Here is a 114,333-nt window from a genome sequence, read left to right as displayed (position 1 = left end):
TTCGGGCCCGAGTACGCCGATGCGGACCCCATCATCCGTCCCTCCCAGTTCGCGGACTTCCAGTGCAATGCCGCGATGGGCCTGGCCAAACGCTTGGGGCGCAAACCCCGCGATATCGCCGCGGACATCGTCGCCCACCTGGACCTCGAGGGCATCGCCGACCCCCCGGAGATCGCCGGACCCGGCTTCCTGAACATCGACCTGACGACCGCGTGGATCGCGGAGCGCACCGCGGAGATGGCCGCCGGGGGGACCCTCGGCATCACCACCCCACAGCAGCCCCGTCGGGTGGTGGTCGACTATTCGGCGCCGAACGTCGCCAAGGAGATGCACGTCGGCCATCTGCGCACCACCGTGGTGGGCGATGCGATCGTGCGCACCCTCGAGCAGCTGGGTCACACCCCGGTGCGGCAGAACCACATCGGCGACTGGGGCACCCCCTTCGGGATGCTCATCGAGCATCTGCTGGAGGTCGGTGAGGACAGCGCCGAGGCGGATCTGCTGCGCACCAACCCCAATGCCTTCTACCAGGCGGCGAATGCGAAGTTCACCACCGATGAGGATTTCGCGGCCCGGGCCCGGCAGCGGGTGGCGACCCTGCAGGGCGGGGATGCGCCGACCCTGCGGATCTGGTCGCAGCTGGTGGAGCTGTCCAAGGGCTATTTCCACCGCATCTACGACATGCTCGATGTGACCCTGACCGACGCGGACCTTGCCGGGGAGTCGACCTACAACGACGCCCTCGCGGCGGTGTGCGATGACCTCGAGGCCGCGGGGATCGCGCGGATCTCCGACGGGGCGCTGTGCGTGTTCCCGGAGGGCTTCACCGGGCGGGACGGGGCGCCGCTGCCGCTGATCATCCGCAAGTCCGATGGCGGGTACGGCTACGCCACGACGGACCTCGCGGCGATCCGCCACCGCGTGCGGACGCTGCAGGCGGACCGCATCGCCTACGTGGTGGGCGCCGCGCAGCAGCTGCACTTCCAGATGGTGTTCGCCACCGCCCGCGAAGCTGGCTGGCTGCCGGAGGAGGTCCAGGCCGAGCACGTGAAGATCGGCTCGGTCCTTGGCGAGGACGGGAAGATCCTGCGCACCCGCTCCGGCTCGAGCCTGCGCCTCATGGCGCTGCTCGAGGAAGCGGTCACCAAGGCCCGGGGCGTGATCGACGAGCTGCGCGGGGACCTGCCGGAGGAGGAGCGCGCACAGATCGCCTGGCAGATCGGCATCGGCGGGGTGAAGTACGCGGACCTGTCCACCGCCCACGACTCCGACTATGTCTTCGACCTGGACCGCATGCTCGCCCTGACCGGGAACACCGCCCCGTACCTGCAGTACGCGGTGGCGCGCATCCGCTCGATCCAGCGCAAGGCGCAGGCCCAGGGCATCGATGCCGGGGAGACTCCGCGGGTGGTGGATTCGGCGGAGCGGGCGCTCGCGCTCGCGCTGCTGGACTTCGCGCCCACGCTCGAGACCGTCGGCACCGAGTATGAGCCGCACCGGCTGTGCGCCTACCTGTTCACCCTCGCGCAGGCGTTCACAAGCTTCTACGAGGCCTCCCCCATCCTCAAGGAGTCCGATGCGCAGGTGCGGGCGGGACGGCTCGCTCTCGCGCGGCTGACTGAGCAGGTGCTCGTGGCCGGCCTGGGGGCTCTCGGCGTGAGCGCGCCCGAGCAGATGTGAGGGCAGATCTGAGGCGCGCCGCCCGGTTGTGACCGGGCTGTGACCGGGCCGTGACCGGTCCGGAACCTCGTAGCAGTGGTGCAGGTGAGCGCCAGTTCTTAGGCTGGACGGGTGCTCTCCCTGCGCTCCTTCAACCGCCTGATGTGGGGGCTGTATGTCCTCACGGCGGTGGTGCACATCGGTGCGCTTCTGCAGCAGGTCGATTCCCTCGCCCGCGCCACCCAGCCGCTGTTCGCCCCGCTGCTGCTGGGGGCGCTGCTGACCGCGGTGCCGATGCGCTCGCGCACCGTGTCACTGCTGTCGCTGGGGCTGCTGTGCGCCTGGGCGGGAGACACCCTCGGGCAGGTGGGGCCGCAGCACATGCAGACCATTGCGGCGCTCGGCTTCCTCGGCGCGCTGACCTGCTACGCGCTCGCGCTGTGGCCGCTGTGGCTGCGCTCGCGCGACCCGCTGCGCATCATGCTCGCGATCCCCTACGGGGCGGTGGTGATCGCCCTGTTCGTGGCCTGCGCCGATGGTGCCGGGCCGCTGCTGCCGCTGGTGGTGCTGTACGCGGTGGCGCTGACGGCCATGGCGTTCCTGTCCGTCGGCGGCAATGCGTGGACATGGATGGGCGGGACCCTGTTCCTGCTGTCCAGCTCCCTGCTGGGGATGGACTGGTTCCTGCCGGGCGCCGCGATCGCGTACAGCACGGAGCTGGTGATGCTCACCTACACGGTGGGGCACGGCCTGCTGATCGCGGGAATGATCCGGACCCTGCCGGGGCGGTCGGACGGGCGGCACTGCTCCTCGGGGGCGGCGCTGGTGATCGTCGAGCCGTGACTCAGCGGCCCAGGGCGCGGGCCACGAGCTCGGCGTGCTCGCGATGCAGCCGCTCGATGTCCTCGCCCTTGCGCGGCATCAGCTGCAGCCCCAGGCGCCCGCTCACCTCGCGATAGGCGAGATCCGCGCCGTGCTCCTCAAGCTGCAGACGCGCCACGCGCACATCCGGTAGGAACAGGTCCTTCAGACCCACGCTGAGATGCAGCGGCGGCAGGCCCTCGAGGCTGCCGTTGATCGGCGAGAGTTCCGGGTCCCCCAGCGGGGTCCGACGGGCGTAGCGGCGGGCGGCATCGTGCAGCAGACGGCGCTCATGCACCGGATCCACCCGGTCGGTCTCGGTGATCCCGGCGTTGGACAGCTCCAGGTCCAGCCAGGGGGACATGACGATCAGGGCCGACGGGGCGGGCACGCCTGCCGTCTCGCGCAAGTGGCGGGCCACCACCATCGCCAGGCCCCCGCCGGAGTGCTGACCGGCGAGCACCCAGCCACACTCCGGCAGGCGGTCCTCGCGGGCGAGAGTCTCAATGACGGCCATGGCGTCATCGCGCGCCACGGGATGCTGATGGTCCGGGGCGTTGCGGTAGTCGACCATGAGGGCCGCGCAGTCCGCGGCCTCCGCCTGGCGGGACAGCCACGCCCAGTCGCTTGCGAAGGGCCCGGAAACGTACGCACCGCCGTGCAGGAACACGATCAAACCCCGGTCGGCGCGGTGACGGTCCAGCCACACAGTGCGGGTGCGGCCGATCATCTCCTGCTCGATCGCATGGGCTTTCTGCACGTGCCCGGGCGGGGTGGCGCGGCGAGCCTCCCGCAGCGCGGAGTGGCTGAGGGCGGCGGGGATCGGGATCCGTCGCACCGCCCGCACCCCGGTGGTCACGGCGTCGCGAACTCGACCCATCACTGCCTCCATTCCGCGGCCCGGCCGGCCGCCTCGCTCACAGTGCCGCCAGCCTAACGAACCCGCCTGGACACGGGCCCGATGCGCCCCGTGCGGGGCAGTACCCTGCTGGCATGCTGCTGGTCCTCGCCGCGATGCCCGAAGAATCCGCGCCGCTCGAAGCGCGCCTGGACGACCCCGCACCGCTCACCGTGCCCTTCACGACCGGAGTGCGGGCGGTGCGCGGCACCCTCGCGGGGACACCGGCCGCGGTGGTCACCACCGGCATTGGCATCGCCGCCGCGACCGCCGCGGCGACCTGGGCGATCCTCGAGCTGCGGCCGGAGGTTGCGGTCGCCGCCGGGTCCTGCGGGGGCCTCGCAGCCGATGTCGAGGTGGGCACGCTCATCATCGGCGAGTCCTTCACCTGGTCGATCGCCGATGCGACGGCCTTCGGCTACGCCCCCGGGCAGGTGCCGGGCGGGCCCGAGCGGCACACGGCCCCATCGGACCTCGTGGAGCGGGCGCGCCGCGCGGCGGTGGCCACCGGCGCAGCGCACCGCAGCGGGCTCATGCTCTCCGGGGATGCCTTCGTCACCGCACCGCTGGCCGCCCCGATGCGCGAGCGCTTCCCCGGGGCGCTCAGCGCCGATATGGAGACCACCGCGAGCGCCCGCACGTGCGCGGCGCTCGGGGTGCCGTTCACGGCTCTGCGCGCCGTCTCGGACCTGTGCGGACCGTCGGCCGGACAGCAGTTCCACCTCGAGCTGGATGTGGTCGCCGAGACGTCGGCGCGAGCCGTGGAGGAGCTGGCGCGGCATCTGGCCTCGGGCGGGGCCGCGCGATGAACCGTCGGCCCATTGCCCGTACCCGGCCCATGACCTGGCAGGTGATCGTGCTCGCGGTCGTGCTCATCGCCGCGCTGCTGCTCGTCTCCCTGGTGGTAAAGGTGCGTCCGCCGGCGCGGACGCTCCCGATCACGGTCACGTCGGCGACCTGGGCGCCCTATCTCTCTGAGGAGCTGCCCGGGAACGGGCCCCTCGCCCAGATCGCGACCGAGGCCCTGCAGGGTGCGGGGTATCAGCCCGAGTACTCCTTCACCACCTGGCCCCTCGCGCAGCAGGCCGTCGACGACGGCGGTGCCCTGGGGGTGATCGCGATGGTCGCCTCCCCGGAGCGTGACCAGCGGTTCCTCTACAGCGAACCGATCCTTGAGCTGCGGTACACGCTGTTCGGCCGGGCCGACGATGACCTCTCCCACATCGCGGAGCGCAGCGACCTCTCCGGACTGCGGGTGGCCCGCATCGAGGGCTACGACTACTGGGAGGAGCTCGAGCAGTCCGGCGCCGAGTTCAGCACCTACCCCACCACCGAGGACGCCTTCGCGGCGCTCGAGGACGGCGATGTCGATCTCGTCGCGGAGGATTTCCTGGCCGGGCAGGCGGCCCTGGATGGCGCCGGGTATCTGCGGGACGGCTCCGAGATCGCCGAGGTGCAGCCCACCTCGGCGCTGACCACCTCGACGATGGACCTGCGCATGCTGATCCGGGACAGCGCCGAGGGCCGACGGCTGCGCAGCGACTTCAACGCCTCGCTCGCGCGCTATCGGGAGTCCGCGGACTATGACGAGCATCTGAGCGAGCTGCAGCAGGGGACCACCGCGGTGACGATCCAAGGAGAGATCTTCGATGACGACGACCCCTCTCAGCGCCTCGGCATCACCCCCCAGGGCACTCCCGCCCAAGTGCTCGAGTGGCCGCATGAGCCCTCCGACGGCGAGGCTCGGGTACGGGTCAAGGTGCTCAGCGGACCCTGGGTGGGCCGCGTGGTGGAGATCCGGCTGAAGGACGTGGTGATCACCGATGCATGAGTTCCGCTGGCTCGCACCCGCCGCGGTGAGGCTGTCCACCATCCCCGGGGCGCGCGACCGCTATCCCGAACGCGACCAGGCCTTCTGGCGTCAGATCGCCGCCGACGTCACCGCGCCGGGCTGGGAGTTCCCCCGGGCGGGGGAGCGCACCGGGGGGCTCGGGTATCAGCGGGCGACGGGGGACGAGCTCCCGCATCCCCTGGATCTCGCCCGGTTCACCATGGCCGATGAGCGCCGTGCCGAGCTCGGGCAGCTCCACGGGCTGACGCCCACCGAGCTGGAGCTAACCCTGTTCGACCACGGCATCGTGCTCATCGAGGGCCGATTCCGCACGGAGCTGGAACCCGGTGAGGACCTCGCGGCGGCGCGCGAGCGCCTGGAGGAGGGGGTGCAGCTCGCTGCCGCGGAGCTGTCCCGCCGGGTGCTCGGCGAGGATCTCGAACCGCTCCTGGAGCACCTGATGCAGGTGCCCGACGCGGCCGAGCACGTGACCCGTCACGAGACCGGTGAGGACGCGCCGGCCGACGAGGACGCGGCGGGGTGGTGGCAGAGCCCGATGTGGGTGGCCCGGGCGCTCGAGGTGCCAGCGAAGCCCGCCGACGGCGGTGCCTTCGCCAAGGCCTGGGTCGCGCGCGTCGGTCACGCGCGCGATGCCGCTGTGGACGAGCTGCTCGCCGGCGAGCGAGCGAACATCACCGAGTGGATGAACTACCTCTACGCCGCCGACCATCCCGACACCGAGGTGATGTGGGAGGCGCTGCGCCGGGCGCAGTACTTCTATTCCGCGATGATGGGCGTGGACTCCCAGCTGCGCAGCATCCTGTCGTGGTCGATGGCGGATCGGGAGGAGGTCTCGCTGACGGCGCTGCGCGAGGAGCTCGAGCACTCGGTCAACGAGGCGCAGGAGCTGCTGCTGGTGCGCGCCGAGGTGGGCAAGTACGGCAGCCGGTCGGGTCGCGCCGAGATGCGTCGGATTCTGGAGGGCTGGGACTTCGAGGAGATCCTCGATCACCCCGTCCGTGAGAAGGTGCAGATCTGTCGGGAGCGCCTGGACTCCCTGGCGGCCGATCGTGCGGCCCGCAGCGCGATGTTCACCGACGTCATTCTCATGACGATCGGTGTGACCTCCGTGCTGGCCACCGCGATCGCCCTGGTGCAGTTCGGGCGTGATGCGAGCGCCGATGCGGGACAGTCGGCGTTCGACCTGGGCCGGGGGCGGATCACGTACTGGTTCTCCTCCCAGTCGATCGACACCATCGTCCTGGTCAGCGCCCTGGTCTCGCTCGTGCTGGTCCTCGTGTTCGTCTGGAAGCGGCGTCAGAGCATCTCATGAGCCCGCTGGTGCGTCTCGGGGCGGTGCGCCTACTGCTGGATGTGCAGTTCTGGTTCCCCGTCTGGCTGATCTTCATGCTGGACCGCGGGTTCAGCCTGGCTGACGCCGCCCTGGTGGACGGGGTGTTCCGCGTGGTCGTCATCCTGGCGGAGCTGCCGATGGGGCGTCTCGCCGATCGGCTGGGACGTCGGCGCACGGTGATCCTGGTGTGCCTCGCGACGACCGCCGTGTTCACCCTGATCGGCCTGGCGCAGACCCTGCCGGTGCTGCTCATCGCGTGGATCGCCTGGGGGGTGCTGTGGGCGCTGGCTTCCGGGGTGGATACGGCGTATTCCTGGGAGCTCGCCGCGCAGGAGAGGCCCGGGCACGCTGAACGGTATCTGGGCATCACCCGCGCCGTGACGGGCACGGCCGGGGTCGCCTCCCTGCTCACCGCGGGCTGGCTCTACTCAGTGCACCCCGCCCTGCCGTGGTGGATCACCGCGGCGCTGAGCATGCTGGCACTGCTGCTGACCCTCACGCTGCCGGATGTGGATCCCGACCGGGTGCACACCGGTGCGACCAGCACCGCGAGCCTGCGCGAAGCACTGCGCTCTGATTCGATCCGCAACGCCATCTGGATCGCGGCCGTGGTGCTGGCCACGGGCTGGTCCCTGCAGATCCTCGTGCAGCCGCTCGCGCTCCAGCTCGGGCTCGCCCCCGAGGAGACCGGGATCGCCTATGCGGGGTTCGCGATCGCCGGCGGCGTGGGCGGGGTGATCGGCGCGCGCACCGCCCAGCTGCGTCGGCCCTGGGTGCCGCTGTCGGTGGGGGCGCTCGCGATCACGTGCGGCGGCATCGGGCTTCTCATCCGCACGGAGCTTGCGCTGCTGACGATCGTGGTGCTGCTGCCGCTGATCGGGGTGCTGCATGCGGTGGCGAAGACCATCACGGACATCTGGATCGCGCAGGTCGCCGGCCCGCGGGTGCTCGCCTCGGTGCTGTCCGTGGTGTCCCTGGCCGGAGGTGTGGGCATTGCGGTGGCGCGCCCGGCGCTCGTGGTGCTCTCCGGGGTGCTCGGGGCAGGCGAGACCTTCGCCCTGTGGGGGGCGGTCTGTCTGCTGGGCACGCTCGCCTGCCTGGTGCTGTGGCGGCGGCGTCGCACGATGGTCGCGCAGGGTACTACTTGACCCCGCCTCACGCCCGGTGCAGAACCTCCGTGCCCTCCACGAGGGCGCGGAGGTTCTGCGTAATGCGGTGATCGGCACCGACGGGGCGGCCGCCCGCGGCATGCGGGGTGATCAGCAGGCGCGGGGCCTGCCACAGCGGGTCATCCTCCGGCAGCGGTTCGGGGTCGGTGACATCCAGTGCCGCGCCGCCGAGCGTCCCGGCCTCGAGCGCCTCGCGCAGGGCGAGGGGATCCACGGTGGTGCCGCGGCCCACGTTGACCAGCAGCGCGTGATCCGGCAGGGCGGAGATCACTGCGGCGTCGATCGCTCCGGCGGTTCCCTCCCCGCCGGGCAGGATGTCGATCAGCACATCGGTGCGCGGCAGCTCGGAGGCCACATCCTCCTGCGCGATCACGGCGAAGCCGTCCCGCTCCCCCGCGCTGCGGGCCACGCCGCGCACCTCGGCGCCGAGAGCGGCCAGCAGCGGGGCGAGGGTGCGGGCGATCTCACCGAAACCCCAGATCAGCACACGTGCCCCGAGCAGGGTGGTGATCCGGCCCGCCGGATGCAGGGGCTGCAGCCCGCCGAGCTCGCGTGACCAGTGCCCGCGTTCCTGCGCTGCGCGGGCTTCCGGCAGGCGCCGCACGAGCGCGAGCAGCAGTGCCAGGGTGTGCTCGCTGACGGTGGCCGAGTGCAGCCCGGCGCCGGTGGCGATGACGACGTCCTCCCGGAAACCGGCGGCGAGGATGCCCTCCACGCCGGCGGAGAGCGACTGCACCAGCCGCAGCGCGGGCAGATCCGCAGCGGCGGAGGTGAGATGGCGACGGGACGCGCCCCAGATGACGATGGCCTGCGCATCACGGTGCTCGGCGGGGATCGGCTCCCGCGCGTCGATGACCTCGGCATTCCAGCCGTCCGGCAGCGTCGGGTCCAGGTCCAGAGTGTCGGGCAGCAGGATCTTCATGGGTTCAGCCTAGTAACCTGCCCGCATGGCACGAGAGATGCTTCAGGGGGCCGCGTCGGCACTGCGGGGGATCACGCGAGCCACCCGGCGACGTCTGCGTCGACAGGCCATCACCGCACCGCTGGACACCGGCGGGTTCCTGGGCGCCTCGGTCGCCGCCTGGATCTCCACCTCCCCCAGCCTGCTGCCGCGCACCTGGTGGATGTGGACGGCGAACATCGCGTTCTCGGAGATCTACGGGTACGCCACCGGCACCCTGGCGGGTGTGGCGATCCGACGGACCGGGCGCGCGATGGGGCTACGGGTGTCGATCGCCCCGGACCATCGGCAGCGGGCCCGTCTCGTGGGGGCGGCGGCGCTGCTGGGCATCACCGGGTACTCGTGGGTGCGCGGGGTGCTGCGACAGCGGGAGATCAGCCACCTGGTGCGGCAGGAGCCCAAGAACCTCGCCACGCATGTGGTGGGCACAGCGGGCGGGGTGGCCGCCTCCTTCGGGGCGCTCGGCGCGGCCCGCGCCACCCTCGCCACGGCCCGCTTCTACCGGGCGCTGCTGCGGCCCTACCTGCCGCCGCGCCTGGTGGGTGCGCTGTCCCTGCTGCTGACCGCGGCGACCGTCACCGTGGTGGTGGATCGGCTGATCCGCGGACGGCTGCTGGAGCGGATGATGGAGCAGGCGGAGGCCGCGAACCGGCTGATCTCCCCCGGGGTGCCGCGGCCCACCTCGCCACTGCGCTCGGGCGGCCCGCAGTCCCTCGAGACCTGGCAGTCCCTCGGCGCGGCGGGTCGCAAGATCGTCTCCGGCGGGGCGGATCGGGAGCTTATCGAACAGGCGACGGGCGCCCCGGCGCGCGAGCCGATCCGCGTGTACGCCGCCCGCAGCTCCCGGCGCAGCCTCGAGGACACCGTGGAGGCGGTGCTCGCCGAGCTGGACCGCACGGGAGCGTGGGAGCGAGAGGTGCTGGTGCTGTTCACCGGGACCGGCACCGGGTGGCTACAGGAATGGTCGCTCTCAGCGATCGAGTTCCTCACCGGCGGGAACTGCGCGACCGCCTCCATCCAGTACTCCTACTACCCCAGCCCCTTGTCATACCTGGCCGACCGGCGCTCCCCGCAGCAGGCCGGGCGCCTGCTGCACCAGGCGGTGCGGCGGCGCCTGCTCGCCCTGCCGGAGGGTCAGCGGCCGCGGCTGTTCGTGGCCGGGGAGTCGCTGGGCTCTTTCGGGGGGCAGGCCGCGTTCCGAGACGTCCCGGAGATGCTGCGCAGCGTCGACGGGGCGGTGTGGACCGGCACGCCGAGCTTCACGCCGCTGTGGGAGCAGATCACCGCGCGGGCCCGGCCCGGCTCCCCCGCCATCGCGCCGATCATCGACGATGGCCGGCACATCCGCGTGGTCACCCGCCCGCGGGACCTCGAGCGCACCTACTGGGGCGGGCTGTATGCGCCGTGGGAGCATCCGCGGGTGGTGTACGCGCAGCATCCCTCGGATCCGGTGGTGTGGTTCGACCCCTCGCTGCTGTGGCGCGAACCGCGCTGGCTGCAGGAGCGCGCCGGGCATGACGTCACCCCGGCGATGCGCTGGTTCCCGTGGATCACGTTCTGGCAGATCGCCGCGGATATGCCGCTGTCGATCGCGGTGACCGGCGGGCACGGCCACTCCTACCACGAGGAGATGGTGCCGATCTGGGCGGCGGTGCTGGGTCAGGAGGCGGCGGAGGGAGCCGAGGGGCCGACGGCGCTCGAGCAGCGGCGGCGGCATCGGCGGATCATCACGGCGATCCGCAGCATCCACCCCGAAGGCTGAGGCTCAGGGGTTCGGGCCCGTGGCCACCGGCCGGTCAGGGTCCGCGCTCCACTGCGACCAGGAGCCGGGGAACAGCCGCGGCGGCGGGAACCCGGCGGCTTCGAGGGCCAGCAGATTGTGGGTGGCGGTGACGCCGGAGCCGCAGTAGACGATGACATCTCCGTCCTCCGGCACCCCGGCGGCGATGAAGCGTTCGCGCAGCCGCGGGGCGGGCCAGAAGCGTCCCTGCTCATCGGTGTTGCCGGTGAAGGGCAGGTTGATCGCCCCGGGCACGTGGCCGGCCCGCGGGTCCATCGGCTCGCTCTCACCGCGGTAGCGCTCCGGGGCGCGGGCATCGATGACCAGCGCCTTTCCGGCGGCGACGTCATCGGCGCTGGCGATCCGCTCGGCCGGCCAGGCGCGGGCGGGCACATCCCCGGGCTCGACCTGCACCGGTCCGGTCTCGAGCGGCACGTCCCAGGCGGCAAGGCCACCGGAGAGCAGCGCGGCATCCTGCCCGAGGGCCCGCAGCATCCACACCAGGCGGGCGGCCTGCGACCCGTCGGTGTCGTCATAGGCGATGACCGTGGTGTGGGTACTGATGCCCGCTGCGCGCAGCACGGCGGCAAAGTCCTCCGGCTCCGGCAGCGGATGCCGACCGGCCGCGGGGCGCGCGAGGGCGGCGAGCTGGGTGGGCAGATCGATGTACACCGCGCCGGGCAGGTGCCCTTCGAGGTACGTGTGCTCGCCCTTGGAGCCGTCGAGCGCCCAGCGCACATCCAGCAGCCGCACGTCGGGGCGTTCCAGCAGGGCGGGCAGCTGTTCGCCGTCGATCAGCGGGGGCAGCGGCACGGCGGCCACCCCGGAGGTCATTCCTTGACCTGCAGGTCCACCCGCACGAGGCGGTGGTCGGAGGTGGGGAAGGGGTGGGTGCCGGTCAGCTCGCTGCCGGGGGCGCCCTGCCGCGGCCAGAACACGCCGGAGGAGGCCACCTGCAGGGTCTTCGCCGGCAGGACATAGTCCACGCGCAGGTTGCCGGGCCGCGGGTCATCGCCGAAATCCGCCGTGTCGAAGCGGGCCTTGGAGCGGTGCTCATCGTTCGCACCGCCCTGCTCGCGGGCCGCCTCGACGGCGCCGTCGCTGGTCGGCTGCGGGTCCTGGATGCGCGGGTGCGTCAGCAGCTGGTCGATCGCCCCAGGCCAGGAGTCCCCGTCGTGCGGATCGGAGTTGTAGTCGCCGAGGATGACGAAGGGCTCGCTGGGGTGCAGGCCCCCGCGCACACCCGCATCGTCGACGATCCAGTGGGAGCGGCGACCGGGGCTGAGGTAGTCCGCCCACAGGCGGATCTCGTCATAGTTGCGGCGCTGATTGCGCTTCTCCGGGCCGTCGAAGCTCGGCGGGGTGGGGTGGGCGGTCAGCACATGCAGCACGGTCGAGCCCACCTGCACCGGCACGTCCCAGTGGGACTTGGAGCTGAGCCGCAGCTGCGCGGTGATCTCAGGGCCGTAGAACTCCGCGGGCAGCAGGCTCGAGGGCATGTCCGCCCAGCGCAGGTTCTGGAAGGTGCGCACCTGCTCGGTGAGGATCGGCAGGCGCGAGAGCACCACCATGCCGTACTGGCCGGGGAACTCGCCGAAGCCCCAGGCGTCATCGGGCCCACCGACGGTGCCGTCGCGGTTCAGGTCCAGTCCCGAGGGCACCCCGGTGTTCACCGGTGCGGTGAAGGCGTAGGGGTAGTGGACGGGGCTCTTGCCGTGCTGCGAGACCTCGAGGTACTTCTCGCGCAGCAGATCCACGGCGCGCCCGGCGTCATCGTGGTCCACCTCGTTCAGGAGGATGATGTCGGGGTTGTTGATCTGGATGACTTCGGCGATCGCGGCGATCTGCGCATCGGTGCCGGAGGCCAGGTCCTCCAGCAGCTTGCCCTCCTCGGGGCGGTTGAGGGACACGTTGTAGGTGGCCACGCGCACGGTGGTGAAGCGTCCGGAGCGCCGCCCCGGCGCGGGGGCGGCGTGCGCGGCAGTGGGCAGTCCCAGTCCCGCGGCAGCGGCGGCGGCGATCGCGGAGCGACGGGTCACTCGAGGAGTCATGGGCCCCACGGTACGCCTCTGCGGCCGCCGACGAGAAGACCGTGTGCTCCCGACGGACAGCTGAGAGACTGGCGGGCATGAGAATCGCATTCCTGGGAACCGGCCGTATGGGCACCGAGCTCGCGCTGCACCTGCTGGCTGATCATGAGCTGACCGTCTGGAACCGCACCACGGAGCGCACCGCGCGCCTCGCCGAGGCCGGGGCGCAGATCGCGTCCACGCCCGCGCAGGCGGTGGAGGGCGCCGAGGTGGTGGTCACCGCGCTGTTCGGCCCCGACGCGGTGCGGGAGACCGTGATCGAGCCCGGGCTGATCCCATCGGGCGTCACCTGGGTGGACACGACGACCGTCTCCCCGGCGGATGCCGATGAGTTCGCCGCTGCGGTCCCCACCTATGTGGGGGTGCCGGTGGTGGGCACCCTGGGCCCGGCCCGGCAGGGGAAGCTCGGCGTGTACGTCGGCACCGCCGATGCCGCGCGCCGCGAGGAGGTGCTCGAGCTCGTCGCACCGTGGGCGGATCCGGCGCGGCTGCGCGGCGTGGACTCCGGGCGTGCCGCCGCGACCGGGAAGCTGCTGGCGAACCTCGCGCTGGCGATCAGCGCGCAGGGGCTGCGGGAGGCGTTCGCCCTCGGGGCGGCCTGCGGGGTGGACGCGGAGGCGACCCTGGAGATGCTGGACTCGACGGGCCTGGCGTTCATCGCCGGGATGAAGGGGCCGTTCGTGCGGCGCGAGCGCAGCACCGAGGGCGGAGACTTCACCGCCGATGCCATCGCGAAGGACGCCCGGCTGATGATCGACACGGTGCAGGCGGCCGATGGGGACCGTCCCGGCTCCGACCTGCCGGCGCTGCGGGCGGCTCTGGCCTCCCTCGAGGCGGAGCAGGCGGCCGGCCACGGAGACCGGGACTTCTCGACGATCCTGGTGGAGGGCGCCGAACCGACGCAGGGCTGAGCTGATCAGCGCAGGTCCGCGAGCACTCCCCGGGCGGCCTGGCGGCCGGAGAACAGTGCGCCGCCCAGGAAGGTGCCCTCCAGGGCGCTGTGGCCGTGGACGCCGCCGCCGCCGAAGCCGCTGGCCTCCCCTGCCGCGTACAGGCCCGTGAGCACCTGCCCGCCCTCGCGCAGAGCCCGACCGGACAGATCCGTCTCGAGCCCGCCGAGGGTCTTGCGCAGCAGCACGTGCAGGCGCACGGCGATCAGCCCACCGGCGGAGGGATCCAGCAGGCGGTGCGGGGCGGCGGTGCGGATCAGACGGTCGCCGAGGTACTTCCGGGCTCCGCGCAGCGCGGTGACCTGCATGTCCTTGCTGAAGGAGTTGGTGATCTCCGCATCGCGCGCCCGGATGGTGCGCTCGAGCGCCTCGGCGTCCACGAGGTCCTCCCCCACCAGGGCGTTCATCTGTGCGACGAGCTCGGGGACGGTGGCGGCCTGCAGGAAGTCCTCCCCGTGGTCCAGGAAGGCCTGCACGGGGCCGGGGGCGCCGGGCCGCACCCGCGCGAGGACCTGCTTCCAGTCCTTGCCGGTGAGGTCGGGGTTCTGCTCGGATCCGGAGAGTGCGAACTCCTTGGCGATGATCTTCGGGGTGAGCACGAACCAGGAGTGGTCATGCCCGGTGGTGCGCAGGTGCCGCAGGGTGCTGGTGGTGTCGAAGCCCGGGTAGGCGGGGGCAGGCAGACGGTTCCCGTGGGCATCCAGCCACAGTGAGGAGGGGCCGGGCAGGATGCGGATGCCGTGGCCGCGCCAGATCGGATCCCAGTTGCGCACGCCCTCGGTGTAGTGCCACATGCGGTCCTGGTGGATCCAGTGGGCACCGGCCCGCTGCGCGGCGAGCATGCCGGAGCCGTCCACGCTCTCGGGCACGCCGTGGACGATGTCGGTGGGCATGGTGCCGAGCTCCGCGGGCCACAGCTGGCGCACCAGCTCCTCATTGCCGCCGATACCGCCGGTCGCGATCACGACGGCCGCCGCGCGCTCGCTGAACTCCCCGATGGTCTCCCGGGTGGAGCCGACGCCGCGGTCATCGTGATGGGGGGCGAGGATGCTGCCGCGCACGCCGACGACCGCATCGTCCTGGACCAGCAGGTCCTCGACGGCGTGGCGGTGGCGCACCTGGATCCGTCCGGCCTGCTGCTGCTCGGCCAGGCGGCGGGCGAAGGGCTCGACGATCCCGGGGCCGGTGCCCCAGGTGATGTGGAAGCGGGGCACGGAGTTGCCGTGGCCCTCGGCGCGGCCGTCGCCGCGCTCGGCCCAGCCCACCACGGGGAACAGGCGGTGGCCCAGGGAGCGCAGCCAGTCCCGCTTCTCGGTGGCGGCGAACTGCAGGTAGGCCTCGGCCCAGCGGCGCGGCCAGTGGTCCTCGGGGGAGTCGAAGGCGGCCGAGCCCAGCCAGTCCTGGCGGGCCAGCTCGAGGCTGTCGCGGATGCCCAGGCGGCGCTGCTCCGGGGAGTCGATGAGGAACAGCCCGCCGAAGCTCCACCAGGCCTGACCGCCCAGGTCCTGCTCGCCTTCACGCTCGAGCAGCAGGACCCGTCGGCCGGCGGCGGCGATCTCGGTGGCGGCGACCAGCCCGGCCAGTCCCGCGCCGACGACGATGACGTCGGCCTCATGCCCTGCTGCCCCGGCAGCCCCTGGGGCGGTCATCTGACCCGCACCCGGCGCACCCGCGAGAGGTGATCGCTCGAGTTCGCCCCGGACATGGTGCGGCTCTTCTGGCGGTTGTTGGAACCGGTGCGTCGATCGCGCTGGCGCAGATTGCCGACCTTCACATCGGTCTCCTTCTCGAAGATGTGCCGCTTCTTGGTGTTGCGGTAGTAGCTGTAGATCCCGACATACACGGCGATGAAGGCCGCCGGGCCGGCCAGCAGCGGGAACATCACGCCGATGGTGCCGTCGTCGGATCCGGCCAGCAGCGGTGCCGTCACCGGATCCGCGGCACCGGAGGCCACAAGGGTCAGCAGCAGGTCCACAGCAGGCTCCTCACACAAACATCGCCAGCACACCGATCACCGCGGCGATCACGCCGACCACCGTGCCGACAGCGCAGGAGGCGGCGAAGATCTTCGGGTGCGAGACGGGCACCGATCCCATGGTGGTGCCGGTGCGGCCGTTGACCGCGATGTAGTGCACCATATCGACCGTGCCCTGGCTGTTGCGCTGCCCGTAGCTGTACAGCCACACCGGCACCGCGACGGACACCCAGCGGGTGCCGCGCACCCCCACTCCCTCCTGCTCCCAGCGCACGCCGCGGTCGTAGCGGGAGATGGTGGGCAGGGCCTTGGCGCGGGCGATCGCCAGGAACTTCTCCTCCACCTGATCATCGACGTCCCGCACGTTGAGGTCGCGCCGCTCCGAGGTGAACCCCTTGAGGTAGTTGGGGTTGTAGACCACGGCGGCGTGCACGTCGTAGGGCTGGACGGCGTTGAGAACGTTGGTGGTGGCTCCCCGTGCGGCACCGGCGCTGTAGCGCTCGGAGGATTCGACGGTGAGGTCGTTGACGAGCATGTCGAAAGCCCGCTCCACGGCATAGACATCGGCGTCGTAGTAGGTCTCGCGCACGGTGCGGTCCCCGACCTTGCGGGAGACCGTGTACTGCCGGGTGGTGACCTCTCCCGTGCCCTGCACGACCGCGTGGAGGTTGCCGTCCACCACGAGGTAGGGGATGTACACACCCATGACGTTCTCGGGCACGAACTCGTTCTTGAACGCCCCGAGGGCGAAGGTGCGGCGCTTGCCGGCGAACTCCTCGATCCGCGCGATCGCCTCCTCGCGGGTGAGCTGGAAGGGCAGGACGGCATCGGGCACCGCACCGTTGGGGATCTGCGAGTTCACCGAAAGGTGCTGGCGGCACCAATGGCAGCGGGCGTGCAGCTGCTCGTCGACGTTGATGACCACCTCGGCGCCGCAGCCCTGGCACTTCAGGGTCATCTGCGTGAGGTCATCGCGCACATCCTGCGTGCCGGAGGCCATGGTGTGGCCGCGCAGCTCCGCGATCGAGGAGTCCAGCCCGAACTCCGTCTCGAGCACCGGCTCGTTCCACGCACTGCGGCAGTGACCGCAGACAAGAGCCTTCTGCTGCAACGAATACGCGATGTCGGTGCCACCGCAGCTGGGGCAGCGGGCCAGGCCATCGGCACGCCCCGAGCTGGTGTCGATGATGCGGTCTTCGACCTCAGGCGCCGGCGGCTGCGGATGCGCAGGCGGCGGCTGGCCTGCGGGATCCGGCTGATCCGGGTGCGCCCACGGTGGGCGCGGAGGTGGAGGGTTGCTCATCGGCGCTCAGGATACTCGCCGGTCACAGACCCAGGGCGGCCTTCTTCGCCGCCTCGTAGTCCTCCTCCGTGATGAGCCCCTGCTCCAGCATCTGCTTGTACTGGGCGAGCTTCGCCACGGGATCCTCGGTGCCGCCCTGCGGGGCGCTGCCCTGCTGTTCGGCGCCCGGCTGCGCACCGCCCTGCTGCGCACCCGGCTGGCCGGGCGGGGACCAGGGCTGCGCCGGCTGCACGAGGCCGCCGGCGGCATTCGCGCCCATGCCGAACATGGCCAGGCCCGCTCCGCCGCCACCGCTCTCCCCAGCGGCCTGCACACCGCGGGCCACGGACTGGTTGAGGAAGGACTGCGAGCGAGCGCCGGAGAGGGCGTCGGCCTGCTGGACGTCCTTGAGCAGCGCGCGAGTGTTCTCGTCGTACTCGATGGAGACGATGGTGGTCTTCACAATCGCCAGGCCCCGGTCGGTGGACCAGCGGTAGTTCTCCTCCACCGCGGCGGAGAGGGACTGTGCGAAGCCCACCGAGTCACCCTGGATGCGGGTGATGCGGTTGCCCTTGTCAGGATCGTTCGTGTAGCGGGAGAACGCCGCCGCGAGAGAGCCCACGACCTCCTGGAACAGCTGGTCACCGGCCACATTGTCGGGGTCGGAGAAGTCGAACACGGGGGCGCCGGCGGAGATGAACGCCGCGGGCACGAAGTTGTGCACGAACAGCAGCGGGTCGATGATCCGCAGCGTGTAGGTGCCGCGGGTGACGGCGCCGACCTGGGAGTTGAGGTAGGCGTCATCCCAGTAGATCTCGGACTGGGTGCCGAAGCGGTTGCCCGGGATCTCCTTGAGGCTCACGTAGAACGCGAGCTGCTGGGAGGAGGGGCGGCCACCGTACTTGAAGCGCTCCCAGGAGGTGCCGATGGTCGAGGCCAGCAGGTCATCGCCGGTGAATACGGAGCGGGAGTCCGGGGAGGAGTCGGTGAACTCGTAGCCGCCGGCCTCGGTGATCAGGCCCGTGGCGCGGCCGTCGACCACCGTGATCAGGCCGTAGCCCTGCGGCACGATGATCTTCGAGCCGTTGGTGATGACGTTCTCGGACCCGCGGGTGTTCGAGCCGCGCCCGGCGTTGGTGCCGCGCGGCACCGCCGGGAACAGCGCGGCGGTCTGCGGCAAACCGTCCGGAACGGTCAGGAAGTCCCTCCACTGATCGGCGAGCATTCCGCCGAGTGCGCCCTTGAATGCCTGGATGAAACCCATGTCAGCTCCTTCTCCCCCACGTGGATGTGATCGGGGCCATCGTATCCGGTGCACGGACCCGCTCCGCAAAGAGTCCTGACAGAGTCCTGACATTGCGGTGCTACCCCGGTAGCATCACGGTATGAAGATCAGTGTGAGTCTCAGCGAGCAGGATGTCGCGCTGTTGGATGAGGTCATCGCCCGGGAAGGGCTGGGCTCCCGGTCCGCGGGGATCCAGCGCGCGCTGCGTCTGCTCCAGCACCCCGAGCTCGAGCAGGACTACGCCGAGGCCTGGGATGAATGGACGGGCTCTGGCGAGGCCGATCTCTGGGATCAGACCTCGGCCGATGGGATCGATCGTGCGGCGCGGTGACATCCACCTGGTCGACCTCGAACCGGTCCAGGGTTCCGAGGCGAACCAGGTTCGGCCGGCCGTCATCGTGAGCAACGACCGGGCGAATGCGAGCGCGCTGCGTCATGGCCGCGGCGTGATCACCGTCGTCCCGCTCACCGGCAACACCAGCCACATCTACCCGTTCCAGGTGCTGCTGGAGGCATCGGCGACCGATACTGATCGTGACTCGAAGGCGCAGGCGGAACAGGTGCGATCGGTGGACGCCGGGTGGCTCGGTCCGCGCATCGGCCGCGTGCCCCCGCCGCTGATGGCGCAGATCGATGACGCCCTGCGCCTGCACCTGGATCTGTGAGACCCGCTGCGATCTGTGAGACCTGCCGCGCTCAGCCGGTGATCCCGTACTTCGCCAGGCGCTTCGTCTGGCCCGCGCCCTGCAGGGCGAGCAGCTCGGCGTAGATGCCGCCGGAGACGGCGAGCTCGGCGGGGCTGCCGATCTCATCGATCCGCCCGTCGTCGAGGGTGACGATGCGGTCCACGGAGGCAATCGTGGACAGCCGGTGGGCGATGATCAGCGAGGTCCGTCCCTCCATGAGCTCGTCCAGGCCCTTCTGCACCTGCCGTTCGGCCTTCGTGTCCAGGGCGGACGTGGCCTCATCGAGCACCAGCACGGGGGCGTCCTTGAGGATCGCGCGGGCCACCGCGATGCGCTGACGCTGCCCGCCGGAGAGCTTCAGCCCACGCTCGCCGATCACCTGGTCGTAGCCGTCGGGGAAGCGCTGGATGAACGCCTCCGCATTGGCGCGGCGGGCGGCCTCGCGCACCTCCTCATCGGTGGCGTCGGGGCGGGCGTAGGCGATGCTCTCGCGGATGGTGCCGGAGAACAGGGAGGCGTCCTGGAACACCACGCCGATGCGGGCGCGCAGCTCATCCAGCGGCACGTCGCTACTGGTGCGCCCCACCACCTCGACACTGCCCTCGCGTGGCTCGTACAGCCCCAGCAGCAGGTTCACGATCGTGGACTTGCCGCCGCCGGACTCGCCCACCAGCGCGATCTTCTCGCCGCGGCCGATCTCGAAGTCGATGTGGTGCAGCACGTCCTCGCCCTCGTCATAGGCGAAGGACACGTCGCGGAAGGCGACGACGGGCGCGCCGGGGACGGGTTCGATGCGCTCGGCCGGGGTGCCGTCGGCCTGGCGGGCCATGAGGGCGGCCACGCGCGGATCCACGGGAGTCTCCATCACGGCGAAGTAGTCCTTGGAGCCCGCGATCGCGCGCTGCGAGGAGTCGATCACCCAGCTCATCGACTCCACGGGGGCCTTGGCCATGTTCATCAGCTGCACCAGCAGCACCATCTCACCGAGGCTGAAGTGCCCCTGCACGGTGCGCACGAAGATGATCGCGTAGATCCCGAAGAAGACGAGGTTCAGCACCGCGCGGCGCAGCACATCCATGCCGTGCCAGTGCGTGGACTGGGCGCGCGTGGTGGCGTCGGTGGAGTGGAAGCGGCGCGAGAAGTCGGCCAGCTCGCCCTTCTCCCGCACGAAGGACTTCACCACGCGGATCTGCCCCACCACTTCGGCGAAGCGGCCCGAGGCGATGTCCACCTGTTCGTTCTTCTTCCCCTCCAGGCGCTGCCACTTCACGGAGGTCAGCGAGGTCAGCCACACGTAGACGGGGAAGATGATCAGCAGCAGCACCGCGAGCGGCCACGCGTACCAGGCGGAGATCGCGAGCACCGCGACGGTGGTGATGAGCATCGACGCGAAGGTGTTGGACATCATCTTCGCGACATTGGTGATCTCGGTGATCGAACGGTTCAGCCGCGCCACGATCGTGCCGGTGATCTCGGAGTCGAACCAGCGCTGCGGCAGATGCAGCAGCTTGTCGTAGTAGCGGACCGACAAAATGGTGCGCATCCGGTTGCTCATGACATCGCCGAACCAGCCGCCGACGTTGGAGATCACGGTCGCAGCGAGCTCCGCGGCCAGCACCGCCGCAGCCAGCCACAGCACCGTGCGCACCGCCTGCTCCGTGGGGGTGGAGCCGCCGACGGCGGAGGCGACGGTGTCGGTCGCCGAGCCGATCAGGAAGGGGACGGCCAGGTGAGTGGCGGCGCTCAGCAGGGAGCAGACGATGATGACCGCGTACAGCGGGGCCAGGGACCGCGTGAAGCGGACGATGCGCAGGAGCTGGGACACCCCTTCAGGGTAGGCCTCACTCGGAGCGTTGGCCCACGATGCCCAGCAGCACACCGAGGGTTGTGCGCTCTCCCTCACGGCGGCGCCGGTGATAGCCGCTCACCAGGGCGTAGGGCACAAGCATGATGAAGCCGACGGCGGATAGCAGCAGGATCGCCACCACCATCGAGCCGTCATCGGCGGCCCCGTCGGCCCCGGTGCGGGCCACCAGCAGAGCGGCGGCGATATTGCGCTGGGAGGTAAGGATCGCGGGGCCGTCGGGCACGGTGAGGGTCTGTCCGGCGAGATCTCCGGCCACGCGGCCGGCCACGAAGGCGAGCACCACGAGGCTCGCTGCGAGCAGCAGCACCGGGGACAGCAGCAGGTCCAGCACCAGGACGGTGTTCGCGCCGAAGCCGGAGAGGAACATGAGCACTGCAGAGAGCGCGGCCACACCTCCGGCGACCCGGGCGAGCAGGTCCGCGCGGGTGGGGGCGACGGCGGCGATCGCGATGCCCGCGAGCATCGGGGAGAGCATCGTGCCCAGCAGCAGGCGCGCCACCGCCCAGGCATCCACGTGCACGTCCTGCAGCAGGAACGGGACCACGAGCGGCATGAACAGGATCGAGCCCAGCAGCAGCACGGCCATCGGCCCGGCGGTCTCCGCGTAGGGGATGCGGGCCATCGCGCCCAGCTGCAGAACGAAGGGGGCGCCGGCCGCGCACAGCGTGATGATGAAACCCGACGAGGTGTGCTGGGGCAGATGGTCCGACAGCAGCCACACCACGAGGGTGCCCACGGCGGGGACCACCACGAAGTTCGCACCGAGCACCGCCAGGACGGTGCGGCGGTCGCGCAACTGGGCGCGGAAGGTGCGGCGCGGGGTGCGCAGACCCATCGACAGCATCGAGGCGATCGCGAAGGCGGGCACACTGATGTCGATCAGCGTGGCCAGGAATCGCTCGAGGGTGTGCACCGCTGCAGGGTACGCGCCCTGCCTCAGATCCAGCCGTTGTCCACGGCGGCACGGACCGCTTCGGCGCGGTTGGTCACACCGAGCTTCCCGATCGCGGCGGAGATGTGGTTGCGCACGGTGCCTTCGGAGAGGAACAGCCGCCCGGCGATCTGCGCGGTGCTGCCGCCGGCCGCAGCAGCCTGCAGCACCTCGGTCTCCTTGGCGGTCAGGGGGCTGGTGCCGACGGCGAGGGACTGGGCGGCGAGCTCGGGGTCGACGACCTTCAGCCCCTGGTGGACGCGGCGGATGCCGTCCACGAGGCGCTCGACGGGGGTGTCCTTGACCATGAAGCCGTGGGCGCCGGCCTCCATGGTGCGCCGCAGGTAGCCGGCGCGGCCGAAGGTGGTCAGCACGATGATGCGCGGCGCGCCGTCCGGACCGGCAGTGCTCTGCTGCAGGCGCTCGGCGACCTCGATCCCGTCGGCCGGTCCGTCCGGGGCGCCGGCGGGCATCTGCACATCCAGCAGCAGCACATCGGGCTGGTGCTCGGTGACGGCGGCGAGGGTCCCGGCGCCGTCGGAGGCCTCCCCCACCACCTCGAGATCGGGCTCGAGGTTCAGCAGGGCCACCAGGCCGGAGCGGAGGATCGCCTGGTCATCGGCGACCACGAGGCGGATCATGCGGCACCGACCCGGGCGGTGAGGGTGGTGCCGGTCTCCGCGGAGGTGACGGTGAGGCGGCCCCCGGCCATGGCGAGGCGGGCCTCGAGGCCGCGCAGCCCGGTGCGGGTGGCACCGGCGGGGATGCCCACGCCGTCGTCGGACACGGTAACGGTGTCCTCGGTGACGGTGATGGTGGCGCACGTGGCGCGGGAGTGGCGCACGATGTTGGTGACTCCTTCGCGGATGACGTAGCCGAACAGCTCGGCGACGTCGTCGGGCAGGGGCGGCAGGGCGGTGGGGACCGAAGCCTGGATGCCGACGGTGGCCAGCACGGTGCGGGCGGAGGCGATCTCGGTGGCGGCGCGCACGTGCTGCATACCGCTCGCGGTGGCGCGGACGTCGGCGAGGGCCTGGCGGGTGGTGGCCTCGATGTGCTCGAGCTGGGCTTTCGCCGCCTCGGGGTCGATGTCCAGGAGGCGCCGGGCGAGCTGCGCGGAGATGGTCAGGGAGGTGAGGGAGTGGCCGACGAGGTCGTGCAGGTCCCGGCCGATGCGTTCACGCTCCGCGGCCACGGCGAGCACGGCGTTGCGGGCCTCAGCGGCCTCGAGCTGCTGCTGCAGCACCTCCTGGCGCACTCCGGTGCCGATCCCGGCGGCGAACAGCGCCGCCATGATCGCCAGTCCCGCCGCGATGTAGTGCTGCAGGATGATGGCGAGGAGCATCACCACCAGGCACATCACGAGCATGCTGGGCAGTCCCCAGCGCCACGGCAGCAGCAGCACGTGCGTCATGGCCTGGAACATCACCAGGTACAGCACGCCCGAGCCGAGCAGCGGGATGAGGGCCAGCAGCAGCGCGGTGCCCAGGGCGAACCAGATCAGCCGGACCCTCAGCGGATACAGGGCGATGCCGCAGACGGCGAGGAACACTGCTGAATAGATCAGCAGGATCACGGAGGCGAGGGTCGCGCGCAGGGGCCCGAGCCCGAGCCAGGACGTGACGATCGCCAGCAGCACGAACACCAGCGGCGGGGCGGAGAACGGCAGGCCGCCGGATTGCCGCATCGCCCGCCAGATGCCGCGCGGGGTGAGCGGGCGCGCGGCGGCCTCTTCCTCGCCGCCGCGCGCCCAGCTGCCCCAGGGGGAGTCCGTGCTCATGGGGGTCATTGTGTCAGCGGCGCTTCAGGCCCACGGCGTAGCGCATTCCGACGGCGCAGATCCCCGCGAAGACGACGCTCCAGATGCCGATGACCAGCAGGCCCGTGGTGGGGAACTCCCCGCCCAGCAGTGCCCATTCCCCCAGCCGCGCGATCCAGTAGGTGGGCAGAGCCTCCCCGAGGTCCTGCATCCAGGAGGGGAACATCTCCAGCGGCAGCCAGAGCCCCCCGAAGATCGCCATCGCCATCATGGTGACGACGCCGCCGGCGCTCGCGGCACCGCCCGTCAGCACCATGCCGAGTGCGATGCCGATCAGGACGGTGGGCACAAGGCCCAGCCAGACCACCGCGAGGACGGTCACGAACTGCGTGGGGCTCGCCTCGACCCCGGTGGCCAGGCCGATGAGACCCACGAAGAGGAGGGCGGGGAGGATGACGACGCTCGCGGCGGTGATCGAGCCGATGAGGAAGGAACGTGGGGACAGGCCCGCGACGATCAGCTGACGCAGGAAGCCGGTGCGCTGGTCCTCCTGGATCTGCACGCCGGCGTTCACGGCGGCGCCGAGCCCGCCGTAAGCGGCCATGTTCACCATCATGAGCCCGCGGGCGGCCCCGTCGGCCTCGTCTCCGAACATGGTGGAGAACAGCAAATACATGCCCACCGGTAGCGCGATCGTGAAGACCATGAACATGACGTTGGTGACGGTCATGCGGGTGGAGTGCAGGGCGTAGCGGGCGGTGCGCACCGCCGGGGACAGGGCAGCGGACGTCGGGGCGGGCGTGGCTGAGGCTGCAAAGGTGGTCATCACAGGGCTCCTTCGAGCTCGGGGGTGGTCTGGTAGGCAGTGAGGATGAGGAAGGCTTCCTCGAGGCCGGGGGCGGTGACCAGCACGTCGTGCACGGTCTCGGCGTGCTCCCCGGTGAACAGGGCGCGCAGGGTCACATCGGCGTCGGTGCTGAGGGCCCGCTGGCGGGTGGGGTCGGTGTCATCGGCGCCGACGGTGGTGACGCCCGGCAGGGCGGCGATCTGCTCGGCGGTGAGGCCGCGCAGCGTGATGGCCCGTCCGCCCACGCGGGCGGACACGTCGGCGGCGGACCCGTCGGCGACGACGCGACCGCGGTCCAGGACCACGACGCGCTGGGCCTCCCGTTCGGCCTCCTCGAGGTGGTGGGTGGCGAAGACGATGGTGCGGCCGGTCGCGGCGACCTCCCGCATCCGGTCCCAGAAGGCGTGGCGGGCGCCGACGTCCATGCCGACGGTGGGCTCATCCAGCAGCAGCACCTGCGCGTCCCCCAGCAGGGCGATCGCGAAACGTACCCGTTGGGCCTGGCCGCCGGAGAGGGTGCCGATGCGGCGGCGCATGAGGTCGGCGATATCGGCCTGCTCGATGACCTGCTCCAGCGGGGCGGGGCGGGCCTGCAGGGCGTGGAGCATCGCGAGCATGGAGCGCACGGTCTGGTCCGGCAGCAGCGCCCCGGACTGCAGCATCGAGCTGATCAGGCCGCTGCGCACCGCGGTAATGGGGTCGGTGCCGAGGACCTGGACCTCGCCGGAATCGGGCTGGGTGAGGCCCACCATCATCTCCATGGCGGTGGTTTTCCCGGCGCCGTTGGGGCCCAGCAGCGCGAGGATCTGCCCGCGCGGGACCTCGAGGTGGAGGTCGTCGAGGGCGCGGATGGTCCCGTAGGTCTTGGTGACGGCGGTGAGGTGGAGGGCGGGCTGTGCGTTCATGTCTCCAGGGTTCTGCGACGGGGCGGCGCGGCGAAGTCCCGGCGATCATGTCCGCCCCATGACAGGCGTCATGGCAGCGGGGTGTTTCCCGGCTACGCTGGCGCGATGCTGATCCGTGAGGTGCGTCTGGGGCGCGGGGCCGACGTGGTGGACGTGCGGATCCGTGACGGGCTCATCGCGCAGATCGGCCCGGGGCTGGCGCGTGCGGGTGAGGAGGTGCTCGTCGGCGGCGGCGCGTTCATGATCCCGGGGCTGTGGGATCAGCATGTGCATACCGGGCAGCTCGCGCAGTCCCATGCCCGGCTGGATACCACCGGGGTGGTCTCGCTCGCGGAGCTGCTGGACCAGGTGCGCAAGGAGCTCGCGGCCCGCGGGGAGGCTGACGGACGGGCGCTCGTGGGCTTCGGGCATCGGCTGCTGGATCTGGGGGCAGAGCCCACGGTGGCGCTGCTGGACGCGGTAACCGGTGCGGTGCCGACGGTGCTGATCGGCGGGGATGCGCATCATGCGTGGCTGAACAGTGCGGCGCTCGCGGCACTGGCGCTGCCGCCGCGGCGGGGCATCATCGCGGAGGACGAGTGGTTCGCGGTCACCTCGCGCCTGCCGGAGCTGCCGGGCGTGGCGGAGGACGTGCAGGTGGGAATGACGATGCTGCAGGAGCAGGCGCTCGCCCGCGGGGTGGTTGGCCTGGTGGACATGGAGTGGGGGGTGCCGTTCGAGCAGTGGCCGCGGCGCGAGACGCGGATGCGGGTGCGCACCGCGGTGTACCCCGAGTACATCGAGTCCGCGCCCGGCCCGACGGGCACCGTGCTGGATGCGGCGGGTCTGGTGACGATGGGTCCGCTGAAGGTGATCGCCGATGGGGCGCTGGGCTCCCATTCGGCGTACACGCGCGAGCCGTACTCCGATGGGCACGGCTGGCAGGGGCGCGGGGTGCTGTCGGTGCCGCCGCCGCATCTGCGCGAGGCGCTGCAGCGGGCGAAGCAGCTCGGGCTCACGGCGGCGGTGCATGCGATCGGGGATGCGGCTGCGCAGGTGGTGCTCGATGCGGTGGAGGCCGTGGGGATCTCCGCCCGGATCGAGCATGCGCAGATGCTGGCCGATGAGGATGTGGCGCGGATGGCGGCGCTCGGGGTGACGGCCTCGGTGCAGCCGGCGCATCTGCTCGATGACCGGGACATGACCGAGGAGATCTGGCCGGGCCGCGGCGGGCAGGCCTACCGGCTGCGGGATCTGCTGAGCGCCGGGGCGCCGGTGGTGATGGGCTCCGATGCACCAGTGGTGCCGCTGGATCCGTGGCTGGCGATGGCGGCGGCGGTGCACCGCAGCGCCGATACGCGGCCCGGCTGGTACCCGGCCCAGCAGCTGCAGCCGGGCGAGGCGCTCGCCGCCTCGACGGACGGGGTGCAGAGCCTCAGCGCCGGCGGGCTCGGGGATGTGGTGCTGCTGGAGGACTGGCCCTTCGACCCGGTGCCGACGGGAGCCGATGGGCTGATGGACGATGCGGCGGCGCGGGAGGCCGCGGCGCGGCTGCGCGAGGTGCGGGTGCTTGTGACCGTCGTGGCCGGGAGGCTTGCGGCGCAGGCGTGATCAGGAGTTCGCGGCCAGGATCTGGTCCTTCGCGCCGGTGATGCGGTAGCCGAGCGGGGCTAGCTGTTGTTGGCCATGACGATGCCATCGGAGCTGGCCACCACGGATTTCGGGCTGATGTCACCGGTGATGCGTGCGAGCGGCACCATGCGGGTCTCTCGCGAGGTCGGCTCCGGGGCCCCGGATTCGTCGGTGTCGGCGAGGTTCTCGGTGTTCCGGCCAGCGGCCGAGATCGCTGCGGGCGGCTGCTGATCCTGATCGCTGAGGCTGGTGGTGGTGCCCAGCACGATGCCAGCGGCGACCAGCAGCACGGCGGATCCGCTGGCGAGGAGGGCACGGCGGCGCGCCTGACGGCGGCGCTGCAGGGCGATCCTCCGGCCAGTCGTCCGCACCTGTTCCCCCAAGTCCCTGTCGTGATACGTGTCGATAAAACTACCGGTCGACGCTTCCTCAGCGGCGCTGGCGCTCCGGGCAGCCCACGGCACGTCCTGTATCAGAGGCGTCGGCGCCGCCAGGGCCACCAGCGCCGACGGGGCGCGGGCGGCGCGCTCTCATCCGTCGGCCCCGGCTGCGGACCGTGGGGCGCGGACTCGGCGACCCGGGCAGCGCGCAGAGCACGCCACTGGTCGACCGCGTCCTGCTCATCCCACGCCGGTGCGATGAGGCTCTGGAACGGGTGCTCGCGCCGGTCCTCGTGGACCCGACGGGTGTAGTCCGCGGCGTACTCCCGCACGGACCGCTCATCGCGCAGCTCGATCAGGGTCTCGGCGCGACGCTCATGCTCGCGGCGCAGCAGCACCACCACGGGCAGCAGGCCTTCGACGTCGATCTCGCCGGAGGCGATGCGCTGCTTGATCCACCAGTCGGGGTCGTGGTGGTCCGGCAGATTCAGCGGCTTGCCAGCGTAGGGGTTCTCGCTCATGTCTCCATGGTGTCGTGGGCCACGGCGCCCTGGTACGCGATCTCCCGGTGCGCGATCTCGTAGCCCAGCTGCTCGTTGATCGCGATCATCCATGGGTTCACGTGGGAGTTCCAGGTGGCGAGCGCCTGCAGGTCCGGGGCGGTGCGGGCGAGCTCGCGATGCACCGCGACCTTGAGGGCGAGCCCCAGGCGGTGCCCGCGATGATCGGGCATGACCAGGGTGTTCTCCTGCCAGCCGATGGTCGTGCCGGGCGTGGTCTGGACGTCGATGACGCTGTTGCCGACCATGGTGCCGTCCGGGGCGATCGCCACCGCGATGATCTCGCGAGTGCCGCGCTCGCGTCGACGCCGCTCCTGGTCGCGGATCCGCTCGGGGGTGTAGTCCGCCGCCTCGAACTCGAAGTCCTCATCGGGGTCGTCGAGATCGAGCTGACGCAGCAGCACCCCGTAGGCCGCAAGGTGCTCTTCGGGGACCTCGTCGTCCCAGACCTCGATGCGGTATTCGCCCTGCTTCTCGCGGGCGCTGCACTCGAGACGGTCCAGCAGATCGTCGGCGAGCGGCAGGGCGAGGGTGCGGCAGATCGCGATGTTCTTGCGCTCGATGCCGAGGCGGGCGGCGAGTCGGTTCGCGGGCAGTGCGGGGTCGTCGGCGTCCCCGTCGGCCGGGATCTCACCGAAGCTGCCCACCCGGGTGCGCCCGGATTCCCGCACCGCCGGGATCACCGCCTGCTCGAGCAGCGCGGTCCCGATGCCGTGGCCGCGGAACGCGGGATGCACGCCGAGCCCCACGTACACGTCCTCGAGATTCTCCTTGAGCGGCACCTCCACCGACGCGATGCCGACGATGCTCTGCCCGCCCTCGATCGTCTCCGCGACCGCCACGAAGCGCCGGGCCCGGAAGTACTCCGAGGGGCTCAGCCGCGCGCGCCGCTGATCGACGGTGAGCACCTCGCGCCCGCCGAAGGCGTCCTCGTCGCAGGCCTCGTCGAGGGCGTTGATCTGCTCGAGCTCGAGGTCGGAGCTGGGGTCCAGGGGACGGATCGTCACGTGCATGCCGGCAGTGGATCACGTCGGCGGCGGGGAGCGCCACGGGTTTTTCGCTAGCCCTTGGCCCTCCCCTGGGACAATCCCGAGCGTGGTCGGTGCCGGGATCGACCCGGCGCCCGGGAGCCCGGGCGATCTGCTGGTGTTGGCGACGGACGGCCTGCATGTGCCTGTCTCCGCGGCAGACCTCGCAGAGCTGCTCACAGAAGGGCCGTCGGACCCGCAGGAGCTCGCGGATCAGCTCCTGGACCTCGCCTCTGCTGCGGGCGGGGAGGATGACGTCGCGGTCGCGCTCGCGCGGGTGTGAGACGGGGTGAGACTCAGCGACGTCGAGCCCGCCGGGACCGGGTGAGGCCCCGGTCGGGCTCGATGTCGGCCCCTTCGCTCTCCTGGTGCCGCAGCGCTTCGGCGAGGTACGGCAGGGCGTACTGCACGAAACCGCGACCGGCGGGGCGGATCAGCTCCTCCTCGATGAGGCGCTCGCGGTAGGTGGACTGGTTGCGCGGGTCGATACCCATGCGGCGGGCGATGTCCCCCACGGCCGATGGGCCCTCATCCTCGAGCATCGCGTGCAGGTATTCGCGTTTACGGGGGCTCAGCCCGCGTAGCGCCGGACCGTGGACGTTCTTGATCATCGCGGCGATGGTGGCGGGGCGGGCGCCACGCACATCTTCAACCTCGATCACGTCGGCGTCGCCGCTGTTCTGCCAGGCCTTCGAGCCGATGAGCTGGATGAGGTACGGGTAGCCGCAGGAGATCTCCCCGGCGAGCACCGCGGCCTCGGGGGTGATCGACTTCGCGGTATCGGCGACGGTGAGGCGGATAGCCTCCGCGGCGGTGCCCACATCCACACTGCCCACCTCGATGCGGTGGGCACGGCGCAAGAAGGTGGTGCGCTCGTGGTCCAGCAGCGCATCCACGCCCGGGCGGATCCCGGCGGCGAGGAACGCGACGGCATGCCCGGAGCCGATGAGGTCCTGGACATGCTGGGTCAGGGCGTGCAGCTGGTCGCGGTTCGCGGACTGCAGCTCATCGAGGGTGATGAGCAGGCCCGCCCCGTCCTCATCGGCCAGGCGGGCCAGGCGGTCCAGCACAGTGGTGAGGTCCTCGCCTTCGCCGTCGTAGCGGCGGCGGATGTCCCGCTCAGCGGCAACCGAGGCGATGCGGGCGCTGGTCAGCTGCGAGGTCTCGGCCTCCGGGTCGAGCTCGCGCAGGGCACTGACGGCCTGGCGGCGCAGCTCCTCGGCGAGGGAGGTGGAGGAGGTGTGCAGGCGCAGGTCGGTCCACCCCGCTTCGAGGGCGAGCTCACGGAATTCGGCGAGCAGCACGGTCTTCCCGGCGCCGCGCGCCCCGGAGATGAGGATCGAGCGGGCCTCGGGGACCTCGCCGCGTAGCGCGGCGGTGAACTCCTCGATCGCGATCTCGCGCCCGGCGAGGATCACGGGGGTGAGGCCGAAACCGGGGGTGAAGGGGTTCTGGGTGGATCGGCCGATGGGTTCGCGTGCTGCCATGCGGCCATCGTGCCGTGTGTGTCGGTGTGTGTACAGGCCGAGGCCGGCCAGGTTGACAGTCCGGGCACTGGACCGCATGATTACTCCCTAATGATTACCGCGTAACCCCGGAGGTCATCCATGGCCCTACATCACGCCCTGCTCGCCCTGCTGAGCGTCGGGCCGGCCACCACCTACCAGCTGCGGCGCGCCTTCGACGACGCCACCGGGCAGGTGAAACCCCTGAACATCGGGCAGGCCTCATCCACCCTCTCGCGCCTCGAGCGGGACGGCCGGATCGTGCGCACTGAACCGTCGGCCCCTGATGCGACCGCTGGACTGTGGCACCTCACCGAGGCGGGGCGTGAGGAGCTCTCCCTGTGGTGGATGAGTGCCGTGGAGCGCACCCAGCCGGATCGGCAGGAGCTGGTCATGAAGTTCGCGGTCGCCGTCGCCGTGCCGGGCGTGGACGTCACGGCGCTGGTGCAGACCCAGCGCGACGCCACCCTCTCCGCCCTCCACGAGGCCACCCGGGTGCGTCGGCAGGTGGATCCCGCGGACCTGCCCGCCGCGCTGGTGCTCGATCACCACCTCGTCACCCTCGAGGCGGAGCTGCGGTGGCTGGATGACATCGAGGTGATGCTCGAGCGCGCCGCGGCCCGTCGGCCCGCATCCAGCGTCCGGCCCGCTGAGACGTCCGCTGAGCAGCGCTCGGGAGCCCGACGATGAGCACGCCGGCACTCGAGCTCCACGAGGCCGTGAAGATCCACGGCACCGGCGAACAGCAGGTGCGAGCGCTGGACGGGGTGTCCCTCACCGTCGGGCCCGGGGAGTTCGTGGCGATCATGGGCGCCTCCGGTTCCGGGAAATCCACGCTGCTGCACCTCGCCGGTGGTCTCGCCACACCGACATCCGGGGAGGTGCTGGTGCACGGCACCGCGCTGGGCGCCCTCTCCCCTGCGGCCCTCGCGGACCTGCGTCGCGATGAGATCGGGTACGTGTTCCAGGACCTGAACCTGCTGCCGGCACTGAGCGTGGCCGAGAACGTGGCGCTGCCGCGCGAGCTCGCGGGCATCTCACCACGTCGCGCTGCCGAGGAGGCGCAGGCGGCGCTCGAGTCCGTGGGCATCGCCGACCTCGCGCGTCGCGGCCCGGAGGAGATCTCCGGCGGGCAGGCGCAGCGGGTGGCGATCGCCCGCGCCCTGATCGGCGAGCGCTCCCTGCTGCTGGCCGATGAGCCCACCGGCGCGCTGGACTCCGCCACATCCCGGGAGATCGTCGCCCTGCTGCGGGAGAAGGCCGACGCCGGGACCAGCATCGTGCTGGTCACGCATGAGGCACGGCTCGCCGCCTGGGCGGATCGCACCATCCAGCTGCGCGACGGCCGGATCTCGGGTATCGCCGCCGCACAGGAGATGCCATGGGCGGGATGAGGCCGCTGCTGCGGCTCGCCGTGCGCGATGCACGGCGCCACTGGGTGCGCACCGGGCTGATGCTCGCCACGATCGCACTGCCGATCCTCGCCGTCCTCGTCCTGCTCAGCAGCCTCACCCCGCAGGTCACGCCGCGGCAAGAGGCCCTGGATGCCCTGCCGGACGGGGCGCGCGCAGACGTCACCGCCTCGACCGTGGGCGGTCCCGTGCAGCAGCTGCCTGAGCAGCTGCCGCCGGTTCCCCGCGACCCCTCCGCACGCCCGTCCGCGCCGGAAGAGCTCGCCCGCACCCTGCCGTCCGGCATCACGCTGCACGAATGGTGGGTCTCCCCCGAGCTCATCGCGACCACAGCCCTGGATCTTCCCGCCGGCGAGACCCGCCCGGCGGAGGCCGCACAGGTGGTGGGGTCGCTCGAGGCCCGGCAGCTGACGACCGTGACCCTGCGGGAGGCGGATGCGCAGACCCTGGAGCTGCTCATCGGCACCGCGCCGACGGGGGCAGACGGGCTCGTGCTCACTCAGGCCGCCGCGGAAGCGACCGGGGTGGGCGAGGGGGAGGTCCTGCAGCTCATCGCGCCACCGGACACCGGGTGGATGTCCACCGACGGGCGACTGTCCGGCGCGGTCGAGAACTCGCAGCGCGGCTACCGCGTGGACCAGGTGATCCCCGGCGACCAGGCGCAGGCCTGGGCGCTGCCGGAGTGGATCGCGCCGATGATCGCGGCAGATCAGAAGGGCGTGGACCGGCATTTCCTGGTCACCGGCGAGCAGCCCATCACCTGGTCGCAGACGAAGACGCTGAACAGAGACGGCGTGTTCGTCATCTCCCGGGACGTGCTCGAGAACTATCCGCCTCGCGCGGAGCTCTACCCGGTGCCGGTGGATCTCGAGCGCCTCGCGATCATGGCGGTGCTGCTGGGCACGACCGCCGTGGGCATCACCGCCCTGCTCGCCGTGCTGGTCACCCCCGCGTTCGTCGTGGGGGCGACGCGGATGCGCCGTGAGCTCGGCGTGATGGTCGCCTCCGGCGCCAGGCCGCGCCGGGCGGGAGCGGTGTTCATGCTGCAGGCCGTGGTGATGGGGGCGGCCGGCGGGCTGCTCGGGGTGGGCGGCGCGGCGGTGGTCGCCGCAATCCTCGCTCGCCCCTTCCCGCTGCTCGCAGCCGCCGCGGCGCTGCTGCTGGCCGTGCTGGTGGCGCTGCTCTGCGCGCTGCCGGCCGCGCGGGCGGTCGCGCGGCAGGACCCGGTGGATGCGCTCGCGGACCGTCGGCGCCTGTCCCGTCGGCCCCGCACCCGCCGCGAGGACACCATGCTCGGGCGACTGCCGCTGCCGACGATGCTGCGGCTCGCGGCGCGCGATGCGGGGCGGCACCGCGCCCGCACCGTCCCGGCCGTCGCGGCGGTGCTGGCCTGCACCGCGGCGCTGACGGCGCTCAGCATCATGGTGGGCTCCGCCCAGTCCAATGCGGATGATCAGGCCACCGCGATGGTCGCGCCCGGCCGGGCCGGGATGGGGATCGAGACCCCGATCAGTGACGAGGTGGACCAGGCCGTGATCCACGCGGTCCTCGCGGAGATGCCGGTCGCGGCCCACGGCGAGCTGTGGAGCATCTCGAAAGACGGCCCGCTGCTCGAGGCCGCTCCGCGTCAGCAGTGCGGGCCCGAGGAAGGGGTGTCGGTCCGCTCGGCACTGGACCCGTCGGCCCCCATCGAGTGTGTGCGCTGGGACCGAGCCTGGTCACCGGGGCTGGGCTTTCCCACCTGGGTCGGGAACGAGGTGACGATCATGGAACCGGAGACGATGCGGCTGACCGGGCTGCCCGGTGCCGAGGAAGCGGCCGATGCGCTCGCCGCCGGGGCTGTCGTGATCAACGATGCGACGCGCTTACAGAGCGACGGCACCGTGGAGCTCAGGGTCTCCGCGGACGACGCCTCTGGTTTCACACCGCTGGCCACTGTGCCGGGGCACTTCCTGCGCGGCGCGGAGCCGTCGATCACGATGACCCCGCAGATGGCGCAGGAGCTGGAGCTGCCCAGCCGGTACGTCGGAGAGATCGTGGTTCCCGAACAGGAGCTGGACCTCGCGGCGGCGCAAGCCTGGGGTGATCAGGCCCGGGAGGTCACGACGCTCGCGTGGCCGCTCGTGGAGCCGACGCCTGATGCGCTGGGCTTCGCGGCATGGGGGCTGGGTCCCTCCCCGGCGCGTCCGCTGCTGTGGGGGCTGACGTGCCTGGCGGTACTCGCCACGCTGCTCGCGCTCGCCCTGGGGCGGAAGGATGCGGAGACGGACCTGGGGACCATGCAGGCGATCGGGGCGCGGCCGGGGCAGGTGCGGCGCTACGGTCTCGCGCAGGCGGGGATCGTGCTGCTGGTGGGGGTGCCGACGGGGCTCGTGCTGGGTGCGGCCGCCTCCGCGGGGCTGCTCGCGGCGCTACGGGCTTCACAGGAGTTCGGGCCGTTCCTGCATCCGACGCTGCTGCCCGTGGCGCTCGCGGTGGGGCTCACGGTGATGATCGGCGGGTCGCTGCTGGGCGCGCTCGTCATCGCGCCGCGGCGTGGGGTGCTGACGCGGCGGGGGTGAGGGCGCGAGGGCGACCTCTCCTCCACAACGCCCCAGTATCCACAATCGAATGATGGCGCTGGTCGCCGCTGGTTCTGCTTCCTACGCTCGCCGTATGGACTTGAGCGATCGGGCCCCCGAGGGCCGAGACGAGGACGAGCAGAAGCGCAGTGCGCACAGGCCTGCTCGGGACGCCTCGACGCCGCCGGGCGGAGCACCCGATCCCGACCCCTTGCGCCACGTGGCCGCGGAGCTCGTGACGCTCGAGGCGTCGCCGGAGGCGCGGTCACTGCTCGCGGCGCTGCTGACCGCAGTGCTCTCTGCATTCACCGCCACGCGCTCGGTGCGTGACGCCCTGCCGGACACCGCACCCGGCACCGCGGAGGAGGCGCTCGCGGTGCTCGCGGGGATCGACCAGCTGCGCTCCGCCCTCGGAGCGCTGGACAGCCTGTGGCAAGTGCGGGCTGCGGACCGGATCCGGGAGGCCGACCGGAGCCGCGAAGCCCCGGAGGGCGAGCAGGGCACCGGAGCCCCGCATGAGATCGCTCTGGCCCGCCGTGTCTCCCCGGCCGCCTCGTCCCGTTCTCTCGCCGGGGCGCGTCGGCTCGCCGCCCATATGCCGGAGCTGCTCGAGAAGCTGTGGCGCGGTGCCGTCACCGACCAGCAGGTCACGACGGTGATGCGTGCGCTGGATGGCGCGGATCCGGCCACTTGTGCGCAGATCGATGATCTGCTCGCCGCAGAGCCGGAGGTGCTGGATGGGGCGGGGTGCCGACGGCTCGGCTCCGAGGTGCGGGCTCTTGTCCAGCAGATTGAACCGGAGCGGTCCCGGGAACGTGCTGAGCAGGCCGCCCGTGGGCGGCACGTGACGCTGACGCCGCTCGCTGACGGCATGGCGCGCCTGAGCGCTGTGCTGCGAGCGATCGACGGCGTGGCGGTCATGAACGCGCTGGATGCCGGGGCGCGGTCGCGGCGGGCCGCGGGGTCGCAGACCTCCCACGGCGCCCTCGAAGCAGACCTGCTGGTGGAGTCTGTGCTGGCCGGCGCGGATCACAAGGACGCAGGCGCAGATCGCGAGGACGCGGGCGCGCTTCGTCGGCCCCGGCCCGGTCTGGACGTGGGCATCGTCATCACCGACCGGGCCCTGCTGGCCCGCGCCGACGGCACCGAATGCGCGCGCATCGAGGGCTACGGGACGCTGCCCGCCCACATCGTCGTGGACACGCTGGAAGGTCACCCGCCCGGGCACCTGAGCGCCGACGACCTGATTGAGGATGAAGACGATCTCGACCCCGACGGCACCCTCACCGCGTTTTTTCGGCGGCTCTATACCGCTCCGCGCAGCGGCGAGCTCATCGCCATGGAATCGACCGCCCGTGCGTTCCCCACGGGGCTCGCTCGCATGATCCGCTGGCGGGATGCCACCTGCCGCACCCCGTGGTGCGGCGCCCGCATCCGCCACATCGACCACGTCACCCCAGTACGGGAGGGCGGACCGACCAGCCTGGACAACGGCCAAGGGCTGTGCGCAGCGTGCAACCTGCGCAAAGAGACCGGACGGATGCGGGTCGAGCCCTTCTCGTCGCCAGCCGGAAGCTCACTGACCTGGTCCAGCCCGCACGGGGCGTTAGGCCGCTCGCCGACGCCGCGGATCATCCGGCAGCGCGCTCAGCGGCTCGACCCGGCCGAAGACGACGAAGGGGCTTGACCAGGGGACCCGCCTGACAGACGCACCTCCTCCACGTCGGCTGCGAGAAGCTGGCGCAGCACCCGCACCAGGGCATCCGTCGCCCGGGACATGCGGGGGCCTTCCAGCGGCCACGGAGCTGCAAGAATCACACCATGTCGGCGTCGACCCCGCATCTGCTGAGCCCCCTGGATCTGGGCCCCTTCACGGTCCGCAACCGGATCGTCATGGGGTCGATGCACGTGGGGCTCGAGGATGACCCGCGCGATGCCGACAAGCTCGCCGCGTTCCTCGGCGAGCGCGCCCGCGGCGGGGCGGGCCTCATCGTCACCGGCGGCTATTCACCCAATCGCACCGGTCGCCTCACCCCGCGCGGCGGCCAGGTCACCACGCGCACCCTCGGCGCCCACCGGCAGATCACTGATGCGGTCCACGAGCCGGGCGGGCGGATTCTGCTGCAGCTGCTGCACGCCGGGCGCTACGCCTTCCATCCGCTCGCGGCCTCCCCGTCGGGCGGGCGCTCTCCGCTCTCCCCCTTCCGCTCCCGACGCCTGACCCGCCGCGGCATCCACCGCACCATCGGCCAGTTCGCCGCCGCTGCCCGCGCCGCGGTCGAGGCCGGGTATGACGGTGTGGAGATCATGGGCTCCGAGGGCTACCTCATCAACCAGTTCCTGGCCCCGGCGACGAACCGTCGGCGCGACCGTTGGGGCCGGGACGCCGAGGGCAGGCGCGCCTTCCCCCTCGAGGTCGCTGCCGCGGTCCGGGACGCCATCGGCCCGAGCGCCCTGCTCTCCTGGCGGATCTCCCTGCTGGACCTCGTGCCGGGCGGCCAGAGCACCGAAGAAGTCCATGCCCTCGCCCGCGGTCTCGTCGAGCAGGGCGTGGATGTGCTCTCCACCGGTATCGGCTGGCATGAGGCACGGATCCCCACGATCGTGACCTCCGTGCCGCAGGGCGCGTTCCTCGCCGAGACTGCGGCGCTGCGCGAGGTGGTGGATGCGCCGGTCATCGCCTCGAACCGGCTGCACTCCCCCGAAGTCGCCGAGCAGGTCATCGCCGACGGGCAGGCGGATCTGGTCTCCATGGCGCGGCCGCTGCTCGCCGACCCGCACCTGCCGCGCAAGCTCGCCGCCGGGACGCCGGCGCAGATCATTCCCTGCATCGCCTGCAACCAGGCGTGCCTGGACAAGGTCTTCGACGGCAAGCGTGCCTCCTGCCTGGTGAACCCCCGCGCCGCCCGTGAGACCGAGCTCGTGCTCACCCCGGTCCCGCCGCGCCGGGCCCGCAAGGTCGCCGTCATCGGCGCGGGCCCCGCCGGGATCGAAGCGGCACTCGCCTGCGCAGAGCGCGGCCACAGCGTCACCCTGTTCGAGGCGACCGACGAGATCGGCGGGCAGCTGCGGCTCGCCGCCCGCATCCCCGGCAAAGAGGACTACGCCCGCGCGATCGACTCCTGGCGGATGCGGCTGATCGCCGCCGGGGTCGGGATGCGCCTGGAGACCCGGCCCGAGCCCGCGGATCTTGCGGGCTTCCACGACGTCATCGTCGCGACCGGCGTGCGGCCGCGGCAGATCGACCTGCCGCGCACCCCGGATGCCCCGCCGGTGATCAGCTACGCGGACCTCCTCGAGGGCCGCGCCGAGGCCGGGGAGCGCGTGGCGATCATCGGCGCAGGTGGCATCGGCGTGGACGTTGCCGAATACCTCACCGGCACCACGCTGGACGTCAAGACATGGCGAGCGCACTGGGGTGTGGACCCCTCCCAACGCGGCGGGGTGGGTGAGCGGCCGTCACGGCCGACGGGGTCCGCGACGCGGTCCCCGCGCCGCGAGGTGCATCTGCTGCAGCGCAAGGAGACGAAGATCGGCGCGAACCTGGGACGCACCACCGGCTGGGTGCACCGCGCCGAGCTGCGCCACGCCGGCGTCATCGAGCATCGCGGCGTCACCTATGTGCGCGTGGACCGCGAGGGTCTGCACATTCTCGAAGGCGGCACCGAGCAGGTCATCGCCGTGGACACGGTGGTGGTGTGCGCGGGGCAGGAGAGTGAGAACTCCCTGGCAGCCCAGCTCAGGGGCCGACGCGGCCCGCGGGTCCACGTCGTCGGCGGTGCCCACGTCGCGGCGGAGCTCGATGCAGAGCGGGCGATCCGCGAAGCCGTGGAGACAGCGGCGGCGCTCTAGCCTCGTCGGCCCCTAGACTTCCCAGCATGCCCCGCGTCCTGCACACCGCCCAGGCACTAGTCGACATCATCGTGGAGGTCGATGCCCTGCCCGAGCGCGGCGGGAACACCAACGCCCGCTCGGAGCAGCGCTACGCCGGTGGTGCCACCACGATCCTGATCTCCGCCGCCCGCACCGGTGCGTCGGCGGTGCACGGCGGTGCGCACGGCACGGGACCCAACGGCGATCTGATCCGCGCGGCTCTGGAGCGTGACGGCGTGCTGATCGCCGACACTCCGCGTACCAGCGCCGACACCGGGTATTGCCTGGTCATGCTCGAGCCGACGGCCGAGCGGACGTTCCTGACCGTCTACGGCGCTGAGCGGGACGTGACCGCTGAGTCCTTCGCCCGGATGGATCCGCAGCCCGGGGACCTGCTGTGCGTCTCCGGCTACACCCTGTTCGAGCCCACCCGGGAGCCGCTGCTGCAGTTCCTGGACACCCTCCCGCCCGGGGTGGAGGTGGTGCTCGATCCGGGGGATGCTTTCGCGCAGTTCCCCCGCGAGCTGCAGGATCGGGTGCTGTCCCGCACCACGGTGTGGACCTCGAACGCGCATGAAGCCCGGGCCGTCAGCGGCATCGACGCACTGGTGGACACCCCTCTGGCGCTGCGGCGCCGCATGGCCCCGCGCAGCGTGATCATCGTGCGCGACGGCTCCCGGGGCTGCCTGGTGTTCCACCACGGCCGCGGCACCCACATCCCGGCGTTCCCGCAGCGGGCTGTGGACACCAACGGCGCCGGGGACACCCACACCGGGGTGATGCTCGCCGAGCGGGCCCTCGGGGCGGATTGGGAGTCTGCTGCGACCCGCGCCAACGCCGCCGCGGCGATCGCCGTGACCCGCCGCGGCCCGGAATCGGCGCCCACCCGCGCGGAGGTTGACGAGTTCCTCGCGTGACCAGCTCGTCGCGCCGGTAGGCTGGGAGCCGGAAACCTACTACCTGAAAGGGGGCCCCGGTGGAAGGCTTCATCGCTTTCGTCGTCATCGCCATCGTCCTGCTCGTCGGCCTGGCCATCGTCGCCGCTCTGCTGTTCGGCGGGCTGCGCACCTCGATGATGTTCACCGTCCACACGCAGGAGGCGGTGATCGTCGAACGGTTCGGGAAGTTCAAGCGCGTCGCCCACGCCGGCCTGAACTTCAAGACCCCGTTCATCGACAACATCACCCGCCCGGTGTCGCTGCGCGTGCAGCAGCTCGAGGTGAACATCGAGTCCAAGACCAAGGACAACGTGTTCGTGACTGTGCCGGTGGCGGTGCAGTACCAGATCCAGAAGGACCAGGTCGTCGCCGCGTACTACGAGCTGTCCAATCCCGAGGCGCAGATCCGCTCCTACGTGTTCGACACTGTCCGCTCGGCGCTGAGCTCCCTTGAGCTCGATGCCGCCTTCGAGTCCAAGGACGATATCGCCCGCTCCGTGGAGCACACCCTGTCCGCGTCGATGCAGAAGTTCGGCTTCAACATCATCAACACCCTGGTTCAGGACATCTCCCCGGACCAGCGGGTGCGCGATTCGATGAACTCCATCAACGCCGCGCAGCGCGACCGGGTAGCCGCCCAGTCCCTCGCGGAGGCCGACAAGATCAAGCGTGTCACCCAGGCCGAGGCGGAGGCGGAGTCCAAGCGCCTGCAGGGTGAGGGTGTGGCCGCGCAGCGCAAGGCCATCGCCATGGGTATCGCCGACCAGTACGAGATGCTCAAGAAGGTCGGCATCGAGCATTCGGCCGAGCAGCTGCTGCTGATGACGCAGTACTTCGACACCATGGAGTCGATCTCCCGCCAGGGCCGCTCCAATGTGCTGTACCTGCCCTCCAACCCCGGGTCCGTGGGCCAGATGGGTGAGGAGATCCGCAACGCGATGCTGCAGTCGCAGGCCGCGCAGGACGCCGATGCGCACGCCGACGACACCGAGCAGCAGGATCAGCAGCGCGCCGCCGCCCAGCAGCGCCGACGCGAACAGGAGCGGGAGCGTGCCGAGCGTGCCCGCCGTCAGGCGGAGCAGCAGGCCCGCGAGGCCGCGCAGCAGATGCCCCCGGACTACCCCGGCTCGGGCACCCCGCCGTGGGCGCATCCGGGCAGCGCGAACCCGCAGGGCTGAGCAGCACCCAGCCACGCTGAGCCGAGGAGAGCATGATGGTCGACCGTCCCCACGTGATTCTGGTCTGCGTGGATCAGATGCGCGCCGACGCCCTCGGCGTGGCGGGCAACGACCACATCGACACTCCGAACCTCGACGGCCTCGCGCGGGGCGGGTACCGCTTCGACCGCGCCTATTCGGCCACGCCCACGTGCGTGCCCGCGCGGGTCGCGATGTTCACCGGCAAGTCTCCTGAGCTGCACGGCCGCTACGGCTACCGCGAGCGCATCTCCTTCCCGGACGCCTACCCGGTGACGCTGCAGTCCACGCTGCGTGATCACGGGTACCAGACCTTCGCGGTGGGCAAGATGCACGTGTTTCCCGATCGGGCGCGCTGTGGTTTCGACGATGTGCTGCTGCACGACGGGTTCCTGCACGTCTCCCGGCAGCTGTCCGGGGGGCCGACGGGCGCGATCGACGACTATGTGGATTTTCTGCGGCGCGAGACCGGAGATCCCCGCGCCGACTATCAGGACACCGGGGTGGGATGCAATGCGATGACAGCCCGGCCCTGGGAGCGGGAGGAGCGGCTGCACCCCACCCGCTGGGTGGCCGATGAGTCCTTCCGCTTCCTGGAGCGGCGCGACCCCACCCGCCCGTTCTTCCTGTACATGTCGTTCCATCGGCCGCATGCGCCCTTCGACCCGCCGGGGTGGCTGTGGGACAAGTACCGCGACCGACCCGGCCCCCGTCGGGCCATGGGCGAGTGGGTGTCGCGGTTCGATGAGCATCGGCGCGATCACGATCCCGAAGCGGAGTTCGCCACCCGCAAGGAGTCGGTGCACCAGCAGGTGCGAGCCGGCTACTACGGCTCGATCGAGTTCATCGACCTGCAGCTGAACCGGCTGCGGGAGAAGCTCTCGGATCTGGGGCTCGAGCAGGACACGATCATCGTGTTCGTCTCCGACCACGGCGAGATGCTGGGCGACCACGACATGTACCGCAAGTCCGTGGGCTACGAGGGCTCGGCCCGCATCCCCCTGCTGGTGCATGTGCCGCACAAGTGGCGTGAGGGCTGGGGTGAGCCGGGGGCGGTGGACACCATCGCGGAGCTGCGCGACCTCATGCCCACCCTGCTGGGGACAGCCGGAGTGCCGGTGCCCGACGGGGTCGACGGCATCGACCTGCGCCACGAGACGCGCGAGCACCTGCACGGCGAGCATCTGATCGGCTCACTGGGTCGGCATTCGATGCAGTGGATCCGCTCCCAGCGGTACAAGTACCTGTGGTTCTCCGGGGACGGCCATGAGCAGCTGTTCGACCTCGAGACCGATCCGCATGAAGAGCACGACCTCGCCGAGCACGAGCCGGAGCTGCTGGCGGAGCATCGGGCACTGCTGATCGAGCATCTGCGGGGCCGCGAAGAGGGGTTCGTGGACGGCGATGAACTGGTGGCCGGCCGGCCCCTGCGCTCCGAGGCCGAGTGGGTGCGCGAGTTCGCGCGATGAGGCGGACGCTGGGCTGGCTGAGCATCGGCGGGGCGGTATGCGCGGCGGTCACGACGGTGCTCGGCATCATCACGCTCGGCACCGGCGTGGTCGCACTGTTCTCCATCCTCGGCGCCGGGAAGGGCGAAAGCTCGGTGGATCCCGGGACGATCGAGACTCTCGCGTTCGCCTCCACGGCACTGGCGCTGATCGTGCTGGTGCTCGGGATCCTGCAGCTCCTGCTGGATCTGGCGGTGGGCGTGCTGGCTGTGGTGACGCTCCACGGTCACCCCCGGGCTCTCTCGGTGATCCTGCTGGTCAGCGTGGCGCTCGCGACGGCGCTGCCGGCGTCGCTGTGGGGGCTCTCGGCGCTGCTGCGCGCGGCAGATGTGCCCGAGATGGCCAACACTCTCGGCTCGCTGTTCGTCCTTTCGCTGATCGTCGTCATCCCGGCGGCGCGGCTCGCGGAGTTCATCACCGGCATCGTGACCGCGGTGATCGGGGACCGGCCGATGAGCGCTGTCTCACCCCACCCCTAGAGTGCTGCTATGGACATCGAGTTCGGCTGGTCCCTGGATGGCACGGCGTGGGCCGATGCGGGTGTGCGCACGGGGCCGCGCGGTCTGCTGCAGCTGCTGCAGGGCCGCCTGGGCCTGACCCGCCCGCAGCTGGCCCCGGCGGTGCGCACCGCACGCGCGATGACGGCGCTGGCCGCCGCGGATGACCCCTGGTCCCGCGCCTCCTTCACCGCGGACCCGTGGGCGACCGCGGCCGCACTGCTGCGGGCTCGTGACGCCGCCGTCGAGGCCGGTGCGCAGCTCACGCCCGGCCCGCAGCTCCCGGCGCGGATCGCCGCGATCACGGCCCTGGATGAGCAGCTGCAGCACGCCCCCGGGCCCGCGGATGATCTGCGGGAGGTCGTGGACCTGCTGGCGGGCGAGGCGGACTGGCCGCTCGGGATCGAGCAGATCCGCTGTCATGAGGATCCCGCCGCCCTGCCGGGCCTGTGGCCTGCGCTGTTCGCGCAGCTCACCGCGGCGGGGGTGCGCGTGGAACGGATCGTGGAGGGGCCGACGGGTCAGCCGGAGCTGCTCCTCATCGAGGCGGAGGACGAGTGGACCGCCGCAGAGGCCGCCGCGCGCTTCCTCGCCGGGCACGACCGCGCTGACGGCGCTGGCCTGCAGGTCCTTGCGACGACGGGCACGGTGCTGCTGGATCAGGAGCTGCACCGCCGGGACCTGCCCGCGCTCGGCATCGCGGCCCCATCGGCCGACCGCACCGCCGGGCAGATCATCGGGCTGTTCCTCTCCATCGCGGTCGCGCCGGTGGATGTGCAGCAGCTCGCGGCATTTTTGGACCTGCGGGTGCTGGATGCCCCGGAGGACGGCGGGCAGCATGTGGGGCTCGTGCCCGCGCGGGTGCGTCGGCAGCTGCTCGCGGCCCTTGAGCAGGAGCCCGGAGTGGGCGGGCCGGCCTGGCGCGCGGCCCTCGCCACCCTCGAAGCCGATCCCGACCTGCCGGAGAGCGCCCGGGAGGTGGCACGGTGGATCGACCGCACCGTCACCGCGCCGCTGGAGACCACAGAGCTGACGCCGACGCGGCTCCTCGCCGTGCTGGAGCCGCTCGGGACGCGGCTGCACCGGCTCGGGCAGGGCGATCCGGAGCTGCTGCACGCCGCGACGCATCTGCAGGTTCTGCGCGAGGTGCTCGAGGGTCTTCAGCCGCAGCGCCCTCTCGCGCCGCGGGAGCTCACGCGGATCATCGGCGCCACCGGGGGCCGCTCCCCCTCCCCCTTCGCCCGCCCCGAGGCGGGGGCGCCGTGGCGGTCCTGCGCCCGGCCCGCCCAGCTGCTGCCGACCGGCGGGGCTGTGCTGTGGTGGGGCGCTGAACGACCGGCCCCATCGGCCCCCGTGCAGTGGGACCCGCAGGAGACCGCGGCACTGACTCGGCTGGGTGCGCATCTGCTGCCCCCGGCGCAGCTCGCGGCCCTCGAGACCGACGCCGGCCTGCGGGCCCTGCGCGGCGCGCGGCGGATCATCGCCGTGCGGGCCGCGCACCGATGTGAAGAGCCCACCGCACCGCATCCCCTGCTCGCGCACCTCGCAGCCGAGAGCACCGCAGACGGCGGCACCGTGGAGAAGGTCCTGGAAGCACGCACCCGCCCGGCCGCGGACACCGTCGGCCCCGGCAGCTTCCACCTTGCCGATGCTGCGCGGCCGCTCAGCATCCCGCCCCGGACCGTGATCCCGCCGCGGCCGGAGGATCTCACGCGCACCGCTGCGCCGGCGCCGCATCTGCTGCCGCGCAGCCTCTCCTACTCCCAGGCGGAGACGCTGCTGGGCTGCCGCCAGAAATGGGTGTACCGCCATGGCCTGCGGATCCGCCCCGCCACCGGCGCGAACGTCCCCACCGGCAACCAGATGGTGGGCACCCTCGTCCACGCCGTCGTCGAAGAGCTCGTGCGCGCCGGGGCCGCCAGTGCCCCAAGCACCGAGCGGATCCGCGCGGAGTTCACCGCGCAGGTGCCACGCCTGGCCTCCGAGCTGCTGCTGCCCGGGCGGGAGGCGGAGCTCGCCGAACTGCGTGAGCGCGCCGTCCGTTCCCTGCGCGAGTTCTTCGACCGTCTCGCGGCGGCGGGCATCACGATCACCGCGGCGGAATCCGGATTCGAACGCCCGCTCACCCTGCACCTGGCGGGCGGGGAGGCGACCGTGCCGTTCCGCGGGTTCCGGGACGTCGATGCTCACGACGCCGACGGCCGACCCGTCGTGATCGACCTGAAGTGGACGTACGCCGCGAAGAAGTACCCGGATCTGTTCGATACCGGGGAGGCGCTGCAGCTGGCCTCCTACGCCTGGTCGCTGGGTTCGGACAGCGCAGACGGGGCAGGCACGGACGTCGGCTATTTCCTGCTCTCCCAAGGTGAGTTCGTCTCCGCGAACCCGCTGCTGGACCCCGCCGGACGCACCCCGCTGCCCCTCACACAGCTGTGGGAGAAGGGCCGCACCGGGATGGAGCAGGCCCTCGAGGCGATCCGCGCCGGCGCCGTCGGGGCGCGCAGCGGGCAGATTCTGCTCGATGCCGGGCAGGACCTCTCCACTCCGCGACGCGAGGCCACCCGCACCTACGAGCGCGCCCGGGAGGCCGCCGCGAGCCGCGGCGAGCTGGTGGTCGATGCGCGCTGCGACTACTGCGATCTCGCGCTGCTGTGCGGGCTCGCCGGGGACAGGAGCTGACCGATGCCGTTCACGCTGATCACCGCCTCCGCCGGGTCCGGCAAGACGTACACCCTCACCCAGCGTCTCGCCGAGCGGATCGGGCAGGGCCTGGACCCCTCGCGGATCATCGCCACGACCTTCACCGTGAAGGCCGCGCAGGAGCTCGCCGGGCGGGTGCGCTCCACCCTGCTGGATAAGGGGCAGGTCGCGGCGGCGCGCGGCATCGACTCTGCGCTCATCGGCACGGTGAACTCCGTGGCCGGGCGCCTGGTGGCCGAGTATGCGCTGGATGCGGGGATCTCCCCCGAGGTGACGGTGCTGGATGCGGACACGCAGAAGGCCGCGTTCGCGGCCGCGATCTCCCGCACCGCCGCGCAGGCGCAGGTGGCGCATGCGGATCTGCTGGCCCGCACCGAACATGACGCCGATGAGGACGCCCCCTACGGCCGTGGCCAGGCCTGGCAGGCGCGCGTCCGGGACGTGGCCGACGCCGCCCGCACCAACCTGCTGGACGCCAACGCCCTGCGGGCAGCGGCCGAGCAGTCCTGGCAGGCGTACCGCCGCGCCGCAGCGCTGCCCGATCCGGTGCCCGATCAGCGGGCCCGGTGGCTGCATGAGCTCGATGCCCGCATCGCCGATATCCAGGCCGAGCTCGAGGCCGGGACCGTCCCCGCCCGCTCAGTCAACAAGACCACCACCGACCTTGAGACACTGCGCCGCCAGCGGCGGATCCTCGCCCGCCACGAGCGGGCCCCTTGGTCGTGGTGGACGAAGATCGCCGCCGGCTCCTACGGCGCGGTGACCGCTCGTCTGCTGGAGCCGCTGTCCCTCGAGATCCGGGAGAATCTTCCGGCCGACGGAGCGTGGCAGCGCGATGTGCATGACCTCATCGCACTGGTGCTCACCACCGCGGCGAGCTCGCTGGAGGACTACGAGCAGCACAAGCGGGAGCAGGGCCTGATCGACTTCATCGACCAGGAGGTGCAGGCGCTGCAGCTGCTGCAGACCTCGCCGCGGGTGCGCGAGTCCGTGCGTGGACGGTTCGATCTGCTGGCAGTCGATGAGTTCCAGGACACCTCCCCTGTGCAGCTCGCCCTGTTCCTCGAGCTGTCGCAGCTGATCGAGGACCGGATCTGGGTGGGTGACCCCAAGCAGGCGATCTACGGCTTCCGCGATGCGGACCCCGCGCTGATGGCCGCGATCATCACCGCGCTGGAACGCGGCGGCACCATCTTCGGGCAGGGCACCGCGGAGACCCTCACGCACTCCTGGCGCTCCACCAAGCAGCTCGTCGAGTTCACGAACGCCGTGTTCACCGACGTGTTCGAACGCGCCGGCATGGACCGCGGGCAGATCGAGCTCGCTATCCCGGCCCAGCGCGCCGAGAAGGCCACCGGCGGGCAGCTCGAGGTGTGGCAGGGCGCCCAGCAGCGCAAGGGCGCGCTCTCCCAGGCCAAGCACGCGGCGGTGATCGCCGAGCAGATCGCCGAGCGTCTGCGCTCAGGCACCTGGCGGCCCGGGGAAGTCGCGGTGCTGGTGCGCAAGAACGCCGAGCGGGACGCGGTGATCACGGCGCTGCAGGAGCGCGGGGTACCCACCGCTGGCGCCACCCGCGAGCTCGCGGCCGCACGGGAGGTGCAGCTGGTGCGAGCAGGGCTCGCTGCTGCGCTCGATGACTCGGACACCCTCGCCCTCACCCAGCTGGTGGTGCTGCTGGAGGACCATGCCGCCCACGACACGTGGTTCGACGAGCTCATGGCCGCGCCGGACCCGTCGGCCGTATTCACCCGCTGGTGGGAGGATCCGACGCTCCAGGGCCTGCGGGCGGTGCGCCGCGCCTGCGTGGGATACACGCCCGGGGAGATGATCGAGGCGCTGATCGATGCGCTGGATCTCCCGCAGCGGATCAAACGCTGGTCCGGCCAGGCCTCCCGTCGGCGTTCCCTGGATGCGCTGCGGGCGCTCGCCGCGACCACCGCGGAGCAGCGCCGCGCCGCGGGGGCACCGGTGACCCTCACGGGGCTGCGCGCAGACCTCGAGGACTGGGAGGGCAGCCCGGATCTGTCGGCCCTCGCCGATGCGGTGTGGGTGGGGACGATCCACGGCGCGAAGGGCCTGGAGTGGCCGCATGTGGTCACCTACCTGCCCGCCGCCACCCGGGAGCGCGACCGCACCTGGGGCGTGGTGGTCACCTCGCCGAAGACCGTGGATGTCACGGCGCCTCTGGCCGGCCGCGGCCTGCTGTTCTGGCCGAAGATGCCCACCACGAGCGACGTCACGGAGGCTCTTGCGGCTGCGGAGTTCACGCGCACGCGCACCGCGCGAGCAGCGGCGGAGGATGCGCGGCTGCAGTATGTGGCTCTGACGCGGGCGATCGACTCCCAGATCCTCGCGGTCGGCGGGCCGACGAGCGTGCTCGAGGAGCTCGCGCCGGCCGAGCCCGCCCTGGTGTCCTGGGGTGAGGGCGGCATCCGGGTGCGCGGCCGGGAGCTGCCGGGCCGCTGCATCGTGGTGGATGCAAAGGAGGCGGTGCAGTCCCCGTCGGCCCTCCCGGAGCCGACGGAGCCGCTGGCCGCAACGGACATCCCCGTGCGCCCAGAGGCTTCGCCGCAGCGTCTGGCCGCGCGGTTCCGGGCCTCCGGGGTGGAGTCCGCGGAGGGACTGGGCATCGTCGGCGCGCCGCAGCGAATCGGAGAGCGGCTCGTCACCGGTGGCGGGGAGCGCTGGGAGCGCGTGGGCGAGGCGATCCACGGGTATCTCGCGCTGCCGCTTTCGGCGATGAGCGCCGCGCAGCAGGAGCGGGCCGCGCAGCGCCTGGTGCAACGCTGGCTGGTGGAGCGTGCGGTGGGGGCCGATGTGCTGCGCCGCGCCGGGCAGGCGTGGACGGAGTTCGTGGCCGCGCAGTTCCCGGGGGCCGTGCAGCTCACCGAGCAGCCGATCTCCTGGTGGAACGAGGACGCGCAGGCGATGGAGGGCTGGATCGACACGCTGCTGCGCCTGCCCGATGGGCGCGTGGTGCTCGTGGACCACAAGTCCTACCCGGGCGAGGACCCCGTGGAGCATGTGCGCGAGCAGTACCTGGGGCAGCTGCACACCTACGCCCAGGCTCTCGCCGCCGCGGGGTATGAGGTGGCGCGGGTGCTGATCCACCTGCCGCTGCGCGGCGAGTTGCTGGAGGTGCAGCTGGGTGCGGGTGCAGCATCGAACAGCTAAGCTGTATACATGTCTACAGCCGTTGTGAGCTTCCGGCTTGATGCAGAGATCAAGCAGCGCCTCGACGCCCTGAGCACAGCAACCGGGCGATCGGCTGCTTTCTACGTGCGCGAAGCCCTGCTGGAACACCTCGACGAACTCGAGTACGCATATCGGCTGCAGGAAGAGGCCTTGGCGATCAGACGCGGGGAGATCGAGACGATCAGCAGCGATGAGCTGGAGGCGGAGCTCTTCACATGAGCTGGGCCGTTCGCTACGCGCCGCGCGCTGCGAAAGCGCTCCGGAAACTCGACAAGCCCGTTGCTCGGCGCGTCACCGATGCGATGCATCGTCTCGCTGAGCGCGAAGACCCAGCGAGCGCCTGCAAGGCACTCTCAGGACCTCTCGTGGGCATGTGGCGCCTGCGCGTTGGCGACTATCGCGTGATCATGGACATCCGACGCAGCGAGCTGATCATCATCGCGCTTGACGTCGGTCATCGCTCCACGGCGTACGACGACTGAGGACAGGTTCTTCGCGTTTCAGCTGAGGGAAGGTGACGCTGGGTGCGGGCGATGACTCCTGAGCAGGCGGTCGATGCGGCGCGGGTGCTGCTGGATGCGGCGCTGCGGGCGGGCGGGCGTCGGCTCCTCGGGCTCACCGGCGCGCCCGGCGCCGGGAAGACCACCCTCGCCTCCGCGCTGCGCGAAGCCCTCGGCGAGCAGTGCGTCGTGGTGCCGATGGACGGCTTCCACCTGGCCGATGTGGCGCTCGCGCGCCTGGGTCGCGCCGATCGCAAGGGCGCCCCGGACACCTTCGATGCCGCCGGGTACGCGGCGCTGCTGCAGCGCGTGCGCGTCTCGCGGCCGACGGATCCGCCGGTGTGGGCGCCGATGTTCGAGCGCGACCTCGAGCAACCCATCGCCGGGGCGATCGAGATCCCGCCCCAGACGCCGCTCGTGATCACCGAGGGCAACTACCTGCTGCTTGACGAGGGTCCGTTCGCGCAGGTCCGCGCCTTGCTGGATGAGTGCTGGTACGTGGAGGCGCCAGAGGTGCTGCGGCAGGAGCGGCTCATCGCCCGGCACCTCGAGTTCGGAAAGGATCCCGCGGCTGCACGAGCCTGGGCCCTTGGGCCCGATGAAAAGAACGCTCGACGGATCACGGCGACCCGAGGCCGAGCCGACGCGGTGGTGGAGCTGGGCTGAGAGGGCTCAGCCCGCCATGATCGCCCGGGCGAAGGCGGCGCTGCGATCCTGCAGCCCGGCGATCCGCTGCTCACGCTGGTGAGCCAGCAGCTCCGGGTCCTGCGTGCGCACCTCCCACGCGGCGGGGGCGCGGCGCACGTTGCGATTGCAGCGGAAATCCGCGCACACTGCAGTGCCCTTCGTGTTGCCCCGTCGGCCCGACGTCCCCGCAAGGGGCGCGACGAACGAAGCGGCGCCCACCCCGTCGATCACGTCCTCGCACCAGGCGCACAGTTGTCTGCGCGCCGGCGGGCGTCCGGTGCCGCGCAGCACCAGGCCGACGACCTGCTCGTCGACCTCCAGCACCACGTAGTGCAGCTCCGGCTTACGGGGATCCTGCCAGCCCAGGTAGTCGATGTCCTCCCACGCCACGGCTGCGAGGTCGGGCAGCACGGCGCGCTGGGCGTCGCCCTTGGAGGCGTTGACGAAGCTGGAACGGATCTGCTTCTCGGTCAGGGAATGCATGAGGGGTCCTCTCGGAGACACGCCCCGGGTTCAGAGCGTGCAGGAGTCAGGGGATCGGTCAGCGATGGCGCGCCGTGCGGCGCGCGCGATCACACCGAGCAGGCCACGTGGGCCGCCTCGCTCCCTGCATGCACGGTGGGCATGCCGACTCCTCTCCTCGAACGGACCCATCCACCGTACTCTCCGATCGGACCACCGATCATCACTGCGCAGAGGGCGGCGAGGAACCTCACGCGGGCACCGTGGTGGCCATGCGCATCGGAATCGACCTGGGCACCACCAGGACCATCGTCGCCGCCGCGGATCGCGGCAACTATCCCGTGCTGACCTTCCCCGATGCAGCGGGGGATGCCCAGGAGCACATCCCCACCGTGATTGCCCTCGACGGCGGCGAGCTCGTCCACGGCTTTGCGGCCGTGGAGGCTGCCCGTCGCGGCGCCCCGCATGTGCGGTCTATCAAGCGGATGCTCGGGGATCCGGATGCGCACCCGGCCACCACGGTGCCGCTCGGCGGTCAGCAGTTCCCGCTGCTGGACCTGCTGAGCGCCTTCCTTGCGCATGTGCGCGAGCAGCTGCCGGAGCAGGCCCGGGAGGTGGCGGTGTCAGTCCCAGCCCATGCGCACACCACGCAGCGGATGCTCACCCTGGAGGCGTTCCGGCGCGCCGGGTTCACGGTGCTCGCGATGCTCAACGAGCCCTCCGCCGCAGGTTTCGAGTACACCCACCGTCACGGCGGCACCCTGAACTCCCGCCGCACCCAGGTGGCGGTCTACGACCTGGGCGGCGGCACCTTCGATGCCTCGCTCGTGGAGTCCGACGGGTCCACGCACACGGTGCTCGGCAGCGTGGGCGTGAACCGGCTGGGCGGCGAGGACATCGACCAGGCGCTCGCGGACCTGGTGCTGGAGCACACCGGAATACGCGCTGAGGAGCTCTCCGTCGCTGCACAGGCGCGCCTGCTGGAGGCCTGCCGGGAGGCCAAGGAGTCCCTGACCGCGCAGACCCGTCGGCTGTTCATCGACCCGGGCATCGAGGCCTGCGGGGAGGACGGGGTGATCCTCCCGGTGGACGCGGTCCGGGAGGCGGTCGCCCCGCTCGTGGAGCGCTCACTGCAGGCGATGGAGCAGCTGGTGGGACAGCTCGGCCCGGACTCCGCCGTCGCGGGGATCTACCTGGTGGGTGGCAGCTCGGCGCTGCCGCTGGTGCCGCGGATGCTGCGTGAGCGGTTCGGGCGGCGCGTTCACCGCTCCCCCTACCCCTCGGCCTCCACTGCGATCGGGCTGGCGATCGCCGCGGACCCGGAGGCGGGCATGCACCTGCAGGATCGACTCTCGCGCTCCCTCGGCGTGTTCCGTGAGGCGGAGGCGGGACGACGCATGGTGCTGGATCCGCTGCTCGGCGAGGACACCCCGTTGCCGCCGAGCGGCGAGGTCGCGGTGGTGCGCCGTTACCGAGCCGCCCACAACCTGGGCTGGTTCCGGTTCGTGGAGCACACCGGGCAGGGGCAGGACCCGCAGGGTGACCTTATCCCCCACGCCGAGGTGCTGTTCCCCTTCGACCCGGCGCTGCAGGGAGCGGACGAGGCGCAGCTGCGCATGACCGCGGTGGAGCGCCGTGCTGAGGGCCCACAGATCGAGGAGACCTACCGGGTGGATGCGTCCGGGGTGATCAGCGTGCGCCTGCGGGATCTGGACACCGGGTTCACGCGGGACTGCGCGCTCACCGTCCCGGCGTGATCCGGGGTGAGCAGGGCCGATGGTGGCTGTGCTGACGTCGGCTGGGCCGACGTCAGCCGCTCGCTCAGCCGATGATCTGATTCAGCTCGGCGAGCTCGTCGTCCGTGAGCTGCAGCGTCATCGCGGCGGCGGAGTCGCGGATGGACTGCGGGCGGCTCGCCCCCGGGATCGGGATCACGTGCTCGCCGAGGCTCAGCTCCCACGCGAGGACCACCTGCTGCGGGGAGACATCATGCGCGGCGGCGACGCGGGCGATCTGCGGGAAGCGCGTGCCGATCCCGGCCGCGCCACCACCGGTGCCACCCAGCGGCGACCACGGCACGAAGGCGATACCCCGCTCGGCGCAGTAGCGCAGCTCCGGCAGGGAGGTGTGGAAGTACGTGGGGGAGAACTGGTTCTGCACCGCAGCGAGACCCCCATCGCCCAGCACCTCGAGCGCCACGTCGATCTCCTCGAGGTTCGCGTTCGAAATGCCGATCTCGCGGATCAGCCCCTCCTGCTGCAGGGCCGCGAGCGCCTCCACCCCCTCGGCGTAGCGGATGGAGCGGTCCGGGCGGTGCCAGTAGTAGATGTCCACCTGCTCCATCTGCAGGTTCACCAGGGATTTTTCGAGCGCGGAGCGCAGGTATGCGGCGGAGCCGTCACGGCCCCAGCTCTCCCCTTCGCCGCGGGTGATACCGCCCTTGGTGGCCACGACCACCTGTGAGCGGTCCCCGTCCCAGCTGGCCAGAGCGTCGGCCACGATCTGCTCGTTGTGCCCCATGGTGTCCCAGCTGGGGGCGTAGATGTCCGCGGTGTCCAGGAGCGTCACGCCCGCGTCGAGGGCGGCGTGGACCGTGGCGCGGGACTGCTCGCGCGTGGCGACCGTCCCCCGGCCCTGGGACAGGGGCATCACCCCCAGGCCGATCGCGGAGACGGTGAGAGAGCCGATGCGACGCTGCGTGGTGGTCATGCCTCGAGCCTAGGTGAGGCGCCACGGGGCCGGTAGGGGCCGTAGGCCCGACGGGGCTGGCGCCTCAGGCACCCACCGAGCCGGTGCCGCGGGCGGTGGATTCGCGTTCGATGATCTTCGAGCGCAGCAGCGTGGTGGAGGGCTCCTCCTCCGGGTTCGCCATGCGCTGGCCGAGCATTCGTGCGGCCGCCCGGGAGGTAGCGCGCACGGGCTGGACCACGACGGACACCGACGGGGTCACCAGGCGCGTCCAGAGGTCATCGTCGGTGGCCAGCAGCGCGGGCGCATCGGTCCGGCCGCGCAGCGCCTCGAACGCCCCGGCGGACATGCGGTTGTTGGTGACGTACAGGCAGTCGGTCTCTCCGCCCGCGAGGGCCTGGACGAGCTTGCGCCCGGATTCCACGTGCAGGTCACCGCGGTGCACGGCATCGGCGGTAATCTCTCCACCGGCTGCTTGCCAGGCACTGAGGAAGCCGAGGGCACGGTCCTCGGTGGTGCGCAGCGATTCGGGGCCGGCGATCACGGCGGGTTTGCGGAACCCGCGCTCGTACAGGTGGCGGGCCGCCTGCCGACCGGCGTCGAGGTTGTCGGTGGCCACGAGATCCGTCTCCGCCCCCTCGATGTCGCGGTCGACCAGCACGACGGGGATCCCCGCGCTGGTCAGCACGGAGATATCGGTGCGTGCGGAGTCGACGGGGACGAGCAGCACCCCGGAGACCTGCCGACCCACCAGCTGTGCGAAGCACTGCTGTTCGAGCTGCAGGTCCTCTTCGGTGTGGGCGACGGTCACCGAATGGGCTTGGCCGCGGGCGATCCGCTCCACCTCGGAGATGATCTGCGTGAAGTAGGGGTTCGCGGCATCGGGCGCGACGACGGCGATCTGCGAGGTGCCGCCGCGGCGCAGCGAGCGGCCCAGGGCGTTGGGGACGTAGCCGGTGGCGGCCACTGCCTCCTCAACCCTGGACCGCAGCTGCTTGTCCACGGTGGGGGCGCCGTTGATGACCCGGGAGACCGTCGCGGAGGAGACGCCCGCGGCGCGGGCGACGTCCATGATCGTGGGTCGTGTCGACGACGCCATGCGCAGCTCCTCAGTCAGTCACGAGGGACACGTCTCCGCACAGGTGCACGGTGACTCCGAGCCGGTCGAAGAACGCGGCCTTCGCGGTGAGGGCGCGATCGGCGGTATCGGCGTCGTCAGCGTAGACGAGCTGAGCGTGATTGGCCTTGTGGCGGCCCATGAACTGGTCGCGGGTCACGCCGTGGAGCACCACCGAGGCGATGGGCCACTCGGGGTTGGTGGCGTCCTTGCGGCGCTGCGTCTCCTCTGCCGGGAGATCCACGACGGTGCCGCGGCCCATGTCCACGTGCAGGCCCTCGTCCTGGACGTACACGCGGGACCACACGATCTCGCCGGGCTTGGAGATGCCGTTGATGGTGGAGCCGCCGGCGGGGAAGAACGCGGGACCCTGGCGCCAACCCTCGGCGCCCTTGTACCCATCGGCGAAGTGGCTGGGCGGCACGGAGCCGGAGATCTCCCACACCCACACGTACTGGCCGTCGTACTCCTCGCCCCAGCGCACGTCGTGCAGCGTGGTGGCGGGGTCCATGCCCATCGCGGTCCACAGCCGGTTGGTGACCAGGGCGTCGACGGCCACACCCTCGTCGACCTCATTGAAGTTCGGCAGAGCCTCCCCCTCCCACAGCACGCGGGAGCCGTCACGGCTGGTGACGGGCGGGCGCTGGACGTTGTTCAGCAGGCCCTCGACGAGGTCGGAGGCGGGGGCGACGTCCTTCATGCCCTGCTGGTACTGGATGCCGACGGCGTCCAGTCCGAAGTCGTCGCTGATGCGCAGCGCGGCGATGTACATCTTGTACTGCCAGCGCAGCTGGGTCTCGGTGAGCTCCGTGGCTTCATCGGTGCCGAGCTTGAATGTCATTCCGGCGTCCGTCAGCCAGGTGCCGATCGCGTCGGCCTCTTCGTCGGTGACCTCCTGCATCTCGGCCCACAGGGCGGACTGGGAGAGTCGCTCCTTGTAGATGCCCAGGGCGTTGAGCATCTCGTCGTCGATGATGGCGTTGTACATGCCCATGCAGCCCTCATCGAAGATGCCGATGATCGCCTTGTCCGCCAGGAGCTGGTCGGCGAGCGCCCGGCCCAGCTGGACTTCGGCGGTTTCGGGCAGGGCAGGCAGGGGCTTCACGTGCGAGGCGTCGTGCTCGAGGGTGCCGGTGTTCAGCCACGTGGCGATGCCATCGCGGAAGAAGTCGTCGGAGCCGTCCACGGTCCACAGCGAGGAGTACTCGCGGCCCATCTTCGTCAGGCCGCCGTTGAGATTCAGCAGACCCACCAGGCCCGGCCAGGCGCCCACGAAGTTCGCGACCGTGAGAACGGGGCCGCGGTGGCTGCGCAGGCCGGCGAGGACGTGGTGGGAGTACTGCCAGTTCGCGGTGGCGACGATCAGCGGGGCATCGGCGGGGATGTTCTTGAACACCTCGATGCCCATGCGCTGGGAGCGGATGAAGCCGTGGCCGAACTCGGCGTCGGGCTCGAAGGCGCGCTGGACGCTCCACCCGGCGGCTTCGATCACCTCGGTGACCAGGCGCTCGAGCTCCTGCTGGTAGGGCCAGGCGGGCAGGTTCGCGCTCTCGCGGGAGTCGCCTGACGGGGTGAGGTAGACGGTCTTCTCCGGCGCAGGGGTCTTTTCGCGCAGAGCTGGCATCTGGTACGTGCTGGTCATGGGGATGCTCCTTGAGATCTGGGGGCTCAGGCGTGGGCGGGGCCGGTCGGGACGTGGGGGCCGGGGCCGGTGCCCAGGTGGATCTCCATGCCGTCGAAGTCCGGGGCCGCGGGGCGCGTGGTGGCGGGGCGGTCCAGGTAGAACACGGCGGTGGAGGCGATGTCGTCGCGCAGCGGAAGGTAGCGCCCGGCGCTCTTCCAGCCCAGCGCCTGGATGTCCACCTTGGGCAGGCCCTTGGCGAAGTGGATCGGGTCCGCCACGTGCCAGCGGTACAGGCCGAAGCGCTGCTGGGCGATGTACAGCCCGTCGGGCCGGATCACCTGCGGCATGCCCAGGTACGGGGTGGAGAAGGCGGTGTAGCCCTCGCCGGGGATGTCGAAGTTCCAGGCGCCGCCGAAGTAGTCCTCGGTGCCGGTGCCGACGATGGTCGCGAAGTCGGTGTCGTCGTCCATGTAGAACTTGATCTCGCCCTCGCCCCACCAGCCGTTGGAGTTCACACCCCAGGCGATGTATGTGCCGACGTACTGACCCTGTCCCTCAACGCCCTCGAGGATGACGTGCGGGGTGGCCTCATCGAGCGGGTTGGAGCGCCGCCACTGGGCGTGGAAGTAGGCGTCGTTGGAGTGGTCGCCGCCCAGCTCGTAGGTCACCTGGAAGTAGACGCGAGCGTCCTGATCAGAGGTGTTTTCGAGCGTCAGCTTCGCGCCCTCACGGAAGGGCATCGGCCAGTAGGAGTTGAAGCCGCCGTGCGGGTTCGCGGCGATCATCTGCGAGTCCACCTGCGCGAACACGCCCCAGCCGTTGCAGAAGAAGTCACCGTAAGGGACCTCGACGGCGGGCTCCTCGCTGCCGTCCCAGTAGGCGCGCAGCACCAGCTGGCGCCAGTGGTCGGTGTGGGTAGTGATCCAGATGTGCGTGATCACGCCCGCGGAGTCGATGTCCGCCAAGGTGAAGGTCTCCCCCGCCTTGACGTCGACGCTGGGCGAGACCTTCCAGCCCTGCCCCAGGTCTCGGGATTCACGCTGCCCGGTGCCTTCGGTGGCACGGCCGCCACCGCCCGGGGAGCCATCAAAGTTCTCTGCAGAGATGGAGCGGGTGAGCACGGGGCGCAGGGCTGCGAGGCTGCGATGGTCGGGGGCCGGAGGGGTCACGGTGTCACTCTCCCTGGAGCGGATCGACGGTGATCTGGTGGCGTGAAGGCACCACGATCGGGAAACGATTACTGCGACTCTAGAGGCGAGGGCCGATGGCGTCAACCGCGGGCGGGACGACCATCCCGACCCCAAGCTCACCAGGCACGGTAAGTTGTGATCGGCGCGTGACCCAGTCTTCGTTGACAGCGGCACTGACGGATCACTACGGTACGAGGAAACGATTACTCACTGCCGAGTGATCTCCCCGCGGAGTCACCCGCGCGAATCACACCCGGCTCAATCCCCGAAGACGAGGAGCAGCACCATGAAGCGCAGGACCTTCCTCTCCGCCGCCGCAGCCACCGCAGGAGCCGCCAGCCTCGCCGCCTGCGGCAGTGGCACCCCCGGACAGGCCAAGGACGACCCCGCAGCTGAGGGTCGTACGAAGGTGGAGTTCTGGGGCAACGTGTTCACCGGAGAACGCCTGGTACGAGAAGATCGTGGAGGACTTCAACGCCGCCCAGGATGAGGTCTTCATCAACTATCAGGTGGTCCCCGGGGATGCCTGGGACCAGAAGCTCAAGGCAGCTCAGGCCGCCGGCAACGCCCCTGACCTCTACGTCCAGGCCGGCCGTCTGGACACGGCCGCCCGTACCGGCACCCTGATGGAGCTCGACGGCCTCATCGACCAGAAGGTTCTGGACTCGATCACCGACATCACCGCCGAGGTCTGCCAGTACCAGGGCAAGTTCTACGCATTCCCCCTTCTGGTGGAGCCGCAGATGACGCTCTACTGGAACAAGGATCTGTTTGAGAAGGCGGGCCTTGACCCGGAGACTCCGCCCACCAGCTGGGATGAGATGTACGACGCCTGCGAGGCCCTCTCCAGCGTCATGGGCAACGGCCAGTTCGCGCTGAACACCGCTGTGGACTCCGGAACGTTCGGATGGACGACGGTGGCTGCCCAGCAGCACGTGGCCGGGCATCTTCCGATCTCCGATGACTGGGCGACCGCGGATGCGGAGGACCCGAAGTACGCCGAGCTCATCACCTTCTACAAGACCCTTCAGGAGAACGGCTGGATCCCCCGCCAGGCGCTCGGCGCAGGCAACTCCGCTCAGCCGTTCGGCGAAGGCAAGGTCGCGATGATGTCCCAGGGCTCCTGGGGTATGTCCGAGATCGCGGCCGACTACCCGGACATGGTCGAGGTCACCGGCGTGGCGCCGTGGGTGCAGTCCGATGGCGACCTGACCCGAGAGGTCTCCACCATCGGCAACATGAAGTGGGTCGTGGACGCGAAGGCCAAGGAGCCCGAGGCCACGGCGAAGTTCATCGAGTGGGCCCTGGGTGGTGACCCCGAGGTGCTGAAGCCCTTCTTCATCGATACCCAGTTCACCAAGGCGCCCGCCCGTGACGAGGTCACTGAGGTCGTCAACTCTGATCCCGCGGCAGAGGACGCCCACTGGTCCGACGTGGTCTTCGATGACGTGGTGCCTTACTGCATCCCCGAGGCCCGCTACCCGTGGGACGTCAACATGGCGATGGGTGATGCGATCCAGGCCGGCATGCTCGGTGAGAAGGCCCCCGAAGAGGCGCTCGCCGATGCCAACAAGGAGATCCAGAAGGTCATCGACCGCGAGGGCCTCGCCGAGGTGCGCGCCGAGATGGAGGGCTGAGAAGTCTCATGACCGTCAACGCCACCCAATCCACTGCAGGTGGCACCGGAGCCCCCGGCGCGGCCGGGGTCCCCGGGGTCACCCCCGGGCAGGGCCCGTCGAAACGTCGGGTGCACCCCAATCGGCGCCGTGACACCTCGATGGCGTACATCATGCTCACGCCGGTTCTCATCCTGCTGAGCATTTTCGTCATCTGGCCAGCGATCCAGGCGATCTACCTGAGCTTCTTCGACTGGAGCTTCTACACCGAATCCGAGTTCGTCGGGTTCAAGAACTTCCGCAACGTGCTCACCGATGATCAGTTCTGGTCCGCGGTGGTTCGTGGCCTGCAGTTCGTCCTCATGACGGTTCCGCTGCAGCTTGTGCTCTCCTTCCTCGTGGCGACCCTCGCCACCTCGGTGTCGCAGAAGCTGTCGCAGGTGCTCAAGGTCAGCATCTATATCCCGTCGGTGATCTCCGGCGTCATCGCCTCCATCACCTTCGTGATCATCTACGACTACTCGGGCGGTCTGCTCAACGCGCTGATCAATATCTTCGGCGCCCCGAATCAGGCGTGGTTGGGGGATCCGCGATGGGCGCTCGGTGCGATCGCCGTGCCGGCCGTCTGGCTGGGCATGGGCATCACCACGCTGATCATGATCGCTGCGATGCTGGACATCCCTCAGAGTCTCTACGAGGCCGCGGAGCTCGAGGGTGCGAACTGGTGGCAGAAGACCATCTACATCACGATTCCGCAGATGAAAAACGTGCTGCTGTTCCTGCTAGTGACCGGATTCGTCGGGGCCATCCAGCAGTTCGAGCTGCCGTTGGTGATGACCGGAGGCGGGCCCAACCGCGCCACCGAGCTCCCCAACCTCTTCATCTTCAACCACTTCCGCGGGGACGCGTACGTGGGGTACTCCATCGCCGCAGCGCTGCTGCTGTTCGTGGTGCTGGGGTCGATCTCCTCCGTGATCTTCCGCATCGTCAACTCCGAGAAGCTGGTGGACTGAGATGACGACTTCGACCGATGCTCAGCTGTCCGCTGTCCAGCTGCGCCGCAAGGCGCGCCGACAGCAGATGCTGCAGCCGACGCGTATTGCCCGCATTCTGGTGAAGGCTCTGTTCTCGGCGATCATCATCTTCCTGGCCCTGTTCCCGCTGGCCTGGATGATCATCTCCGGGTTCAAGATCCGAACCGAGGTGGTCACCACCCCGTTCCAGTTCTTCCCTGAGGTTTGGCAGTGGCAGAACTACACGCAGATCCTCTCTGACACCTCGTTCCTGCGAACCCTTGCGATCACGGGCGGTGGCGCGGTGCTGTTCACCATCGGGTCCATCACGGTGAACTCGATGGCCGCCTACGCGTTCGCACGGCTGGAGTTCGCTGGGAAGCGATTCGTGTGGCCGATCGTGCTGACCACGATGTTCATCCCGGGCATGACGATCCTGCTGACAAGCTTCATCGTCGTGACGAACCTGCGGATGCTGGACACCATGGCGGTGCTGATCCTTCCGGGCCTCGCAGGGGCGGGGCACATCTTCTTCGTGCGGCAGTTCTACCTGAACATCCCCTCCAGCCTGGAGGAGGCCGCCGTGGTGGATGGCTGCGGGAAGTGGGGTGTTTATCTGCGGATCTTCCTGCCCCTGTCCAAGGCCCCGTTCGTGGTCGTGGGCATCACGAGCTTCATGGCTTTCTGGAACAGCTTCGTGTGGCCGGTCATGACGATCACCAGCGCTGAGCTCTACCAGGTGCAGCAGTACCTCGCCACGTTCCGCGGCGAGCGCGCTAGCGAGCTGGGGCTGCTGATGGCGGGATCTGCCTGCGCCGCGATGCCGATCATTCTGATCTTCCTGATCTTCCAGCGGTCGATCATCGCGAACATCAAGATGGCCGGACTGAAGTGATATCCCGCCGCGCTGGTTCGCTCTCTCAGCGGGCCAGCGCGGCGATATCCTCCGGCATCCCCTCCGAGCCCATCGTCTTCACCCACGCGCCCGCACTGTCTTCGCGGACGCTGGCATGGCCGTGATCGGTGGAGAGGATCCACAGCACATCGGCGTCCTGCTCCCAGAGCACGCCGGGGCGATAGCGCTCCACATGCGGCAGGTCATCGCGCCACAGCTCGTCGCCGGATTCTGCGTCCTGGATGGCCGGGCGCAGTGTGTCGCCATCCTCCACGAGGAGCGCAAGGACAGAACCCGTGGGCGAGGGGCGCGACTGGTCAACGTCCACCATCCGCTCCTCGGCGTCATCACGCGTGCAGGCCGCGAGGAGCGCTGCGCCCCCTGCGCAGATCGTGGTCATCCACCGTCGTCGCGTCATCTTGTGCGTCATATCCGCCCCCTATCGCAACCGAACCGTACGCCGAAGCGCGGGCCTCAGCGGCCTGTCTGCACCTCGAGTGGCCGGATGGTCAATCCGCCGCGGCCCCAGCCGCCGCCGGTGACCCAGGTACATTCCCCGTCCTGCACGATCTCGGCGCAGTGCTCATCGAGGTCCACCTCGATCAGGGCGGAGCGCTCGAAGCGCAGCGGATCGGTGGAGAAGTAGGCGAGGGTGCGGTCGTACTCGGTGGACTCGCAGACGAACAGGATGTAACCACCGTCGACGGTGATGACGAACGGGGACTCCGTCGGCCCGCCGTAGGTGCCCTCCACCCCGGAGCCGAAGGCGACCTGCGGCGCCGACCAGGTCACGAGGTCGGTGCTCTCGCGCACCGCGACCTGATGCTCTCCGCCGTCGTTGCGGGCGGTGCGGGTGTAGTACATGAGCCAGCGCTCCCCCACCCGCAGCACCATCGGGTCGCGGGCATCGAAACCCTCGGCGAACAGCACCGGCTCCTGCGGGGTCCAGGTGAACAGGTCCTCGCTGGTCGCGAGGGTCATGCGGTAGGCGGTGTGGTCCGCGGTCCCTCCGGCGTAGAACATCCAATACTGCCCGTCGTGGCGGATCACGTGCGGGGCCCACACGTGGGTCTCACCGATCTCCGTGCGGGCATGCAGCACCGGGTCATGCACGGTCCACGACGGATCCCGGAGGTCCGCGGTGGAGGCATGCAGGAACATCGTCTCATCCAGCGGATCCGCGGGCTCGGCATGCCAGATCCCGAAGACATGCCAGCGCCCCTCGGCATCCTGGATCAGCGTGTGGTCGTTGACGTACCAGGGCTCCTCGATGCTCGGGGAGGCATCGAGCAGGCGACGCTTGACCCCGGGGATCAGGCGGACGGATGCAGTGGTCACATGAACTCCTCGTCGAGTCGGTCCAGTGTCGGGGCCCCGCCGCGTTCGGGGAGGGGGCGGGGGGAGTAATCGACTTCTGGCCTCGGCCAGCCTAGCGTGTCGGCACCGCGCAGGCGGCGCACGCAGACCCTCCGCGCCTGATGGCCCCGCACTCGACGCGCCGGACTCCTGGTGGTCACCGATCGCCCGTCACGGGGCGGGCAGCGCAGCATGACGTGTCGGCCGCCGGCGGGTCAGGTCTCCCCCTGGGCATCCGGCGGATAGACCAGGGCGCCGTCCTCGCGCAGAACGGGTCGCGCACCCCAGGCGCCCAGCTCGTGCTCGGCGGGGGCGCTGCCGACGCGCAGGTGCACGACCTCCCACCCCCGCGCGACGAGGGTGTTCGCGATGAGCAGCCGGTGGCACCGCCAGGGCATCGGCTCGCCGCACATCACCACCACGTGATGCTCCGCGGCGAGATCGGCGAGCGCCTCGATCCCGCGCTCGTACTCAGGGGTCAGGGTGTGCTCGGCGTAGTTCTTGAAACTCGTGCTCTGCCAGCCCGCGTTCAGTTGCGGGTCGACGTCGCTCTGCTTCGGGCGGCGCCCGGCGAGCTCGGCCGAGCGCCGGTAGCCGATGCCCGCCTCGCCCAGCCAGCGCACCATCTCCTCGGCATCGAACTGGGGGCTGCGGCGGGAGCCGGGCAGTCTGCGCACATCGACGAGCTCGTCGATGCCCGCGCCCCGGAAGGTCGTGAGCACATCGCCCTCGGGGCAGGTCCAGTGGCCCAGAGTCCAGATCGTTCCGGCCATCGCGCCTCCCCTCATTGCTTCCCCATCATGCCTCCCCGCCGATCCGACCGCCAGGGCCCGCACGGTGGACGCCCGCTCCGCCCTGACGGAATACCACCAGATTGTGGTAATCGTTTACGGACACATCGGATGTTTTGGGCCCGCCGGCTTGACGTGCGCCACACGCTCCCGTAATCTCGCCTGACCGGATCACACAAGGACGTCCACCCCGCACGCAGACACTTCTCCCCGAGAAGCCCCTCCCCGAGAAGCGCAGGGAACAGCGCCGTCCCTCCGCCTCTCACCCCTAGCCGGTGAGTAATCGATTTTCAGCCAGGCGCCGACCATCGGCGCATCGAGTGCCGATCGATCACACAGAGAGGAGCAGGCATGGACGCAGCGAAGAACCCCGCGGGCAGCCCCCTGCTCGAGGTCGAGGACATCTCGAAGACCTTCCCCGGAGTCCGCGCCCTGAAGGGGGTCTCCCTCGAGCTCCACGCCGGTGAGGTCCTTGCCGTGTGCGGGGAGAATGGGGCCGGCAAGTCCACCCTCATGAACATCCTCAGCGGGATCATGCCGGCGGACGACGGCGGCCGGATCACCTTCCGCGGGCAGCCGTGGGCCCCGCGCACACCCCGCGACGCCAGGGACTTCGGGCTGGTAATCGTCCACCAGGAGCTCCAGCTCATCCCCGACCTGGATGTCGCCCAGAACATCGCCCTGGGCCGGAAGACCGGGCCGGGCCTGCCCTTCCTGGTCAACGACCGCAGGCACCGATGCCAGTGCGCCGAGCTGCTGGACCGGCTCGGCATCACGATCCCCGTCAGTGCCCGCCTCGGGGACCTCTCCGTGGCCGAGCAGCAGATGGTCGAGATCGCCCGCGCCCTCTCCTACGACGCCAAGGCGCTGATCATGGACGAGCCCACCGCGGCGCTCAGCCAGCGGGAGGCCGAGAAGCTCTTCGAGCTCGTCGCGCAGCTCACCGCGGAGGGGCTGGGGGTCATCTACATCTCCCATCGCCTGAACGAGGTGATGCAGCTGGCTGACCGGGTCACCGTGCTGCGCGACGGCGAAAGCGTCTTCACCGCGCCTCGCGAGGACGTCACCCGCCCGCTGCTGATCGAGAAGATGGTGGGCCGCCCCATCGAGGAGGACCGCCGGGTCACCTCCGAGCCCACCGGTGAGGTCGCCCTCGAGGTCAGCCATCTGAGCACCAAGGCGCTGCTGGAGGACATCTCCTTCACGCTCCACCGCGGGGAGATCCTCGGGCTCGCGGGGCTGATGGGATCCGGCCGCACCGAGCTGGCCCGGGCCATCATCGGCGCCGATCCCCGCAGCGCCGGCACCATCGAGATCCACGGCAGCCCCGCATCGGCCCGCACTCCCTCCGAGGCGGTCGCGCGCGGAGTCGGCTACCTCTCCGAGGACCGCAAGGGCAGCGGGCTGCTGCTGGAGAACACCGTCAGCGACAACATCGCCATCGCGAACCTCCCACAGAATTCCCGCCTCGGGATCGTGAACGGGGCCGCGCTGGACGAGATCGCCGACCGGCACGTGCGCAGCCTGTCCATCCGCACCCCGTCGATCCACCAGACCGTGCGCCTGCTGTCCGGCGGGAACCAGCAGAAGGTCATCATCGGCCGCTGGCTCGAGCGCGACAGCGACATCCTCATCGTCGACGAGCCCACCCGCGGCATCGACGTCGGGGCCAAGGAGGAGATCTACACGATCCTCGAGGACCTCGCGAAAGCTGGCAAATCCATCATCGTGATCTCTTCGGAGATCCCCGAGATCCTCCGGATCTCGCATCGCATCGCCGTCATGTCCGAGGGCCGACTGGCCGGGATCGTGGACCGCGAAGGCGCCACCCAGGACACACTCATGGCTCTCGCGACCGCCGGCCGCGAGAGCGCATTGGAGGGAGTTGAATGAGCACCGACCAGTCGAGCGCCACCACCGCGGAAGCGGCGGAGGCCACAGCCACGAAGACCCGCCGCGGTCTCGAACTCCAGAAGTTCGCCCTGTTCGGCGCGCTGCTGCTGCTGTTCCTGATCTTCTTCATCGCCAGCCCGAACTTCCTGACGATCTCCAACATCTCCGGGATCCTGCTCGCGGCCTCGGTCACCGGCATCCTGGCGCTGGGCGTGAACTTCGTGATCGCCACCGGCGGCATCGATCTCTCCGTCGGCACCGGGATGACCCTGTTCTCGGTGCTGCTGGCGGTGATGGGGACCTCCGCCCACCTCGGGCTGCCGCTGCCGGTCGCGATCGTCCTCACCCTCGTGATCGGTGCCCTGGTGGGCATGTTCGTCGGGTTCCTGGTCTCGTACATGAAGATCCCCTCGTTCATCGCGACGCTCGCGATGATGATGGCCACCCAGGGGCTCTCCCTGATCATCACCAGCTCCACCCCGCAGTACTTCACCGAGCACGCCTGGTTCCGCCAGATCGCCACCGGCCAGCTGATCCCGAAGATCCCCAACGCCGTGCTGATCTTCGCCCTGGTGGCCCTGGTGGCCTGGTTCCTGATGAACAAGACCCTGGTGGGGCGCTACGCGATCGCCATCGGCTCCAACGCCGAGGCGACCAAGCTCTCCGGCGTCGACACCAAGCGCTGGACCCTGTACATCTACATGACCGCCTTCATGTTCACCGCGGTCGCCGGCATCGTGATGGCCTCGCGGCTGAACTCCGCCCAGCCCGCCCTCGGCGTCGGCTACGAGCTGGAGGCGATCGCCGCCGTCGTGATCGGCGGCACCTCGCTCGCCGGCGGCCGCGCGGCCATCGGCGGCACCGTCATCGGCGCGATCCTGATGGCGACCCTCAACAACGGCCTGCAGATCCTGGGCATCGCCCAGGAATGGCAGCGCATCGCGGTCGCGATCGTCATCCTCGTCGCCGTCTGGGGCGACTCGGTCCGGCGCAACCGCGCCGCCTCGTGATCCTCCTGTCCTGACCCCCGCACCAGATCTCATCCGCACTAAGGAGACAATGATGTCGAACATCGCACGGCGCACCTTCGGCGCCGGAATCATCGGAGCCCTCGGGCTCACCCTCGCCGCCTGCAACCGCGGCACCGACTCCGCCGGCGGCTCGGACGGCGGCGGCGAGACCGCCGGCTCCAGCTCCGGTCCCTCCATCGCGATCATCTCCAAGGGCTTCTCCCAGCAGTTCTGGGTCACCGTGCGCGACGGCGCCTTCGCCGCCGCCGAGGAGCTCGGCGCCCAGGTCACCTTCGACGGCCCGGATACCGAATCGGACGTCGAGCAGCAGATCCAGCAGCTGCAGACCGCGCTGAACGGCTCCCCGGACGCGATCGCCTACGCCGCCCTGGACTCGGAGGCGTCTCTGCCCCTGTTGGAGCAGGCGCAGAGCGCGGAGATCCCCATCATCGCCTTCGACTCCGGGGTCGAGTCCGACATCCCGGTGTCCACCGTCGCCACCGACAACGAGGCGGCTGCCGCGGAGGCGGCCAAGAAGATGGCCGAGCTGGTCGGCGAGGAGGGCTCCATCGCCGTCATCGCCCACTCGCAGACCTCCCTCACCGGCGTGCAGCGCCGGGACGGCTTCGTGGAGTACATCGAGAACAACACCTCGCTGACCATCGCGGACATCCAGTACTCGGAGTCCGACGTCCTGAAGGCGACCAATGCCACCAACGCGATCCTCCAGGCGCACCGGGACCTCAAGGGGATCTTCGCGACCAACGAGGCCTCCGCCATCGGCATGGTCACCGCGATCGACGAGCTGGGCCGCGCGGATGACCTGATCTCCCTCGGCTTCGACTCCGGCCAGGGTCAGCTCGACGCCATCCGGGACGGCCGCATGGAGGGCGCCGTCACCCAGGACCCCTACGACATCGGCTACAAGACAGTCGAGACCGCTCTGGCGGCGATCAACGGCGAGGAGGTCGAGCCGGAGGTCGATACCGGGTACTACTTCTACGACGAGACCAACATGGAGGAGGAGGAGATCGCCCGCTCGCTGTACGAGTGAGCGCCCCGGTCACGGCCGAGCGCCGCTGATCGACAGCACCGGCCCGGTGCTGCCCCGTGCGGGGCGGTACCGGGCCGGTTCGTGCCTCCGGTCAGCTGGGGTCGAGCAGGTCCCAGGTCGGCGCGCGGTAGGTGGGATCCTCGCCGAAGGGGGTGTGCGGTTCGCTCTGGTACCAGAACGCGGTGGAGGCGACGTCATCGCGCAGCGGCTTGTAGCGCACCATCCCGTCGACCGGCCGCTGGAACCCCAGCGCCTGCACGCTCACCCGGATCCGCTCTTGGAAGCGGATGGGATCGGGGATATGCCAGCGGTAAAGCCCGAACCTCTGCTGGGAGGCATAGAAGCCGTCCGGGCGCTGGACCTCCGGCATGCCCAGGTACGGCGTGGTGTACGCAGCGTAGGAGCCTTTCGGGTCCTCGAAGGCCCATGCCCCGCCCACGTAATCTTCCGTCCCTGTGCCGCAGATGGTCGGGAAGACGGTCGGCGGCTCCGCACCTTCCCCGCCCTCTCCGGGGCCGACGCCTGCGAGGTCATCGTCCAGGTAGAACTTCACCTCGCCCTCGCCCCACCAGCCGACCTGATGGGACTCCCACGCCAGGTAGGTACCGACGTAATGTCCCTGCCCGCGTACCCCATCCAGGATCAGGTGCGGGCTCATCGCCTCCAAGGGATCCGAGCGCCGCCACTGGGCGTGAAGATAGGCGGCGTCTGCTGCCACATCTTCCTGGGACCAGGTGATCTGGTGGAAGAAGCCTTCGATCGTCTCACTGGAGAGGTTCTCCACCTCCATGCGTGCCCGCTGCCGGAAGGGCATACGCCAGTACGCGTTGAGGCCGCCCGCAGGCGCCACGGTGACGGGGATCGAAGTGACCGGCACATACCGTGCCCAGCCCTGGCAGAAGAAGTCCCCCAGCGGCACCTCGATCGACGGCTGCTCCTCCTCGTCCCAGTAGAAGCGCAGCACGATCGAGCGCAGGTGGTGCGGCAGCACCGTGATCCACACGTGCTGGATCACCCCGGGCCCGTCCACGTCCATGATCATCCGCCGGGCACGGGGCTCGAGGTCCACCGTCGGCGACTTCTTCCAGCCCACCGGCAGCTCGCGGGAGGCCCAGGCGGTGGAGTGGTCGCCCTGCTCGGCGCGACCGCCCCCGCCCGGGCTCCCGTCGCGGTTCTCCGCGCTGATCGAGAAGGTTCGGGCGGCGCTGAGCCGCTCCAACCCGTCCAGCCCTGCGGTCATTCGCCGTTCTCCCGTGCCTTGAGCGCTTCCTCGAACTCCTTGCGCATGTCATCGCCGCCGCGAGACCGCCACTGCTCCAGGTAGGTGTCCAGGTCAGTCAGCGGGCGATTGCCCACGATGATCTGGTTGATGTACGACTCGTACAGCTCATCCAGCTGCGGTTGCGCCCGGGTGGCGGCATCAGAGAACAGGCCCGCGCACGGATCCATCTCCGAGTTGTTCACGTACTGCTCGTTGATGGCGATCGCATCAGCGGCCCCCGGGAAGTCGTACACCACCGGCGGCAGACCATAGATGAGCTGCATCGCCTCGGCGGCATAGTTCGTGCCCTCCACGGGTTTGGGGTCCTCGCCCGGCTTGCGGGTGAAGTAGTCGCCCTCTTCCCCGTGGTGTAGGAAGTAGTGCTCCTCGCTGCCGTAGGGGGCGCGCATGTAGTTGCAGAAGTCCAGGAGCATCTTCAGTCGCTCCTCGTCTTCGGCAGCCTTGGCGGAGATCCCCACGCGGGCGAACACGCCGGTGGAGCGGCCGAACAGCCCATCGCCATCACCATCATGGTGCGGCGGGATGAAGGCGGTCCAGCCCTCCGGCTCCTCCTGCAACGAGTCGTAGTACACGCCCGGGCGGTACCAGTTGGCCGCCGCGATCCAGGAGATCCCCACGTCCCCGGCGGGGATCATCGACAGGGTCTTGCCCACGTTCGCGCCGAGCGCGAGCGCATCAGGGTGGAAGGCCCCGGCCTCCCACAGTTCGTTCATGAACCGCACCGCCTCGGCGAACTCCTCCGTCTCCTGGTGGTTCGTCAGGGTGCCGTTCTCATACCGCCAGCCGATCGGGACGTGGAACATCGCCGTGGCGGCGACCATCGCGGTGCCCGGGGCGTCAGCCAGGCCGTAGCGGCCCTTCACACCCATCTTGGAGAAGGAGGCGAACAGCTCCTTGAACTCCTCGGCGTTCGTCGGCGGCTCGGGGTAGCCGTTCTCCTCGGCCCAGTCCCGGCGGTAGCGGAACTCGTTGTTGTAGGCGGGCAGGTCGATCGGGAATCCGACGATCTTCCCGTCATAGGCGACGTAGCTCCACTGGTCCTCGCGGATGTTGGCGAGGTTCGGCCACTCATCGATGCCATCACCGGCCAGGATGTCCGACAGGTCCGCGAAGGCGCCATCGCGGATCGCACGCGCCGACTGCGCGGTGTCCAGCAGCTGGACGATGTCCGGCAGGTCGCCGCCGGCCAGCAGCGTCGCCAGGCGCTCGTCGTAGTTGGCGGCTGGGGCGATCTGCGGCTGGTAGTCGACGTTCAGCCGCTCGTTGTAGGCCTGCCAGAACTTGTTGTCGGACAGCGGCGGGGCGGGCGCATCCCAGCTGATCTTGAACTCGGTGATGGCGCTGCCGTCCCCGGGCGGGGCATCCACGGTCTTGATGAGCTCGGCCGGCAGCTTCTCGTAACCCGGCGGCACTCCCTCGACGTCGGAGATGATCGCACCCTCGACCTCCGGCGGCGGGGTGTGATTGGGCAGCTGAAGGCCGCTGGCGTTGTCGATCGCCGTACCGGAGCCCGGGGCATCCCCAGAGCAGGCGGCCAAAGCGGCCAGCGGGGCGAGGCCGCCGGCAGCCATGAGAGAACGTCGGGTGAAACGAGTGGTCATCGGTCTCCTCCTCGAGACGGCAGGGGGTGGGGTCAGTTCTCAGCCCTTGATCGCGCCGGTGAGCACCCCCTTGGTGAAGAAGCGCTGGGCGAAGGGGTAGACGCACAGGATCGGAACGGTCGCGAGGACCACGATCGCCATCTGGATCGCCTGCGGGGTCATCGATCCCGCGGCGTTGGGGTTCTCGATATTGCTGATCGGCGAGCCCTGGACGGCGTAGGTGTTCAGCACCATCTGGATGGGCCACTTCGAGGTGTCCTGCAGGTAGATGAGGGCGCTGAAGAAGTTGTTCCAGTAGCCCACCGCGTAGAACAGGGCGACCACCGCGATCACGGCTTTGGACAGCGGAAGCATGATCTTCCCGAACACCTGCAGATCGCTCGCCCCGTCGATCCGGGCGGAGTCGGTGAGCTCCTGCGGGATCTGCATGAAGAAGTTGCGCACCACGAGCATGTTGAAGGCGCTGATGAGGCCGGGCAGGATCAGCGCCCAGTAGGAGTTCAGCAGCCCCAGGGACTTCACGAGGATGAAGTTCGGGATCAGGCCCGCGCCGAACAGCATCGTGAACAGCACCAGGTACAGCACGCCCTTGGAGCCGGGAATCTCGCGGGTGCGGGTCAGTCCGAAGGCCAGCAGCGTGGTGAAGGTGACCGACAGGACCGTGCCCACCGCGGTGATGCCGATGGAGACCATGAGCGCGCGGGGAATGATGCGTCCGGCGAGCACCGAGCGGTAGGCGTCCAGGGTCATGTCGGTAGGGATCACGCCGAAGCGGAGCGTCTCCCCCGGCGGGGTCATCGAGGCCATGATCACGTACACGAAGGGGTACAGCATCAGCAGCACGATGATCGCGATCGCGAGGACCTTGAGGGCCTGGGTGATCGGTCCGGGCTTCTCCATCCACGGAGGTCGTCGAGCAGCCATCAGAAGAGTCCATCCGTTCCCAGTCGTTTGGCGAGGCGGTTCGCCCCGAGGACGAGCACCGTGCCGACGACGCCCTTGACCAGGCCCACGGCGGTGGACACGCCCCAGTCGCCGCCGGCGATGCCGCGGTAGTACACGAAGGTGTCGATCACCTGGGCCGCCCCGGCACCGACGGCGGGCTGCTGCAGCAGCAGCTGTTCGAAGCCGACGGTGAGCACGTTGCCGAGCTGAAGGATCAGCAGCATCACGGTCACCGGCAGCAGACCGGGCAGAGTCACATGCCAGATGCGGCGCCAGGATCCGGCCCCGTCCACCGCCGCGGACTCATACAGCTCCGCGGAGATGGTGGACAGGGCGGCGAAGAAGATGATCGTGCCCCAGCCGACGTCCTTCCAGATCACCTGGAGCACGACGAGGATCTTGAAGAACGAGGGGTCGCTCATGAGGTTGACGTTCTCCAGGCCCAGCAGCGAGAGGCCGTGCGCGAGCGAGCCGGCGCCGCCGAGCACCTGCTGCCACAGGGCGATGACGATCACCCAGCTGAGGAAGTGCGGCAGGTACACGACGGTCTGGATCCAGCGCTTGATCCGCTCCGAGAGCAGCGAGTTCAGGAAGATCGCCAGGGCGATGGGGGCGGGGAAGGCGAAGGCCAGCTGGAGGAAGGAGATGATCAGCGTGTTGGTGATCGCGTTGACCACCTCGGGGTCCCGCACGAGCGCCTCGAAGTTGCGCAGACCCACGAAGCGCGAGCCCTGAATCCCCAGGTAGGGCGAGTAGTCCTGGAAGGCGATGATGTTGCCCAGCAGCGGCACATAGTGGAACAGGACGAAGAAGACCAGCCCGGGGAGGATGAAGGCGTACATCCACGGGTGGTGGCGGACCGCGGAGACGAAGCGGCGACGGAAAGGCAGGGGCGCTTTCACGCCCGCCGCATCGCGGGCACCTCCCTCCGTCGGGTCGTTGCCGACGACGGCGCGCGCTTCGAGCACCTGCTCGGTCACGCCCGCGGCGGGCTTGCTCGGGTCTGTCACGGTCGGCACTCCATTGCGTCGAAAATCGTTTACTCGCCCAGTACCACCGTACGGGAGCTGTGACGCTGCGTAAACCCCGGGTGGATGCCCCAGCAGGAGCGGCTCCCGCGACGGCCCCGTCAGTGCAGCTCCAGGAGCGCGCTTCACCTGGGACGATGCTTGACACGGGGTGGAGTTCCGCGCCGGCGCAGCGCCGCACGCCCCTATCGATCTCGTACCGTCGAACGGTAAACGATTGCTCTCCATGCGCCGAGCCTCTAGAGTTGCACCCCGCAGACCGTGACTCGCACCACACGCCAATGGAGGCTTCCATGCGCTCGACCACACCTTCTGCCCAGCCCTCGAGCCCTGCCCCGGCGGAGCTGTCCCGCTCCGGGTTCCTGCGCGGCGGCTCCCTCGCCCTCGGCGCCGGCACGCTCGGCGCCGCTCTTGCCGCGGGCGGGCCCGCCCACGCGGACCGCACCCCCGATGACAAGCCCGGCCGCGGCACCGGGCGCGGCGTCGATCCGAACCCCGGCTACCGTCGCCCGGAGATCACGCGACTCAAGACCGTCACCGGCCCCGGCATCACCACCCGCTTCCGCATGGAGGCGACGGACCTCGGCGCACCGGCCGTCACCCCGGACGGGCGGATCCTCGTGATCTTCGGCGATACCTGGGAGGATGCCGCGGTGGGCGGCGGCTGGTGGCGCTCCCCCGTCGGCCTGTATGCGGACCCCGATCGCAAGCTCAAGCACGGCCTCGAATGGACCTCCGCGGTGGGCGGCGAGGAGGCGGTGGAGCTCGTCGAGTACGACCACAGCGGCAACCCCGTCTCCACGATCCTGCCCGGTGACATCCTCACCGTCGGGGAGACCATGTACGTGTGGGTGATGGTCAACCACGGCTTCGGCAACGTGGACCACACCGAGATCTGAACCTCCCAGGACTCCGGCGAGCACTGGGAGCGCACCGCGGAGATGTTCCCCGGAGATCACCTCGACGGGTTCTCGCAGCAGTGCACCTGGTTCGCCCACCCCACCGACGGCTACGTATACCTGCTGACCACCGGGTTCCAGCGCGACAAGGAAGCGATCCTCCAGCGCGTGCCGCAGGACTCGATCCTGAACCCGGACGCCTACGAGACCTACGGTGCCACCGGTGAGGGCGAGCAGCAGCAGTGGGCCTGGGGCAACGACCCCACCCCGGTGCTCGGCGGGCACGTGGGCGAGATGTGCCTGCGCATCGTCGGGGACAAGTGGGTGCTCACCTGGTTCAACGCGGGCCTGTACCGCGTGGACATGCTGCTGGCTAACTCCCCCGAGGAGATCCGCACCCCCGCCTACGCGGAGACGATCCTGTGGGGCTGCGGCTGGGGCCAGGAGGACCATGAGCGCGTCGCGCAGCTGTACGGCCCGTACATCCTGCCCGGCTCCACGCTCGATGACCTGCATCTGCTGTGCTCGCAGTGGAACACCGGCGCGGGCTGGCCCTACCACGTGCAGCAGTACCGCGTCGAAGGGGTCCGACGGGCCATGGAGTCGCTCGCCTGACGCAGGCGCCCGGGCCTGCCCGGGCTCGCCCCCGCTCCCCTCACCCAAGACCGCTGCGTTTGCGTGGGAAGTCGACTGCTATTCCCACGAAAACGCAGCGCTCTCCGCTGGGGTGGGAGTCTTCGCTGGGGTGGGAGTGAGTCCCCAGCACCTTCGACCCATCTGCCCGCCGAGGTTTCGCACCGATGGCCGATGGTGCGCTCGCGCGCGAGCGGCTGGACTGGGAGGGATCAGCGTCCCGACCCGCAGGAGGTCCGCATGTCCCCGCAGTCCGCTCCCCTGTCCCGCGCCTCATTCCTGAAGCTCACGGGCCTCACCGCTGCCGCGACCGGCCTGGGCGCCGCCGGGCTGCAGGCGGGCCCGCTGTCCGCATCGGCGCAGGCCGCACCGTCGGTCCAGCGTCTGGGCGAGGTCACCGGCCCGGGCCTGACGGACATGTGGGGCGCGCACTCCACGGACCTCGGCGTCCCCGCCATCGCGCCCGATGGGCGGATCCTCACCGTCTTCGGTGACACCTTCGACGCCCCGCGCGTGGAGGGCCCGAACCGGGCGCCGATCGCCCTATACGCGGACCAGAACCGGCCGCTCGCGGACAAGATCGCCTGGACCGCCCCGGTGGGCGGCGACTACGCCCGCCAGCTGGTCGACTACCCGCGCGACCCGGTCACCACGCTGCTGCCCGGCGATGTGATCACCCTCGGCGACACGATGTACCTGTGGGTGATGGAGAACCACGGCTTCGGCAACGTCGCCCACACCAAGATCCTCACCTCGAAGGATTCCGGCGCCACCTGGCAGCACAACCCGTACATGTTCCCCGGCGACCACCTGGGCGGTATGTTCCAGCAGGTCACGTGGACCTACAACCATGCCGACGACCACGTGTACGTGCTATCCACCGGGTTCCAGCGGGACAAGCCGATCATCCTGCACCGCGTGTTCGGCGGCTCGATCATGGATCCGGGTGCCTACGAGCCGTGGGGCTACCGCGACGGGAAGTGGGCCTGGGGCAATCCGCCCACCCCGGTGCGCGAAGGCCGGTTCGGGGAGATGTGCTGGCGCATCATCGACGGCACCTGGGTGCTGTCCTGGTTCAACGCCGGGGACGGCACGATCGATGTGCTCCTGCACGACGGGCCCACCGCGAACCTCTTTACCGCCGAGCATCACCAGCTGATCCACTCCACGCACTGGGGCGGGGAGAGTGACACCCTGATGGCCCAGCCCTACGGCGGCTACATCGTGCCCGGCTCCACCCTCTCGGACCTGCACCTGCTGGTCAGCCAGTGGAACACCGGGGCGGGCTGGCCGTATTGGACCCAGCAGTTCCGCGTGCGCGGGCTGCGCTGAGGCGCGGCATCAGCGAGGCGGCGAGGAACCCGGCGCCGCGCTCGTCCACGGCACGGAAACGATAGGGGGCGTTGCGGGGCACGCGCCCGGAGCCGCCCACCTCGATCGTCTCCGTGCCGCGCGGCGTCGTCACCTCGAGCGCCCCCTCGATGACGTGCAGCATCATCGCCGGTGAGGGGTCCTCGGTGCCGCCGCTGACCTGATCGTTGCCCAGCAGCCAGTACTTCCAGGTCTCCACCACGGTCCCATCGGGCGTCTCGACCGCGTCGAGCAGGATCGCCCAGGACCCGTCGTCGGTGGACCACACCTCCACGCCCTCCGGCGGGGCGTCCGGCCCCACCCCCATGAGGGCCGCGAAGGTGGTGCCGAGCCCGTCGGCGATCCGGTCCAGGATGGTGACCGACGGATTCGCCTGCCCCAGTTCGATCTGGGTGAGCATCCGACGGGACACCTCGCTGGCCTCCGCGAGTGCTGCCACTGACAGGTCCTGGTCCTGCCGCAGCGCGCGGATCCGTTCCCCGAGCTGCGCGACGACCGCCGGTCGCATGCCTTCAGCCATGGGATTCCTCCTGGTCAGGTGGAGTGTGAAGCCTACTCGCCGGAGGACTGGCCCACCCCCGATCACGACGTGATGGGCACTATATTGCGCAACCGGTCGAGTGGGCACTATGTTGCGCATAGAGCCGCGGTTGGCGCCGCGGCTTTTCGATGTTCGCACTGGTCACCCCAGAAGGAGGCTCCTTGTCCGCCCGCCCGCTCTCCACCCCTCTGCTGCGCTGGTTCGGCTCGTATTCAGCCTTCGCCGTCCCGCAGTCCGCGTCACCGATCGCCTTCGCTCTGATCGCGCTGCCGCTGACGGGTGATCCGGGCTCCGGTGCGGCCATGGTGCTGGCGATGACCATCGCCCAGGTGGTGGGCGCGGTACCGCTCGCGCGGCTGGGACAGCGCTTCGCCCCCATGCCCTACCTGCGGTTCCTCATCGGCCTGCGAACAGCGGGTCTGGTGGCGGTGGCGCTGCTCGCCACCCTCGGGGCGCCCTTCCCACTCGTGCTCGCCGCTGCCGCGGCCTCCGGGCTCTCCGCCGGCGCGGCCTACGGGCACCTGCGCGCCACCTTGAACCACCTGGTCTCCGCCGCGCAGCTGCCGCGCGCCCTCGGCATCGCCGCAACGCTGAACGAAGTCGCGTTCGTGGCCTCCCCGGTGATCGCCGCGGGCCTGGGCGGAATCTCCCCGGCGCTCGCGGTGTGGGCGATGGTGCTGCTGGGCGGCTCGCCGCTGGTGCTGCTGCCGTCGCTGCCCACGGCGACGGCCCCGGCGCCGGATGCGCGGGCCGCGGCGGGCCGACTGGAGCTGACGCCCACGATCCTCATGTGGCTGCTGGCCGGTGGGGCGACCACCGCCGCGATCGGCACCATCGAGATCGGTGCGGTCTCCCTCGCCGTCGCCTACGGACTGGAGCCGACGTGGGGCGTGATCTTCCCGGTCGCGATCTGCACTGCCTCGGTGACCGGCGGGGTGTGGGTGAGCATCCGCAATCGCATCCCGCGCCGACGCACCGTCCTGGCGTGGCTGGTGACGATCGGGGTAGGGCTCGCCCTCGCGGGCTTCGGCGGTTCGGTGACGCTCACGATCGTCGGCGCAGTGCTGGGCGGTGCGGTGCTCGCGCCGCTGTCCACCTACTACTCGCTCGTGCTGGATCAGTTGGTGGCGCCCGAGCATCGGGCCGAGGTGTTCGCGATGCTGCGCACCGCCAATGCGCTGGGCGTCATCACGGCCAGCGCCCTGATCGCCGCCGGGGACCTCTCCCGCACCTTCTGGGTGGTGCTCGGCGTGGTGCTGGCCGCCTGCACCGCCGCCGGCGCCGTGTTCACCCACGACTACGTGCGTGTCCGGCAGCGCCGCGCGGCCCTCGCCTCCCGCGAGGCGGCCGCCCTCGCCCAGCTGGAAGCCGCAGCCTCCCCCGATGGCGAGACCACGACGGGCTCCATCCCGCTCACCACCGCGGAGCTTCCCGCCCTCACCGACATGGCGGAGGAGTTCGGGGCGGCCGATGGCAGCACTGCCCTGCTGACCGCCGAAATCCCCGTGGTGCGCGAGGAGCAGCTGCTCGAGCGCACCGAGGAGCCCGGCATGCTCATGACCTCGGAGATCCCCGTCGTCCGCGACCCGTACGGCATGGCCGGGGAGGGTCGGGCGCTGCTGACCTCCGAGATCCCCGTGATCCGCGACGTGCCCGGCTGGGGCGAGGGGACCGGCTGGGGCGACGCGCCCGGCTGGAACGAGGAGCCCGAGGACCCGTTCCGCATGGCCTGAGCGGGCGGAGGCGGGGTTGGCTACCCCATCCTTGGTAAACGATTGCTCGCGAGCTGTTCGGTGCGTACGCTGGAGTGCACGATGCTGCACAGCGATGACGCTGCGAGGAGGCCCCCGTGATCGATCGTTCCCAGTTCCTGCGCGGATCGGCGGTGCTGGCGGGCGCCGGCGCGCTGGTCACAGCCTGTTCCGGCGGCGACAGCGGCTCGGGCCCCGAAGACCCTGAGGCCACCGCCGAGCCGTCCCCCTGGGGCGAGGTGGACCGCAGCGCCTGCCCGGTCGTGGAGCGCATGGGCCCGATCACCGGCCCCGAGATCACCACGCGCTTCCGCATGGAAGCCACCGACCTCGGCGCCCCCGCCGTCACCCCCGACGGGCGGATCCTGTTCATCTTCGGCGACACCTTCGAGGCGGCCGTGGTGGGAGGCGGGTTCTGGCGCTCCCCCGTCGGCCTCTTCGCCGATCCGGACGTCCCCCTGGATGAGGGCATCACCTGGACCAGCGCCGTTGGCGGCGAGACCGCCGAGCAGCTCGTGGACTACGAGCACGATGACAACCCCGTCTCCACGATCCTGCCGGGCGACCCGCTGACCGTCGGCGAGACGATGTACCTGTGGATGATGGTCAACCACGGCCTCGGCAACGTCGCCATGAGCGAGATCTGGACCAGCGAGGACTCTGGGGAGACGTGGGCGCGCACCGCCGAAATGTTCCCCGGCGGCCACGCCGAGGGGTTCATGCAGCAGTGCACCTGGTACCCGCACCCCACCGACGGTCACGTGTACCTGCTGACCACCGGATTCCAGCGCGACAAGGGCCTGATCCTCTCGCGCGTGCCGCAGGATTCGATCCTCGAGCCCGCGGCCTACGAAACCCTCCAGGCCGACGGGACCTGGGGTGATGCGAGCGACCCGTTGATCGTGCTGGAGGGGTCGATCGGGGAGATGTCGCTGCGGGTCGTGGAGGACCAGTGGCTGCTGACGTACTTCGATGCCGGGAACTACCGTGCCTGCATCATCGCTGCTGACAGCCCAGAGGAGCTCGCCGAGGCGGAGCCGATCGTACTGCTGCACGGCGGGGAGTGGGGCAAGGAGGAACACAACGTCGTCGCCCAGCTGTACGGGCCGTACATCGTGCCCGGCTCCACGCTGGATGTGCTGCACCTGGTGTGCTCGCAGTGGCACACCGGCCCGGACTGGCCGTACCACGTGGAGCAGTACCGGATCGAGGACCCGCTACGGCGCCGCTGCGCGGAGTAGGCGGGGCAGGTTCAGACGGCGTTGGTGTCGACGGGCCAGAAGCCGACGAGGCAGGCATCGATGAGGCACGAGCAGAGCCGGCCAGTGCGGGGTGCACCGGCCGGCTCTGTGGTTGTGCGGCGACGGCAGGGGCGCCATCGGCCCCCACCGCGCGGTGGATCAGCCCAGGCCGAAGCCCAGGGGGTAGGCCTCACCGGTGCCGTCGGCCTCGGGGATCGCGACCGGCAGCGTGCCCCCGGCCGTGACATCCCCGGCGAGCACCCCGGCGATGGCCTGCAGGGTCGCATCGGCGTTGCCGTACCCGGCGATCGAGGCGCCCACCTCGCCCACGTGCACCACGTCGTAGGGGTTGCGCAGCGAGGCGTGGACCACGGTCGCCTCGGTCGCCGCGAGGGCCTTCACGAGGGCGACCTGCTCCGCGGGAGTCTCGAAACCGCCGGAGGAGGTGAACACGAGCACCGCATCCACGTCCTCCGCGGCCGCGGCAGCGTCCTTGGCGTTCGCCTCTGCGAGCCCGGTTGCGGTGAAGCCCAGGTCGTTCAGCGCTTCGACGGCCACGTCGATCTTCTCGGCGCTGCCCTCACCGGTGACCAGGACGCTCGCTCCGTCCGGCAGCGGCAGCGCCTCGTCGATCAGCAGCGTGACGGAGTCTTCGGCGATCTTCCGGGCGGTGCGCAGGGACTTTCGGGTGCTGAGCGCCGACTCCGCAGCGGCGGGGTCCACGTGCAGGTCGTCCGTGAACAGGCCGCGGCGCAGCTTTTGGCGCAGGATGCGGCGCACCGACTGATCCAGTCGCTCCTCGGTGATCTCACCGGCGTCGACCGCGTCGCGCACCCCGCCGATGGCCAGCGCGAGATCCGGCGGCATGAGCATCTGGTCGGCGCCTGCGAGGATCGCCTCGACCGGCACCCGCTCGTCACCGAACAGAGTGCGCACGCCCTCCATCGCCAGGGAATCGGTGACGATGACGCCGTCGTAGCCGAGCTCCTCGCGCAGCAGCCCGGTGAGGATCGGGGGCGAGAGCGTGGCGGGCACGCCCGAATCGTCGAGCGCCGGCACCACGATGTGGGCGGTCATGATCGCGTCCACGCCCTCGTCGATCGCGGCGATGAACGGCGGCAGGTCCAGCTCGTCGATCTCCTCGCGGGTGTGCTCGATGACCGGCAGCCCGATGTGGGAGTCCACAGCGGTGTCGCCGTGGCCGGGGAAATGCTTGGCCGCCGCCGAGCAGTCCGCGCCCTGCAGACCCTTGATCTGCGCTGCGGCCAGGCGCGCCACCGCCTCGGGGTCCGCGCCGAAGGAGCGCACGCCGATCACCGGGTTCTGCGCCTCGACGTTCACATCGGCCACCGGGGAGAACGCCTGATGCAGGCCCAGCGCCCGCATCTCCTCGCCGACGATCCGCCCGGCCTTGCGGGCGTGGGCCTTCGAACCGGTCGCGCCGAGGGCCATCTGACCGGGCAGCGGCGTGGCGGGGGCCGGCAGGCGGTAGACCACGCCGCGCTCCTCATCGGCGCTGATCACGAGCGGAATCCCGCCGGAGGCGAGCGCTGCGTCCTGCGCGTCGTTGCACAGCGTCGCCACCTGCTCGGGGTTCTCGAGGTTGTCGCTCCAGGCGAAATAGATCAGCCCGCCCACGTGGTGGGTGGAGATGATCTCGGCGATCGTGTCCACGCCCGTGGTCTCGGTGTTGGACTTATGGGGCTGGTCGGCGCGGGAGCCGTAGCCGACGGCCACGAACAGCTGGCCGATCTTCTGCTCAAGGCTCATTCCCGCCAGCAGCTCGTCGATCCGGGCATCCTCGCGGCCGGGGGCGCGGCCCTTGGCGTGGGCGGTAGCGGGCACGGCGGCCACGGCCGCTCCGGCGAGCGCGCTCGCGCCCAGTGCGCGGCGGGTCAGAGTGTGGGGAAAACGGGCAGTCATATGGGCTCCTTCCGGATTGTCTGAGGAGAGCGGTCGCCAGGGCCGGGCCCAAGGGCGAGGCTCAGCAGGCGGGGGCTGTGCGCGGCCGAGCTCAGCAGAGGCGGTCGATCAGGTCGGTCAGTAGAGGCGGTAGGGCTGGGTGGTGGCGGTGAAGCGTCGGGCCTCCTTGCGCCACGCCGCGACGATCGCCTCCGGGTCCTCGCCGTCCTCGAGCATGGCGCGGGTGCGCTTGGTGCCGGAGGTCCGGTCGATCCAGCAGACATCGGCCTCGGTGCGGCACTTCTCGCCCTCGCGCCAGTCCACCTCCTCGACCTCGTACAGCAGTGCGGCGATGACGTGGATGCCGGTGCGCACGGGTTCATACGCTGCGGTGTCGGTGATGTGGATCTGCACGCCGCCGCAGAATTCGCCCTCATGCTTGGAGGTGGTGGGGGTGGCGAACATCGGCCGATACAGCACGCCCGGCAGGTCCGCGCCGCGCAGCCGCGCGATGATCGCCGCGATCTGCTCCTCGCCGATGAACGGGGCGCCGAACCACAGGAACGGGGTGGTGGTGCCGCGGCCTTCAGAGACGTTCAGCGCTTCGATGAGGCCCGTGCCGGCGTAGACCACGGCCGTTTAGGCAGTGGGGATGTTCGGAGAGGGCAGCACCCACGGCAGCTCCGCGGCCAGCGGATCCTCGGGGTCGTAGCCGGTCATCGGCACGACGTGCAGCTCCGGCGCAGCGTCCTCGAGGAACTCCCCGGCGAAGTAACGGGCGAGCTCACCGACGGTCAGGCCGTGGGTCTGCGGGATCTCGCGCAGCCCCACGAAGCTCGCAAGCTCCGGCTCGAGCACGAAGCCCTCCGCCTCCGGGCCCAGGGGGTTCGGGCGGTCCAGCACCACGAAGGACTTGCCGTTCTCCCCAGCGGCCTGCATCGCGTAGTACAGGGTCCAGATGTACGTGTAGAAGCGGGCGCCGATGTCCTGGATGTCGAAGACGAGCACGTCGATATCGGCGAGCATCTCCGGGGTGGGCTTCTGGGTCTTGCCGTACAGGGAGCGCACGGGCAGCCCGGTGGTGGCGTCGATGTAGTCCTCGACGTAGCCGCCGGCGGGCTCAGCGCCGCGCACCCCATGCTCAGGGCCGTACAGGGCGGTGAGGGTGAAGCCGCCCTGCTCCTGGGCATCGACGAGGATGTCGATCGTGGAGCGGAGGGCAGAGTCGGTGCCGGTGGGGTTGGTGATGAGGCCGACGGCCTTGCCGCGCAGCACCTCGAGGCGCTCGGGATCCAGGAGGTTCTCCACGCCCAGGCGGAAATCGCCCTTCCGGTTGCCGCCCTTGCCCTTCCCCTTGCCTTTGCCCTTGCCTTTCGCGGGGGCGGGGGCGGCGTGTGCGGCGCCGGCACCGAGAACCGCCGCGCCGGGCAGGGCACCGAGGCCCGCCAGGAGGTGTCGGCGCCCGGGGCGGGCGGGAGCATCGGGGGTGTGGTTCACGAGGGAGACCTCCGTCGACATCGTCGGATCGTGCACGGCGCCGAGAATCGGGCGAGGCGCGGTCGCGATACCCGGCACATGGCGGCCAGGGGGCAGCGCCGGGCGGCGCATGGTGCGCCACGGTAGCAGCGCTGTGCCCCACATCACAACGAATCGGTGACGATGCGCAGGTGAGAGCGGATGGCGCCGCGGGCTACGGTGAAGGATCGGGACGCAGGACGGAGCAGGCGATGACGCAGTCAGAGGCAGGGAGCACCGGGCACGGGCCGTGCTGCGCGGCGGGTCGGGCCGCGGTAGATGAGCTGGGGCGCGGGGTGCCGGACGGGCGAGGCGGGCCGGGAGCGGCAGAGCCGGGGGCTCGCGGTGAGGCCGGGGCTGGGGCTCGGGCTGAGACTGACGCTACGCCTGGGGCTGACTCTGGGGCTGGCGCTGAAGCCGCGGAGCACGTGCGCCCAGGAGCAGGGGCGGTGGGGATCGCCGCCGATCCCGCCGCGGTGCGGGCCCGCGCCGAGCAGGCCGTGCTCATCGAGGCCGGGGAGTTCCGCATGGGCACCGCGGACCGCGACCAGAACCCGCTGGACGGCGAGGGGCCGGTGCGCACCGTGGACGTACCAGCCTTCCGCATCGACCCCACCTGCGTGACCAACGCCGAGTTCGCTGCCTTCGTCGAGGAAACCGGCTATGTCACGGAGGCGGAGGAGTTCGGGTGGTCCTTCGTGTTCGGGGCGTTGCTGGGGGCGCAGCTGCGGCGCGCAAGCCCCAAGCCACCCGGGACGCCCTGGTGGCGGGCCGTGCAGGGGGCGCGCTGGGATCGGCCCGAAGGTCCCGGATCGGATGTGCAGCAGCGGGCCGAACACCCCGTGGCGCATGTGTCGCTGCGGGATGCCGAAGCGTTCGCCGTCTGGTGCTCGATGCGCCTGCCGCGCGAGGCCGAATGGGAAAAGGCCGCCCGCGGGGGCCTGGACCAGCGACGATACGCCTGGGGTGATGAGCTCACGCCCGGCGGCGAGCACCGCTGCAACATCTGGCAGGGCGCCTTCCCGGTGCGCAACACCCTCGAGGACGGCTACCTGGCCACCGCGCCGGTGCGGTCCTTCCCGCCCAATGGGTTCGGGCTGTACGAGGTGGCGGGCAATGTGTGGGAGTGGTGCTCGGACCGGTGGACCACGGGCACGGCGCCGTCCATGGATGGGGACGTGCGGGTCATGCGCGGCGGCTCCTACCTGTGCCACGACTCCTACTGCAACCGCTACCGCGTTGCCGCCCGCTCCGCCACCGCCGCCGAGGACTCGAGCGGGAACAAGGGGTTCCGGCTAGCGGTGGATGGGTGAGGCTGGGTGGGCTGGCAGGGCCGGCTGGGCTGGGCCCCCCTCAACCTCCCAACCCCACCGTTACTCACGAGGCACTTCCACGAAGGGGACGCTCACGACCGGCCGCCTGCATATTGCACGCGGCCGGTCAGGAGAGTCCCGTTCGTGGAATCCGCTCGCGCGGTCCAATCACCCGGCGCCCGTCTCCCTGACGCAAGGAACGGCGCACCCAGTGAACCTCGCCATGGATCAGCGTGAGCAGCTGCCTCTGCGTGGCCTCCCAATCCAGCCAGACCATCTCCCAGGTCAGTCTCAGTACCACAAACCCGCGCTCCACTGCATCGGCATCGCGACGGCGGTCCACGTAGTAGGCGGCAGGAGAGTCGTGATGGGCAACGCTGTCGCACTCGATGATGAGTCGCTCCCCCACCAGCAGGTCCACGCGACCCACGCCCTCGATCTGCACCTGCTCGCGAACCCGGACTCCGCGCCTCTCGAGGTATCTGCGGACCCGAGTCTCCGTGCCCGACCCAGCAAGAGTGCTGATCCTGCCGATATCGCGCCGCCGCTTGATCGACACTGCAGCCAGTAGATCCCGCACCTGGTGGGGGCGCAGCAAGCGTCTCTCCACCCCAGACTCGAGCATCACCGTTGTTGCTTCGGGATCCAGGCAGAGCATGGCGTGATGGACAGCCACGAGCAGCGGCAGAATCGGTTCCTGATCAGGCCAAGCGCGCAGAACTGGACGGTGGGCAAGGACCACATGGGGCGGCGCTGTCCCTCGATTACGGCGTGCAACCTCATGCACCTCCGTCGTCCGCGGGACCCAGAGCCCGTACACCTCGGCAGCAGTGACGCACGTAGCACGGTGCCCTCGCGAGAGCGGGCCGCTCACCTCAGCCGGTGTGCTCGGCCTGGTGTACCAGCCGTTCCCGTGGGCGATGAGAGTTCCCCTCGCGATAGCAGCCTCGCGGACCGGCCTGCCCACTCCCAGGTCGTCGAGGTCGCGGCGGTGATACACACCGAGCTTCTTCTTCAGGGCGCTGCGTTCGTCCCTCGTCGCGCTGCTGTCATCCATGCCCAGAAGATCTCAGCCACTGGCGACCCTCGCAGCTCGTGTCGGCGGCCTGTGGATGACGGGACATTGGGGAGGAGAGGCCGCCTGCAGCAGACGCTCCGGTCCGGCTATCCCCGCCACCCGCCATTCGTGGCCCGTCCGGCCCCGCCGTCCGCCCCTGGACTACCCGCTGGGCACTTCCACGGACGGTACGCAGATGACCGGCCGCCTGCATATTGCACGCGGCCGGTCAGGAGAGTCCCTTCCGTGGAATCGGCCCCGGCCTCAGGCCTCCCGCCGCCCCGCGGCCAGGTCCAGCAGATGCCCCACCACGTGCGCGCCGCCGTGCCGCAGCCCGTTGTGCTCGTATTCGCTGGTGATCCACGGCGTCAGCCGGGGCAGCAGCGCAGCGGTGGCCAGGGAGAACTCACGCGGCACGTAGGCGTCGTCGTAGTAGACGGCCGCGGCGCCGGGCACCTCGCACCCCCGCAGCGCCTCCTCGTCATACAGCCGCGGCCACTCATGCTCGGCCAGCACATCTGCGACCTCCGCCCAGACGGCCAGCTCCGGGTCCTCGGTGAACAGGTCGCGGTGCACGTGCTCGCCGCCCAGCAGTGTCGGGTCTTCGGCGACGTCGCGCGGCTTCGTCCGGTCGGCGGCCCAGCGGGTGGCGAAACCGTCGGCCCAGCAGGATTCGTGCAGCACCGCGTAGATGGGGTTGCGGCCAGAGAACGGTAGGGCGGCGGCGAGGTCATGCGCGAAGGCCGGGGCCTCGGGGTCGAGCTCCAGCAGGTGATGCAGGCGCTCCGCCCCACCGGTGCCGCCCAGCATGAGGCCCAGGCGGCGCAGCCGTTCCACGCCCACGCGCTGCCCGTCCGGCAGGCGCAGCTGCCCGGCCTCGGCCCGATCGGCGAGGGCGCGGAAACGGTCGCGGTCGCCGGGGAAGCGCGCCCAGTACCGCTCGGACCGGGCGATCATGCCGCGCCACGTCGTCGTATACACGTCATCCAGCTGCTGCCCGAGCGCGGGGATCCCGCCGGTGAACAGGGCCTTCTCCACGCTTTCACCGTGCGCAGACAGGTAGCGCAGGGTGGTGAAGCCGCCGAAGGACTGGCCCAGCAGCGACCACTTCTCCACGCCGAGGGCCTCGCGCAGCAGCTCGGCGTCGCGCGCGATCGCATCGGCCCTGAAGTGCGTGAGGTACTCGGCGGCCTCGCGGGCGCTGCGGCCCTCGAGGATCTGCGGGCCGACGGGGGTCGAGCGGCCGGTGCCACGCTGGTCGAGCATGATCACGCGGTGCTCGCGCAGCGCCCGTGCCAGCCATGGCACGGCGCCGATCGACCCTACGCGCGGCGCTTCGGAGCCGGGCCCGCCCTGCAGGTAGACGAGGTACGGCTTGTCGTCGGCCCCCGGTTCGGCGACGATCCGGGCGAACAGGGAGATCTGCTCGCCGCCTGGCCGGTCGTGGTCCAGGGGGACGTCGAGGGTGAGGTCGGTGAGCTCGAGGCCGGGCACGGTCCAGGTGCTGCGCTGCATGTCAGGTCTCCTCTCGGGTGGTCACCCCGGGGAAGAACTGCCAGGTGAAGGTGTGGAGCTCGCCGGGGCGGTCGGTGCGGTCGGTGGCGCGGTCGATGAGCACCGCGGAGATGCGGGCGAACACGTCTTTCACGCCGTAGTAGCTGATGGGACCGAGGTATTGGGAGGCTTCGGGGACGTCGCCGATGGAGATGATCTCGAGGTCCTCGGGGACGCGCAGCCCGGCGCGCTCAGCAGCGAGCTGGAGGGAGACGGCCTGGAAGGCGGTGAAGCAGACGACAGCGCTGGGGTGCCGCGGGCCATCGAGCCAGTCGACGCTGACCTGGTAGGTGCCGCGCCCTGTCGCAGGGGCGACGGTGACGAGGTCTTCGACGGGCCCGTCGTCGGCGTCGCGGGCGGCGTTGAGGAAGGCGGTAGTGCGGGGGTGGGCGAGGCTGCCGCCGGGACGGTCGAGCAGTTCGGGGGCGAGGAGGTGGACGACGTCGTGGCGGGCGCGCAGGCGGCGGTAGGCCTCGCCGATGGCGGTCGAGGGGCTGGAGGCGATGACGTCGAAGCCGTCGGGCTGCATGCGCACGCTGAAGGCGACGATCCCGGATTGGGTGGAGCTGGCGAGGCGGCGCACCTGGTCGGGGCCGTCGGGGAGGAAGTCGATGGAGGTGACCAGGGCGGCGTCGGCGCTGGCCCCCAGGAGGTACTGGTACCAGCGTTCGTCGGCGAGCAGAAGGGTGGAGAGGTCATGGGGGAGGGCGTCCTCGCGGACTTGGTGGGCGAGCTGCAGGCCCCAGGGGTCTTCGACGTCGCCGAGGGCGAGGACGATGCCGCCGCCGCGGCCGGTGCGCATGGCCTGGGCGTGGCGGTTGGGGACGTAGCCGAGGGCCTGGGCGGCGGCGCGGACCTTCTTCTTGGTCTCGGCGGAGCCGGCGGAGCGGGAGCCGCCGCGCCCGGAGAGGACGAAGCTCGCGGTGGCCGGAGAGACTCCGGCAGCGCGGGCCACTTCGGCGAGGGTGACGGGGCTGCGCGGCATGCGTGCGGTGACCTCCTCCTCGCGGGACAGCTGCGCTGATCCTACTGGCCACATCGGCCTGGACCGATAGGTCAGCTCCCGCAGCTGCGTTCCGGCTATGCTCCCGGTCACGATCCCCGACGATGAGGAGGCGCGATGAGCGTCGACGAGAAGTTCGAGAACACGAGCGACAAGATGGGCGGCAAGATCAAGGAGGGCCTGGGCAAGCTGACCGGCGATAAGCAGACCGAGGCCGAGGGCAAGACCGATCAGGGCAAGGCCGATGCGCGCGGCAAGGTGCAGGACGCCCGCGATTCCGTGAAGGGCGCGGCGAAGAGCCTGTTCGGCGACGACACAAAGAACTGACGCCTGCGTCGACGGCGGCAGCTGGCGCACGGAGCGCCGGAACCTGCGGCGGCCTCCCTGGGTGGGGAGGCCGCCGTTGTCGCGTCTGGGTGGGTCGTGGCGGTGAGCGCGTGGGCGCTGCTGGTGGGGCCGATCAGCGCGGAGGCGTTCGGGCAGCTGGGGCCGATGCCGGAGGCTGCGGCGGCGGAGCTGTTCGCGCGCGGCGCGGGGGAGGCGCCGAGGATCCTCGGTGTCGCGTGAGCAGGCGACCGCGACTGGACGCGCCCCTTCTGTGGCGGCATGGCGTGGGCCAAACGGCACGCCGACCCCGGAGGGGCTTCCCTGGGAAAGTTATCCACAATTTTGGGGAGTTGGCTGACGCGGTGGAGCAGGGTCGCTACCGTGGCCGTGTTCCAGGACACACACAGGGAGCTCTCCTCATGACCCGACGCCTCTTCGCCGCCACGGCATCCGCTGTGCTTATCCTCGGCCTCGCCGCCTGCGACGACGGCAAAGGCCCGGTGACCACCCCGCCCCCGGATCTCGGCTTCGAGCCCCAGACCAGTGACGGCGGGGGCGACGAGAGCGGCGCAAGCGACGGCGGGGGCGACGCCGGGGCCAGCGACGAGGGAGAAACTCGGGCGGCCCCCGACATTCCGGCGCCCGACCCAGAAGATTTCCCAGGGATGGATAAGCACACACATTCCGGAGCAGTGGAGGCATTCCGCTACTACATCGCGATGGTGTATTGGAGTCATCAGGATGGCTCCACCAGCAAGCTCAATAATCTTCACTCCGAAGATTGCAGTGGATGCGATGACCTCATCGACCAGGTCGAGATCAGCATCGACAAGGATTACGACTGGAGCCCGGTACCCATCACGACCGAGAGTGCCGAGCACTACAAGTCAGAAAATTACGACATTGAGGTTGGGTATATATACATCGTCGGCGAGCACTCCATCGCAACCCCTGACGGCAAGGTGCACAATATCGCCGAGGAGAAGTACACTTCCCTTGGCGGAATGACATGGTCCAACGGCTCGTGGCTCGTAAACGAAATTCAGATAACCGAAACCCAGGCGGGAGCGTGATCGGCGATGCGCACCCATCACAGACTACGCAGCTGGTACCGTGCCGCCATTCTTAGTTTGACACTTCTACTAGCCGCCCTCCTGGCCCAAACCCACGCCATCGCCGACGGCTCAGACCCCTTAGATGGTGTTAAAACATCTCCACAAGACAGCGAGAATAGGCCACCAGCTTTTGCCGCATCAATCGATATCATAGAGACCCGACAGTCCCAAATCGGCGCCGACACAACCGGTAACGTCAGGACGAGAACCCAGTTGTCACACATAGTGACCACTTGGTCCGTGATCGAGGACCCGGGCAACATCGAGTGTGCGACGGGGGCTGGGCATCGGATCTCGTGTGCGCCTCCGACGAACAGCTGCCACGAGGGAAGTGGGGCGTCCACGGACTATCGAGTTAGCGGGGATGACGTCTTCACGTTGACTGCTGGAGTCAAGCGTGCCGGTGGGGCTCCTCGGGAGGGTTCCACGGTTCGCGGCACGCAGATCAACCGGAAAGAGAACACGGTGACGGACCTGGGCTGGGACTGCGTCCGCCCAGGCGCCCCCGAGGCAGGCAGCCCCGCGGCACAGATCGTGATCACAGCCGAGGACTTCGCCGAGCTTCCCATCGAGGCGCCAGTCGCCCACGCGGGCCCGGACCGCGGATGGCTGCCGGTGAACATGGTCAATGTCCTCTACACCGAAGCGGACATCCAGGAGCTGGAGACCGAGCTGCTCGGCACCCCGGTGCGGATCCGCGCCGTCCCGGTCGAGTTCCACTGGGACCTAGGCGACGGCAACACCATCACCACCACCGATCCCGGCAAGCCCTTCCCGTCGGAGCGCATCTCCTCCGAGTACCGGTTTGAGGGCTGGTACGACATCACCCTCACCACCACCTTCACCGGACAGTTCTCCGTCGACGGCGGCGAATGGCAGGACATCGAGGGCAGCATCGAGATCGAATCCGATCCCGTCGAGCTGTTCGCAAAGTCGCTCGAGTCCCGCCTCGTCAACGGCAGCACCACCGATGACGAGGAGGATGAGGACGAGGAAGAACCCTGGATCCCCGAGCGCACCCCCGACACCGAAGGCCCCATCGACCCCGAAGCCCACCACCGGAGGGTCTGAACAAGCACCGGTGCGACGCACGCGGTGCACGGCATGCCCACGCCTTGCCACTCCGCCTCCCCCAGGACGGACGAGGACACCGACCGCGCCGCGCGGCGAGAAGGAGTAACACTCGCCCGGCATGCCAACGTCGGCCTCCCCCGCTACCGGGACCCCGGCCGCACGCCGCGTCGCTGCGCACGCAGCCACGACAGCAGCCCGGCGGGCGCGTGGACCGCCACGCTGCCGCTCAGCTTCCCCTCGCGATAGTCCTTCAAGAAGCCTTTGCCCCTGCTCATGCAAAGTACTTGGTGCATCGGCGAGCGTCAGCGCGCAGCAGACGGCCGCGGTTCCACGAGGTTCGCTCCGCCCCATTCATCCTCAGGCATGTCATCCACCGGAATGGAAGGGATCCCGATTGGCGCATCGGCCGCGGGCTCCTCAGCCGCGGGCAGCCCCAGCACCGCGAGCTCGGAGGCGCTGCTTCCACACAGAACATGTTCGGTGCAAAACGTCTGCGTGATCAGCTTCGGATCCAGAGGGGGCGCTGGAGGGTTCACCGGCGGAAAGGCTTCCGCGGGCCTGTCGCCAGGGCAGCTCCTGGTGGGTCATCGCGCTGAGCTGCCTGCCGCTGAGGTGGCCGTATTCCTCGATCACCAGGTCCAGCAGCCGGTCGGTGAAGGGATCAAGCTCTGGGACCGTCACGCTGCGCGGGTCTCGGGCCTCAGCGGTGTCGCGGGACTTCCAGATAGAGGGCAGCACGGGGCCGTGAGCCACCGCACGGTTGCGGATAACCGCGATACTGGCAGCCACCACCCCACCCCACCCCAAGGCCCCGCCACCATGACCATCGCTCCCCCGCGCACGATCGCCCTCACCGACAAGTCCTTCCCGCCCGCCGCCGCGGGCCTGCCCGCAGCCCACCTGGACCTCGACCTCGGGGACTTCTCCACGCCGCTGCTGACCCTCGATGCCTCGGCGCTCGCGCACAACATCGCCCTCATGCAGGGCTGGTGCGATGAGCGCGGCCTGGAGCTGATGCCGCATGGGAAGACGACGATGTCCCCGGCGCTGTGGGAGCGGCAGCTGCGGGCGGGCGCGTCGGGCATCACGGTGGCGACGGGCTGGCAGGCGCTGGTGGCGCTCACGTCGGGGGTGCCGGTGGTGCAGCTGGCGAACACGTGCGCGGACCCGCAGCAGTTGCGGGCGCTCGGCGCGCATCTGGCCGCGCACCCGGAGCAGGAGCTCGTGGTCTGGGCGGACAGCCCGGAGACGATCGCGCTGCTGGAAGCGCACCTCCCCGCGGAGGCGCGGGTCGGGGTGCTCACGGAACTGGGGGCCGACGGGGCACGCACCGGTGCCCGCAGCGTCGAGCAGGCACGCGACCTCGCCCACCGCGTTGCCGCCTCACCGGTGCTCACGCTGCGCGGCGCCGCCGGCTACGAGGGCGCGCTCGCCCATGACCTCACCACAGAGTCACTGGACCGGATCACGCGCTACCTGGCAGATCTGGCGCGCCTGGCGGAGCTGATCGCCCCAGATATCGACGGCTCCACCTGGGTTTCGGCGGGCGGCAGCGCCTACCCGGACCTGGTGGCGGAGGCGTTCGCGCCGCTCACGCAGCACCGCCGGATCCTGCGCTGCGGCACGTACATCACGCACGACGACGGCTTCTACAGCTCCGTATCGCCGCTGGACGCCCGCCGCACCGGCGAGCCGCACGCGAGCCTCCGCCCAGCACTGAATGTCTACGCGCGCGTGGTCTCCGCTCCGGAGCCGGGGCTCACGCTGCTGGATGCGGGGCGGCGCGACGTCCCCTTCGATGACGGACTGCCGATCCCCCGCGCGGTCGCCCGCACGCTCGGCGGGCCTGAGGAGGCTCTCGCCGGGGAGATCACGGCGCTAAACGACCAGCACGCCTTCCTGCACACAGCCGACGGCCCGCAGCTACGCGTCGGCGATGTGGTGCGCCTGGGCATCTCGCACCCGTGCACGGCGTTCGACCGCTGGCGGCTGATCCCCGTCGTCGATGAGAACGGACGCGTGCGGGAGGCTGTGGAGACGCTGTTCTGAGAGAGATCGCCAGCGGGTACGGCAGCCCGTCGCTCACGGACAGAGCGCCCCGAGCGGGAAAGTCACGACATCATCACCGATAGGTGCGGTGAATCCGGTTCCGGTGATCACAGCCATGAACGCGGGCGGCTGCGGGGCATCGATCTGCGCGACCGCTCGCCGCAACGACTCAGCGGCTTCAATAGCACGCCTGCCGCCGAGCTTGATCTCTACGGCTGCCCAGCCTCGACCGGGGAGCTCCAGCACGGCATCGATCTCATGCCCGTTGGAGTCGCGGTAGTGGGACAGGCGCCCGCCCATTGCTTCGACCATCACGGTGAGGTCGTGAATGACAGCGGACTCGAAGAGGAACCCGAGGGTCGCGGGATCAGCAGTCAGATCGGCGGGGTCCGCGTCCAGCGCGGCGATCGCGAGTGCCGGGTCGGCCATGTGGATCTTCGGGGTAGTGCGCAGGCGAGCCCGTGAGCGGAGCTTGGTGGCGAACGGCGGGATTAGCTCGACGATGAACAGTCGCCCGAGGAGTTCGACATAGCTGGACACGGTCTCGAGCCGGATGTCAGGAGCCACGGCCCTCGTGTCCGCCAGAAGCGCCGAGTAGCTCAGTTCCGCACCTGTCATGCGGGCGATAGACCGCAGCAGCTGGCTCAGCACGGCGGGCTTTTGCCGAATCCTGCCAAGGCGCGGGAGGTCCGCTCTTGCCACTTCTTCGAGGTAACCGCGCAGGAGAGTCTGTTGGCGCTCGAGAGTCAGCTCGGTCATCGCAGGGAACCCAGAAGTGCTGAGGTTGTCCACCACGCTCTGCAGGCTGGGGGTGCTGAGATCGGGCACCATGGCCTCTCCGGCGAACAGCCCTTCCAGGGGCACAGCAGAGGTGCTCGCGCCGCGCTCATACCAGGTCATGGTGCGTTCGCGCAGTCGCAGGAAGCGTCCGGCGCCGGTGTGGCGGGAGATGTCGTCTGCCGGAACAGCGGAACCGGTGAGGATAAACCGGCCCGGGGCCGATGCAGCATCCACGGCACGGCGCACCATGTTCCACAGCTGGGGTGCCAGCTGCCATTCATCCAGGAGGCGAGGCGCCTCTCCCGCGAGCAGAGCTTGTGGATCGCTGTCGATGAAGAACTGGGCCCCTGGGCTGTCCAGCTGCACGAGGGACTTGGCGTGGTGCAGTCCCGTCATGGTCTTACCGCAGGCTCTCGGTCCTTCGATGACCACCGCGCCCGCAGTCCGAAGCAGCTCAGTGACTTGCCGATCGATGATCCGCGGCTCGTAGCGTCTGCCCAGTACAGCGTAGGTATCCACGCAACCATCGTAACGCTAACCGGAAGAATGCAGGCCCTCTAACCGGAACTTTGCAGGACTCCTAAGCGGACGATTGCAGGACTGCCAACCGGAAAACTGCAGACCCCCTCACCGCCCCTGCACCGCCGCGACGATCCTCCCCACCGCCTCGCGGAGCACGGGATGCGGCATGGCGGTGATCAGCCGGATGCACCCTGCCCCGATCTCCCCGCAGGCGAGCCCGTCGGTGCAGGCCACACCCGCCTTTTCGCGCAGGAACTGGGCGGGCCCGCCGGGCAGGTCGTAGGCGCTCAGGTCGATCCACGCCACGTAGGTGCCCTCGGCGTGGGTGATGCGCGCGAGCGGCAGCCCCTGCTCGATCGTCTCGATGGTGAGGTCCCGCCCGCGCTCCAGGTACCACGCGATCCCGTCGATCCACTCCTGCCCGTCGCGGTACGCGGCGATGGTCCCGGCGATCCCCAGGGCCGACGGCCGCTCCTTCAACTCCGGCGCGAGAGCCTCCCACCGCTGCCGATGCAGCGGGCTGCTGAGGATCATCTGCGCGCACATCAGCCCGGGAATGTTGAACGCCTTGGACGCGGCGGTGAGCGTGATGGTGTGCTGCGCCGTGACGTCGCTGACGGAGGCGTAGGGCAGGTAGCGCCGACCATCCAGAGTCAGCGGCGCCCAGATCTCATCGGCCAGGACGGTGCCGCCGGCAGCCTCGACCACCTGGGCGACCTGTTCGAGCTCGCGGCGGTCGAAGACGCGGCCGGTGGGGTTGTGCGGGCTGCACAGCACGAGCACCTGGCCGCCCGCATCGAAGGCCCGGGCAATGCCGTCCAGGTCGTTGACGTGCCGCTCCCCCTCCCACCGCATCGGCACCTCGATGACCTCGCGGCCGTGGAGCCGCGCGAGCGACAGGAACGGCATGTACGCAGGGGTGGGGATGATGATCGCGCCATCGGCGGGCAGCAGGTGATCAAGCGCGGCGCGGTAGCCGGCCAGCACGCTCGGCAGCCCCTGCACCCAGCCGGGGTCGACGTCCCAGCCGTAACCAGCTTGCTTCTGCGCGGTCGCCTCGCGCAGCGCGGCGAGCTTATGCGGCGGGAGGTAGGCGAGCAGGCCCTCATCGGCCGCCGCGTGAACCGCGTCGATCACCGCGGGGGCGGTGCCGAAGTCCGCTTCGGCGACGAACGCGCCGATCGCCCCATCGGGCAGGCTCCACTTCATGGCGCCTCGTGTGCGCAGGTCATCCAGGGTGATGGCATCCAGGGCCGACGGGTCGGTGGGCGGGGTGCGAGGCTCGGGCATGGATCCATCGTGCCGTATGGGTGCGGTGGCGGGGCGACCGATCCACCCCAGGGGCGATCACCGCGCTGCGCTGATATCCGGGGCTCAAATATCGACAGCAGCTCCGCTACTCACCGTCCGAGTACCGGCGCTTCCACCCCGTGTAATCGGGTGGTTCCGGATGACTGATGCCCTCGCGCCGGACGAATCGCTTGGCCGCCTCCTTGAGCCGCTCGTTGCAGTCCTTGGAGCATACGTGGCGCTCGCTAAGCTTCCAGTCCAGACCCTCGGGAATCTCCCCGTCACAGCGGATGCACTGGTCACCGGCAGCAGCACGGCCGTCGGGGTGGATCAGCACCTGGCGCAGCCAGTAGTAGTAGTTGCTCGTCGGAACCTCGATGTGACGCGCTTGCCTGAGGACGTAGTCCGGCAAGGAGCTCGTGGATCTGGCGACACGCTGCGCCCGGATCGCGGACTCGATCTCATCCTCACCCAGTTCCAGGTGCTGGTAGAAGTCGTCCTCGGTCCAGATTTCGATGCGCTGCCCTTGTTCTGCGAGCCGCATCGCCTTGGTGAGCTTGCTCGACATGGTGGCCCCGGGCCGCAGGGTGGCGGGGTTGAAGTCACCGGTGACCACCATGGTGGTCTTCCTGGTGACACCGCTCTGCGGGGTCCCTCCGAAATGTTCGACGAGTGCTTGTGCCTCGGAGCGCGTGGACCGCTGGAGCGCGCCGGTGAAGACCACCATCTCCCCGGCGAGAACGACGGAGGAGCTGAGGGAGGAAAAGTCTCCGGTGGAGCGGAACGCGCCGCCGTCTGCAGCTATGCCTGGTCGGGCCCCGGGTGCGAGATCCTCCAATGTCGCTGCCCCACAGCGACCTGCGAGCGCGAGCGCAACGCGTGCGGCCTGAAGGGCGTCAGCACCAGCCTCATGGTGCGGGAGCTCTTCGAGCCCGAGCGCTCGAGCCACGAAGGGCAGCTGGTAGGACCCCAGCATGAGCTCGGCACGTGCGATGGTCAGGGTGTCGTACCAGAGCATCTCCGGCCAGTCGATGTCATATGCGGTGCAGGCCGAGCGCAGGACAGAGCGGTCGAACGGAGCGTTATGGGCCACCAGGTCGTCGCCATCGGCGAAGTGAGCGATCTGCGGGAACACGGCGTCCCAGCCGGGCGCATTCGCGACGTCACCGGGCGTGATGCCATGGATCGCGACGTTGACCGGTGCGAACTCATCATGCCCAGGCGGGGGCTTCACCAGCCAGCTCGCGGTCTCGGTGACCTCTCCCCCGCGCACCTTCGCGAGCCCGACGGCACAGACGGATGCCCGAGAGGAGTTGGCGGTCTCGACATCGATCGCGGTGAAGTTCAGTTCGGGAACGGGGGTGGCTTCCATGAGCACACAGTAGGAACGGGGGCCGACACTCTCCCGGGCCCCTTAGCCCCACCCCTGCCCGAGGTCTCCTGTGTCCCATGCCCCTCCCTGATCCCCGATACTGGATCTCATGACCTCGGCGCCTTCGGTGATGAAGCTTCTGGACCGCATGTACAACGCGTCGACTTCCACCTCGCATCGGGGTGAGCAGTTCGAGCGGTTCGTGCAGTCCTTCCTGCAGACGGACCCGCTGTGGGCGGATCAGTTCGCGGACGTGTGGATGTGGGATCGCTGGCCGGGCAAGTGGGGGCATGACTCCGGGATCGATCTGGTCGCCAAGCGTCGCGATGGCGGGCTGACGGCGATCCAGTGCAAGTTCTACGCCCCGCAGTACCGCGTCTCGAAGGGCGATCTGGACAAGTTCCTGGCGGCCTCGGGCCGCGGCGGGTTCACAGAACGCCTGGTGGTTTCGACGACCACACAGTGGGGTGCGACGGCCGAGGAGACGATCCGCGACCAGGCGATCCCAGTGCGGCGCTTGGGACTGGAGGACTTCGTGCAGTCCCGAGTGGACTGGGCGTTCTTCGACCCGGAGACGCCGACGGCACTGTCGCTGCAGGGCACCTCGGATCTGCGCCCGTATCAGCGCACGGCGATCGACCAGGTGACGGCCGGTTTCGCGAAGCATGACCGAGGCCGGCTAATCATGGCCTGCGGCACGGGCAAGACGTTCACGTCGCTACGCCTGGCGGAGGAGACCGTGGGCGCAGGCGGCAGTGTGCTGTTCCTGGTGCCGTCGATCGCGCTGCTGTCACAGGCACTGCGGGAGTGGTCGAACCACACGCAGGTGGGGATCACGGCCTTGGCGGTGTGCTCGGATGCGAAGGCCTCGCGCAGCACCCGTCGTTCTCAGGACTCTGCGGAGATCTCGGTGGTGGATCTGGCGCTGCCGGCCACGACGGATCCGGTGCGTCTGGCGGAGCGGATGAAGCTGGCGCGCACTGATGGCGCGGGTATGCGCGTTGTCTTCGCGACGTATCAGTCGATCGATGTGGTGGCGCAGGCGCAGCAGAGCGCGGATTTGGAGCCGTTTGATCTGATCATCTGCGATGAGGCGCACCGCACCACGGGCGCGACGCTCGCGGGTGCGGAGGAGTCGGCGTTTGTGAAGGTGCATGACGCGGACTATCTGCGGGCCGATAAGCGCCTGTACATGACGGCGACGCCGCGCATCTATGACGACGCCTCGAAGGCGAAGGCCGGGCAGGCGCAGGCGGTGCTCGCCTCGATGGATGACGAGGACGTGTTCGGCCCGGAGCTGTACCGCCTGGGCTTTGGCGAGGCCGTCGCGATGGGGATGCTCACGGACTACAAGGTCCTGATCCTCACTGTGAACCAGGAGACGGTCAGCGGCGCGATGCAGGAGGCGTTCGCCCGCGATGGCGAGCTGACGCTCGATGATGCGACGCGGCTGATCGGCTGCTGGAACGGCCTGGCCAAGCGCGGCGACAGTGAACACACCTTCGGGCAGGACACTGCGCCGATGCGCCGCGCGGTCGCCTTCACAAGGGACATCAAGTCCTCCAAGCGCATCGCTGCGCAGTTCACCGACGTGGTCTCCACCTTCGTGGATGCCCACGAGGAGGAGGACGCGGAGGATCTGCTGTCGGTGCAGGCCCGGCACGTGGACGGCACGATGAACGCGATGGAGCGCACGGAGCTGCTGGATTGGCTGAAGGAGGAGGCCGACGGGAACGAGTGCCGGGTGCTGTCCAATGCCCGGTGCCTGTCCGAGGGCGTCGATGTGCCCTCCCTGGACGCGGTGATGTTCTTGAATCCGCGCCGCTCGGTGGTGGATGTGGTGCAGTCCGTGGGGCGGGTGATGCGCCTGGCCAAGGGCAAGAAGTACGGGTACATCATCTTGCCGGTGGTGGTGCCGGCGGGGGTAGCGCCGGAGAAGGCGCTGGATGACAACCAGAACTTCAAGGTGGTCTGGGATGTGCTGCAGGCGCTGCGGGCGCATGATGAGCGCTTCGACGCCATGGTCAACAAGGTGGAGCTGAACACCACCCGCGACCGCAAGATCGACGTGGTGGGCGTGGGCTTCGAGGGCGGCGACGGTGACGGTTCAGCCGACGGAACCGATGGGGCCGACGGGGACTCCTCGCCGACGGCCACCGCGCAGGGGATGCTCGATGTGCGGCTCTCGCAGATGGATGAGCTGCGCAATGCGATCTACGCGAAGATGGTCCAGAAGGTGGGCTCGCGCCATTACTGGGATGACTGGGCGAAGGACATTGCGCAGATCAGCGAGGCGCATATCCAGCGGATCCGCACCCTGGTGGAGGATCCCAGCACCCCGGCCTCCGCGCAGTTCTCGGTGTTCGTCGAGGCGCTGCGGCGAAACCTGAACGAGTCGATCAGCCGCGAGCAGGCAATCGAGATGCTCGCCCAGCACATGATCACCGAGCCGGTGTTCGATGCCCTGTTCGAGGACTACGCCTTCACCGACTCGAACCCCGTCTCGCGGGTGATGGATCGGATGGTCGAGGCGCTCACGGCGATGCACGTGGACGCCGAAGCGCAGTCGCTGGAGAAGTTCTACGACTCGGTGCGGCTGCGCGCGAAGGGCATCGACAACGCGGCGGGCAAGCAGAAGATCATCACCGAGCTGTACGAGAGCTTCTTCACCAAGGCGTTCGCCAAGACGGCCGATGCGATGGGCGTGGTCTACACCCCGGTGCAGATCGTGGACTTCATCATCCGCGCGGTCGACGACGTGCTCGCCCAAGAGTTCGGACGCCGCCTCACGGACCCGGGCGTGCATGTGCTGGATCCGTTCACGGGGACGGGAACGTTCATCGTGCGCCTGCTGCAGTCCGGGCTGATCGACCCCTCCGACCTCGCCCGGAAGTACGCGAGCGAGCTGCACGCCAACGAAATCCTGCTGCTGGCGTACTACATCGCGGCGATCAACATCGAGACGACGTTCCATGACCTGCGGGCCGAGCAGCAGGACGTGACCCTCGCAGCCCAGCCCTATGTGCCGTTCGAGGGCATCGCGCTGACGGACACGTTCCAGATCACCGAGGACGGCGACCTGCAGGACGAGCGGGTGTTCCCGGTGAACAACACGCGCGTGGAGGCGCAGAAGAAGCTCGATATCCAGGTGATCCTGGGGAACCCGCCCTACTCGGTGGGGCAGACCAGCGGCAATGACGACAACGCGAACGTCAAGTACCCGACTCTCGATGCGCGGATCGCGGAGACGTTCGCGGCGCGGACGGACGCGGTCAACAAGAACTCGCTGTACGACTCGTACATGCGGGCGATCCGCTGGGCGAGCGACCGCATCGGTGATGAGGGTGTGATCGGGTTCGTCACCAACGGCGGCTGGATCGACGGCAACACCGCCGCCGGCGTCCGCAAGACCCTCACCGAGGAGTTCAGCGCGATCTATGTGTTCAACCTGCGGGGGAACGCTCGTACGGCAGGAGTTTTGCGCCAGAAGGAGAAAGGAAACGTCTTCGGCTCCGGCGCCCGCACGACCGTCGCGATCTTCCTCCTTGTCCGTACCGCCGGGCACCACGGAGACGCGACGATCCACTACCGCGACATCGGCGACTACCTGAGTGCCGAGCAGAAGCTCGCCATCGTCGATGAGGCGAGCCTTGCGAGCGTGCCATGGCAGCAGATCACCCCGAACGAATACGGCGACTGGATCAACCAGCGGGATCCGCGGTATCTGGAGTATCCGATTCTGGGTGGACGGGCGGAGGAAGGCGTCCGAGTGTTCGAGTCCTTCACTGCCGGGCTCCAGACCAACCGCGACTCCTGGGTCTACGCCTCCTCGAGGCGCGCGCTGGACGACAAGCTCGCGACCTTCGTGCAGACCTATCGCGAGGAGCAGGAGCTTTTCCTCGAACATGCTCAGTCCACCGGGCTTTCCGCGCCGAAGGGATCGGATACCACCGGGGTCGTGACCACTGATGAGTCGCGGATCAAGTGGAACCGCTCGCTCCGCGACCAGCTCGCCAAAGGGCGGGAGGTTGTGCGCCAGCACGGGCGGACCATGCGCTCGCTGTACCGACCTTTCTTCACTCAGCACGTCGACGTCAGCGATGGCCTCGTCTATCTCCCGGCTGTCGCCCGTCGGTACTTCCCCACCGCCGCGCATGAGAACTATGGGTTCTATGTGACTGGCGTCGGCAACGACCGGCCCTTCTCCACGCTCGCAACTCGATCTGTGCCTGACCTTGCCATGTGGGGCTCTTCCAACGGCCAGTTCTTCCCCCGCTACACCTGGCACCCGGTCGATGCCGGCGAGCTCTCGCTGGACCTCGACGGCGAAGTGGTGGATGGCCACCGCCGCGAGGACAATATCTCCCCACAGTTCCTGCAGCTCATGCGCCAGCGGTACGGGCAGGGGACGTCGGCCGACGACCTCTTCTTCTTCCTGTACGGGCTGCTGCACTCCCCCGAGTATCGAGAGCGGTACGCCGGGGAGCTCAAGCAGATGCTGCCGCGGGTACCGGATGTGCCGGCATCGTCCTTCACCGGGTTCGTGGAGGCGGGGCGGGAGCTGTTCCACCTGCACGCCGACTACGAGGACGCGCCGCTGTACGAGGGCATCACCGTGGAGCAGGGCGAGCAGCCGCCCATCGGCGGCGAGGCCGAGTACTACCGGGTGACGAAGATGCGCTTCCCGTCGGGCCAGAAGGCCGCGGACGAACCCGAGCGCCTGATCTTTAACCCGCACATCACGCTCGCCGGTATCCCGCCAGAGTTCTACCGGTACCAGCTGGGCTCGCGTAGCGCGCTGGAGTGGATCATCCGCCAGTATCAGGTGAGCACGGATAAGGCCTCCGGGATCGTGAACGACCCCAACGACTGGGGGCTCGAGCACGGCAACCCGCGCTACATCCTCGACCTCATCCAGAAGGTCGCGACCGTCTCGATCCGCACCGTCCAGATCACCGAGGCATTGCCGCCGATCGGTGAGCCCGCACGCACAGAGGACTGAGCATCATGGCAGCTCCGACCTACACCTGGAAGCGCATCTTCCCCGTGATGCTCGGTGTTGCGCTGGACGGCGCCGAGCACACCACGGCCGACTACATCGCAGCAGTCCAGGAGGTCACAGAGCGCGACTTTCCTGACCAGGCGCATCGAATGCTGCAGCATTCTTCAGTGCCAGAGGATCGTGCGCGATGGGCGATCTGGCAGGCACGGCACTTCGGATTCCTCGAGGATGTGGCCCGAGGCGTCACCCGGATCACGGATGCGGGCCGCGTTTGGGCTGCGGACCATCCGTATCCCCTGGGCACCGTGGGGTACAGAGACCTCTCAGTGCGGCAGGCGGAACTGCGACGAGCCCGCGAGGAAACCCAGGCTGGCCAGCCCGCTCTTGAGCCGGACCCCGAAGAGGTGGGGAGCACGGAGGCGGACTACTTCTGGGTGATCCGCGCCGGCTCGAACGGTGAGCGCGAACAGCGGGCCCTTGCCGAAGGGCTCGGGCTGCCGGGGCTGTACATCGGCCCGGTCACGTCTATTCCGGGCACCCGCCGCGAGATCGAGCAGGCGATCCGCGCCCACGACCCGAACATCTCCCGCAAGCTCCTGGCCTCCACCGCCGGCCAGGCCTACCGGCTGCTGCACGAGATGCAGGTGGGGGATACCGCCGTTATGCCCAGCAAGCTGCACCCCGGCAGGCTCTACGTCGGCACCGTGTCGGGTCCCGCCACCATCGACTCCCAAGACCCTGACCCAGATAGCCGCTCCCGCATCCCCATCACCTGGAATGCGGAACCACTGGAGCGCAGTGACCTGGCACTTGACCTGCGTAACTCCATCCGCGGCCTGCTGACGCTGTTCACCGTCTCCCGGCACAACGCCCTGGAGCGCCTGCAGTCCGTCGTGGACGGGCAGGGCGACCCGGACCTCAGCCCCGAGACCACCGCGCCCGCTGAACCGAACCTCGACTGGATCCCCTTCTTCACCGAGTTCACCCAGGCCCTGCTCCCCTACCGCGAGGATCGGCCCGCGTTGCAGGAGACCCTGCGAGAGGCAGCGCAGCTCTCCGGCCGCCCCTCGATGTTCAACCCGCTGTGGAAGTGGGTACGCGATGGCGTCAAGGAGAACGCCACGGACGTGGAGCCGTTCACGATCCTCAGTACAATCCACCGCGGCATCACCCCCGCCAACAGGATCGCGATGTGCGCCGGGATCAAGGAAGCCTTCGCTCTCAGCGCCGAGCTGCCCACCAGCTTCGACGGCATCCCCGTCAGCAATAACATGCGCGTCCGCTTCGAATCCGCGCCCGACGATGCTGGCGACCCGAACTTCTACGACACCCGGTGGGACCTGTTCGCCGCCGGGATCGCTCTGGCCGACGGCGGCGGACTGAACGCCCCCGAGCAACTGCAGCAGGAGTTCGTCACCGCCTTCGATGCCGCGACCGCCGGGCGATCCCTGCCCAGCTACACGATGGGGCTTTTCTGGACCCGGCCCGAAATGTTCCTTCCCCTGGACCGACGCACCATCGCGTTCGTCTCCTCCGAGGACGGCGCCGGACTCCCCAGCGCCCGCACCATCACCGACGGCCGCGAATACCTGGGCCTGCTCGGAGATATCACCACGTGGCTGCCCGATGCGGAGGTCCACCCCGCGACGATGGCCGGGATCTCCGTGGCGGCGTTTTCCTACACCACGTCTGCCAGCGCAGCACCGGCCGATGCCCCCAGCTCCCCATCGGCCGTGGTGGAAAAGACCGCCGAAAGCAGCACCCCGGCCTACACCATCCAGAGCATCCTCAGCGAGGGCGCGTTTATGCCTCGCAGCCAGCTCGAATCAGCTCTGAGCCGCTGGCGGACGAAGAAGAACATCATCCTCCAGGGCCCGCCCGGCACCGGGAAGACATGGCTGGCCCGCAAGCTCGCCCACGCCCTCATCGGCAGCGAGAACGAAGAGCTCATCACGGTGGTGCAGTTCCACCCCTCCACCTCCTACGAAGACTTCGTGCAGGGATACCGCCCCACAGCCGAGGCCGGCGGGCGCCTCACCCTCATGAATGGGCCGTTTCTGCGGGCTGTCGAGACCGCTCGGGACAACGCTCCGGACCCGCACGTGGTGATCATCGAGGAGATCAATCGCGGCAACCCCGCCCAGATCTTCGGCGAGATGCTGACTCTCCTCGAGGCCGATAAGCGCAACGCCGAATCGCAGCTGACCACGCTGTACGCGCAGGAGGACGACCAGCCGCTGTTCCTGCCGGAGAACCTCTACGTCATCGGCACGATGAATCAGGCGGACCGCTCTCTGGCGATGGTGGATATGGCGCTGCGCCGCCGTTTCGCCTTCATCAGTCTCACTCCTGCGCTGAACGACGCCTGGCTGGAGTTCTGCACGACGGAGCGCGGGCTTGATCGGGCGACCCTTGAGGATGTGCGCGAGCGCATCGCGGCGGTCAACGATCTGATCCGGGCGGACTCTCTGCTGGGTGAGGCGTACCTGATCGGCCACAGCTTCGTGACGCCCCTTGCTAGCTCGTCCAGCCCGGCGAGTTCATCGGCGACCAGGGCCTGGTTCGAGGCCATCGTCGACACGGACCTGCAGCCCCTGCTCGAGGAGTACTGGTACGACCGTCCGGAGCAAGTCGAGACCGCCCTCGCCATCCTGCGCGCGTGACAGCTATGGCCGCCGCCATCGCCGCTACTGCGGCCGAGGATGCCGCCCCGGCGAGCGCTTACGTTCCGCTGCGCAGCATCTGGCTGCTGCAGCTATATGCCTCCGAGCTCTACCGTCGCGGTTTCATCGAGGACTCTGGGATCGAGCAGGTGGGCGAGGACCTGAGTTGATGCATTTGCTTAGTGTCCCGGGCCTTCGGTGATCTGCGTGATGATCTCGGCGATGTCGTCGGGGATGTGGGCAGGGATGAGCTGTGTTTCGTCTCCGGCGGCCAGCAGCGCGGACTGGATCGGCCGGAGGGTCTGGATGATCTTCTTCAAGCTCAACCCGGTCGCGTTTTGCATGTAGCGCGCGATGGCGAGAGCGGTGAACACGATGGTCAGGTGTGCTTCGATGGCGTCGCGTTGGTGGTGGAACATGGGGCGGGCCTGCAGGTCTGTTTTGCTCATCCGGAACGACTGCTCCACGTGCCACAGGTCGTGGTAACTGGAGATCACCTCGCCCGGGCCCATGATCGTGGCCGGGATATTGGTGACGTAGCCCTTGAGCCTCACCAGACGCCGCGCCGCCTCGAGAGCGCTGGTGTTCAGCACGTTCTTACCCCCGGCGCGGGTGACGAACCTCGTGGGGTGGGGCCGCTTCTCACCCTCGATGACCGCGATCGCCCGGTTCTCCTGCGCGGTCAGTGTCTTCCCATCCCGCACGGCCCGTTTGCGGGAGTAGGCCCAGACCGCCCTCCAACACCCCGGATACTCTCCCGGATCCCACCCAGGAGCCTCACGCCGGTGCAGGTCAGCTACGGGTTTGGTGTTGCCGTGGCGGGGTGTGATCGTGTCGATGATCTGCCCGTCACTGAAGGCGTCGCCGTGCCAGTGGAAGTGGTGGGCAAGGTCGCTGGGGGCTTTGGTGACGCGTGAGCCGACGATGAACCGCAGCCCTGCCTCATCCAGCGCCGTCAGATTCGCCGCTGAGAGCATCCCGGCGTCGGCGACGACGACCATGTCTGCGATCCCGTGGCGGGCCTGGAACTGCCGGATGATCGGCAGGATCGTCCGCGTCTCGGCGTGGTTGCCCTCGAAGCAGCCGATCTCCAGCGGGAACCCCTGGCGGTCCACCAGCAGACCGACCACGATCTGCGGATCCACCCGACGTTCCTTGGAGTACCCGACCTTACGCAGGGCATCTTCGTTCTCCGCCTCGAAATACAGGGTCGTCACGTCATACAGCACCAGCGAGACATCACCCCTGTTCAAGGCATACTCGAAGCAGGCAGTGGCAATCTGGTCGCGGTAGTTCTTCTGCTGGGCCTTGCGCAGGTGACGGTAGATCGTGGTGTGGTGCGGAGCGTTCACCCCAAGGCTCTCCAGCACCCGGGGAACATCGAGCTTGCTCGTGGGCTCCACCAGACGAGCCAGCACCACCTGCTCGAACACCTCATCGCCCACGGCCGCGAACCCGAGGCGGGAATACGCCGCCCGCAGTACCTGCCACAGCACGTCACTACGCGTGCCCACAACCCGCACCCCACCCCTGCTGGGCGAGAGAGGGGCTACGGCAGGTCGCGCTTCTCGCGCCGTAGCCCCCGCCGAGGGAAGCGGCAGCTCCTGCTGCCCTTTCCGGGAGGCCGCTGCGACCGTGTCCGCGGGCGTCTCCAGATCCAGATCCAGAGCCTGCTGAGCGCCCTGGACGACCTCCCGGCCTCGCTGGACCAACAGGGCGACCTCTACCGGAGTATGCGCTGACCCGAGGTGCTTGATGATCTCCAGCCGGCCCTGCCGCTTCTGGACAACCTGGACCGCAGTAGCCCCCGACCCGGTCCTCACCTTCCGCACAAACACCGAATTAGTATCCCAAAACCACCCCACCACAGACCGAACCTACAGGTCACAGCACTGCGCCACGCCAACGCGACACCCCATGCATCAAGTCAGGCTATATGCCTCCGAGCTCTACCGTCGCGGTTTCATCGAGGACTCTGGGATCGAGCAGGTGGGCGAGGACATCCCGGCTCTGCTGATCTCCATACTCAACGAGACGGTGAGCCGTCGGCTCGCGCGCGACCTCAGCGTCGGGTTCCGCCGGACCAGCAGTGTGCTTAGCCGCGTGCGGGGGCGGATCGACGTGTACCGCAGCGAGCGCGACCAGCTGTTCGACAAAGGCATGGTGCGCTGCGAGTACAACCACCTCACGGCCGATAACCTCACCAACCGCTTCCTCCTGCGGGCGCTCGAGCATGCCACGCGCCTCGGGGAACGGGCAGGGCATCATGACCTGGCGCGGCATTCCCGCGCCCTCGCCACCGCGCTCACCCAGCAGGGGGTGCAGCGCGACCCGCGAGCTACAGAGCCGCAGCATCGGCTGGGGCCGATGGACATCCGGCCCGTCACCACCGCATCGCTCCTGCTGGACCTGGCAATTCCGCAGCACGGTGCGACGGCACGGGCGGGCCTGCATCGCGGAGCCTTCGCCGAACGGGAGCTGCGTCGGCTGTTCGAGAGCGCCCTTGCCGGGTTGTACCGTCATCATCTCGAGTCGGCTGGCTGGACTGTGGTGACCGGGAAGAGGGTGCCGTGGCCTGTCGGATCCCAGGAGGTGGCGGTTCCGTGGGCGAACGCGGCACTGCCACAGATGATCACGGACATCGTTCTGCGCGATCCGCATGGTGCCGTCACCGTGGTGGACGCGAAATTCACCGCCATGGCGACGAGCAGCTGGCGCGGAGGTGCCACGACGTTGAAGTCCAGTCACCTTTATCAGCTGCTTACCTACGTCAGCGCGGCGGAGGCGACAGATGTGTTCGAGTCAAGCGGACCCGTACGCGGTGCACTCGTGTACGCAGCGCTCGGTGAAAACGCTGGGGCAGGGTTCGGGGCGAGACAGCAGGCGCGGCTCGGGCGGCACGAGATCACCGTCGGCGCCCTGGACCTGATGGGCAGCGCACGAGAGATCCGGGAAGCGGCAGTGGGCATCGTGACGCCCGGAGATTTGTCGACCCGAGGCGCAGGAGTCGCCCGATGATCTTCCACGAGGAGGAGCGCAGCACCACCGTCGTCCTGACCACCTACGCAATGGCCCATCCCCACGCCCGGTTGCTCATCGAGTTCGGGGAGCAGGAGTCCTACATCGGCGCATTCGACACGACGTACGAGAGCGACAACTCCGGCGAGCTGGACATCGAGATGGAGGACCCGCGCTACGACGAGTTCCGCCAGGTGAGCTACGGGGTCCTCGAGATCATCCAGGACGGGCCGCGGCGCTTCCGCGATGTCCGGTCCACCCCGCAGAAGGACTGGCTCACCATCGACTACCGCGACTTCCCCACCCGCGTCGTAGACGTGGACCGCGGGGTCGTCGTGTATCCGGTGGATGCATCGGGGCAGGCGGGAGAATCGGAGAGCCCAGCGTCGGCCTGAGCCCTGCCGGAACCGCACCCAGACCAGCCAACCATGCGCACCCTCGGCACCTCACCAGTCGTCGGTCTCCTCAGGGGCGAGGGTGGCGCGGGCCAGGGTGATGGCGACATCGGAAAGGCGCTCATCACGCCGCGAGGCTGCGTCGGGCCGAAGGTTGCGCAGGATTGAGCAGGCGGGCAACTCCCTGATCAGCGCATGCAGCCCCCACCGATCGCTGGTACTCCACCCCAGCTCCCCGAGCAGCCGCACCACAGCATCAATACTCAGGGCCCCGCCCGACGGAAGCATGCTCACGTGCAACAGCAACACGGTACTCGCGTCACGCTCAAAGCCGTCTCGCTCCGGGATCAGAGTGCTGCGCAGGTGCTCCCAGAGCCCCCAGGGGTCCTCCAGCAGCGGGGCGATCTTGGCTGGCAGCCGTAGCGTGCCCTTGTGCTTGCGCAGCAGCTTCACGGTCTGCAGGGCGTGACGGAAGTGCCGGACGCTGGCGGCGTGGACCTCCCGGTTGTCCTTCCCCAGGCCGGTGATCTGCGTGGGCACCACCTCGCAGGCGCGTTCCACCAGCGCGGGCGGGAGGTGCCCGGCAGCGGTGAGCGTGATGCCCTCCCCGTCGGCCTCGCGCATGAACCACAGGATCGGATCCAGCGCCGCGATGAGCTCATCCTCCTCCGGAGGCTCCGGGGCGACCATGAGGTCCAGGCCGGGCATCTTCAGCCGATGGTGCACCGGGTGCCCGGTGGTGCGCTCAAGCAGCTGCGTATAGGCGGGGTGGAAATCCGGCTCGGCACGAGCGTCGCCCTCAGCCCACAGCAGATCGTTCAGCTCCGCGAGGTCCAGATGCGCGGGATCCGGTAGCACGGTGGCCAGATCTTCCGCGTCGGTCAGACCCCCGCAGTCCTCCGGTGGGGCCGCGCGGCGCCCAGCGATCGCGCGGACCTGCCGGTCCTCCCTCTCCGCCGGGCGGATCTTCTCCAGCTTCAGCCGGACCTCCCACATGTCGCCGTAGTCGTAGACGTAGCGGACCGTGTCCCCGACCGCCGCGAACGCCTCATCGAGATGCACGTCCTTGGCGGGAACCCCGTCCTCCTCACCGTCCTCGACGTCGTAGGGGCACAGCAACAGCTGCGCCTCAGGGCTGAAAGGGCTGCCGCCCAGGCCGAAGCGCCACAGGTGGCGGTCCTCCCAGTCGAAGACGGCCTGCAGGATGTGGTGCAGCTGCTGGAACGTGAGATCGCTGGGCATCTCCAGGCGGCGCCAGATCGGCGGTCGGGCCTGCTCGATATCGGCCCGGATCGTGAGGACCACGGGCTCCTCACGCCGAGGGCCGCGCCGTTCCGGGCGCGCCAGCGCCGCGGGCATCGCGGCTGCCCCCGCGTGGTCCAGGAGGCTCGTCACCGTCTGCTTCTGCTGCTCCAGCGGCATGGAGGACATCAGCTCCTCCAGCCAGGCGCGGATTTCCTCATGGTTGCGCTTCTTCGAGATCACGGATCTACGGTAGTGGGAGCGCGCTGACTGGTGACCGGGCTTGCGCTCCCGGGCCACGACTCCGCCAGCGCACACCTCCGCGCCGCCACGGCCTTCCGGGCCTCGCGCAGCTCACGCAGGGCCTGCTCGAGGTCCTTCGGGGTGCTAGCAATCAGAAGCTCAAGCCCTCGTCGTCCCCGTGCATGAGCAGATCCCGCAGCTTCCCGCCGCTGAACAGCAGGAGCAGGAAGCTCGCAAGGTTGCCGTGGTACTTCCCGTCGGCGTCCTTCCACACCAGGCCAATGTCGGCGGCATTGTCGAGGCGAACTGCCACGCGGACCAGGCGCCAGCACTCCTCGATGGGGTGCTCGCGACGCTCCGGTTGCTCGTAGAGTTCCACGAGGTCCGGCTGGGGCGGCAGCTGCAGGCCTTCCGGCGCGGACGCGAAGGTCAACGCGAGCAGGAAGTCCATGGTCGTGTCGATGTCCGCAGAACTGCTGCGATCGACCAGCACGAGATGAGTGAGCGCGATGTTCAGGAGCGTCTTGGCGAAGTCGCTGAACCCCTCGGGATCCTCCTCGAGCGCGACGTACGGCTCCATCGGCTGCTTCCCCGGCACTGCGCGGGTGACGCCGAGCTCCACCCAGCCGCCCTGGCAGAGGGCCGTCCACGGCGCTTCCACCTCCAGCACATCCCACATGCTGCGGACGTTCGCATGCTCGGTCAGCCCCCAGCTCTCCACAACCTTGCGCAGGTCCGCGCGCTTGAGCGCCCCGGTATCGGTGACCGGTAGCCGCTCCCCCACCAGCTCCAGCAGACTCACGGCGCGCTGCACGAGCGGCAGCTGCGCCCACTGCTCGGCGGGGATGTCAGCATTCGCGTCCCCGTCGTTTTCCTCGATACGGCGTGCGATCCGACGCTCGAGCTCGTCGGCATCGGGGAGGAACCAGGGCCACTCCGGCGCCATCTCCTCCTCCGCCCATTCGCCCGCCCCGGGAACGTACGGCGGCACAGAGGCGGGCAGACGGCCCGTGTCGCTGATCGCGGTGCGCTGTTCGCGCGTGAGCTGGTTGTTGTACCAGTGCATGAAGTCGTCGAACTGCTGCTTATCGGCGAGGTCCACCCCCGCATCCATGGCGTAGGTGAGGACGTTGCCGCTCGAGCTGCGCCGGGTGGGGTCATCGAACGCTTCGAGCACCTCGAGCTCCAGCTCATCCAGGAGGCCCCTGAGGTCTGCCAGGTGCGCCGGTGCGCGCCGCCAGCGATCCGTCTCCTCCAGGAAGTCGAAGTACCTGACGAGGGCCGGCACGAGGTTCATGGCCTCCACCCGGGAGATCAGCCACTTGCGCGGTGCGACGTACAGCAGCAGCTCCTCGAGCAGGGTCAGGTCCCACTCCGCGGGACCCGGGCTCCCGAGGTGCTCGCGCTTCATCCGCAGCAGGACCGTGAGCGTCTGCGCCTCACCCTCCGCGACCTCCGGGTCCGTGGCCGCCTCGCGCCAGGAGCGGTAGTGCTTCATCAGCGTGGCGAGATCACGCTCCGCCCTGCGTTCCCGCTCGGCAGGGCTGATGCGGGAGGACGCGGAGGACTTCTTGCGACGAGAGGAACGCTTGGCCATAGGTCCATGGTGCCGGGTCCGCCGCGCAGCTGGGCGGTTTCGCGCCGGGGTCAGGTGTTGGAGTCCGCAGCGTCATCCACGAACGGCACTCTCCTGACCGGCCGCGTGCAATATGCAGGTAGCCGGTCAGCTGGGTACCTTCCGCGGAAGCAGCCACTGCTGCGAAAAGTCCCGCCGGCGAGCCCGGTCACGAGCTCAGCATCTGCAGCAACATTGTGGATCGGGACCACACGATCCCAGGGCGCTTCGGTCACCGCAGCGCGGCTACGGCCCCCTCGACGATGAGGTCCTCGTCCTCATCGAGGCGAGCCAGTCCCTCGGCGCTCACCACGACGACGTTCTCGTGGAAGATCCGGTCTTCCAACGGGATCTCGCGGAGGAAACAATGCCGCATCGCAGCATCAGGGATCACGACATGCTGAGCCCCGGGCTGGTAAGCATCACGCCATGGGGACTGTTCGTGGGTGAGCCGGCACAACTGAGAGGCCGAGAAATCCTGGTAGCGGTCCCAGAGCTCGTCCAGGAATGCCCGGGTGTCGGCGGGCAAGAGGTCCGCCGGCCAGCTCTCCTGCGATGACGCGATCACTCGATCTCGGAAGCCGCGGAATCGCGCCCGGATGGCGGGAACCACCGGGCCATGTTCGTATGCCTGAACATCGGCGTCGAACAGCCGCTACCCCATGGATGCAAGCGCATTCGCCTGCGCCCGATACAGCAGCTTATGCAGCTTCAGCTGCGCTACATCAGGCTCCGGGCGCTGTGCATCCAGGGCGATGAGGTACTCCGCGAGAGCGACGGGGTCGAGGTCATGGGAGACCTGCGGAGAGATCAGATCGGTCAGTTCTGTGGTCACGCCAGGCCTCCTTCCGCGGGTCGATCCGGCTCTGGCCGTGCCGTCAGTCTAGGAAGGCCCAGCGTTTGCGATCTCATCCCCCAACGCCTCAAACGTCCCAGGCGTGTAGGGCGGTGTTCCGTCCGGCAGTCGTCCCGTATCCCTGAGCGCGACGCGCTCGTCAAGCCTGAGCTGATAGTTGTAGCAGGCCAAGAAGTCTTCCAGATCATCGGAATCGGTGAGATCCACGCCCTGCTCCATGGCATAGGTGATGACATTGACGTGCATGCCGCGTCGGCTTGGACCACCGAACACCTCGATCACCTGAAGCTCCATTACATAGACGAGGTCGGCGAGATCCGCGCTGGACTCCGCACTGTTCTTCCAGCGTCCTGTTTCCTCGAGGAACTCGAAGTACACAGCAAGCGCCGGCACCAGGTCAGCGGCCTCCTCAAAGGGAAGCGACTACGTGCGCGGCGCTACGTGCAGCAGCAGCTCCTCCAGGAGGTTCATGTCCCACTGCGCAGGATCTGGGCTGTCCAGCTTTTCCCATTTCATCCGCAGCAGGATGGCGAGATAGCTCGCTTCCCTCTCCACTTCGTCTGCGGGAGCGTCCGCCCCGCGCCAGGTGCGGTAGTGCTCCACCTGCGTGGCGAGATCACGCTCCGCCTGGCGCTCCAGCTCAGACGGACTGAGGCGTGACGTGGAACGGGAGGAACGCTGAGCCATAGGTCCATGGTGCCGGGTTCATCGCGCGGATGGTCGGTTTCGCGCCGAGGGCCAGGTACTGGAGTCCGCGGCGCCATCCACAAGCGGCACAAAGGGGCCACAGCTGACAGCCCTCCTCGCACATGGGACGATTGAGCGAGAACGAGTTACCGGGGAGGTGCTGATCATGCTGACGCTCGACCGTGATGCTCTCGCTGCGATCAGCCGAGCCCACAACGTGCAGCGCCTCGTGCTCTTCGGCTCCGCAGCGACCACAGCGTTCGATCCCGAGACGAGCGATGCGGACTTCATCGTGGAGTTCATTCCAGGGTCCGCCACGCCGTTCGAGGACTACTTCAACTTGAAGGCAGAGCTCGAGGCCCTGCTCGGACGGCCGGTGGATCTGCTGTCCGCGAGCCGCATCGAGAATCCGTACCTCGCGGCCTCCGTGGCGGAGACGGCGGTGGAGATTTATGCGGCGTGATCCCCACACCGCAGCATGGGATGCGCTGAAGGCTGCCAGGAAGATCCAGCGCTTCACACAGGGCATCGAGCGCTCCGCCTACTTCGAGGATGACCTTCTACAGTCGGCCGTCGAGCGGCAGTTCGAGGTCATCGGGGAGTCGCTGAACCGGCTGAGCCGACTGTCGTCCGAGCTCGCGACGCAGATCCCTGACCTCCCCAAGATCGTTGCCTTCCGCAACGTGCTCATTCACGGGTACGCGGAGGTGGAGACCGCGGTCGTCTGGGATGCCGTTACCACGCATCTCCCGCCTCTCATCGAGAATCTCAGCGCCCTCCTCGGCGAGGCTCCTGCACAGTCGGACGAGCGCCCGTAACCCCTTCCCCCCTCACCCCTCCTCAAACGCCCGGATCTCCTCGAGCTTCTCGCCGTACGCCGATGCTGGGTCATGCCGCAGGTCCAGCCACAGGTCCACGAGCGCCCGCGCGGCGGTCGGCGCGATGACGTTCTGGCCCATGCACAGAATCTGCGCGTCGTAGTTCTCCACGGCGCCGCGCACGGTGACGAGGTCGTGGGCGGTCGCGGCGCGGATCCCTGGGATCTTGCTGGCGGCGATCGCGGTGCCGATCCCGGTGCCGTAGACCAGGATGTCCCGGTCGCGGCGCCCCTCGGCGATCTCGCGGGCGGCCTGGAAGGACACCTGCGGGTAGGTGATCTCCGCGACCGTCCCGTCATCGGCCCACAACTGCCAGAGCAGGCCCCGCCCCGGGAACCCGCTGCGACCCTCACGCGTCCGCTTCGAGCCCGGCGATGAACTGCTCCTGCGCCTCCAGCTGCTCCGGCAGGCCGGTCGCCGCGTTGGCGAGCAGCACCGTGGGCCCGTCGGGCGTCTCGAGCACCGTGACGGAGATCCGCCAGGCCGGCGTGAACGTCACCCCGGAACCCTCCGCGACGTGCACGTCCACGGTGGCGCGATGCCCGCTCATCCCGTCCACGGTCACCGGCTCGCTCACCCAGTTCTCGGTGACGGGCTCCGCGCCGTAGAGCGGCTCGAGGTCCCCGCGGCTGTACGCGCACTGCAGGATCCAGGTCGCGGCATCCTCCGCCCCCGGGTAGCCGCCCTCGGCCTCGGAGAAATCGCCGCGCCCGAGCGCCGCATACGAGTACCAGCCGGGGCCCGCATCCTGGCTGACCATCGCCACATCCGTCGTGTACGCGACTGCCCCGCGCCACGCCGACCGCCACGCCCAGCCATCCACGACCGCAGTCCGCAGACCCCCGCCCACGAGGTACCCCGCCGGAGCATCCGAGGCGCGGCCGGGATCGGGCAGATGACAGGAGACAGTGGGCAGATCCTCGGGCGCGCCCTGCCCCGTCGGCCCCTCCTCCTCCCCGTCGGGGACGTACTCCCCGGAGGGCTGCGCGGCCGGCTCCTCCTGCGCGGCGGGGCTGCCCTGCCCCTCGCCATCCGAGGCCGGTGCAGGCCGCACGAGCAGCACGATCACGAGCACGATGGCGAGGATCACGGCGAGCAGGCAGCCGCCCCCACCTACCAGCCACGGCCACACGGGCCGACGGGGGTTGGGTGCCGCCTCAGCGGGGCGGGCGGGTGGCGTCGCGGCGGTGTGCTGGAAGTCAGGCAGGCCGGGCGGGGTGCTCATAACCATATGGTCGCCCGACGGGCGCTGCGGCGCGCCGGGACCGCGCCCGGAAGCTCAGCCGATATGCCCGTAGCCACGCTGCGAGGCCTTCTCCTTGAGGTCGTGCAGGACCTTCCCGAGGCCCGTCGGCTCGGGCTCGTCCTCGCGCGGCAGTTCCACGTAGTTCACGATCGCGAGCATCTGCCCGTAGTCGATGCTGGGCGCCCCGCCGTCGAGCAGGCTCGCGATCCGCTCCCCCACCAGCTGCTCGAGCCGCTCCGCAGCCTCGGCGCCGCGGTCGGCCCGGGCGGCCTCGAGACGCTCCCGCAGCAGCGCGGCGGCGCGTTCCGAGGCGGGCACGGGGCTCTCGTGGCCGGCGACGCTGATCTGCTCCATGCGGGTCCCTCCTGTGCTCGAGCCGGGCTGCGGTGCGCGGACTGAGCAGCACCCTATACGGGATGCGGACGGGCGCCCCGGGCCGTCCGGGGGCAGGGCGTCACACCCGCGCTCTGAACGCCCCCGGCGAGCCGACGTCGGCCCCGTCACTCACCCCTCCCCGCGACGACCTCCCGCTTCTACACTTGACCAGGTCATCACCGCTTCCAGCGTCGGCAGCGGGCCCTGTTCGCCCGTCCCCGGAGAGTTGCCGTGACCGCTTCCCCCGACGCCGCCCCGCTGTCCCCCGCGCGTCTGCGCCTGGTGATCCTCGCGATGAGCCTGGGGGCCTTCGCGATAGGCACCACGGAGTTCGCCTCGATGGGGCTGCTGCCACAGATCGCCGGCTCGCTCGGAGCCTCAGTCCCGCGGGCCGGGATGCTGATCTCCCTGTATGCGCTGGGGGTGGTGGTCGGTGCGCCGGTGATGACGGTGGTGTCGGTGCGGATTCCGCGCTCGCGCCTGCTGGTGCTGCTGGCGGGGATGCTGGCGCTGGGCAACCTGATCTCCGCGATAGCGCCGACGTTCGCTGTGCTGGCCGTGGGCCGTTTCGCGGCGGGATTCCCACATGGCGCCTACTTCGGGGTCGCGGCACTGGTGGCGGCGCGACTATCCCCGCCGGGCCGACGCGCGCGATCGGTGTCCCTGGTGATGCTGGGGCTGACCGTCGCGACAATGGTGGGTGTGCCGGCATCGACGGCGCTCGGCCAGCTTGTGGGCTGGCGCAGCGCCTATGTGCTGGTGGTGCTCGTCGCTCTCGCGGGCACGCTCGCGATCTGGCGCCTGGTGCCGGAGCCGCCTGGCGGCGGTGGCCAGGCCTCGATGCTCACGGAGCTGGGGGCACTGCGGCGCGGCCAGGTGTGGTTCGGCCTGGGGATCGGCGCGATCGGCTTCGGTGGCATGTTCGCGGTGTACAGCTACATCGGGGAGATCGTACCCGGGGTCATGGGCCTGCCGATCCGCGCGGTACCGATTGCGCTGCTGATCTTCGGGATCGGGATGACGCTCGGGACGCTGCTGGCCGGACGGCTCGCGGACCGGTCGATCTACGCCACCCTGTTCCTGGGACTCGCCGGAATGGCGGTGGCGCTCGCGGTGTTCGCCGTGGTCGCGCAGTGGGCGGCCGACGGAATGCTGCTGCTGTTCATCATCGCGGTGACCTCGCAGCTCATGGGCCCGGCGCTGCAGATCTTCCTCATGGACGCCTCCCCCGATGCGCCGTCGCTCGCGGCGGCCCTGCAGCATGCAGCGCTGAACATCGGCAACGCCCTGGGTGCCGCGCTCGGGGCAGCGGTCCTCGCCGCCGGCTGGGGGCTGCTGGCCCCGTCCTGGGTGGGTGTGGGACTGGCGCTCGCGGGCATGGTGATCACGGGGGCATCCTTCGCGGTGCACCGGCGCGACGCCCGGCGCAGCAGCATGCACGTGCGGCCGACGCTCACCGGAGAGATCCCGGCGCTGTCCTGAGCCGGGAGGATGGCCGTCCTGAGCCAGGGCGCTGTCTGGGTCACAGGAGTCACTCTCCCCGGCCGGCGCTCCGCCCTGAGCCCGGTGGTTCGCTGTCCTGAACCGGTACCCACCTCCGCCTATCCGCGCGCCTCGCTCTCGCTGAACGGTCCCTGCCCCTCACCACTTACCTCGGCGTAGTGCGGGTCTCAGCGGCATATACGGGCCTGACTTAGGACATCGTTAGTGCCCTATCTCGGGGGCGATGGCGGTGATGATGTGACGGGCGTCGGTGGTGATTTCGGGCGGGAAGTCCTGGGAGGTGCCGTTGATCGCGATGCGGGCTGTTCGGAGGGGCCGGAGGGTCTGGATGATCTTTTTCAGGCTCAGCCCGGTCTGGTCTTGCACGTATCGCGCGACCGCGAGGGCGGCATGGGGTGTGTCAAGGATTTCGGACAGTCGATGTGTTCTCCGGTGGTCAGGCGACCACTGGGAGGGTGGTGGGGGTGGTCTGCTCGGTCCACGCCTTGGCGGGGG

The 114,333-nt window shown here is 69.7% G+C and carries 103 protein-coding genes and 2 pseudogenes (1 of these 105 only partly in view); 52 read left to right on the top strand and 53 right to left on the bottom strand.

The features are described 5' to 3' along the window. Nucleotides 1-1,680, top strand: partial view of an arginine--tRNA ligase gene (gene argS, locus CJ197_RS10955; protein WP_102236785.1) — the 3' portion only. 57 nt of this gene lie to the left of the window's left edge; 1,680 of the gene's 1,737 nt are visible here — the last part of the coding sequence; the start codon falls outside the window, past its left edge; it ends in the stop codon at nt 1,678-1,680. A gap of 111 nt (nt 1,681-1,791) precedes the next feature. After that, nucleotides 1,792-2,502 carry a lysoplasmalogenase family protein gene (locus CJ197_RS10950; protein WP_102236784.1) on the top strand — a complete coding sequence of 237 codons (711 nt, stop codon included), beginning with the start codon at nt 1,792-1,794 and terminating at the stop codon, nt 2,500-2,502. Between the two features lies 1 nt (nt 2,503). Here the strand turns inward: CJ197_RS10950 and CJ197_RS10945 are convergent, their stop codons facing one another. Beyond that, entirely contained in the window at nt 2,504-3,400 is an 897-nt protein-coding gene (locus CJ197_RS10945; protein WP_102236783.1) for an alpha/beta hydrolase fold domain-containing protein, read from the bottom strand. A 113-nt stretch (nt 3,401-3,513) separates the two neighbouring features. Between CJ197_RS10945 and mtnN the strand changes: the two genes are divergently transcribed. The 4 genes from mtnN to CJ197_RS10925 are packed head-to-tail and all read left to right on the top strand — an operon-like array spanning nt 3,514 to nt 7,751. Then, on the top strand, nt 3,514-4,227 hold the full coding sequence (gene mtnN / locus CJ197_RS10940) for a 5'-methylthioadenosine/S-adenosylhomocysteine nucleosidase (RefSeq protein ID WP_233190870.1): 714 nt from the start codon (nt 3,514-3,516) through the stop codon (nt 4,225-4,227). 29 nt (nt 4,228-4,256) lie between these two features. Further along, nucleotides 4,257-5,249, top strand: coding sequence for an ABC transporter substrate-binding protein (locus CJ197_RS10935; protein ID WP_158239455.1), 993 nt, complete (start codon nt 4,257-4,259; stop codon nt 5,247-5,249). Beyond that, nucleotides 5,242-6,582, top strand: coding sequence for a hypothetical protein (locus CJ197_RS10930; RefSeq protein WP_102236781.1), 1,341 nt, complete (start codon nt 5,242-5,244; stop codon nt 6,580-6,582). The genes CJ197_RS10935 and CJ197_RS10930 overlap by 8 nt, the downstream gene beginning before the upstream one ends. Then, nucleotides 6,579-7,751 (top strand): MFS transporter, encoded by a 1,173-nt coding sequence (locus CJ197_RS10925; protein ID WP_102236780.1) that lies wholly within the window; start codon nt 6,579-6,581, stop codon nt 7,749-7,751. The genes CJ197_RS10930 and CJ197_RS10925 overlap by 4 nt, the downstream gene beginning before the upstream one ends. Before the next feature lie 7 nt (nt 7,752-7,758). Here the strand turns inward: CJ197_RS10925 and CJ197_RS10920 are convergent, their stop codons facing one another. Then, nucleotides 7,759-8,694: an NAD(P)-dependent oxidoreductase gene (locus CJ197_RS10920; protein ID WP_102236779.1), complete on the bottom strand. Its 936-nt coding sequence runs from the start codon at nt 8,692-8,694 to the stop codon at nt 7,759-7,761. A 25-nt stretch (nt 8,695-8,719) separates the two neighbouring features. Here CJ197_RS10920 and CJ197_RS10915 point away from each other — a divergent pair, with 25 nt between their 5' ends. Next, the gene (locus CJ197_RS10915; RefSeq protein ID WP_233190868.1) at nt 8,720-10,495 is read left to right on the top strand and encodes an alpha/beta-hydrolase family protein; all 1,776 of its coding nucleotides are present in this window, start codon (nt 8,720-8,722) and stop codon (nt 10,493-10,495) included. A gap of 3 nt (nt 10,496-10,498) precedes the next feature. Here the strand turns inward: CJ197_RS10915 and CJ197_RS10910 are convergent, their stop codons facing one another. Then, nucleotides 10,499-11,347 carry a sulfurtransferase gene (locus tag CJ197_RS10910; protein WP_102236778.1) on the bottom strand — a complete coding sequence of 283 codons (849 nt, stop codon included), beginning with the start codon at nt 11,345-11,347 and terminating at the stop codon, nt 10,499-10,501. After that, nucleotides 11,344-12,564, bottom strand: coding sequence for an endonuclease/exonuclease/phosphatase family protein (locus CJ197_RS10905; RefSeq protein ID WP_102236777.1), 1,221 nt, complete (start codon nt 12,562-12,564; stop codon nt 11,344-11,346). Before CJ197_RS10905 ends, CJ197_RS10910 begins: the two co-directional genes overlap by 4 nt. A 41-nt stretch (nt 12,565-12,605) precedes the next feature. Here CJ197_RS10905 and CJ197_RS10900 point away from each other — a divergent pair, with 41 nt between their 5' ends. After that, nucleotides 12,606-13,514, top strand: a complete 909-nt coding sequence (locus CJ197_RS10900; RefSeq protein WP_255407879.1) for an NAD(P)-dependent oxidoreductase — start codon at nt 12,606-12,608, stop codon at nt 13,512-13,514. 5 nt (nt 13,515-13,519) lie between these two features. On the opposite strand, the gene CJ197_RS10895 is transcribed toward CJ197_RS10900, so the two are convergent. Genes CJ197_RS10895 through CJ197_RS10880 form a run of 4 tightly spaced genes read right to left on the bottom strand, consistent with a single transcriptional unit; the run spans nt 13,520 to nt 18,074 of the window. Then, complete coding sequence (locus CJ197_RS10895; RefSeq protein ID WP_102236775.1) at nt 13,520-15,202, bottom strand: FAD-binding dehydrogenase; 1,683 nt, start codon at nt 15,200-15,202, stop codon at nt 13,520-13,522. Beyond that, nucleotides 15,199-15,528 carry a hypothetical protein gene (locus CJ197_RS10890; protein WP_233190866.1) on the bottom strand — a complete coding sequence of 110 codons (330 nt, stop codon included), beginning with the start codon at nt 15,526-15,528 and terminating at the stop codon, nt 15,199-15,201. Before CJ197_RS10890 ends, CJ197_RS10895 begins: the two co-directional genes overlap by 4 nt. 10 nt (nt 15,529-15,538) lie before the next feature. Further along, nucleotides 15,539-16,831 carry a TFIIB-type zinc ribbon-containing protein gene (locus CJ197_RS10885; protein WP_158239454.1) on the bottom strand — a complete coding sequence of 431 codons (1,293 nt, stop codon included), beginning with the start codon at nt 16,829-16,831 and terminating at the stop codon, nt 15,539-15,541. Between the two features lie 22 nt (nt 16,832-16,853). Then, nucleotides 16,854-18,074, bottom strand: coding sequence for an SPFH domain-containing protein (locus CJ197_RS10880; RefSeq protein ID WP_102236774.1), 1,221 nt, complete (start codon nt 18,072-18,074; stop codon nt 16,854-16,856). A 121-nt stretch (nt 18,075-18,195) separates the two neighbouring features. Here CJ197_RS10880 and CJ197_RS10875 point away from each other — a divergent pair, with 121 nt between their 5' ends. Together CJ197_RS10875 and CJ197_RS10870 are read left to right on the top strand one after the other, a co-directional pair. After that, a complete protein-coding gene (locus CJ197_RS10875; RefSeq protein WP_102236773.1) occupies nt 18,196-18,426 on the top strand; it encodes a ribbon-helix-helix domain-containing protein in 231 nt (76 codons plus the stop codon). Then, complete coding sequence (locus tag CJ197_RS10870) at nt 18,401-18,760, top strand: type II toxin-antitoxin system PemK/MazF family toxin (protein ID WP_304528973.1); 360 nt, start codon at nt 18,401-18,403, stop codon at nt 18,758-18,760. The genes CJ197_RS10875 and CJ197_RS10870 overlap by 26 nt, the downstream gene beginning before the upstream one ends. A 31-nt stretch (nt 18,761-18,791) precedes the next feature. Here CJ197_RS10870 and CJ197_RS10865 read toward each other — a convergent pair whose 3' ends face one another. From CJ197_RS10865 to CJ197_RS10840, 6 genes are read right to left on the bottom strand one after another with little or no spacing between them, the layout of a single operon-like run. Then, nucleotides 18,792-20,606 carry an ABC transporter ATP-binding protein gene (locus CJ197_RS10865; RefSeq protein ID WP_102236771.1) on the bottom strand — a complete coding sequence of 605 codons (1,815 nt, stop codon included), beginning with the start codon at nt 20,604-20,606 and terminating at the stop codon, nt 18,792-18,794. A gap of 16 nt (nt 20,607-20,622) precedes the next feature. Then, a complete protein-coding gene (locus tag CJ197_RS10860) occupies nt 20,623-21,561 on the bottom strand; it encodes a Na+-dependent transporter (protein ID WP_102236770.1) in 939 nt (312 codons plus the stop codon). Between the two features lie 23 nt (nt 21,562-21,584). Next, nucleotides 21,585-22,220 carry a response regulator transcription factor gene (locus CJ197_RS10855; RefSeq protein WP_102236769.1) on the bottom strand — a complete coding sequence of 212 codons (636 nt, stop codon included), beginning with the start codon at nt 22,218-22,220 and terminating at the stop codon, nt 21,585-21,587. Continuing rightward, nucleotides 22,217-23,359, bottom strand: coding sequence for a sensor histidine kinase (locus tag CJ197_RS10850; protein ID WP_233190864.1), 1,143 nt, complete (start codon nt 23,357-23,359; stop codon nt 22,217-22,219). Before CJ197_RS10850 ends, CJ197_RS10855 begins: the two co-directional genes overlap by 4 nt. A gap of 13 nt (nt 23,360-23,372) precedes the next feature. Continuing rightward, entirely contained in the window at nt 23,373-24,164 is a 792-nt protein-coding gene (locus tag CJ197_RS10845; protein WP_102236767.1) for an ABC transporter permease, read from the bottom strand. Continuing rightward, entirely contained in the window at nt 24,164-25,090 is a 927-nt protein-coding gene (locus CJ197_RS10840) for an ABC transporter ATP-binding protein (protein ID WP_102236766.1), read from the bottom strand. Before CJ197_RS10840 ends, CJ197_RS10845 begins: the two co-directional genes overlap by 1 nt. A 105-nt stretch (nt 25,091-25,195) precedes the next feature. On the opposite strand from CJ197_RS10840, the gene CJ197_RS10835 reads away from it, so the two are divergent. Beyond that, nucleotides 25,196-26,680 (top strand): amidohydrolase, encoded by a 1,485-nt coding sequence (locus CJ197_RS10835; RefSeq protein WP_102236798.1) that lies wholly within the window; start codon nt 25,196-25,198, stop codon nt 26,678-26,680. Nucleotides 26,681-26,739: 59 nt separating this feature from the next. Here CJ197_RS10835 and CJ197_RS10830 read toward each other — a convergent pair whose 3' ends face one another. The 3 genes from CJ197_RS10830 to CJ197_RS10820 form a co-directional block, all read right to left on the bottom strand. Continuing rightward, nucleotides 26,740-27,072 (bottom strand): hypothetical protein, encoded by a 333-nt coding sequence (locus CJ197_RS10830; protein ID WP_146007759.1) that lies wholly within the window; start codon nt 27,070-27,072, stop codon nt 26,740-26,742. A 101-nt stretch (nt 27,073-27,173) separates the two neighbouring features. Next, nucleotides 27,174-27,602 carry a DnaJ family domain-containing protein gene (locus CJ197_RS10825; protein WP_233190862.1) on the bottom strand — a complete coding sequence of 143 codons (429 nt, stop codon included), beginning with the start codon at nt 27,600-27,602 and terminating at the stop codon, nt 27,174-27,176. Beyond that, a complete protein-coding gene (locus tag CJ197_RS10820) occupies nt 27,599-28,654 on the bottom strand; it encodes a GNAT family N-acetyltransferase (RefSeq protein WP_102236763.1) in 1,056 nt (351 codons plus the stop codon). The genes CJ197_RS10825 and CJ197_RS10820 overlap by 4 nt, the downstream gene beginning before the upstream one ends. An 82-nt stretch (nt 28,655-28,736) precedes the next feature. On the opposite strand from CJ197_RS10820, the gene CJ197_RS10815 reads away from it, so the two are divergent. Beyond that, on the top strand, nt 28,737-28,952 hold the full coding sequence (locus CJ197_RS10815; RefSeq protein WP_102236762.1) for a SpoIIE family protein phosphatase: 216 nt from the start codon (nt 28,737-28,739) through the stop codon (nt 28,950-28,952). A gap of 13 nt (nt 28,953-28,965) precedes the next feature. On the opposite strand, the gene CJ197_RS10810 is transcribed toward CJ197_RS10815, so the two are convergent. Next, complete coding sequence (locus CJ197_RS10810; protein WP_102236761.1) at nt 28,966-30,156, bottom strand: AAA family ATPase; 1,191 nt, start codon at nt 30,154-30,156, stop codon at nt 28,966-28,968. A 120-nt stretch (nt 30,157-30,276) separates the two neighbouring features. Between CJ197_RS10810 and CJ197_RS10805 the strand changes: the two genes are divergently transcribed. The 14 genes from CJ197_RS10805 (at nt 30,277) to CJ197_RS10740 (ending at nt 49,220) form a co-directional block, all read left to right on the top strand. Then, a complete protein-coding gene (locus CJ197_RS10805) occupies nt 30,277-30,864 on the top strand; it encodes a PadR family transcriptional regulator (protein ID WP_102236760.1) in 588 nt (195 codons plus the stop codon). Further along, entirely contained in the window at nt 30,861-31,568 is a 708-nt protein-coding gene (locus CJ197_RS10800) for an ABC transporter ATP-binding protein (protein WP_102236759.1), read from the top strand. Before CJ197_RS10805 ends, CJ197_RS10800 begins: the two co-directional genes overlap by 4 nt. Continuing rightward, nucleotides 31,556-34,147 carry an FtsX-like permease family protein gene (locus CJ197_RS10795; RefSeq protein WP_102236758.1) on the top strand — a complete coding sequence of 864 codons (2,592 nt, stop codon included), beginning with the start codon at nt 31,556-31,558 and terminating at the stop codon, nt 34,145-34,147. Before CJ197_RS10800 ends, CJ197_RS10795 begins: the two co-directional genes overlap by 13 nt. A 94-nt stretch (nt 34,148-34,241) precedes the next feature. Further along, complete coding sequence (locus tag CJ197_RS10790; RefSeq protein WP_102236757.1) at nt 34,242-35,834, top strand: HNH endonuclease signature motif containing protein; 1,593 nt, start codon at nt 34,242-34,244, stop codon at nt 35,832-35,834. A gap of 134 nt (nt 35,835-35,968) precedes the next feature. After that, nucleotides 35,969-37,999: an NADPH-dependent 2,4-dienoyl-CoA reductase gene (locus CJ197_RS10785; protein WP_102236756.1), complete on the top strand. Its 2,031-nt coding sequence runs from the start codon at nt 35,969-35,971 to the stop codon at nt 37,997-37,999. Between the two features lie 26 nt (nt 38,000-38,025). Beyond that, nucleotides 38,026-38,937 (top strand): PfkB family carbohydrate kinase, encoded by a 912-nt coding sequence (locus CJ197_RS10780; protein WP_102236755.1) that lies wholly within the window; start codon nt 38,026-38,028, stop codon nt 38,935-38,937. A 59-nt stretch (nt 38,938-38,996) separates the two neighbouring features. Further along, nucleotides 38,997-40,136: an SPFH domain-containing protein gene (locus tag CJ197_RS10775; RefSeq protein WP_102236754.1), complete on the top strand. Its 1,140-nt coding sequence runs from the start codon at nt 38,997-38,999 to the stop codon at nt 40,134-40,136. 35 nt (nt 40,137-40,171) lie between these two features. Then, the gene (locus CJ197_RS10770; RefSeq protein WP_233190860.1) at nt 40,172-41,623 is read left to right on the top strand and encodes an arylsulfatase; all 1,452 of its coding nucleotides are present in this window, start codon (nt 40,172-40,174) and stop codon (nt 41,621-41,623) included. Beyond that, nucleotides 41,620-42,141: a hypothetical protein gene (locus tag CJ197_RS10765; protein ID WP_102236752.1), complete on the top strand. Its 522-nt coding sequence runs from the start codon at nt 41,620-41,622 to the stop codon at nt 42,139-42,141. Before CJ197_RS10770 ends, CJ197_RS10765 begins: the two co-directional genes overlap by 4 nt. A 9-nt stretch (nt 42,142-42,150) precedes the next feature. After that, nucleotides 42,151-44,838 (top strand): PD-(D/E)XK nuclease family protein, encoded by a 2,688-nt coding sequence (locus CJ197_RS10760; protein ID WP_102236751.1) that lies wholly within the window; start codon nt 42,151-42,153, stop codon nt 44,836-44,838. 3 nt (nt 44,839-44,841) lie between these two features. Beyond that, nucleotides 44,842-48,033 carry an exodeoxyribonuclease V subunit beta gene (locus tag CJ197_RS10755; protein ID WP_102236750.1) on the top strand — a complete coding sequence of 1,064 codons (3,192 nt, stop codon included), beginning with the start codon at nt 44,842-44,844 and terminating at the stop codon, nt 48,031-48,033. 9 nt (nt 48,034-48,042) lie between these two features. Next, nucleotides 48,043-48,273 (top strand): DUF6290 family protein, encoded by a 231-nt coding sequence (locus CJ197_RS10750; RefSeq protein ID WP_102236749.1) that lies wholly within the window; start codon nt 48,043-48,045, stop codon nt 48,271-48,273. Then, nucleotides 48,270-48,536, top strand: coding sequence for a type II toxin-antitoxin system RelE/ParE family toxin (locus CJ197_RS10745; protein ID WP_102236748.1), 267 nt, complete (start codon nt 48,270-48,272; stop codon nt 48,534-48,536). The genes CJ197_RS10750 and CJ197_RS10745 overlap by 4 nt, the downstream gene beginning before the upstream one ends. A gap of 51 nt (nt 48,537-48,587) precedes the next feature. Then, on the top strand, nt 48,588-49,220 hold the full coding sequence (locus CJ197_RS10740; RefSeq protein WP_102236747.1) for a nucleoside/nucleotide kinase family protein: 633 nt from the start codon (nt 48,588-48,590) through the stop codon (nt 49,218-49,220). A gap of 6 nt (nt 49,221-49,226) precedes the next feature. On the opposite strand, the gene CJ197_RS10735 is transcribed toward CJ197_RS10740, so the two are convergent. Beyond that, nucleotides 49,227-49,724 (bottom strand): FBP domain-containing protein, encoded by a 498-nt coding sequence (locus CJ197_RS10735; RefSeq protein ID WP_102236746.1) that lies wholly within the window; start codon nt 49,722-49,724, stop codon nt 49,227-49,229. Nucleotides 49,725-49,975: 251 nt separating this feature from the next. Here CJ197_RS10735 and CJ197_RS10730 point away from each other — a divergent pair, with 251 nt between their 5' ends. Continuing rightward, entirely contained in the window at nt 49,976-51,460 is a 1,485-nt protein-coding gene (locus CJ197_RS10730; RefSeq protein WP_102236797.1) for an Hsp70 family protein, read from the top strand. Between the two features lie 64 nt (nt 51,461-51,524). Here the strand turns inward: CJ197_RS10730 and CJ197_RS10725 are convergent, their stop codons facing one another. From CJ197_RS10725 to CJ197_RS10710, 4 genes are all read right to left on the bottom strand, one after another. Beyond that, on the bottom strand, nt 51,525-52,412 hold the full coding sequence (locus tag CJ197_RS10725; RefSeq protein WP_102236745.1) for an aldo/keto reductase: 888 nt from the start codon (nt 52,410-52,412) through the stop codon (nt 51,525-51,527). A gap of 64 nt (nt 52,413-52,476) precedes the next feature. Continuing rightward, a complete protein-coding gene (locus CJ197_RS10720; RefSeq protein ID WP_102236744.1) occupies nt 52,477-53,490 on the bottom strand; it encodes a LacI family DNA-binding transcriptional regulator in 1,014 nt (337 codons plus the stop codon). A gap of 10 nt (nt 53,491-53,500) precedes the next feature. Then, entirely contained in the window at nt 53,501-55,150 is a 1,650-nt protein-coding gene (locus CJ197_RS10715; RefSeq protein ID WP_102236743.1) for a fucose isomerase, read from the bottom strand. Nucleotides 55,151-55,176: 26 nt separating this feature from the next. Next, nucleotides 55,177-56,301, bottom strand: a complete 1,125-nt coding sequence (locus CJ197_RS10710; protein WP_102236742.1) for a glycoside hydrolase family 172 protein — start codon at nt 56,299-56,301, stop codon at nt 55,177-55,179. Nucleotides 56,302-56,608: 307 nt separating this feature from the next. On the opposite strand from CJ197_RS10710, the gene CJ197_RS15180 reads away from it, so the two are divergent. Genes CJ197_RS15180 through CJ197_RS10695 form a run of 4 tightly spaced genes read left to right on the top strand, consistent with a single transcriptional unit; the run spans nt 56,609 to nt 59,846 of the window. Beyond that, nucleotides 56,609-56,812, top strand: coding sequence for a hypothetical protein (locus CJ197_RS15180; protein WP_158239453.1), 204 nt, complete (start codon nt 56,609-56,611; stop codon nt 56,810-56,812). Next, entirely contained in the window at nt 56,784-57,959 is a 1,176-nt protein-coding gene (locus CJ197_RS10705) for an extracellular solute-binding protein (protein WP_158239452.1), read from the top strand. Before CJ197_RS15180 ends, CJ197_RS10705 begins: the two co-directional genes overlap by 29 nt. 8 nt (nt 57,960-57,967) lie before the next feature. After that, nucleotides 57,968-58,951: a carbohydrate ABC transporter permease gene (locus tag CJ197_RS10700; protein ID WP_102236740.1), complete on the top strand. Its 984-nt coding sequence runs from the start codon at nt 57,968-57,970 to the stop codon at nt 58,949-58,951. A 1-nt stretch (nt 58,952) separates the two neighbouring features. Continuing rightward, nucleotides 58,953-59,846, top strand: a complete 894-nt coding sequence (locus tag CJ197_RS10695) for a carbohydrate ABC transporter permease (RefSeq protein ID WP_199173917.1) — start codon at nt 58,953-58,955, stop codon at nt 59,844-59,846. A 25-nt stretch (nt 59,847-59,871) separates the two neighbouring features. Here the strand turns inward: CJ197_RS10695 and CJ197_RS10690 are convergent, their stop codons facing one another. From CJ197_RS10690 to CJ197_RS10680, 3 genes are all read right to left on the bottom strand, one after another. Beyond that, nucleotides 59,872-60,264: a hypothetical protein gene (locus tag CJ197_RS10690; RefSeq protein WP_146007757.1), complete on the bottom strand. Its 393-nt coding sequence runs from the start codon at nt 60,262-60,264 to the stop codon at nt 59,872-59,874. Nucleotides 60,265-60,320: 56 nt separating this feature from the next. Next, nucleotides 60,321-61,184, bottom strand: a complete 864-nt coding sequence (locus CJ197_RS10685; RefSeq protein WP_158239451.1) for a glycosyl hydrolase family 32 — start codon at nt 61,182-61,184, stop codon at nt 60,321-60,323. Between the two features lie 233 nt (nt 61,185-61,417). Then, nucleotides 61,418-61,975: a DUF488 family protein gene (locus tag CJ197_RS10680; protein WP_102236737.1), complete on the bottom strand. Its 558-nt coding sequence runs from the start codon at nt 61,973-61,975 to the stop codon at nt 61,418-61,420. A gap of 369 nt (nt 61,976-62,344) precedes the next feature. Between CJ197_RS10680 and CJ197_RS10675 the strand changes: the two genes are divergently transcribed. Genes CJ197_RS10675 through CJ197_RS10665 form a run of 3 tightly spaced genes read left to right on the top strand, consistent with a single transcriptional unit; the run spans nt 62,345 to nt 65,950 of the window. Beyond that, nucleotides 62,345-63,886, top strand: coding sequence for a sugar ABC transporter ATP-binding protein (locus CJ197_RS10675; protein ID WP_102236736.1), 1,542 nt, complete (start codon nt 62,345-62,347; stop codon nt 63,884-63,886). After that, complete coding sequence (locus CJ197_RS10670) at nt 63,883-64,896, top strand: ABC transporter permease (RefSeq protein WP_102236735.1); 1,014 nt, start codon at nt 63,883-63,885, stop codon at nt 64,894-64,896. The genes CJ197_RS10675 and CJ197_RS10670 overlap by 4 nt, the downstream gene beginning before the upstream one ends. 52 nt (nt 64,897-64,948) lie before the next feature. Continuing rightward, on the top strand, nt 64,949-65,950 hold the full coding sequence (locus tag CJ197_RS10665) for an ABC transporter substrate-binding protein (protein WP_102236734.1): 1,002 nt from the start codon (nt 64,949-64,951) through the stop codon (nt 65,948-65,950). Between the two features lie 91 nt (nt 65,951-66,041). On the opposite strand, the gene CJ197_RS10660 is transcribed toward CJ197_RS10665, so the two are convergent. The 4 genes from CJ197_RS10660 to CJ197_RS10645 are packed head-to-tail and all read right to left on the bottom strand — an operon-like array spanning nt 66,042 to nt 70,788. Next, on the bottom strand, nt 66,042-67,190 hold the full coding sequence (locus CJ197_RS10660; RefSeq protein ID WP_102236733.1) for a glycoside hydrolase family 172 protein: 1,149 nt from the start codon (nt 67,188-67,190) through the stop codon (nt 66,042-66,044). After that, on the bottom strand, nt 67,187-68,833 hold the full coding sequence (locus CJ197_RS10655; RefSeq protein WP_102236732.1) for an extracellular solute-binding protein: 1,647 nt from the start codon (nt 68,831-68,833) through the stop codon (nt 67,187-67,189). The genes CJ197_RS10660 and CJ197_RS10655 overlap by 4 nt, the downstream gene beginning before the upstream one ends. A gap of 39 nt (nt 68,834-68,872) precedes the next feature. Beyond that, entirely contained in the window at nt 68,873-69,757 is an 885-nt protein-coding gene (locus CJ197_RS10650; RefSeq protein ID WP_199173916.1) for a carbohydrate ABC transporter permease, read from the bottom strand. Next, nucleotides 69,757-70,788 (bottom strand): sugar ABC transporter permease, encoded by a 1,032-nt coding sequence (locus tag CJ197_RS10645; protein WP_233190858.1) that lies wholly within the window; start codon nt 70,786-70,788, stop codon nt 69,757-69,759. The genes CJ197_RS10650 and CJ197_RS10645 overlap by 1 nt, the downstream gene beginning before the upstream one ends. A 155-nt stretch (nt 70,789-70,943) precedes the next feature. Here CJ197_RS10645 and CJ197_RS15585 point away from each other — a divergent pair. After that, nucleotides 70,944-72,320, top strand: a pseudogene (locus tag CJ197_RS15585) (DUF4185 domain-containing protein). A 258-nt stretch (nt 72,321-72,578) separates the two neighbouring features. Further along, on the top strand, nt 72,579-73,670 hold the full coding sequence (locus CJ197_RS10635; protein ID WP_102236729.1) for a DUF4185 domain-containing protein: 1,092 nt from the start codon (nt 72,579-72,581) through the stop codon (nt 73,668-73,670). Here the strand turns inward: CJ197_RS10635 and CJ197_RS10630 are convergent. Then, complete coding sequence (locus CJ197_RS10630) at nt 73,600-74,229, bottom strand: helix-turn-helix domain-containing protein (protein WP_102236728.1); 630 nt, start codon at nt 74,227-74,229, stop codon at nt 73,600-73,602. The genes CJ197_RS10635 and CJ197_RS10630 overlap by 71 nt on opposite strands. A gap of 182 nt (nt 74,230-74,411) precedes the next feature. Between CJ197_RS10630 and CJ197_RS10625 the strand changes: the two genes are divergently transcribed. Together CJ197_RS10625 and CJ197_RS10620 are read left to right on the top strand one after the other, a co-directional pair. Then, a complete protein-coding gene (locus tag CJ197_RS10625) occupies nt 74,412-75,983 on the top strand; it encodes an MFS transporter (RefSeq protein ID WP_102236727.1) in 1,572 nt (523 codons plus the stop codon). A 116-nt stretch (nt 75,984-76,099) separates the two neighbouring features. Next, nucleotides 76,100-77,242 (top strand): DUF4185 domain-containing protein, encoded by a 1,143-nt coding sequence (locus CJ197_RS10620; RefSeq protein WP_102236726.1) that lies wholly within the window; start codon nt 76,100-76,102, stop codon nt 77,240-77,242. Between the two features lie 159 nt (nt 77,243-77,401). On the opposite strand, the gene CJ197_RS10615 is transcribed toward CJ197_RS10620, so the two are convergent. The 3 genes from CJ197_RS10615 to CJ197_RS15905 all read right to left on the bottom strand — a co-directional run bounded on the left by CJ197_RS10615 (nt 77,402) and on the right by CJ197_RS15905 (nt 80,662). Further along, on the bottom strand, nt 77,402-79,165 hold the full coding sequence (locus CJ197_RS10615) for a glycoside hydrolase family 3 protein (RefSeq protein WP_102236725.1): 1,764 nt from the start codon (nt 79,163-79,165) through the stop codon (nt 77,402-77,404). A 117-nt stretch (nt 79,166-79,282) separates the two neighbouring features. Further along, the gene (locus tag CJ197_RS15910) at nt 79,283-79,777 is read right to left on the bottom strand and encodes a hypothetical protein (RefSeq protein ID WP_369801537.1); all 495 of its coding nucleotides are present in this window, start codon (nt 79,775-79,777) and stop codon (nt 79,283-79,285) included. 6 nt (nt 79,778-79,783) lie between these two features. After that, nucleotides 79,784-80,662, bottom strand: a complete 879-nt coding sequence (locus CJ197_RS15905; protein ID WP_369801536.1) for an exo-beta-N-acetylmuramidase NamZ domain-containing protein — start codon at nt 80,660-80,662, stop codon at nt 79,784-79,786. Between the two features lie 446 nt (nt 80,663-81,108). Here CJ197_RS15905 and CJ197_RS10605 point away from each other — a divergent pair, with 446 nt between their 5' ends. Continuing rightward, nucleotides 81,109-81,972: a formylglycine-generating enzyme family protein gene (locus tag CJ197_RS10605; protein ID WP_233190856.1), complete on the top strand. Its 864-nt coding sequence runs from the start codon at nt 81,109-81,111 to the stop codon at nt 81,970-81,972. A 127-nt stretch (nt 81,973-82,099) separates the two neighbouring features. Here CJ197_RS10605 and CJ197_RS15175 read toward each other — a convergent pair whose 3' ends face one another. The 3 genes from CJ197_RS15175 to CJ197_RS10590 all read right to left on the bottom strand — a co-directional run bounded on the left by CJ197_RS15175 (nt 82,100) and on the right by CJ197_RS10590 (nt 85,568). After that, complete coding sequence (locus CJ197_RS15175) at nt 82,100-82,648, bottom strand: endonuclease domain-containing protein (protein WP_158239450.1); 549 nt, start codon at nt 82,646-82,648, stop codon at nt 82,100-82,102. 645 nt (nt 82,649-83,293) lie between these two features. Further along, nucleotides 83,294-84,544: an alpha/beta fold hydrolase gene (locus CJ197_RS10595; RefSeq protein WP_102236722.1), complete on the bottom strand. Its 1,251-nt coding sequence runs from the start codon at nt 84,542-84,544 to the stop codon at nt 83,294-83,296. Between the two features lies 1 nt (nt 84,545). Further along, the gene (locus CJ197_RS10590; protein WP_102236721.1) at nt 84,546-85,568 is read right to left on the bottom strand and encodes a LacI family DNA-binding transcriptional regulator; all 1,023 of its coding nucleotides are present in this window, start codon (nt 85,566-85,568) and stop codon (nt 84,546-84,548) included. Between the two features lie 135 nt (nt 85,569-85,703). On the opposite strand from CJ197_RS10590, the gene CJ197_RS10585 reads away from it, so the two are divergent. From CJ197_RS10585 to CJ197_RS10575, 4 genes are all read left to right on the top strand, one after another. Then, nucleotides 85,704-85,913: a CsbD family protein gene (locus CJ197_RS10585; RefSeq protein WP_102236720.1), complete on the top strand. Its 210-nt coding sequence runs from the start codon at nt 85,704-85,706 to the stop codon at nt 85,911-85,913. Nucleotides 85,914-86,009: 96 nt separating this feature from the next. Continuing rightward, complete coding sequence (locus tag CJ197_RS15170) at nt 86,010-86,153, top strand: hypothetical protein (RefSeq protein WP_158239449.1); 144 nt, start codon at nt 86,010-86,012, stop codon at nt 86,151-86,153. A gap of 179 nt (nt 86,154-86,332) precedes the next feature. Then, nucleotides 86,333-86,986: a DUF6318 family protein gene (locus CJ197_RS10580; protein WP_102236719.1), complete on the top strand. Its 654-nt coding sequence runs from the start codon at nt 86,333-86,335 to the stop codon at nt 86,984-86,986. Nucleotides 86,987-87,493: 507 nt separating this feature from the next. Further along, nucleotides 87,494-88,099, top strand: coding sequence for a PKD domain-containing protein (locus tag CJ197_RS10575; protein WP_233190855.1), 606 nt, complete (start codon nt 87,494-87,496; stop codon nt 88,097-88,099). A gap of 420 nt (nt 88,100-88,519) precedes the next feature. Here the strand turns inward: CJ197_RS10575 and CJ197_RS15900 are convergent, their stop codons facing one another. Next, nucleotides 88,520-88,855 carry a Panacea domain-containing protein gene (locus CJ197_RS15900; RefSeq protein WP_369801540.1) on the bottom strand — a complete coding sequence of 112 codons (336 nt, stop codon included), beginning with the start codon at nt 88,853-88,855 and terminating at the stop codon, nt 88,520-88,522. A 66-nt stretch (nt 88,856-88,921) separates the two neighbouring features. Between CJ197_RS15900 and CJ197_RS10565 the strand changes: the two genes are divergently transcribed. Further along, nucleotides 88,922-90,151, top strand: a complete 1,230-nt coding sequence (locus CJ197_RS10565; protein WP_102236717.1) for an amino acid deaminase — start codon at nt 88,922-88,924, stop codon at nt 90,149-90,151. A 33-nt stretch (nt 90,152-90,184) separates the two neighbouring features. Here CJ197_RS10565 and CJ197_RS10560 read toward each other — a convergent pair whose 3' ends face one another. The 3 genes from CJ197_RS10560 to CJ197_RS10550 all read right to left on the bottom strand — a co-directional run bounded on the left by CJ197_RS10560 (nt 90,185) and on the right by CJ197_RS10550 (nt 94,115). Then, nucleotides 90,185-91,450 carry an ATP-binding protein gene (locus CJ197_RS10560; protein WP_102236716.1) on the bottom strand — a complete coding sequence of 422 codons (1,266 nt, stop codon included), beginning with the start codon at nt 91,448-91,450 and terminating at the stop codon, nt 90,185-90,187. A gap of 108 nt (nt 91,451-91,558) precedes the next feature. Further along, entirely contained in the window at nt 91,559-92,743 is a 1,185-nt protein-coding gene (locus tag CJ197_RS10555) for a MalY/PatB family protein (RefSeq protein ID WP_102236715.1), read from the bottom strand. 106 nt (nt 92,744-92,849) lie between these two features. Next, the gene (locus tag CJ197_RS10550) at nt 92,850-94,115 is read right to left on the bottom strand and encodes an exonuclease domain-containing protein (protein WP_102236714.1); all 1,266 of its coding nucleotides are present in this window, start codon (nt 94,113-94,115) and stop codon (nt 92,850-92,852) included. Between the two features lie 109 nt (nt 94,116-94,224). Between CJ197_RS10550 and CJ197_RS10545 the strand changes: the two genes are divergently transcribed. From CJ197_RS10545 to CJ197_RS15165, 3 genes are read left to right on the top strand one after another with little or no spacing between them, the layout of a single operon-like run. Further along, nucleotides 94,225-99,117 (top strand): type ISP restriction/modification enzyme, encoded by a 4,893-nt coding sequence (locus CJ197_RS10545; protein WP_102236713.1) that lies wholly within the window; start codon nt 94,225-94,227, stop codon nt 99,115-99,117. A 5-nt stretch (nt 99,118-99,122) separates the two neighbouring features. Continuing rightward, complete coding sequence (locus CJ197_RS10540) at nt 99,123-101,780, top strand: AAA family ATPase (protein WP_102236712.1); 2,658 nt, start codon at nt 99,123-99,125, stop codon at nt 101,778-101,780. Beyond that, on the top strand, nt 101,777-101,950 hold the full coding sequence (locus tag CJ197_RS15165) for a hypothetical protein (RefSeq protein WP_158239447.1): 174 nt from the start codon (nt 101,777-101,779) through the stop codon (nt 101,948-101,950). Before CJ197_RS10540 ends, CJ197_RS15165 begins: the two co-directional genes overlap by 4 nt. Nucleotides 101,951-101,959: 9 nt before the next feature. Here the strand turns inward: CJ197_RS15165 and CJ197_RS10535 are convergent, their stop codons facing one another. Beyond that, entirely contained in the window at nt 101,960-103,645 is a 1,686-nt protein-coding gene (locus CJ197_RS10535) for an IS1634 family transposase (RefSeq protein WP_369801539.1), read from the bottom strand. Nucleotides 103,646-103,697: 52 nt separating this feature from the next. Here CJ197_RS10535 and CJ197_RS10530 point away from each other — a divergent pair, with 52 nt between their 5' ends. Further along, nucleotides 103,698-104,798 (top strand): restriction endonuclease, encoded by a 1,101-nt coding sequence (locus CJ197_RS10530; RefSeq protein WP_158239446.1) that lies wholly within the window; start codon nt 103,698-103,700, stop codon nt 104,796-104,798. Next, nucleotides 104,795-105,193: a hypothetical protein gene (locus CJ197_RS10525; RefSeq protein ID WP_102236710.1), complete on the top strand. Its 399-nt coding sequence runs from the start codon at nt 104,795-104,797 to the stop codon at nt 105,191-105,193. Before CJ197_RS10530 ends, CJ197_RS10525 begins: the two co-directional genes overlap by 4 nt. A 51-nt stretch (nt 105,194-105,244) precedes the next feature. On the opposite strand, the gene CJ197_RS10520 is transcribed toward CJ197_RS10525, so the two are convergent. From CJ197_RS10520 to CJ197_RS10500, 7 genes and pseudogenes are all read right to left on the bottom strand, one after another. Continuing rightward, entirely contained in the window at nt 105,245-106,678 is a 1,434-nt protein-coding gene (locus CJ197_RS10520) for a plasmid pRiA4b ORF-3 family protein (protein WP_102236709.1), read from the bottom strand. A 151-nt stretch (nt 106,679-106,829) separates the two neighbouring features. Continuing rightward, on the bottom strand, nt 106,830-108,275 hold the full coding sequence (locus CJ197_RS10515) for a hypothetical protein (RefSeq protein ID WP_102236708.1): 1,446 nt from the start codon (nt 108,273-108,275) through the stop codon (nt 106,830-106,832). Nucleotides 108,276-108,525: 250 nt separating this feature from the next. Continuing rightward, nucleotides 108,526-108,687 carry a hypothetical protein gene (locus CJ197_RS15580; RefSeq protein ID WP_233190853.1) on the bottom strand — a complete coding sequence of 54 codons (162 nt, stop codon included), beginning with the start codon at nt 108,685-108,687 and terminating at the stop codon, nt 108,526-108,528. Nucleotides 108,688-108,732: 45 nt separating this feature from the next. Next, nucleotides 108,733-108,945 (bottom strand): annotated as a pseudogene (locus tag CJ197_RS15895) (Panacea domain-containing protein); the annotation flags it as partial. Between the two features lie 3 nt (nt 108,946-108,948). Then, the gene (locus CJ197_RS15370; protein WP_199173912.1) at nt 108,949-109,128 is read right to left on the bottom strand and encodes a hypothetical protein; all 180 of its coding nucleotides are present in this window, start codon (nt 109,126-109,128) and stop codon (nt 108,949-108,951) included. A 48-nt stretch (nt 109,129-109,176) separates the two neighbouring features. Continuing rightward, nucleotides 109,177-109,542 (bottom strand): hypothetical protein, encoded by a 366-nt coding sequence (locus CJ197_RS10505; protein ID WP_102236707.1) that lies wholly within the window; start codon nt 109,540-109,542, stop codon nt 109,177-109,179. A 30-nt stretch (nt 109,543-109,572) separates the two neighbouring features. Continuing rightward, a complete protein-coding gene (locus CJ197_RS10500) occupies nt 109,573-109,836 on the bottom strand; it encodes a hypothetical protein (RefSeq protein ID WP_102236706.1) in 264 nt (87 codons plus the stop codon). 166 nt (nt 109,837-110,002) lie between these two features. Between CJ197_RS10500 and CJ197_RS10495 the strand changes: the two genes are divergently transcribed. Next, nucleotides 110,003-110,299 carry a nucleotidyltransferase family protein gene (locus tag CJ197_RS10495; protein WP_102236793.1) on the top strand — a complete coding sequence of 99 codons (297 nt, stop codon included), beginning with the start codon at nt 110,003-110,005 and terminating at the stop codon, nt 110,297-110,299. Next, nucleotides 110,289-110,654 carry a DUF86 domain-containing protein gene (locus CJ197_RS10490; protein WP_102236705.1) on the top strand — a complete coding sequence of 122 codons (366 nt, stop codon included), beginning with the start codon at nt 110,289-110,291 and terminating at the stop codon, nt 110,652-110,654. Before CJ197_RS10495 ends, CJ197_RS10490 begins: the two co-directional genes overlap by 11 nt. A gap of 12 nt (nt 110,655-110,666) precedes the next feature. On the opposite strand, the gene CJ197_RS10485 is transcribed toward CJ197_RS10490, so the two are convergent. Genes CJ197_RS10485 through CJ197_RS10470 form a run of 3 tightly spaced genes read right to left on the bottom strand, consistent with a single transcriptional unit; the run spans nt 110,667 to nt 112,314 of the window. Then, on the bottom strand, nt 110,667-111,023 hold the full coding sequence (locus CJ197_RS10485; protein WP_233190852.1) for an RpiB/LacA/LacB family sugar-phosphate isomerase: 357 nt from the start codon (nt 111,021-111,023) through the stop codon (nt 110,667-110,669). Nucleotides 111,024-111,063: 40 nt separating this feature from the next. After that, on the bottom strand, nt 111,064-111,939 hold the full coding sequence (locus CJ197_RS10480) for a hypothetical protein (protein ID WP_146007755.1): 876 nt from the start codon (nt 111,937-111,939) through the stop codon (nt 111,064-111,066). A gap of 54 nt (nt 111,940-111,993) precedes the next feature. Next, complete coding sequence (locus CJ197_RS10470) at nt 111,994-112,314, bottom strand: hypothetical protein (protein ID WP_102236701.1); 321 nt, start codon at nt 112,312-112,314, stop codon at nt 111,994-111,996. Nucleotides 112,315-112,566: 252 nt separating this feature from the next. On the opposite strand from CJ197_RS10470, the gene CJ197_RS10465 reads away from it, so the two are divergent. Beyond that, nucleotides 112,567-113,817 carry an MFS transporter gene (locus CJ197_RS10465; protein WP_233190850.1) on the top strand — a complete coding sequence of 417 codons (1,251 nt, stop codon included), beginning with the start codon at nt 112,567-112,569 and terminating at the stop codon, nt 113,815-113,817. Between the two features lie 222 nt (nt 113,818-114,039). Here CJ197_RS10465 and CJ197_RS15160 read toward each other — a convergent pair whose 3' ends face one another. Further along, a complete protein-coding gene (locus CJ197_RS15160; protein WP_158239445.1) occupies nt 114,040-114,204 on the bottom strand; it encodes a hypothetical protein in 165 nt (54 codons plus the stop codon). Nucleotides 114,205-114,333 lie beyond the last annotated feature (129 nt).

This window comes from Brachybacterium sp. UMB0905 (assembly GCF_002871795.1).
Classification (GTDB): Bacteria; Actinomycetota; Actinomycetes; order Actinomycetales; family Dermabacteraceae; genus Brachybacterium.
Note: the sequence above shows the minus strand (reverse complement) of the source record. Positions and strands in the feature narration are given on the sequence as shown.

Coding starts and splice junctions, on each gene's coding strand:
- CJ197_RS10945 (WP_102236783.1), bottom strand. CDS start 3,400: ATGGGTCGAGTTCGCGACGCCGTGACCACCGGGGTGCGGGCGGTGCGA.
- mtnN (WP_233190870.1), top strand. CDS start 3,514: ATGCTGCTGGTCCTCGCCGCGATGCCCGAAGAATCCGCGCCGCTCGAA.
- CJ197_RS10935 (WP_158239455.1), top strand. CDS start 4,257: ATGACCTGGCAGGTGATCGTGCTCGCGGTCGTGCTCATCGCCGCGCTG.
- CJ197_RS10930 (WP_102236781.1), top strand. CDS start 5,242: ATGCATGAGTTCCGCTGGCTCGCACCCGCCGCGGTGAGGCTGTCCACC.
- CJ197_RS10925 (WP_102236780.1), top strand. CDS start 6,579: ATGAGCCCGCTGGTGCGTCTCGGGGCGGTGCGCCTACTGCTGGATGTG.
- CJ197_RS10920 (WP_102236779.1), bottom strand. CDS start 8,694: ATGAAGATCCTGCTGCCCGACACTCTGGACCTGGACCCGACGCTGCCG.
- CJ197_RS10915 (WP_233190868.1), top strand. CDS start 8,720: ATGGCACGAGAGATGCTTCAGGGGGCCGCGTCGGCACTGCGGGGGATC.
- CJ197_RS10910 (WP_102236778.1), bottom strand. CDS start 11,347: ATGACCTCCGGGGTGGCCGCCGTGCCGCTGCCCCCGCTGATCGACGGC.
- CJ197_RS10905 (WP_102236777.1), bottom strand. CDS start 12,564: ATGACTCCTCGAGTGACCCGTCGCTCCGCGATCGCCGCCGCCGCTGCC.
- CJ197_RS10895 (WP_102236775.1), bottom strand. CDS start 15,202: ATGACCGCCCCAGGGGCTGCCGGGGCAGCAGGGCATGAGGCCGACGTC.
- CJ197_RS10885 (WP_158239454.1), bottom strand. CDS start 16,831: ATGAGCAACCCTCCACCTCCGCGCCCACCGTGGGCGCACCCGGATCAG.
- CJ197_RS10880 (WP_102236774.1), bottom strand. CDS start 18,074: ATGGGTTTCATCCAGGCATTCAAGGGCGCACTCGGCGGAATGCTCGCC.
- CJ197_RS10875 (WP_102236773.1), top strand. CDS start 18,196: ATGAAGATCAGTGTGAGTCTCAGCGAGCAGGATGTCGCGCTGTTGGAT.
- CJ197_RS10870 (WP_304528973.1), top strand. CDS start 18,401: ATGGGATCGATCGTGCGGCGCGGTGACATCCACCTGGTCGACCTCGAA.
- CJ197_RS10855 (WP_102236769.1), bottom strand. CDS start 22,220: ATGATCCGCCTCGTGGTCGCCGATGACCAGGCGATCCTCCGCTCCGGC.
- CJ197_RS10850 (WP_233190864.1), bottom strand. CDS start 23,359: ATGAGCACGGACTCCCCCTGGGGCAGCTGGGCGCGCGGCGGCGAGGAA.
- CJ197_RS10845 (WP_102236767.1), bottom strand. CDS start 24,164: ATGACCACCTTTGCAGCCTCAGCCACGCCCGCCCCGACGTCCGCTGCC.
- CJ197_RS10840 (WP_102236766.1), bottom strand. CDS start 25,090: ATGAACGCACAGCCCGCCCTCCACCTCACCGCCGTCACCAAGACCTAC.
- CJ197_RS10835 (WP_102236798.1), top strand. CDS start 25,196: ATGCTGATCCGTGAGGTGCGTCTGGGGCGCGGGGCCGACGTGGTGGAC.
- CJ197_RS10825 (WP_233190862.1), bottom strand. CDS start 27,602: ATGAGCGAGAACCCCTACGCTGGCAAGCCGCTGAATCTGCCGGACCAC.
- CJ197_RS10820 (WP_102236763.1), bottom strand. CDS start 28,654: ATGCACGTGACGATCCGTCCCCTGGACCCCAGCTCCGACCTCGAGCTC.
- CJ197_RS10810 (WP_102236761.1), bottom strand. CDS start 30,156: ATGGCAGCACGCGAACCCATCGGCCGATCCACCCAGAACCCCTTCACC.
- CJ197_RS10805 (WP_102236760.1), top strand. CDS start 30,277: ATGGCCCTACATCACGCCCTGCTCGCCCTGCTGAGCGTCGGGCCGGCC.
- CJ197_RS10800 (WP_102236759.1), top strand. CDS start 30,861: ATGAGCACGCCGGCACTCGAGCTCCACGAGGCCGTGAAGATCCACGGC.
- CJ197_RS10795 (WP_102236758.1), top strand. CDS start 31,556: ATGGGCGGGATGAGGCCGCTGCTGCGGCTCGCCGTGCGCGATGCACGG.
- CJ197_RS10790 (WP_102236757.1), top strand. CDS start 34,242: ATGGACTTGAGCGATCGGGCCCCCGAGGGCCGAGACGAGGACGAGCAG.
- CJ197_RS10785 (WP_102236756.1), top strand. CDS start 35,969: ATGTCGGCGTCGACCCCGCATCTGCTGAGCCCCCTGGATCTGGGCCCC.
- CJ197_RS10780 (WP_102236755.1), top strand. CDS start 38,026: ATGCCCCGCGTCCTGCACACCGCCCAGGCACTAGTCGACATCATCGTG.
- CJ197_RS10770 (WP_233190860.1), top strand. CDS start 40,172: ATGGTCGACCGTCCCCACGTGATTCTGGTCTGCGTGGATCAGATGCGC.
- CJ197_RS10765 (WP_102236752.1), top strand. CDS start 41,620: ATGAGGCGGACGCTGGGCTGGCTGAGCATCGGCGGGGCGGTATGCGCG.
- CJ197_RS10760 (WP_102236751.1), top strand. CDS start 42,151: ATGGACATCGAGTTCGGCTGGTCCCTGGATGGCACGGCGTGGGCCGAT.
- CJ197_RS10755 (WP_102236750.1), top strand. CDS start 44,842: ATGCCGTTCACGCTGATCACCGCCTCCGCCGGGTCCGGCAAGACGTAC.
- CJ197_RS10750 (WP_102236749.1), top strand. CDS start 48,043: ATGTCTACAGCCGTTGTGAGCTTCCGGCTTGATGCAGAGATCAAGCAG.
- CJ197_RS10745 (WP_102236748.1), top strand. CDS start 48,270: ATGAGCTGGGCCGTTCGCTACGCGCCGCGCGCTGCGAAAGCGCTCCGG.
- CJ197_RS10740 (WP_102236747.1), top strand. CDS start 48,588: ATGACTCCTGAGCAGGCGGTCGATGCGGCGCGGGTGCTGCTGGATGCG.
- CJ197_RS10735 (WP_102236746.1), bottom strand. CDS start 49,724: ATGCATTCCCTGACCGAGAAGCAGATCCGTTCCAGCTTCGTCAACGCC.
- CJ197_RS10730 (WP_102236797.1), top strand. CDS start 49,976: ATGCGCATCGGAATCGACCTGGGCACCACCAGGACCATCGTCGCCGCC.
- CJ197_RS10725 (WP_102236745.1), bottom strand. CDS start 52,412: ATGACCACCACGCAGCGTCGCATCGGCTCTCTCACCGTCTCCGCGATC.
- CJ197_RS10720 (WP_102236744.1), bottom strand. CDS start 53,490: ATGGCGTCGTCGACACGACCCACGATCATGGACGTCGCCCGCGCCGCG.
- CJ197_RS10715 (WP_102236743.1), bottom strand. CDS start 55,150: ATGACCAGCACGTACCAGATGCCAGCTCTGCGCGAAAAGACCCCTGCG.
- CJ197_RS15180 (WP_158239453.1), top strand. CDS start 56,609: ATGAAGCGCAGGACCTTCCTCTCCGCCGCCGCAGCCACCGCAGGAGCC.
- CJ197_RS10700 (WP_102236740.1), top strand. CDS start 57,968: ATGACCGTCAACGCCACCCAATCCACTGCAGGTGGCACCGGAGCCCCC.
- CJ197_RS10695 (WP_199173917.1), top strand. CDS start 58,953: ATGACGACTTCGACCGATGCTCAGCTGTCCGCTGTCCAGCTGCGCCGC.
- CJ197_RS10690 (WP_146007757.1), bottom strand. CDS start 60,264: ATGACGCGACGACGGTGGATGACCACGATCTGCGCAGGGGGCGCAGCG.
- CJ197_RS10680 (WP_102236737.1), bottom strand. CDS start 61,975: ATGGCCGGAACGATCTGGACTCTGGGCCACTGGACCTGCCCCGAGGGC.
- CJ197_RS10675 (WP_102236736.1), top strand. CDS start 62,345: ATGGACGCAGCGAAGAACCCCGCGGGCAGCCCCCTGCTCGAGGTCGAG.
- CJ197_RS10670 (WP_102236735.1), top strand. CDS start 63,883: ATGAGCACCGACCAGTCGAGCGCCACCACCGCGGAAGCGGCGGAGGCC.
- CJ197_RS10665 (WP_102236734.1), top strand. CDS start 64,949: ATGTCGAACATCGCACGGCGCACCTTCGGCGCCGGAATCATCGGAGCC.
- CJ197_RS10660 (WP_102236733.1), bottom strand. CDS start 67,190: ATGACCGCAGGGCTGGACGGGTTGGAGCGGCTCAGCGCCGCCCGAACC.
- CJ197_RS10655 (WP_102236732.1), bottom strand. CDS start 68,833: ATGACCACTCGTTTCACCCGACGTTCTCTCATGGCTGCCGGCGGCCTC.
- CJ197_RS10650 (WP_199173916.1), bottom strand. CDS start 69,757: ATGGCTGCTCGACGACCTCCGTGGATGGAGAAGCCCGGACCGATCACC.
- CJ197_RS10635 (WP_102236729.1), top strand. CDS start 72,579: ATGTCCCCGCAGTCCGCTCCCCTGTCCCGCGCCTCATTCCTGAAGCTC.
- CJ197_RS10630 (WP_102236728.1), bottom strand. CDS start 74,229: ATGGCTGAAGGCATGCGACCGGCGGTCGTCGCGCAGCTCGGGGAACGG.
- CJ197_RS10615 (WP_102236725.1), bottom strand. CDS start 79,165: ATGACTGCCCGTTTTCCCCACACTCTGACCCGCCGCGCACTGGGCGCG.
- CJ197_RS15905 (WP_369801536.1), bottom strand. CDS start 80,662: ATGTCGACGGAGGTCTCCCTCGTGAACCACACCCCCGATGCTCCCGCC.
- CJ197_RS10595 (WP_102236722.1), bottom strand. CDS start 84,544: ATGCAGCGCAGCACCTGGACCGTGCCCGGCCTCGAGCTCACCGACCTC.
- CJ197_RS10590 (WP_102236721.1), bottom strand. CDS start 85,568: ATGCCGCGCAGCCCCGTCACCCTCGCCGAAGTGGCCCGCGCTGCCGGA.
- CJ197_RS10585 (WP_102236720.1), top strand. CDS start 85,704: ATGAGCGTCGACGAGAAGTTCGAGAACACGAGCGACAAGATGGGCGGC.
- CJ197_RS10580 (WP_102236719.1), top strand. CDS start 86,333: ATGACCCGACGCCTCTTCGCCGCCACGGCATCCGCTGTGCTTATCCTC.
- CJ197_RS10565 (WP_102236717.1), top strand. CDS start 88,922: ATGACCATCGCTCCCCCGCGCACGATCGCCCTCACCGACAAGTCCTTC.
- CJ197_RS10555 (WP_102236715.1), bottom strand. CDS start 92,743: ATGCCCGAGCCTCGCACCCCGCCCACCGACCCGTCGGCCCTGGATGCC.
- CJ197_RS10550 (WP_102236714.1), bottom strand. CDS start 94,115: ATGGAAGCCACCCCCGTTCCCGAACTGAACTTCACCGCGATCGATGTC.
- CJ197_RS10545 (WP_102236713.1), top strand. CDS start 94,225: ATGACCTCGGCGCCTTCGGTGATGAAGCTTCTGGACCGCATGTACAAC.
- CJ197_RS10540 (WP_102236712.1), top strand. CDS start 99,123: ATGGCAGCTCCGACCTACACCTGGAAGCGCATCTTCCCCGTGATGCTC.
- CJ197_RS10530 (WP_158239446.1), top strand. CDS start 103,698: ATGCATCAAGTCAGGCTATATGCCTCCGAGCTCTACCGTCGCGGTTTC.
- CJ197_RS10525 (WP_102236710.1), top strand. CDS start 104,795: ATGATCTTCCACGAGGAGGAGCGCAGCACCACCGTCGTCCTGACCACC.
- CJ197_RS10515 (WP_102236708.1), bottom strand. CDS start 108,275: ATGGCCAAGCGTTCCTCTCGTCGCAAGAAGTCCTCCGCGTCCTCCCGC.
- CJ197_RS10500 (WP_102236706.1), bottom strand. CDS start 109,836: ATGGCTCAGCGTTCCTCCCGTTCCACGTCACGCCTCAGTCCGTCTGAG.
- CJ197_RS10495 (WP_102236793.1), top strand. CDS start 110,003: ATGCTGACGCTCGACCGTGATGCTCTCGCTGCGATCAGCCGAGCCCAC.
- CJ197_RS10490 (WP_102236705.1), top strand. CDS start 110,289: ATGCGGCGTGATCCCCACACCGCAGCATGGGATGCGCTGAAGGCTGCC.
- CJ197_RS10480 (WP_146007755.1), bottom strand. CDS start 111,939: ATGAGCACCCCGCCCGGCCTGCCTGACTTCCAGCACACCGCCGCGACG.
- CJ197_RS10470 (WP_102236701.1), bottom strand. CDS start 112,314: ATGGAGCAGATCAGCGTCGCCGGCCACGAGAGCCCCGTGCCCGCCTCG.